Below are 115,343 nucleotides of genomic sequence, written 5' to 3'. Positions count from 1 at the left end.
CGGATACGCGATTCTCGACCGCACCGCCGAAGCGGCACTGCGGCTGTGCCGCTTCAAGCCCGCGCTCAAGAACGGCCACACGGTCGCGGCCTGGCAACCCGTCCAATACGCATGGTCGCTGCCGTAATGTCGAACGCCAGGGATCCCCGCTTTTCCCGGCCCGGCCACCCGCCCGCCACCATCACCGAATTCGAAGGCGTGCGTTCGCTGCACCTCGGCACCTCATGGGTCCAGGGCGCGATGCGCCTCGCGCGGCCCGATGCGATCGAGCTCGAATACGTGCAGATGATGATGATGTGGACGCTGTTCCTGCCCGAGCCGAGCCGCATCGTGCAGCTCGGCCTCGGCAGCGCCGCGCTCACGAAGTTCTGTTACCAGCGCTTTCCGCAGGCGCAGGTGACGGCCGCCGAGCTGAATCCGAACGTGATCGCGATCTGCCACGCGCACTTCGGCCTCCCGCCCAACGATGCGCGCCTGGACGTGCGCGAGATGGACGCACTCGACTTCGTGCTGGACGCCGCCAACCACGGCACGGTCGACGTGCTGCAGGTCGACCTGTACGACGAGGAGGCGCGCGGCCCCGTGCTCGACACGCCCGAGTTCTACGCCGCATGCGCCGCCTGCCTCAAGGACGGCGGCATCATGACGGCCAACGTGTTCGGCGATTTTTCGAACTACGACAAGAACCTCGACGCGATGCGCGAAGCGTTCGACGCCGTCGTCTGGCTGCCCGAGGTCCACGACGCGAACATCGTCGTCGTCGCGTTCAAGGACGCGCCGCAGATCGATTTCGCCGTGTTGTACGAACGCGCGGCCGACATCAAGCGGCGCTACAACCTGCCGGCCAAGAACTGGGTCAACGGGTTGAAGGAGTGGATGCGCGACCACCTGGCGTGACGGCCGGCACCGCCGCCGGCATCGCCGCGCGCCACCAGTCGCCGCCATCGTGCGGCTGCGCCAGCGACAGGCGCTCGCCCATCATCGGCGTCGCCACGGGCACGCCGGCCGCCGCCGCGATGGCGCGGATGCGTTCGAACGGCTCGTACCACGGATGCAGCGCCAGGTCGAACGTGCCGTTATGGACGGGCATGAGCCAGCGCCCGCGCAGGTCGAGGTGGGCCTGCAGCGTTTCTTCCGGATGCATGTGCACCTCGGGCCACATCGTGTTGTACGCGCCGTTTTCCAGCAAGGTCACGTCGAACGGGCCGCAGCGCTCGCCGATGGTCTTGAAATCGTCGTGGTAGCCCGTGTCGCCGCTGAAGAACAGCTTCAGCCCGGACGCCTCGATCACCCTCGACACCCACAGCGTGCGGTCGCCGTCGTGCAAGCCGCGGCCCGAGAAATGCCGCGACGGCGCGGCCGTCAGGCGCAGGCCGTCGATGTCCGTCGCCTGCCACCAGTCGAGCTGGCGCACCCGGGCCGCGTCGACGCCCCAGCGCACGATCCGGTCGCCCACGCCGAGCGGCGCGATGAACACGTCCGTCTTCGGAATCAAACGCACGATGCTGGCGTAATCCAGGTGGTCGTAATGGTCGTGCGACAGGATCACGCCGGCGAGCGGCGGCAGCGCCTCGATGTCGATGGGCGGCGCGTGAAAACGCTTTGGCCCGGCCCACTGCACCGGCGCGGCGCGTTCGGAAAACACGGGGTCCGTGAGCCAGTAGCGGCCCTCCAGCTTGAGCAGCATGGTCGAGTGGCCCAGGCGCCACAGGCTCGCGTCGGGCGCCGCGTCGATGTCGGCCGCCGTCAACGCGCGCACGGGCAGCGGCACGTCCGGCACGGCCGTCTTCGGCTTCGTCGTCGACACTTTCCAGAACAGCGCCAGCATCTCGAGGATGCCCTGGCGGCGACGCGGGATGACGTTGCGGAAGCGTCCGTCGGGATGACGGGGCGCGTTGGTGGTCGATTCAGGCATGGCGGTGACGATGGCAAGACAATGCCTGATCATCGCACGTTCCGCAAATGCCTGCCGGGTCAGCGCCGTTCGCGCCACCACAGGCCCAGCATGGCCAGCGCGAACGCGACGCCGAACGGCCACACGGGCAGCGGCCGTGTGCCAGCCGCGACGGGCGTCGGCGTGCGCGCCGCATAGCGTACCGTCGCCGCGCGGCGCTCGCTGCGCTGCCACAACGGCCAGTCGCCCGGCGCGTACACATACACCTGGCCCGCATGCGCGCCCGTCTGCAGATGCAGCCAACCGGCGGCGGCCGGCCACACCGCGACGCACGCGGCGTCCACCTGTTCCGGACGGCGCTGCCAGGCCAGCGTCTGGTGCAGTGCCGGCACCTCCACGTTCCCGCTCACGCCGCGCGCACACACGGCCAGCCGTTGATGCGGCAGCGGCATCTCGTCCGGTTCGAGCCATGCGACGTCCTCGGGGCGCTGCACGCGCAGGCGGTCGATGACATCCTGCCACCACGACGCCAACTGGCGCGGCTGGTCGATCGCATAACGATGCCAGTCGCCCACGCCCAGCCAGCCGATACGGCCCTGCTGCCAGTCACGCGTCCACACGGCGTCCGTGCCGCCCCAAGCGCCCGCGCGATCGCCGCCAGGATTCAGCCCGCCCGACGCCATCGGCAGCACCGACCCGAGGGTCTTGTTGGACGGTTGCGCCACCAGCGGCAACTGCACGGTCTTCGCCCACGCGCCGGCGTCGCGCGCATTCGCGCCCAGCACGAGGAGCGGTGCGCCGGCCGCCACGCGCGCCAGCAATGCGTCGCGCGCAGGCGTGTCGGCCCGTTCGAACCAGGCCGCGTCGATGATGTCCAGGTCGGGCGCCGCCATCTCCGTGCGGGCCGTCTCCGTACGCGCGATGCCCTTGCCCAGCTCGACCTGCCAGTCGATGACGGCTTTGCTGTTGGCGAGCAGGTCGTCCAGCACGCGCAGGTCGAACGACGGCGCGCCGAAGCGGCCACGCACCCGCAGCGGCGCCGGTTCCGTCACCGTGAACGGCACGGGCCCTTCATCGACCACCTTGCCGGCCGCGTCGAGGAGGCGCGCCTTCAGCACGAGCCGCTCGGCCGTGGGCGGCAGCCATTGCACGGCAAGGCGGCCGTCGCCCTTCGCCTCCGCCAGCACCTGGCCGTTTTCCGCCAGCAGTTGCAGGCGGCCGGGTGCCGTCCACGAACGCTGCACGGCCAGCGTGAACACGCGGCCCAGCGCGAGGGTGCGCGGGAAGTCGAGTCGGATTGCCTGCGTGTCCGGCCGCGTCCAGTCCAGTGGGCGCGCCGGCAGGTCGTCCCATTCCGCGCCGCGCAAGCCGTTGTCGGCAAGGCGCAGCGCACGCACACCGGCAAGCGTGCGGGGCGGGTCGGCCGCATCGACCGTCAGCGTGGTGCCCGCCTCGCCCGGCATCGTGAAGTCGCCGACGGTGCCCGCAAGCGCCACGCCGGCCACGACCGCGAGCACGGCATCGACCCAGCACCGGCGCACGACGTACGTCAGCGCGGCCAGCAGGCCGATGGCGGCAGCGGCGATCGCGATCATCGCTCCGCTCCCCGCAGCGCCTTGGCGAACGGCGTCTCGACGACGGGCCGCGCCTGCAACAGCACGGGCGCGTCGAGCACGCCCCCGCGCAGCCACGCGGCCAGCTGCGCGCGGGCGGCCGGCCTGCCGTCGGCCACGTCCTGGATCGCCCGCTGCGCCGCCAGCCGCTGCTCGTCGTCGGCGATGCGCGTACGCACCCAGTCGTGCGCCGTGCGCGTCCACAGCGCGGGCAGCGGCCCGTCGCCGCTCAGCGCCTGCATGAGCGCGCGCAGGTCCGCCGGCACGATGTCGGCGGCATCCGCCTGCATGCGCCGGTAACCGCTTGCTCCGGCCATGTCGCCGCTCATCCGCTTGTCTTCCTTGATCGCGGGCGGCGCGAACGCCGTCTTGTGCAGATAGATGCGCTCCGCCTGCTGCAACGTCTTGATCGCCTCCAGCGCCTTGTACTCGGGCGGCAGCGCCGTCTTCGGCGTGATGGCGCGCAGCGCCTTTTCCGCATCCCACATCGCGGCGAGCGCGCGCCGCAACAGCTTCTTCGTCGCGTCGTCGAACAACGTGGCGTTCTCGGGCTGGTCGTGCGCGTGGCCGAATTCGTGGACGACGTCGACCTTCGCGCCAGGACGCTCGTCATGGTCGTCGTCCTTGCCGAACAGCGTGGATTCCTCGCCGAGGAACTGGCCGTAGCGGCGCCGCAGCGCGGCCTGGTCGGACGCGATGCCTTCGCTGCGCTCGCGCACCTCGTCGTCGCGCATCTTCCGGGAGCGCATGTCGGCCACCAGCTGCTCCGTGTCGATGATGACCTGGCGCTGGCTGCGCAGGCTTTCCGGCTTGACGAGCGTGGGCAGCGCCGTCGTTTCGTCGTCTCCCTGGGAAGGTGGTGCGGGCAGGCGCAGCGTGTACGTGGGCGACTGCACCGTGTGCGGCTTGGCCGCGTTGTCGGCGGCGCGCACGAAGAAATACAGCTCGTCGCCCGGCTCCATGCCGAGGTCCGCGAGCGGCCAGTCCCGTTTCCAGGTGCGCCAGCGCGGATCGCTCGACACGGGCAGCGGCAGTTCGCGGTCGCTGAAGCGGATGTTCTCGCCGCTGCCGCGCGCCAACGTGAGGTGCAACGTGGCCTGCTGCACGCGGTAGTCGTCCGTGACCGTGACGGCGATGGCTGCCATCGTCGCGTCGCGTGGCAGGTCTTTCGTCATCTCGTTCGGCTGCGTGACCGCGATCTCGGGTGGCTGGTCCGGGATCACTTTCAGCGTGTAGCGCGTGCCGCGCCAGCGCCAGAAGACGGATTCCGTCGCCGTCCAGCGCGCGCACGCGGCGCCTGCATGCAGCGCCTGGCCGTCGCTCAGTTCGATGGTCTCGTCGGCCCCTTGCTGTTCGGCGACGCACCACGTCACCGTCGTCTGCTCCGGCACCTGCACGTCCTTCGGCGCGGACGACGCCGTCGCCACGCCCGTGTACGCGGGCGGCGCCACCGTCATGACGAGCCTCGCGCGCGGCGCGGGCGCGTCCGCGTGCGGGGCCGGCGCATGCGCGGCGGCGGCAGGCAGTTCCGCCGCGTGCGGCAGCATCGTCGCGCCCCAGGCCAGGCCCGCCAGCGCGAGGTTCGCGGCCAGCCACGCCCAACCGAACGGGACGTGCGCGGCCGCGATGGCGCGCAGCCGGCGCGGTGGCAGGGCCGCATCGACGCGCGCCAGCAGGCGCGCACGCTGCAGGCGCGCGACGGACGATGCCGGTCCCAGGTCCAGCAGCGCAGCGCTGTCTTCCATCTCCGGCACCGCGCCGTCGATCCAGTGCGCCCAGCCATGTGCCACACGGCGTTGCAGGTGCAGGCCGTCCCACGCGCAGAACGCGGACCAGGCCAGCAGGCCCGGCGCGGAGCGCAGCAGCAGCCACGGCACGGCGCCGACCATCCACAGGCCGGCCCGGCGCAGCAGCGCGGTGCGCCAGAGGCGGCGCGCGACGTCAACGACGCCGGACATGGGTCACCATCCTTTCGAGGGCGAACAACGCGACGAGCGCCATGCCCAGCCACGTGCACAACGCGCCGGACGCGGCGCCGGCCGGCGCGCCGGCATCGGGCGCGAGCACCTGTGCCGGCGCCGTGTACGGCTGCATGCCCACGTGCAGCTGCTGCCACGCGGCGAACAGGGCGCGCGCGCGGTCCGGCTCTTGCGGCGGCCAGCCGTCCGCATGCCACACGCGGCCGCGCGGCGTGTCCATCCAGCGCAGGCCGTCGGCGCTCGGTGCCTGCGCGAGTCCCGGCCAGGGCGCGGCGTCCGCCACCCACCACAGCGGTGCGCGCAGGTTCATCGGCGGCACCTCCGGACGGTCCCACACGATGAGCTCCGTGCGTGGTCCCGGCGCCGCATCGACGACGACGTGCCACGGCCCTTCCGCCGCGGCGAACAGCCGGCGCCACGCATCGTCGCGCGCACTGAACACGGCCACGTGCCGCTCGGCGGGCACCGTCGGCGCGGTCGCGGTGCGCAGCACGACGGCATGCCGGAAACGCGGAAGCACGGCCGGCATGACGGCATCGCCGACGACGAGCAGCCGGGCCTGCGGCGCGAACTCGCGTTCGTGCGCATGCAGCCAAGCGACGGCATCCCGGCCGGGAAGGTCGATCCGGTGCGCGCCTGCGAAACCGGCGGCGTCACGCTCGACGACAGAAGGTGCCGTTCCCGGCGCGACGAGCACCGCATCGCCGCGCCAGGGCAGCACGAGGTCGGCCAGCAGCGCGATCAGGGCCGCGAGCAGCAGGCAGCGGAGCAGCAGGAGGATCACGTCGTGCCAGCGCCACACGCGCCGCTGCAGCGGCCGCGCCGCCGGCAGGAAGCGCGCGGTGGCGAGCGGCACGGTCTTCGTCTGCGCCCGCTTCTGGCGATGCCACAAAACGGGCAGCAGCACGACGGGCAGCGCCCACCACCACAGGCTCGTCGGGCTCATCGCGCGCGCGCTCCCGTCGCGGGTACGCGCAGCCACGCGCGCAAGACGTCGCCCGGCGGCTGTTCGATGCGGGCCTGCAGCAGCGCCACGTCGTGCCGGCGGCAGTCACGCGCCACCGTGTCGAAATGCGCGGCGCGCCGGCGCGCATAGGCGTCGCTGTCGAAGCGGTGCAACGTCCCGCCCTGCTCCGGGTCGCGGTACGCGGGCGCCGTGTCGAACGCTGCGTCCGCCTCCGCCTGCGTGTGCAGGCACAGCGCGCGCACGTCGTGGCGCATGCGGCGCAGGCGCAGCAGCGCGTCGGCCAGCGGGGACGGCCAGTCGAGGAAATCGCCGGCCACGCACACGACGCCAGGTGCGCGGGCAAAATGCAGGCTGGCGCGCAACGTCTCGGCCGCGGGCAGCACGCCGTCCGCGTCGACGCCGTCCAGGCGCGCCAGCACGCGCTGCAGGTGGCGCGGCCCGCGCGCGGCAGGCAGGAAGTCGGCACGCTCGCCGCGGCACACGACGAGGCCGAACGCGTCGCCCTGGCGCTGGGCGATGGCGGCCACGCACGCGAGCAGCACGCGCGCATACTGCAGCTTTGTCAGGCGGGCCACCGTGCGGCTGGGTTCCGCCATCGACGCCGTCGCATCCAGCACGAGCCAGACGGCGACGTGGCTGTCGCGTTCCGCTTCGCGCACGTAGTAGCGGTCGGCGCGCGCCAGCAGTTTCCAGTCGACGCGGCGCCACTCGTCGCCCGGCACATACGCGCGGTATTCCGAGAACTCGACGCCGGCACCTCGCTCGCGGCCGGCGTGGATGCCGTGCCCGAGCCCCGCCAGCACGTGGCGTACGACGAGGTCGAGATTCGCCGAGTGCGCGACCAGCGACGATGAAGACAACACGTTTATTCGGCCCGGATGCCGGCGTGCAGCGCGGCGAGGATGTCCGCGATGGCGACGCCGTCCGCCTCGGCCTCGAAGTTGCGCAGCAGGCGGTGTGCCAGCACGGGCAGCAGCATCGCGGCGATATCGGCGCGCGTGACGGCGAGGCGGCCCAGCATCAGCGCCCGCGCCTTCGCTGCCAGCACGAGGGCCTGGCCGGCGCGCGGGCCGGCGCCCCACCCCACGTGCTTGCGCACGGCGGCCACGGGCGAATCGGCCGGCCGCGTCGCGCGCACGAGGCGCGTCGCGTAGCGCAGCATGGCGTCCGAGATCTCGATGTCGCGCACGAGCCGCTGCAGGCGGAGCAAGGTGTCGAGGTCCATGGCGGGGTCCGCGTCACGCAAGCCAGCATGCGTCGTCGCGCCGACCATCGCCATCTCTTCGTCCTCCGTCGGGTAGCCGACGTCGATGCGCAGCAGAAAGCGGTCGAGCTGCGCTTCCGGCAGCGGGTACGTGCCCGCCTGCTCGATGGGGTTCTGTGTCGCGAGCACGAAGAACGGCTGCGGCAGCCGGTGCGTCTGGCCGGCGAACGTCGCGCTGCGCTCCTGCATCGCTTCCAGCAGCGCGGACTGCGTCTTGGGCGGCGCGCGGTTGATCTCGTCCGCCAGCAGCACCTGCGTGAACACGGGGCCCGGCTGGAAGCGGAACACGCGCTGGCGCGTGGCCTGGTCTTCTTCCAGGATCTCCGTGCCGACGATATCGGACGGCATCAGGTCTGGCGTGAACTGCACGCGCCGGAACTGCATGTCCGTCGCCTGCGCCAGCGATTTCACGAGCAGCGTCTTGCCGAGGCCCGGCACGCCCTCGACAAGCGCATGGCCGCCGCCCAGCAGGCACGTCACCAGCAAGTCGATCACGTCACGCTGGCCGACGATCACGCGGCCCATGCTCGCCTTGAGCGCATCCACTTTCGCCACGAGGTCGGCGATCTCGTGTTCCGTCCATGCCGCTTCTGCCACGTTGTTCATGCTCCCAATGCGTATTGAATGATGTTGACGGCGAACCGCGTGTTGTCGACGGCGAGCCAGCGCTTGTTGCGGAAGTCGTAGTCCCACTCGCAGCCGTAGTCCTTGTTCGAGTACAGCACGCCAATGCGGCCATTGACCTCGATGGCGCGCAGGTATTCGTGCACGAGATCGTCGCCCCAGCCGTTCAGCTCCACCGACGTATTCGGCGGCCCGTCGAAATGGAAGAAGCTCGAATAGATGCGGTGGTTGTTCGGGATCTTGTGCAGTGCCTTCGGACCGAAGATGCGCGCCATCTCGGCCTCGAACGACTTGGCGAACAGGCCGTCGATGTCGTGGTTGCAGTCGTCCACGAACACGAAGCCGCCGCCCTTCACGTAGCGCTCGAAGTTGCGCCGCTCGCTTGGGGTGAACTGCACGAGCTTGTGCCCGGCCAGGTAGCAGAACGGCGCTTCCAGCATCTTCGGGTCCGACAGCGCGACGATGCGCTCGGCCGTGTCGACCCTGAGCGTCGTGTACTCGACGAGCGAGTTCAGGACGTTGCTGGGCATGCGCTGGTCGACGTCCCAGTCGCCCGACTCGTACGTCAGCCGCGTGAAGTAGAAGTCGTAGGTCGCCATGTGCTTCAGCCGATCTTGCGGCCAGTGTTGATCACGTTGATGCCGTTGAAGCGCGTCGTCGGCGTGCCGTGCGAGACGGCGCTGACCTGGCCCGGCTGCCCTTTGCCGTCGAAGAACGAGCCGCTCATGCGCCAATCGCGTTCGTCGCAGATGGCCGTGCACGCATTCCAGAAATCCTGCGTGTTCGACTGGTACGCCACGTCTTCCAGCATGCGGCCGATCTTGCCATCCTTGATTTCGTAGAACAGCTGGCCGCCGAACTGGAAGTTGTAGCGCTGCTGGTCGATGGAGTAGGAGCCGCGGCCGAGGATGTAGATGCCGCGCTCGACGTCCTTGACCATCTCGTCCGGCGCGAGCTTCTTGCGGCCCGGCTGCAGCGACACGTTCGGCATGCGCTGGAACTGCACGTTGCTCCAGCTGTCCGCGTACGAGCAGCCGTGCGAGGCCTTCTCGCCGATGATGTGGGCCTGGTCGCGCGTGGCCTGGTAGTTGACGAGGATACCGTCCTTGATGATGTCCCAGCGCTTCGCCGGCACGCCTTCGTCGTCGTAGCCGACGGCACCCAGCGAACCGGGTGCCGTCTTGTCGCCCGTGAAGTTGACGATCTTCGAACCGAAGTTGAATTGCTTCGATTCCCATTTGTCGAGCGTGCAGAAGCTCGTGCCCGCGTAATTCGCTTCGTAGCCCAGCACGCGGTCCAGCTCCGTCGGGTGGCCGACGGATTCGTGGATCGTCAGGAACAGGTTTTCCGGCGCCAGCACGAGGTCATACTTGCCGGGGTCGACGCTGTGCGCCGTCAGCTTCTCGCGCGCCTGGCGGCCAGCGTTGCGCGCTTCCTCGACGATGTCGTAGCTGCCGTTGTACATCGTGGCCACGCCGCCCGCGGCGCGCACCTTGTGTTCCGGCTTCGCTTCGAACCACTCGTAGCCCATGCCCACCGGCGGTGCGAGCCCGGCGCGCGAGCGGAATTTTCCCGTCGCCTTGTCGACCGCGGTCGCGTTGATCGGGGCCCACAGGCGGTGGATGTCCTGGTCGATGTACGAGCCGTCGGTGGACGCGAAATACTTCTGCTGGTTCACCTGGAACAGGTTCGCCGTCATGAAGCTGGCGCCGGCCGCGAGGCCCGCCTGGTTCGCGGCGATCAGCATGTCCGCCTTGTCCTTGATGGGCACCGTGCGCCAGTCGCGCTTGATCGGCGTCGCCCACGCGACTTCGCCCACGCCTTTCACGGGCGCGAGCTGCACGGGTTCCGATTGCAGCTTCGCGTTGGCCTTCGCGATGGCGACGGCCTGGCGCGCGGCGCCGGCGACGGCGTCCGGGTTCAAGGAATTCGTCGCGGCGAAGCCGTAGGCGCCGGCCGCGATGACGCGCACGCCGACGCCCGTCGATTCGGTATTCGTCACGCGTTCGACGTTCAGGTCGCGCGTGGTGATGTACTGGTTCAGGTAGCGGCCGATGCGCACGTCGCAGTACGAGGCGCCCGCTTGTTTCGCCGCGTCCATGGCGGTGTCGGCCAGCGCTTTCTTGACGCCCAACGTGAGCGTGTCGAGCAGCGCCTCGGCGGCGATCGCGTTGCCGAACACGGGGACCAGCAAGGTGCCGGCCGTGCCGGCGCCGATTTTGAGGAAGGTGCGGCGTTCCATCATTTCTCCATGTGCGCCCCGAACGATTCAAGGCGCGCGTAGGGTGGGCACCCCGTGCCCACCAAACGTATGCGTCGATGCAAACATATGGTGGGCTCGGGGAGCCCACCCTACGTCAATCGACATGCTCAGACGGCGTCCGACAACGACGTGAAGTTGAAGTCACGTACCTTCATCGGCGGAATCAGCATCTGGAACGGAACCTCGTCGCCGCCGATCACGACGGGCTTCCCGATCTCCTCGATGTTGTTGAGCATGGTGACAGGGCTCTCGTTGAAGCGGAAGTTCTTGATCGGGTACTTGATCTTGCCGTTCTCGATGTAGAACGTGCCGTCGCGCGTGAGGCCCGTCAGCAGCACGGATTGCGGGTCGACCATGCGGATGTACCACGTGCGCGTCACGAGCACGCCCTTCTTCGTGGTGGCGATCAGCTCCGCCGTCGACTTGTCCGTGCCGGCCATGATGATGTTGCCCGGCGTGGCCGTCGGCTGCACGCCCTTCTTCTTGGCCCAGTACTGCGAGTAGTTCAGCGCGTTGACCTTGCCGTTCTTGATCAGGTCCATGCGCTTGCGGGCAATGAGGTTGTCCGTGTCCCACGGCAGCACGGGCACGTCCGGTTGCCACGGGTCGGCCCAGATGTTGACCTGCTCGTCGAACAGCTTGTCGCCCAGGCGCGAGGCGCCGCCCTTCTTCGACAGGAAGCTGCGGCCTTCGTCCGTCTGGCGCGCGTCGAACCCGAACAGCATGTAGCCGAGCAGCTCGGACGTGGCGGCCGGCTCCAGGATCACGGTGTAGCGGCCCGGCTCCAGCGCCTTCGCGTCGACGGAGCGCAGCGCCTTCTCGATCGCGACGTCGGCCGCTTCGCGCGCATCGAACCTGGCCGCATCGGTCGCCGAGCGCTTGACCCAGCCGGAACCGCGGCCATCTTCCGTGCGCACGGTGCAGGTGAAGTCGAGGCTCGTCTGGCCCTGGTGGCCGTACACGCCGTTCGAATTGGCCACGCCGGAGAACTGGTTATTGTCAGTGAAGAAGCCGGCGGCCACGAGCTTGTTCTTCTTGCAGGCCTCGATCGCGTACGCCGCGGTCTGTGCGCGGAATTCAGGATCGATGGCGGCCGTCTTCACGCTGAACGTCTGCGACGCCTTGTAGTCCTGCTTGGCCACGGCCGGCATGAATTCGGGGTTTTCGGGGGCGAGGCGCGCAAGGTCCTCGGCGCGGCGCACGACTTTTTCCAGCGACTTGTCGTCGAACTCGTTAATCGTGGCGGTGCCCTGGCGCTTGCCGAAAGCGACCGTCACCGAGATGTTGGTGTCGTCCGCGAGACCGGCGGTGGAGACCTGGTTGCGCGCGAAGCGGATGTTGCCGTTGCGGCTGCCGTTGACGGTGACGATGCATTCGTCCGCTTTCGAGAACGACAGCACGCGGTCGCAGATATGTTTGGTTTGTTCCTGGGTCAGGATGGTCATGGTGTGGGTCCCTGCCTTAGCCGATCTTGCGGGCGGTGTTGATGACGTTGATGCCGGAAAAACGCGCGGTCGACGAACCGTGCGACACGATGCTGATCTGCGGAGGCTGGCCCTTGCCGTCGAAGAAGGAGCCGCTCATGCGCCAATCGCGTTCGTCGCAGATCGCCGTGCACGCATTCCAGAAGTCCTGCGTGTTCGACTGGTAGGCCACGTCTTCCAGCATCTGGCCGATCTTGCCGTTGTTGATCTCGTAGAACAGCTGGCCGCCGAACTGGAAGTTGTAGCGCTGCTGGTCGATCGAGAACGAGCCGTCGCCCACGATGTAGATGCCCTTCTTGATGTCCTTGACCATCTCGTCCGGCGTGAGCTTCTTGCGGCCCGGCTGCAGCGACACGTTGGGCATGCGCTGGAACTGCACGTTGCTCCAGCTGTCCGCGTACGAGCAGCCGTCCGACTCCGGCTTGCCGATGATGTGGGCCTGGTCGCGCGTGGCCTGGTAGCTCACGAGGATGCCGTCCTTGATCAGGTCCCAGCGCTTCGTCTTGACACCTTCGTCGTCGTACCCGACGTTGCCCAGCGAGCCCGGTGTCGTCTTGTCGGCGACGATGTTCACGAGGGGCGAGCCGTAGTTGAACTTCTTCGACTCCCATTTATCGAGCGTGGCGAAGCTCGTGCCCGCGAAATTGGCCTCGTAGCCCAGCACGCGGTCGAGTTCCGTCGGGTGGCCGACGGATTCGTGGATCGTCAGGAACAGGTGTTCGGGCGACAGCATCAGGTCGTACTTGCCCGGCGTGACGGACTTCGCCGTCAGCTTGCGCCTGGCGTCGCGGCCCGCGGCGCGCGCGTCCTCGACGATGTCGTACGACTGCGTGTACAACGTGGCGACGCCGCCCGCCGCCTTGATCTTGTGCACGGCCTTTGCGTCCAGGTATTCATAGCCCATGCCGACGGGCGCCGACAGGCCGGCGCGCGAACGGAACTTGCCGCTGGCCTTGTCGACCGCGGTCGCCGTGAACGGCGCCCACAGGCGCTGGATGTCCTGGTCGATGTACGAGCCGTCCGTCGAGGCGAAATACTTCTGCTGCTGCACCTGGAACAGCATCGACTGCATGAAGCTCGCACCGGCGTCCATGCCGGCCTTGTTCGCGGCGATCAGGAGTTCCGCCTTGTCCTTGATGGGCACCGTGCGCCAGTCGCGGACGATCGGCGTGGCCCACGCCACCTCGCCCACGCCCTTCACGGGCGCCAGTTGCACCTTGTCCGACTGCAGCTTCGCGTTCGCCTGCGCGATCGCGACGGCCTGGCGCGCGGCGCCCGCGATGCCGTCCGGCGTCATGTCGTTGGTGGCGGCGAAGCCGTAGGCGCCGTTGCACACGACGCGCACGCCGACGCCGGCCGATTCCGTGTTCGTCACGTTCTCGACGTTCAGGTCGCGCGTGATGATGTACTGGTTGAGGTAGCGGCCGATGCGCACGTCGCAATAGCTCGCGCCGGCCTTGGTGGCGGCATTCAGCGCGACGTCGGCCAGCGCCTTCTTGGCCGCGACGGGCATCGCGACGAGCAGCTCCTCCGCCGCGATGGCATTGCCGAACACGGGCACCAGCATCGCCCCGGCGGTACCGGCACCGATTTTAAGAAAGGTACGGCGTTCCATGTAGTCTCCTGAAGAATCACACGATATTGTTTTGGCAGCGGTCCTGGAGCGGGCCGCTCGTTCTTGTTGACATGTTGAATAGGCAATCTTCGTGCCAGACCGGAAGGCGCGGATTCGCACGCGTTGCGGCGATTCCACGTGTCCGCGGCTGTCCGTCCAGTGTCCGCGACGGCCGCGCCGGACACCCTCGTATGTACGCGTAACGACGCGGCCCGGTAAAAAATCATTACGGCGAGGTTACACGTGAGAATCTGCGCATTTTTACAGGTACGCACCGTGTATATTGCGACGGCAACGCTTGCATGTCACATTTCGTTACCGGAACAGGAATTCATGAAGATCGTCCGCTTCGCCGCGGCCGCCGCGATCGCGCTGGCCAGTTGCACGCTCCACGCCCAGGAAGCCAGCCAGGCAGCCGCGCCGCCCACTGCCGCGCCGCCCGTCTCGCCGGCCGTCGAGAACTCTGTGGTCAAGATCTTCAGCACGCTGCGCCGCCCCGACCCGTTCAAGCCCTGGACCAAGGCGACGCCGCAGGACGTCACGGGATCGGGCGTCGTCATCGAGGGCAAGCGCATCCTCACCAATGCCCACGTCGTCGGCTACGCGAGCCAGGTGGAGGTGCAGGCCAGCCAGGACGGCGACAAGGTCGGCGCCACCGTCGTCGCGATCGCGTACGACATGGACCTCGCGCTGTTGAAGCTGGACGACGAGGCTTTCTTCGACAAGCACCATCCCGTGAAGCGTACGAACGCGCTGCCTGACGTGCGCGAAGCGGTGATGGCCTATGGCTACCCGGTCGGCGGCACGTCGCTGTCCGTCACCAAGGGCATCGTGTCGCGCGTGGAGTTCGTCCCCTACGGCCACGGCACGGCGGGCCTGCGCGTGCAGATCGATGCGGCGATCAACCCCGGCAACAGCGGCGGGCCCGTGATCGACGGCGACCGGATGATCGGCCTCGCGTTCTCGGGCGCCACGAATACCCAGAACATCGGCTACGTGATTCCGAATGAGGAAGTGGAGCTGTTCCTGCGCGACGTGGCCGACGGCCGCTACGACGGCAAGCCGCAGCTGCTGGACGACGTCCAGACACTGGAAAACCCGGTGCTGCGCCAGTACCTGAAGCTCGACAAGTCGGTCGACGGCGTCGTCGTGCACCGGCCCTACCGCAGCGACGCGCAATATCCGCTGAAGGAATGGGACGTCATCACGCACATCGGCGAGTACCCCATCGACGACCAGGGCATGGTCAAGCTGGGGCCGAACCTGCGCGTGCGTTTCAAGTACCGCGTGCAGCAGGTGGCGAAGAACGGCAAGGTGCCGCTGACCATCGTCCGCGCAGGCAAGACGATGCAGGTGCAGGTACCGGTCGGTGGCCCGCGTCCGCTGCTGGTCCCGCCGCTGGAAGGCGATTATCCGCCATACTTCGTGTACGGCCCGATCGTGTTCTCGCGCGCCACCATCGAGTACGCCTCCTTCCTGAACAACAACGTGAACCTGCTGAACGGCTACGGGTTCAACGCGAGCCCGCTCGTGACGCGCCGCGGCGACGAGCCGGACGCCCAGCGCGAGGAACTCGTCGTCGTCAGCTCGCCGTTCTTCCCGCACAAGCTCGTCGCCGGCTACAGCAACCGCTTCGGTTCCGTCGTCGAATCCATCAACGGCGTCCCCGTGCGCAGCCTGCGCCACCTCGTCGCCCTGCTGCGCGACCTGAAGGACGACCTCGTCGTGCTGCGCTTCGACCAGCGCTTCGGCGAGACGATGGTCCTGCCGCGCAAGGCGATGGTCGACGCGACGGAAAGCATCCTGCAGGACAACGGCATCCGCTCGCAGGGATCGCCCGACATGATGGACGTCTGGAACGGCAAGAAGAACTGATGACGTACCCGATGTCCTGGCGGCGCCACGTCCGCCGTGCGGCCGTGGCGGCCACCTGCATGACCGCGCTGTGCGCCGGCGCGAGCGCGCCCGCGCTGCCCTCGCCCGCCCAGCTGGCGGCGCTGGCCTTTCCCGGCTGGAGCGACAGCACGGCCGGACGCGTGCACAGCGCCACGCTGCCGCCCCTCCCCGGCATGGCACGCGGCATCTACGCCGGCTGGAGCACGGGCCCGAACCGCGTTGTCGTCCAACCGAAGCTGGTGCTGCGCACGGATGCGTCGCACCTCACGCTCATCGCGGGCCTCGTGCCCGCCGGCGACGACGGCCGCGCCAACACGACGCAAGCGACGCCGATGGCGCTGGCCGCCTACCAGTTCGAACAGCGCGGCACGGCATGGGGCGTGAGCGGACGCCAGGGCATCTTCGCGCTGCGCGGCTTTTCCGGCGCGGCCGCCGTGCGCGAAGTCGCGCTGGCCGCGCGGCGCCGCGCGGTGGCCGTCGAATACGGCAGCTGCTGGCAGGGTTACTGCGGCACCTGGCTGGCCGTGTACGAAGCGGGCCGCGACATGGTCCGGCGCGACGCGGCCGTGGAGCTGGCGCTGTCCGGCATCAACGTCGACAGCGCGCCCGATTGCCAGCGCCGCCTGGCGCCGCTCGTGAAGCAGCATGCGCCCGATCCGTCCGCGCGCGACGGCGGCGGCGCGGCCGACGCACACGATTGCTACGCGATCGAAAGCACCTGGACGATCGACGCCACGCACGAGCAGCCCGGCGACCTCACCATCCACTACCAGGGCGCGATCAGCCGCGCGGAAGCGCCGGCGGCGCCGCCGTCCGCGATCGACCAGCGCGAGATTCTCCACTACGGCAACGGCAAGTACCGGGCGGTGTCCGGGTTCTCGCCGGTGCCTGCGATTTAAGGCGCCTTGGGCGCTTCCTTCTTGACGGGCGTGAAGTTCAGGTCCTGGAAGTCGTAGCTGAAATCCGTCTCCGTGGAGATCGGCTGCATCCGCATGCGCTCGATGCTGCCGTCCGGGTTCAGCGCGAACGTCACGTAGGCGTCCGCGTTGAAGTTGCGCTCCTTCCAGCGCACGATGAAAGTGTCGTACTGGTAGTGTTCCAGCTCGCCCGTCAGGTCCGGCGTGCGCGACAGGGTCAGCAGCTGCTTGCCACCCACGTGGCGGATCGTCGCGAGGCCGTACCACGGGTCCTCGTAGTCGCCGTCGTACGCCGTGGGCGCCAGCGACGGTTGCGACTTTTCCGCGCGCGCGGCGTTCGCCTTGCCGAGGCGCTCCAGTTCCTTCGCGTGGCTCTCGTCGTCGACGGCTTTCACGGTGCCGATCCAGTCGGTCGTCGCGGCCGGGTTCAGCATGCGGTCGAGCAGCTGGTACTGCAGCGCGTTCAGCGAGCCGCCGCTTTCCGCATTGGTGAGAATCGCGATGCCCAGCTTCGCTTCCGGCACGAGCACCACCTTCGAATAAAAGCCCTGCAGCGCGCCGCTGTGCATCGCGAGCAGCTTGCCCTGCCAGTCGCGCAGCTGGAAGCCGAGGCCGTAGGCGAGGAAGTTCGGGCGCGTGGCGGCCAGCTTCGGATCAGGCTCGGTGATGGGCATCGGCGTCTGCGCCGTCCACATCTCGCGCGCCTGCTTCTCGCTGTACAGCCGCACCTCCTTGCCGCTGGAGTCCCTGCCCACGCGGCCGCCGGCCAGCAGCACGTTCATCCAGCGCGCGATGTCCTCCGCGTTCGTGTTGATGCCGACGGCGCCCACGGCATTCGCCACGGGCATCGCCTTCACGGCCGCGATCTTGTCGTCGATCTTGCTGTGCGCATTCGCCACGTCCGGATTGCCCTTGTTCTGGGCGAGACTCGTCGTCGTCGCCGTCATGCCAACCGGCCGCAGGATGCGGTCGCGGATCGTCTCGCCCCACGTCTTGCCCGACTTCGCGGCGACGATCTTGCCCGCCACGATGTACAGCAGGTTGTCGTACGCATAGCTGCTGCGGAAGCTCGTGGCGGGGCGGATGTAGCGCAGCTCGTGGATGATCTCGTCCGTCGAAAAGTTCGTCGTCGGCCACCACAGCAGGTCGCCGGCGCCGAGACCCAGGCCGCTGCGGTGCGTGAGCAGGTCGCGCACCGTCATCTCGTGCGTCACGTACGCGTCGTACATCTGGAAATCGGGCAGGTGCTTCGTGACCGGGTCGTCCCACGCCAGCTTGCCTTCGTCGACGAGCATCGCCAGCGCGGCCGCGGTGAACGCCTTCGAGTTCGACGCGATCTCGAACAGCGTCCTGCCGTCGACCTTGTCCGGCGCGCCCAGCTTGCGCACGCCGAAGCCGCGGGTGGCGACGACCTTGCCGTCCTTGACGACGGCGATCGCGATGCCGGGCACGTCGAACAGCTTCATCGTGCGTGTCACGTCGTCCGCCAGATGGGCGTTCAGGACGGCGGCAGCATCGACGGCGGCGGCGGGCGCGAAGACGGGGGCCGAAGCGGACGGCGCGACGGGAGCGGTGGACGTCTGCGCCAGTGCGGCGCCGGACAAAGCGAGCAGGATCGCTGCTGCGATTCGATTCATGGCGTGGATTCCTCGATGGTGGACTGTCCCGGATGGCGGGAGCGCGAGCAGCATAGCATTGTCGCCCGCGGCTCTGCTATGATCCGCGTTTCACCGCCTTGCCCGCCGCGCCGTGCCGCGGTTCCCAGATGGACGCCTTCCTCGTTTCCACCGGCATCGTCGCCCTCGCCGAAATCGGCGACAAGACCCAGCTGCTGGCCTTCCTGCTCGCCGCGCGCTTCCGTCGTCCGCTGCCCATCGTGGCCGGCATCCTCGTCTCGACCGTCGCAAACCATGCGTTCGCGGCCGCTGTCGGCGCGCTCGTGAGCCGCCTGCTGGGGCCCGACGTCATGCGCTGGGTGCTGGGCATCGCCTTCCTCGGCATGGCCGCGTGGATCATGGTGCCGGACGAAGTGGACGAGGACGAGACGCCGCTCGCGCGCTTCGGCGTGTTCCTCACGACCGCCATCGCGTTCTTCGTCGCCGAGATGGGCGACAAGACACAGGTGGCCACCGTCGCCCTGGCGGCGCGCTACAGTTCCGCCGTGTCGGTCGTCGCCGGCACGACGCTCGGCATGATGATCGCGAACGTGCCGGCCGTGTATTTCGGCGACCGGATCGCGGGGCGCCTGACGGCGGGTTCGTCATCGCTGAAGCTCGTGCACGGCCTGGCCGCGCTGGTCTTCGCCGTGCTGGGCATCGCCACCCTGCTCGGCGCGGGTCGCAGCCTCGGGTTCTAGGGCAACGCCGCCTGCGCGACCCACACGGGTGCGGACCACAGCACCTTGCCGTCGTCCTGCGTCACTTTCGCATAATAGAAATGCGCGCCGGGTGCCGGCGTCGTCGTCACGTCGGCCTGGTCGGAGAGCTGGGTCACGTCGCCGTTGCGTCCCGGGACGCCTTCCATGATCGCCACCGTCGCCGCCTGCCTGCCGCTGGTGCTCGCATACGCCACCTGCAAGTGCAACGCGCCCGCGTTGTCGAAGCGCTCGCCCATCAGGTGGCCGTTCGCCGTGAACACGATCTGCGCATCCTTGTCCATCGTCGCGAACACGCGGCGCGCACGCACGGCGTCGAGGAAGCTCGCCCGCGTCAGCGGCGCGCCGGCCGGGACCAGCACGGCGCTGCGGTTGCTGTACGACGCGCCCCAGTTGGCGCAGTGGTTGTCCTGGTTGCTGCTGAACGCGACGTGGTAGCCCGCTTCCAGCAGCTTGTCGCAGGCCTGCTCGAAATTGCTGCGCCGCGTCTCGCCTTCGTTCTCGCTGTTCGAGAAGGCCGAGCTGTTGACCACTTCGCACAAGGCCATCACGGCGTCGCCGTCGGGCGTGTACGCGAGCGGCGTGCCGTTCACGACGAACTGGCCCGCGAGCGCCGGGTGGTTGAACTGGCCCGTCCAGCCGCGCTGGCGCATCAGCGCGTACAGCGCGGCGTAGTCGCTCTTCGGCGTCTCCGTGTCCGCGATCAGCTCGCCCTTGCCATTGCGCTCCCAGCCGAGCAGCTCGTCGCTGTCGAAGATGTTCAAGTGGCCGCCGTTGCCGATCACGCCCCATTCCATGCCGTACAGCGCGAGGAAGCCCGGATTCGCGGCCGAAAAATCGCGCGCCGTCGCGAGGCCCGCCTGGTACATGGCGCGCGCTTTCGCCGGGTCGGCATCCGGGTTCGTGCCGTCCGAGCCGTCGTACATGTGGTTGTGCTCCGAGACCATCAGCATGTCCAGGCCATGCCGGCGCGCATACGGGTAGGCGGCGTCCGGGCCGTAGGGCGCCGACTGCGGGTCCTGCGCGCCGTGGCAGGTGTCGACGGGGCCGCCGCCGTCGCTGTCGCGCGTCTGGCTGTGCAGGTTGCCGTAATAGACCGTGTACGGCAGCGCGCCGGCAGCAGGCACCGCCAGCATGCGCGCGTGCCCTGTCGCCAGCGGCGCGAACCGAGGCAGCGCGGGCGCGGGCAGCGCGCCCACGGCGATGTCCCAGGCCTGGTCGACGCTCTCCGCGCCGCTCGCGGCATGCAGCCGCACGCGATAGACGCCGGGCGCCGGCCGATGGCCAGCCACGCTGCCCGTCCAGCGCACGGCCGCGTCGGCCGGCCTGCCTACCAGTGCAACGCGGCCCTGCCAGCGGGCGACGCGCCGGCCGGACGGCGCCACGAGATCCAGGCGCCACGTCACGGGACGGCGGCCGCTCAGGCCGGGGTACTCGAACGACAGCGTGAACGTGCGCGCATCCGGACGCGCACCGCGCGCGTCGCCATGGTACGGCGCAAGCAGCGTCGCCTCGAGCTCGAGGTGTTCGCGCACGGCCGCATGCGCTGACGGTTGAAAAACGCCGGCTGCGGCCGGCACCAGGGACGAGAGGAGGAATGAGGTTTTCATGATGCAATTTTTGCAATTGCATACCCAGGGCGCGTTGATCCCCGGCTCATGAAATTATCAGAAAATTATTATTTTATTGACAAAATATAAGCCGTCCTGCATGGCACGCGCATTGCGGGTCAGGGCCGCATTTTTTCGCACGCGGTCCTGTCCGGCGGCGGCACGGCGAACGGCACGCCTTGGCGGTACGGCACGTGCATCTCCACCTCGTGCGTCCGGCCGTCGTCCTCCAGCACGATCGTGTGGCCCTGCTGCGCCACGCCGTCCACGCACAGCAGCGCCTCGTCCGCGCGGTGCACGGCGATCGCGTAGTGGGTGCCGCGGTAACGGTAGTGCAGGCGGAAGCCCTCCCAGCCGGCCGGGAGGCGCGGCGTCAGGGTCAGCGCGTCGCCCGCGCGCGTCACGCCGAGCAGGGATTCCACGATCAGCCGGTACATCCACGCGGCCGCCCCCGTGTACCAGCTGCCGCCGGCCCGTCCCGCGTACGGCGCGGCGGCCACCACGTCGTCCGCCATCGCATACGGTTCCGCCGCATAGGTGGCGCAATCCTCGGCCGTGCCGGTGCGCTCTACGGGGTTGAGCATGCGCGCCAGTTCCCAGGCCCGTTCCGTGTCGCCCAAGTGCGCGAACGCCATCGCCGTCCAGATCGCGGCCTGCGTGCACTGGCCGCCGTTGGCGCGCACGCCCGGCGGATCCGCGCCGATGGCGCCCGCATCGGGCGCACCCGCATCGAACGGCGGATCGAGCATGTGCATGAGGCCCGCGTCACGTCGCACGAGGTGCGCGTCGACCGCGTCCAGCGCGATGCGCGCGCGGCCCAGGTCGGCCGCGCCGGACAGCACGGCCCAGCTCTGCGCGACGGCATCGATGCGGCACGCGGCGCCGTCGCGCGTGCCGAGCGGCGTGCCGTCGTCGAAGTAGGCGCGCCGGTACCATTCTCCGTCCCACGCGTTGTCCTCGATGTTGTGCGCGAGGACCTGGGCCGCGCTGCGGCAGGTCGTGCAGAAACCGTAGTCGCCGCGGCGGTCGGCGAGGTCGGCGAAGCGGCACAGCACGTCGTACAGGAAGAAGCCGAGCCAGACGCTCTCGCCGCGCCCGCCGGGGCCGATTGCGTCCATGCCATCGTTCCAGTCCCCGGTGCCGATCGGCGGCAGGCCGTGCGGGCCGAACACGAGGGCACGCCGCAGCGCACGCACGCAGTGCTCGTAGATGCTGGCCTGCTCGCGCGACGGGGCCGGCACGTCACACCAAGCCGCCTCGTCCTGCCTGAGCGCGCGGCCTTCGATGAACGGCGCGATCTCGTCGAGCAGCGACGTGTCCCCGGTGACGCCGACGTAGCGGTGCACGGCGAACGGCAGCCACAAGGCATCGTCCGAGCAGCGCGTGCGTGTGCCGCGCCCCATCGGCGGATGCCACCCGTGCTGCACGTCGCCTTCGACGAACTGGTGGCCGGCGAACAGCAGGATGTGGTCGCGCAGCAGTTCCGGGCGCGCGTGCACGGCGGCCATCGCATCCTGCAGCTGGTCGCGGAAGCCGTACGCGCCGCCGGACGCCGCATGGCCCGTGCGCGCCCACATGCGGCAAGCGATGGTCTGGTACATCAGCCAGCCGTTGGCCAGCACGTCGAACGCCGGCTCCGGTGTCTCGATGCGGATGCCGGACAGCGTGTCGTCCCAGAAGTCGCGCACGCGGGCCAGGTCGGCGGCCGCCGTCGCGGCACCGGCATGGCGCTGGACCATGCCCGTCGCATCCAGGTTGCGGCGCCCGCCCACGCCCAGCATGAACACGAGTTCCTGCTCGTCGCCCGGGTGCAGCTCGATGCTCGTCTGCAGCGCCGCGCACGGATCGAGCGCGGCGCCCGTGCGCCCCAGCAGGGCCGTGCGTTCCAGCGCGGCCGGATTCGCGAGACTGCGCCCGCGCCCGATGAATTCCGTGCGGTCGCACGTGAAGGCCACCTTTTCGGCGTCGAGATGGAAGAAGGCGACGCGGCCGGAGAAGTCGGCGTCGCAGGCGTTGCGGGCGAACAGCGCGCCGCTGACGGGATCCTGTTCCGTCACCACGTACGGTGCGGACGCGGGCCGCAGCTCGCCCAGCACCCATTCGACATAGCCCGTGACGGACAGCCGGCGCGGCGCGGCGCCGTCGTTGCGCAGGCGGAGCACGACGTACTTCAGCGGCGCGTCCAGCGCCACGTACGTCAGCAGCTCGCTGTGGATGCCGTGCGCCGCGTGCTCGAACGCGCTGTAGCCGAAGCCGTGGCGCGTGACGTACTCGCCGCCGGAGGGCGCCGGCAGCGCCGTCGGCGACCAGTAGACGCCCGTCTGCTCGTCGCGCACGTAGAAGGCTTCGCCGCCGCGGTCGCACACGGGATCGTCGTCCCACGGCGTCAGGCGGAACAGGCGGGCGTTCTGGTTCCAGCTGTAGGCTTGCCCGCTATCAGACACGACGGTGCCGAACATCGGGCTCGCCAGCACGTTGACCCATGGCGCCGGCGTGGAGCGGCCCGGCCCCGTGCGGATCACGTATTCGCGCCCGTCCGCGCTGAAGCCGCCGATGCCGTTGTCGAGCACGAGGTCCGGCACGGCCAGCACGACCGGCGGGTACGGTTGCGGCGCCGCCGCCGGGACGAACGCCGGCGCCGGCTCGGCCTTGCGCGCGCCCGCGCGGCGCAGCTGCTCGGCCAGGCCGCCGTGGTCGTCCGTCAGGATCACGCGCGCCATCGCCTGCATCAGCACGCGCTCGTCGTCCGGGATCGCGTCGAGCGGACGCACGAACACGCCGCCCGGCCGGTCGATCACTTGTGCGGCGGGGCCGGACGCGACGAGACCCAGCACCTGGTCGTGCAGCGCCTGGCGGTAGCCGCCCGCCGCGCCGCCGTCGTCGCACCAGATCACGAGGTCGACGGCGAGCCCTTTCAAGCGCCACCACGTGTGCGCCTGGACCAGCTGGCGCGCCAGTTCGACGTGGGCGAGGTCGCGCATGTGCAGCAGCACGATCGGATGCTCGCCGGACAGACCGTACGCGGCGAGCGCCGTACGGCCGCACTGGTTGCGCGCGATGACGGCCGGATCGGCGCGCAGCGCGGCCTGCGGATGCAGCACCCAGCCGGCGAGACGCGCGTACAGCTGGGCGTCCGCCTCGCCCGCGTTCAGCTGGCGCAGCACGACCTGGCAATGCGTCCACGCCAGGTCGGGCACGCGGTCGGCAGCGTCGCGCTCGCGGTAGGTGTCGACGAGGCGCAGCGCCTGCTCGCGCGCGCCGGCCGCGCCCAGCACGACGTCGACGGTCACCTCCTCGTGCGGCGCCAAGGTCAGCACGCGGCGGATCGCCAGCACGGGATCGAGCACGGTACCGGCCGTCCCCGCGAGTGCGGCGCGGTCGTCCAGCGCGGCCGGCCACGCGAGGGTTCGGCCGCGGCCGATGAAGTGGGCGCGCCGGGTTTCGAACTGCGGCGCCGCCGCGGCCGCGCTGCCGCCGTGCACCGTCATCACGTGCAGCAGCCAGGGCGCGGCTGCTCCCATGCCCTGGCGGCCCGTGCACAGCAGCGCGCCACGGCCGGCCAGGATCTCCACCTGCGCGAACGGCGTCGGCAGCGCCGGCACGACTTCCGCAAGACTCGTCAGCTCGATCGTGCGCACGGCATCCGTCGTGTTGGCGACGCGCACGCGGCGCAGTTCGACGTCGTCCTCGGACGCGACGGCGACCACCGTATGCAACTCGATGCCATGGTCGCGCCGCCGATATGTCGCGCGGCCTTCGGAGAATACGGCCTCGTAGCGCTCGGGCCGCGCCGCCGTCGGCTGCCGCGTCGTCGACCACACGGCGCCGCTGTCCAGGTCGCGCACGTAGCAGAAGACGCCGTGGTCGTCGACGGTCGGGTCCTCGGTCCAGCGCGTGAGAGCCAGGTCGCCCCAGGTGCTGCGCCCGGTGCCGGCCGCCGTCACCATCACGTGGTAGGTGCCGTTGGACAGCAACTGCACTTCCGGCGGCGCAGCGTCGGGGTCCGCGACCGTGCGTGCCGTCGCATCCGCCGCCGGCGCCGGCTGGCGCAGCTCCTCGGCCTCGGCGCGCGCGGACGCGTGCGCGCCCGCGGCCGGCACGCGCTCGTGCAGCAGCGGCAGCGCGGCGCGCAGGCGCGGATCGCTGGCGAAGCGGCGCTGCATCGGGCGGTCATGCAGCAGGTGCGCCAGCGCGAGCAGGCCCATGCCCTCGTGGGCCGCCATGAACGCGCGCACGATGGCGCAGGCCTGGCCGTGCGGCAGGCGCGCCGGCGTGTAGTCGACGGCTTCGTAGAAACCGTAACGGCCCGTGAAGCCCAGCTTCGCCATGCGTTCCAGGTTGGCGCAGGCGCGCTCCGGTTCCACCGTCAACGCCAGCATGGTGGCATAGGGCGCGACGACAAGGTCCGCGCCGAGGCCGCGCGTCGCACCCAGGCCCGGCACGCCGAACGGGCGGTATTCGTAGTGCAGCGTGGCGTCCATCGCGTTGCAGCTCGAGTCCGAGATGCCCCAGGGGACGTTACGCCGGCGGCCGTACTCGGCCTGGGCGCGCACGATGCCGCGGCAGGCCGCGTCGAGCAGCGTGCCGCGGTATGCCGGCATCACGAGTTGTGGCGCCAGGTAGTCGGCCATCGTCCCGTCGCGCGACAGCAGCACTTCCTGGCCGTGCGCGACGCACAGCTGGCGCCCCAGCGCGAACCAGTGATCCTGCGGGAGCTGGCCCTGCGCGATGCCGATGAAGCTGGCGAGGCGCGCTGGCGACGCGAGCATGTCGTGGTTGTCGGCATCGAGGCGACCCTCGCCCGCGTGGCACCCGGCCGCCAGCAGCCCCGTGTCCGCGTCGACGAGGCAACCGAAATCCATGTCGGCGCAGGCCCGCGCGTCGCGTGCCAGCTGCGCGATCTCGTCCAGGCGCGCCCGCGCGTTGGCGCTGCCTTCGGCCACGAGGCGGGCCAGCAGCAGCTCGCGCGTGCGCGCATCCGGCGCCAGTTCGTCGCCGGGCGCCTGCATGCCGAAGCCGGCCAGCTCGCGCAATGTGGGAATGCGCGTGAGGCTCGCGTCGATCACGTATTCCTGCTCGACGCGCATCCACGGCGCCATCAGCAACAGGTCCGCATGCGCGGCCGCGCACTGGCTGGCCAGCTTGCCGGTCCAGTCGCGCAGCTGCGGGTCGGCGTCGTCCGGCACGGCGGCCACGAGCGCGTCCGCTGCGCGCACCAGCGCCTGCAGGCAGTCGGCGAGACCCGGCAGCGTGTGCGCGTTGCGGCAGCGCTCGGGCGTCAATTGGTGGCGCACTGCGGCGACCGCATCGCGTACGGCCGGCGTCGCGTGGTCGTCCACGACGTCGAGCGTGGCGCGGATGCCGTCGAGCAGGCGGCTGGACGCGACCGGCGCGTCGCCCAGCTGTTCCAGGCCGGCGGCCATTGTGAGCAGATGCGCGGCCAGGTTGCCGCTGTCCGCCGTCGACACGTAAGTCGATGCCAGCGGGGCGAGCGTCCGCGTGTCGTAGCCGGCGCAGAAATGGCCGCGGTGGCGCTCGAGCCGGGCCATCGTGCCCAGCGTCGCGCGCGTGCGCGCCAGCAGCTCGCCCGCGGCCACGTAGCCGAAGTCCCAAGCCGCGAGGTTCGCGAGCACCGTGAGCCCCATGCTTGTCGGCGACGTGCGGTGCGCGACGGCGGGCGCGGGATGCTCCTGCATGCATTCCGGCGCGAGCCAGTTGTCCACGGCCGTGACGTGGTCCTCGAAGAACGCCCACGTGCGGCGCGCCAGCGTGGCGAGGAAGCGCTGCTGTTCGTCCGCCAGGTGCGGCACCGGACGCGCGGCCGGCAGGCTGACCCACCATGCAACGACGGGCGACAGGAACCACAACAGCAGCAACGGCGCGGCGGCGAACAGCGCGAACGGGTTCGCAAAGCTGAGCAGGACGGCCGCGCCCACGGCGAACGCAGGCGCGAACCACATATTGCGCCAGTTCGATTCCAGGTCCGTGCTGGAGCGCGCGAGGCTCGCGTCGCGCCACTCCAGGCGGCGCCGCTTCGACACGAGCATGCGCCAGATGCCGCGTGCGATCGCGTCCACGCTGTAGCTGGCCTCATGCGGCAGGAACGCCGTGTCCAGCAGCGCGTGGCCCAGGCCGATGCGCGCGTCGTGTGCCTGGTTCAGCACGTGCCGGCCCAGCGCGACGTCGTGCGGCTTGTCCGCGAGGCCGATCAGGGTGTCCAGCGCGAACGGCACGAAGAACACGGCCAGTGCGGCCGCGGTCCAGAACGCGGGCGCCGGCAGCAGCGCCCAGCACAGCAACAGCGCGGCCGTGAGGGCCGGCGCGACGAGGCTGCGGCGCAGATTGTCGACCAGCTTCCAGCGCGCGAGCGGCGGCAGCAGGTTCGGTTCCGTGCCGCCGCCGGCCAGCGGCACGCGCGCGCGCAGCCAGCCGGCCAGTTGCCAATCGCCGCGGATGCGGCGGTGCCGGCGGCCGACGTCGTCGCTGTAGCGCGGCGCGCAAGATTCGACGAGGGCGACGTCGCGCAGGAAGCCACAGCGCGCGTAGCAGCCTTCCAGCAGGTCGTGCGACAGCACGCGGTCTTCCGGCAAGCGGCCGCGCAGCACGCGGTCGAATGCGCGCAGGTCGTAGATGCCCTGGCCCGCGAACGCGCCTGCGCCGAACAGGTCCTGGTCGACGTCGATGCCTGCCGCGCCGCTGCACAGGCGGGCGTAGCGCGAAGCCGTCTCGGGCGGCAGCGCGGGCACCACGCGCGGCTGCAGCATGCCATGGCCTTCGACCACGCGGCGGCCGGCGGCATCGAACACGGGCGCGTTCAGCGGATGCGCCATCGCGGCGACGAGGACGCGCGCGGCGTCGCGCGGCAGCTCGGTGCCGGCATCGAGCGTGATCACGTAGCGGATGCCGTCCAGGCCATCGGTGTCGCCTTCGACAACGGCGAACGGGGCGCGCTCGCCGCGCAGCAGCAGCGCGTTCAAGTCTTCCAGCTTGCCGCGCTTGCGTTCGCGGCCGATCCACGCGCCCTCGCCCGCGCTCCACACGCGCTGGCGGTGCAGCAGCAGGAACGGGCGCGCGTCGTCGTACTTCGCGTTAAGCGCGGCGATGGCGGCGCGTGCTTGCTCGATCAGTTCCGCGTCGCCGTACACCTCCTGGCGCGGCGCGTCGGGCAGGTCCGTCAGCAGGCAGAAACGCAGCGCCGGATCGCGGTTGGCCAGGTAGCGCACCTCGAGCGCATCGACGAGGGCGGCGACGTCGGCGCGACCCTGCAGCAGCGCCGGCACGACGACGATGGCGCGCGCATCCGGCGGAATGCCGGCACCGAAATCCAGGCGCGGCAGCGGCGCGGGCGCGACGAGCCGCGCGGCCATCAGGTCGACGAGCGCGTGCGCGAGCCGGCTCGCGCCGAGCGTGACCAGCACGCCGACGCCGAGCAGCAGACCGAGGCCGGCACCGTCCTGCGCCGCGCGCACCACGGCCGCCCCCGCGAACAGCGCTGTCGGCGCGCCGATGAGCCCCAGGTAGCATAGCAGCGGGCGCCCGCGCCACGCACGGCGCAACGTGGCCGCCATGCCGAGGCGCACGTGCAGCCGCGCTTCCAGCCGGGGCAGGCCGTTGCCGACGAGGTAGCAGCCCACGTGGCGCAGGCGCGCATCGGGATGGTCTTCGCCCGCCAGCGCCAGCGCTTCCGTCGCGACCGCGATCTCGGCACGGCCGCTGGCGCGCGCCAGACGTTCGACCACGCGGCGGTAATGGTCGCGCGTGGCGCCATCCATCGTGGCATACACGCCGGCCGGGTCGCCGCGCAGCGCCTGCTCGACGGCGCTCATCGTCTCGACGAATGCGCGCCAGTCCGTGCTGCCCAGCAGGCGCAGGCTCGCGATCGTGTTGGCGGTGGACACCTGGTCGGCGGCCTGACAGCCGACGTCGGCCTGCACGGCCTGGTCGATCGAGCGGCCTTCGTCGGCGAGGCGCGTCGCGATCCACTGCAATGCCTGCGTCAGCGGGCCGCCGCGGCCCTGCAGCCGGCGCGCCAGCTCGGCCACGAAGCTCGACCCCATCGGCTGCACGGCGCGCGCCATGTCGGCCACGACGAGGATCAGGTCACCGGGGCGCTCGTCCGCCGCGGCCGCCATGCGGTCGGCCCAGCGGCCCGCCCGCGCGCGCTGGCGCCCCGCATCCGCCTCGTGCACGGCGATGCGGCGGAGGTTCTCGACCAGCGCGAGGCGCAGCATGACGGGTATCGCCCACAATTCGCCCAGCGTGAGCGGCGCGCCTTCCTGGTACGCGGCGACGAAGCGCGCGAGGCTTTGCGGGTCCACGTGGCCGTCGCCGTGCGCGACCACTTCCAGCGCCAGTCGATACACGCGCTGGTTGCCGCATGCGCCGGCGTCGCGCAGGCAAGGCAGCGCGCGGCAGTCCGCCGGCGGCAGGTGGCTGCGCGCGAGGCGGACCTGGTCCTCGATCAGGTAATGGTGGTCGAGCAGCCACTCGGCCGCCGGCGCCAGGCGCGCGCCGGCACCGGCTGCGCGCGTGAGGGCAGCGCAGGCATCCGCGATGGCGGCCGCGTTGTCGGCAAGGCGTGCGAGCAGCTCGTCCGTTCCCGGACGGCCGTCCACCTGATGGCGCGCGGCGAGGGAACGGCCGTGCACGGCCATCTGGGCGGCAGAAAACAGTTCGGCGCGCAGCGGGGCATCGTCGGCGGCGAGGCCTTGGGCTGCGCGCGGGAGCGCGTTTTGTTCGTTCAACAGGGACCTCATGGTGGCGCGCGCAACCGGCCGCCGGCTGACGCGGAACGCGACCATTCGGGTGAAGGCGGACGACTCGAGGGCGCACGGCTGAAGCCATGCTAAGCAATCAGGCGCTGCGAAACCGTGCGTTAGCGTACAGAGGTGTTCACGCCGCGCCGGCCAGCGCCATCCCGCCGACGACCGTCCACGCGTGCGCATGGCCCGCGCGGCGCAGGCATGCGGCCGCCTTGGCGCTGCGGTTGCCGCTGCGGCACACGAACACGATGGGCCGCGCGGGTGCCGTCAACCATGCCGCCACATGCTCGGCCAGGCGCGACAGCGGCACGTTGTCCGCCGCGCGGCCGTGCAGGACCATCGGGCCCGCCGCCGCCTCGAACGCTTCGCGCACGTCGACGAGCAGCGCATCGGCGTGGCGGCGCAGGAACACGTCCAGCGTTTCCGGATGCAGCTGCCCGGGCGCGCCGGCGTCGGACGATGCGGCCAGCGTCGCGCACGCGAGGCCGTCGGTGTCGGCGCCGTGACACAGCACGGTCGAATCGTGTACCACGCGGGCGAGGACGTTCGCATCGACGGCGCCGAAGACCTGGCGCACGGCGGTGCGGGACAGGCGGCCCGCGTCGGCGGTACCCAGCAGGTAGACGGTGCGCTCGCCCTGCGGCAGGCGGGCCAGCACGGCGGTGCCGATGGCGATGCAATCCGCATGGCTGCCGTCGTCCAGCGCGACGGTGCCGCATGCCGCGGGCCAGTCGAGCGGATCGTCCGTTTCGAGGCCGAGTGCGGCGCGCAGCTCGGCGGCGCCGTCGGCATCGGCCCCGCTGCCCAGCACGGCCAGCACGCGCAGGCCCGCGTCGCGCGCGAGCGCGGCGATGCGGCCGGCCTGTCCGCGCGGCGGATCGATCACGACGCAGGCGTCGCCGTCGAACACGATCCAGCCGTGGCGGCCGTCACCGCTGACCTGCATGACGCCGGACGACCCGGCCGCCAGCGCCCGCGTGCGCAGCGCCTCGCCGCAGTGGCGGATGCGCGCGCAGGCCGCGGCGACGAAGGCGTCGTCCGCGAGCGGCCCGATCGACAGGCGCACGGCACCGCTGCTGCGCCACGACGGCAGGCCCATCGCGTCCAGCACGTAGCTGGGCGCGGCCTTGGCGGCGGAACACGCCGACCCGGCGCTCACGCGCACGCCGGCCGCGTCGAACAGGTCGAGCAGGTCGCGGCTCGAGACGCCGGGCACGGCGAAATTCAAGGTGGTCGGCAAGGTGTGCTCGAACGGCGCGTTGAAGACGACGCCGGGAAACGCTTCGCGCAGGGCGGCCGCCAGCCCGTCGCGCAGCGCGGCCAGTTCGGCGTGGCTGCGGAACGTGCCGCCGTCTTCCAGCGCGGCCAGCACCGCGCCGAGGGCGGCGACGCCGGCCATGTTCTCGGTGCCGGAACGCTGCCCGCCTTCCTGGCCGCCGCCGATCATCAGCGGCGTGTACGGCGCGCCGTCGCGCACGTACAGGATGCCGATGCCTTTCGGCGCATGCAGCTTGTGGCCCGAGAACGGCGCGTAGTCGATGCGCGTGTTCGCGAGGTCGAGCGGCAGCTTGCCCAGCGCCTGCACGCAGTCGACCATCCAGTAGGCCTTGCTGCCGCAGGCGCGCAAGGTGCGCGCGATGCCGTCCAGGTCCGAGATCACGCCCGTCTCGTTATTGGCCGCCATCGTGCAGACCAGCGCAGCGCGCGGCGCCAGCGCACCGAGGACGTCCAGCCGGTGGCGTCCCGTCTCGTCGACGGGCAAGGCGCGGAGCGTGAGGCCCATGCCGAGCAGGCGGTTCCAGTGCGCGAGGCTTTCCGACACGGCCTTGTGTTCGGTGGCGCCGTACAGCAGCAGGTCGCCGCAGGATTCGCCCGCGGCGCGGCGTTCGCGCACGGCGACGAGCGCGGACAGCACCGCGGTCTGGATGCCTTCGGTGGCGCCGCTCGTGAACAGCACGCGGCCCGGCCCCGCGCCGAGCACGCGGCGCGCCCGCGCGCGGGTCGCGTCGAGGATGCGCCTGGCGCGCAGGCCGGTGGCGTGGCTGCTGCTCGGATTGCCGAACTGGGCCTCCATCGCGTCGACGGCCGCGGCGATTGCGGCAGGCAGGACCGGCGAAGTGGCGTTTGCGTCGAGGTAGATGTCGGAGGCCATAAAATAATTGCTAAAAGTCCAAAAATAAATGCGCCATGAGCGCGATTGTTGAGTAATATGTTACGGTTTAGTGCGAAAAATGACGTACTAAAGAATCTTTGATTTTTCCTTGGCTGAAGAACGAACATTCTAGAAATCGTGACATGGACAAGATGAATTCACTCGACAAATACGACTGCGCGATTCTGGCTGCGCTGCAGGCGGATGCCACCCTGTCGATTTCCGGCCTGAGCGAAAAGGTCGGGCTGTCCAGCACCCCGTGCTGGAAGCGAGTCAAGCGCCTCGAGGAAGAGGGATACATCGAAAGCCGGGTCAGCATCGTCAACCGCCACAAGGTCGGCCTGCCCGTTACCGTGTTCGTCAGCGTGCGCACCAACGAGCACGACGAAAAATGGCTGGAGCGCTTCGCCTCCGCCGTCATCGCGCTGCCTGAAGTCCTCGAATTCCACCGCATGAGCGGCGACGTCGATTACCTGCTGAAGGTCGTCACGACCGACATCGACGGCTACGACCGCTTCTACAAAAAGCTGATCAAGACGGCCCAGCTGTCCGGCGTCTCCTCCGCGTTCTCGATGGAGCAGATCAAGTGCACCACCGCGCTGCCGCTGGAACTGATCTCGCACGGGCTGCCGGCTTAAGCTGTTTGCGCGCCCGCGCGACCGCGCGCCCGTTCGAGTATGCGATGATGGCGACCGTTGATTAACAACGGAGACAACGCATGGCATCAACCATCAACACCGTGGCGCTGGCAGCGATCCTGCTCGCGACCGCAACCTCCACGCTCGCCCAGGACCAGGTCGTGCGCATCGGCGTCAGCGGCCCGCTGTCGGGCGCCAACGCCTTCGCCGGCAAGGACGACGAGAACGGCGTGCGCCTCGCGGTCGAGGAACTCAACGCGCAAAAGCTCAAGGTCGGCGCCAAGACCCTGAAATTCGAACTGCTGTCCGAGGATGACCAGGGCGATCCGAAAGCGGGCGTGAGCGTCGCGCAGAAATTCGCCGACGCCGGCGTCAAGTTCGTGCTGGGGCCCTACAACTCGGGCGTCGCGATCCCGGCCTCGCGCGTCTACAACGACGCCGGCATCCTGATGTCGACCGTGGGCACGAGCCCCAAGATCACGCAGGCGCGCTACCCGAACGTCTTCCGCATCGTCGCCAGCGACAGCCAGGTGGGCGCGTCGATGGCGTCGTACGCCGCGAAGGGATTGAAAATCAAGACGGTCGGCGTGATCGACGACCGCACGGCGTTCGGCCAGGGCATCGCCGACGAATTCGCGAAGCAGGCGCGCACCGCCGGCGTGAGCGTGGCCGGCCGCGAATTCACGACCGACAAGGCAAGCGATTTTTCCGCCGTCCTCACCGCGTTCCGCGCGAAGAAGGTGGACGCCATCTTCTTCGGCGGCTATGCGCCGCAGGCCGCCCCGATGGCGCGCCAGATGAAGCAACTGGGGATGGCGAACGTGCGCCTGCTCGGCGGCGACACGCTATGCAGCCCGGAGATGGCCAAGCTGGGGGGCGACGCCGTCGGCGAGAACGTGATGTGTGCTCAAGCCGGCGCGATGCTCGACAAGCAGGCCGGCGGCCCCGCGTTCAAGGCCCGCTACAAGCGGCGCTTCCAGCACGACCCGGACGTGTACGCGCCCTCGTTCTACGACCAGACGATGTTCATCGCGAAGACCATCCAGGCCGCGAACACGACCGACGCCGGCGCCGTCGGCAAGCAGCTGCACACGATGACGTACCAGGGCGTAGCCGGCACGTACGGCTACGACGCGAGCGGCAACCTGAAGAAGACCGCGGTCACGGTCTACAGCTTCAAGGGCGGTCAACTGGCGCCGCTGGCCAATTACTGAACCGCGTGGCTACTTTCATCTTCATCACGTAGAACACACATGAAACAGATCTTCACACTGGGCACCCTCGCCGCCGCCTGCATCATCGCCTGCGCGCCGGCCGTCGCCGACACCGCGACCCAGCCCACGGCCAGCGCCGGCGCCACGAGCGCCGCGAGCACCTCCGAATCCAGAAAACTGAACAAGCTGGCCGACGAATACTGGGATGCGCTGGCGCGCTTCGATCCCGTCTCCGCCGGCGAGAGCGGCGACAACCGCTACGCCGACCAGATCGGCATGTCGATCGCGCCGAAGAACCGTGCCCACCAGTTCGCGCTGTACCGGGACTACCTGAAACGCCTGCACACGATCCGCCGCGACGGCCTCGCCCAGCGCGACCAGACGAGCTACGACATCCTCGACTACGAACTCACGACGGCGCTGCGCTTCGAACCGTTCCCCGAGCACCTGCTGCCGCTGAACCAGATGGACGCGCTGCCCGTCACGCTCGCGAACTACAGCAGCGGCCAGCAGGCGCAGCCCCTCGCGACCGTGAAGGATTACCGCGCCTACCTGAACCGCCTGACCCAGCTGGGTCCCTGGATCGACCAGGCCATCGCCAACATGCGCGAGGGGATGAAGACCGGCGTCGTGCAGCCGAAGGCGGTCATGGTCGCCGCCCTGCCCCAGTTCAAGCAGCTGGTGGCCGCCAAGGCCGAAGACAGCATCTACTACACGCCCGTGAAGAATTTCCCGTCCGGATTCTCGGACGCCGACAAGAAAAAGCTCGCGGCCGCCTATCGCAGCACGATCGCCGGCAGGCTGAATCCGGCATTGAAACGCCTGGCCGATTTCGTCGAGCACGACTACCTGCCGGCCTGCCGCACGAGCACGGGCTGGAGCGCGCTGCCGCACGGGATGGACTGGTACCTCGCGCGCGTCGCGAGCCAGACGACGACGGACCTGCAGCCGGAACAGATCCACCAGATCGGCCTGAAGGAAGTCGCGCGCATCCAGGGCGAATATGCCCGCATCGGTCCGAAGATGGGCTATAACGGGCCGGCGTCCGGCCTGCCGACGTGGGTGTCGGAACAGGCGAAGTACAAGCCGTTCAAGACCGAGGGCGAGATCATCGACGTGTACCGCAAGCTGAACGCCCAGCTGCAGACGAAGCTGCCCGCGCTGTTCTCGCTGCGTCCGAAGACGCCGCTCGACCTGCGCCTGGAGCCGGAGCTGTCGCGCGCGACGGCGTCCGACCACTACACGCCGCCGGCCGCCGACGGCTCGCGGCCGGGCGTGTTCTGGTCCGTCGTGAACGACCCCACGGAGTATGGCAGCACGGGCATGGTCACGCTGTTCCTGCACGAGGGCCAGCCGGGCCACCACTTCCACATCGCGCTGATGCAGGAGCTGGGCCTGCCGGACTTCCGCAAGTTCGGCGGCAACAACGCCTTCACCGAAGGCTGGGCGCTGTACGCGGAGACGCTGGGCACCGAGATGGGCCTGTACGACAAGCCGGAAGACTGGTTCGGCCACCTGAACGACGAGATGCTGCGCGCCGTGCGCCTCGTCGTCGACACGGGCATGCACGCGAAGGGCTGGACGCGCGAGCAGTCGATCCAGTACATGCGCGAGACCCTGGGCTACACGGAAGCCGCCGCGCGCAACGCGACGGAGCGCTACATGGCGTGGCCGGCGCAGGCGCTGGGCTACAAGATCGGTGCGCTGAAGATCCAGGAACTGCGCGCCCGCGCGGAAAAAGAGCTCGGTCCGAAATTCAGCCTCCCCAAGTTCCACGAGATCGTGCTGGGCGAAGGCACCTTGCCGCTGGCGCTGCTGGAAAAGAAGGTGGATCGTTGGATCGCCGAATCCAAGTAGCGCATCACGATGGATGGCCGGCGGCGAACCTCACGCCGACGGCCAATCCGCCCCATCGCGCCGAGCGCCGCACGTCCACGCGTGCGCCATGCACGGCCGCGATCCGCCGCACGATCGACCATCCGAGACCGCTGCCCGGCGCCGCGCTGCCCGCCGGGCGATAAAAGCGTTCGCCGAGCCGCACCAGCCCCGCATCGTCCAGACCCGGACCGCCGTCCTCGACGTCCAGCACAATCTCGTTTCCCTCCCGCCGCACGCACACACACACGGGCGCGCCCAGCGGTGCATAGCGCACGGCATTGTCGACGAGGTTGCGCGCGAGGACCGCCAGCAGCAACGCGTTCCCGCGCACAGCGCAAGGCTCCGGCGCGTCCAGCTCGAACTGTTGCCCCTTCGCCAGCGCGGTCGGCGCCAGCTCCGCCATCACGCCGCGCACGACGGCCGCCAGGTCGACGGTCGCCATGTCGGGCGCCTGGGCGGATTCCACGCGCGCGAGTGTCAGCAACTGATCGATCAGGCGCGCGGCGCGATCGCAGCCGGCAAGCAGACCGTCGAGAGCGCGCGCGCGGGCCGCGCCGTCCGTCGCCGCGCGCGCCACCTGCGCCTGCATGCGGATGGCTGCGACCGGCGTGCGCAGCTCGTGCGCCGCATCGGCCGTAAAGCGGCGCTCGTTCGCCAGCAGATCGGCGATGCGCCGCAGCAGGTCGTTCAGCGATGTCGCGAGCGGCAGCATCTCGGCGAACATGCCCTCCGCGGGGACGGGTTCCAACGCGTCGGCACCGCGCGCCGCCAGCGTGCCTCCCAAGCGACGCAGCGGCGCGAGGCCGCGCCTGACGGTCCACCAGGTGGCCAGGCCCAGCACGGGCAGCGCGAGCGCCAGCGGCCACGACACGCCGCGCAGCACGGCGCGCAGGATCTCGTCGCGGGCGCCCGGCCGCTCGCCGACGTAAACCTGGCGCCGGCGCGCGGGATCGTAGGCGGCGAACACGCGCCAGTCCGTGTCCGCCACGCGCACAGACGAAAAGCCGTCGCGCCCCGAGGCGGGTCCGAACGACTGCCCGGGCGCGTTGGCGGAACGCTGGACGAGCCGCCCGTCGCGCCACACCTGGAAAGCGACACGCGGCGCGTAATGGTGGAGGACGGGCGCATCGCGCGCCTCGGCGTCGCCGTCGTTATCGGCGTCCTGCACGAGCAGCAGCGAGGCCGACTGGGCCAGGTGCGCATCGAGCAGCTCGTCGAGTTCGTGGCGCGTGTCGGACAGCGTCAGCGCAAGCGTCGCGGCCCACAGCGCCGCGAGCACGCCGAACATCAGGCCCAGCAGGCGCACCTGCAGCGATGGGGCCACGCGGCTCATGTGGTGGCAGGGTCGGGCAGGACGTAGCCGACGCCGCGGATCGTCTGGATCAACGAGCTCCCCAATTTGCGCCGCAGGTTGTGGACGTGCACCTCGACGGCGTTGCTCTCCACTTCCTGGCCCCAGCTGTACAGATGCTGTTCCAGCTGGTCGCGCGTCAGCACGCGGTTCGCATTCAGCATCAGGGCATGCAGCAGGTCGAATTCGCGCGTGGACAGCGAAACTTGCGTGCCGCCCTTGCGCACGGTGCGCGCGGCCGGGTCGAGTTCGACGTCGCCCGCCTGCAGGCGCTCGCGCGGCTGCCCGTGCGCGCGCCGCACGAGCGCGCGCAGGCGCGCGGCCAGTTCGTGCAAGTCGATGGGCTTGACCACGTAATCGTCGGCGCCCGCGTCGAGGCCACGGATGCGGTCCGGCACGGCGTCGCGCGCCGTCAGCACGAGCACGGGCGTGGCCAGGCCGGCGGCACGCAGGGCGGCGAGGACGTCCATGCCGTCCTTGCGCGGCAGTCCCAGGTCGAGCACGGCCGCCGCATAGTCCTGCGCGCGCAGTTCGCGCTCGGCCGCGTCGCCGCTCTGCACCCAGTCGACCTGGAAGCCGAGCTGGCGCAAGCCGGCGCGCAGGCCGTCGCCGAGCAGGGGGTCGTCTTCCGCGAGCAGGATATGCATGCGCTCATTCTCCCACGCGGCGGCTCAATCGTCATTGTCTCCGCCATGGCCGTGCCGCCCCTCGGGTGTCGCGATGGCGCCGAGGCCGTCCGCCGGATGGCTCAGTTGCCAGCCCCAGAACCCGAGTACGGCCACCAGCAGCGCGATGCCGAGGCCGCGCCACGGCCTGGCGATGCCCTCGGCGGGCGCGCCGCGCTTGCGGCCACTGAACATCGCCGTCACGAGGTTCTCGCGATGCAGCCAGCTCGACACGACGACGGCCGCCACGTGCACGCCGACGAGGGCCAGCATCACGTTCGCCAGCACTTCGTGGACGTGTTCGTAGGCGTCGCCCAGCGTATAGGTCGCCAGGCCGGTGGCGGCGGCGCTGACGCCCAGCGCCAGCAGCGCGACGATCGCGATGCCGCCGGCCGGGTTGTGGCCGAGGTAGTGCTGCGGCTTGCCGCGTACGAGGCCGCCGAGATAGCGCAGTGCGGTGCCGGGCCCGCGCACGAAGTCGCCGAAGCGGGCGTGGCGGGTGCCGAACAAGCCCCACGCGATGCGCAGGACGACCAGCGCGAGCACGGTGCACCCGAGGGTCACGTGCAGCAGGCGCCAGCGCTCGTGCTCCGCAGTGAGCCACGCGCCGGCGAAGCTGGCCGCCAGGAGCCAGTGGAATACGCGCACGGGCAGGTCCCACACGAGGACCTTGCCGTGCCTGGACAACAGGGATGAATCGTTCATGCTTGCCTCCTGATGATGGGTCGGACATCTCTTGACGCCATCATCGGCGAGCCGGCTTAAGGTTTTCTTATCACTTCTCCGGCGCGATCCGCCAGACGACGCCGCCGCCATCGTCGACGACGAGCAGCGCGCCATCCGCCGCCACCGTCACGGCGGCTGGACGGCCCCACACGTCGCGGTCGGACAGCACCATGCCGGTCATGAAGTCCTGGTACTGGCCCGTGGGCGCGCCGTTCTTCATCATCACGCGCACGACCTTGTAGCCGGTGCGGATGCCGCGGTTCCACGAGCCGTGCAGCGCGAGGAAGATGTCGCCGTCGTACTCTTTCGGGAACGCGTGCTGCGCGCCTGAAGGGGCGTGGTACACGGTCATGCCCAGCGGCGCGGAATGCGCCTGCAGCAGCGCGTCGGGCACGGTGATCTTGTCCTTCAGGTCGGGGCGCACGCCCTTCAGGCGCGGGTCCTCGTGCGCGCCGAGGTAGTACCACGGCCAGCCGTAGAAGCCGCCCTGCTTCACGCGCGTGACGTAGTCGGGCGGCAGGTTGTCGCCCAGTTCGTCGCGCTCGTTGACGCTGCAATACAGGTCGCCCGAGTCCGGGTGGACGAACATGCCCACGCAGTTGCGCAGGCCGTTGGCGTAGTTACGGCGGTGCTTGCCGTCGGGGTCGAACGCGAGCACGGTGGCGCGGTCGGTCTCCACGCCCCATGCGGCGCCCAGGCCGTGTTCCGCCTCCCATTGCGCGAGCGGCTGCGGCGGCTTGCTGCCGATGCCTTCCGCGACGTTGGTGGCCGAGCCGACCGAGACGAACAGGGTCTTCTCGTCACGCGAGAACGCCAAGGTGCGCGTGATGTGGTTGCCCATGCCGTCGACCAGCTTGGCGACGATCGTCTCGGGCTTGCCCTTGGCTTTCACGTCGCCGACAGAATACGGAAAGCGCACGACGGAATTCGCGTTGGCCACGTACAGGTATTGCGGATGCGCGGCCGGCCACAGCGCGAGGCCGTACGGGCGCGACAGGCCGCTCGCGAACACCCGCATCTCGCCGGCCTTGTCGCCGCCGTGGTCCGGGCGCAGGACGCCGACGGTGCCGCGGCTCGCGTCGGACACGATGATGTCGCCGTTCGGCGCGCGCAGCGCGTAGCGCGCGTGGCCCGCGTCGGCGGCGAACACGGTGACCTTGAAGCCTTTCGCCACGGCCGGCAGCGCGTCCTCGGGGCGCTGCGCGAGCTTCGGACCGTTGCCCGCGCTCTCGCTGGCATACGGCGCCACCAGCTGGTCGACGGTGACGTGGTGCAGGTCGCCCGGCTTGTCCTCGGTCCAGGCGCCCGCGCGTTCGCCAGTCGCCGCCTTGGCCGCAGCCGGTGCGGCCGTCTTGCCGCTCTGCGCCGCGAGATAGTCGATCACGGCGGCACGCTCTTTCGCGTCCGCGATCGCGACCGGCATCGCGGTGCCCGGCACGTCCTTGGCCGGGTCGCGCAGGAACACATCGAGCTCCGCACGCGTCCACGTCTTGCCGGCGGCGCCGGCCTTCGTCAACGCGTCCGTGTAGTTGTAGCCCGGCGCCGACGCGGCCTTGCGGCCCACGACGTTGAACAGCGGCGGACCCGCGCGCGACGCCATGCCGGCATCGGCCGTGTGGCAGCTGGCGCAGTTGCGCTCGAAATAGGCCTGGCCGGCCGAAGGCGCGGCGGATGCCGCTCCGGCGACGGTCAGCGCGCCCGCCAGCGCGGCGGCGATCTTGTAGTGCATGGTTCTCCTCTTTCTTCTTGGTGTCATTGGTCGATCATGAAAACCGGATAGCGGCGCCATTCCGGCTCGCGCCAGCGCTCGCACTGGGCGAAGATGAAGTCGAGCACCGCGCCCTGGTCCTTCAGCAGGTCGGGATGCGCGGCCTTCCACGCGTCGAACTTCGCCGCGAGTTCCGGCTCGGCGGCCAGCAGGCGCTCGGCCTCGTCCTCGAACACATAGTCCGAATACGCTTCCTTCTTTTCCAGCACGCTGTTGAAGAACCCCCAGCGGAAGAAGCTGTCGTGGGCCTGCGGTTCCAGCGTCTCGACGGCGTAGCGGGCCTGGTCCTGGTCGAGCGGGACGATGAAGTCGCCGGCGCGCAGCGTGACCGTCTCGCGCACGCGCTCGAGCTGCACGTCGTCGTGGAACATATGGCCTTCGTACGCATGCGCGCGCGCGCTCACGGACGCGATGCGGTACACGGACACGTCCTGCGTGCGCTCGGCATCCACGCGCTCGAGCTTCACGCCGTTCCAGCGCAGGCGCTCGATCGCTTCGCGCCACTGCTGCGGCACGACGTAGGCGCGCGGTGCGGGCACGACAACGTCCGCGGCGAAGCGGTTGTAGTACGCGATGTCGCGCTCGTACGGTTCGTTGCGGTCGTAGTACAGGCGCTCGTAGTCGCCCAGCACGCTCGCCTTGTACTTCGCGGCATAGCCCTTGAAGCGGAACGTGGACGGATTCGCCTCGTCCATGGCCCAGTGCACGGGCCACTCGCGGCGCGTGCGGCCGGCCGCGCGCGCCGCGCGGCGCAGCGCGACGATCTTGGCGCCGTGGGCGACGGTGAAGTCCAGCGCCGTCTCGACGAGCGCGCGCATCGAGTGGTAGCGGTCGGCGAAGGGTTTCAGCATGTGCGTCTCGGGCATGAAGCCGATCGTGTCGTGCAGCGCCGCATAGCCCGTCGAGAAGCGCGCCGTCTCGAGGAAGTCGGCGATGCCGTCCTCCGGGCTGTCCTTGACCGGGTTCACGTACGGGCACATGGGCCAGCCGCGTTCGTCCATCTGCGCGTACATCGCCGGCAGCATCGTGTCGCGCAAGAAGGTACCGAGGTCCCCGCCCAGCTTGTCGGCCTGGGTCGGGATCAGGGTCATCGTGTAGCTGTAGTCGGCGCCGTTGGACGTGTGCGTGTCGACCATCACGTCCGGGTCCCATTCCGTGAACAGCTTGTTGAAGGTCTGCGCCGTCAACGTGTCGCACTTGACGAAGTCGCGGTTCAGGTCGAGGTGGCGGCTGTTGCCGCGAAAGCCGAACGCCTCCGGTCCGTCCTGGTTCACGCGGGACGTAGCGGCGCGGTTGAACGCGCCGTCCACGTTGTACAGCGGGACGAACAGGAACACGGTCTTGCCCAGCGCCGCGAGGCGGTCGGGCTGCTGGCAGAAATCGCGCACGAGCGCCATGCACGCATCGACGCCTTCCGGTTCGCCCGGATGGATGCCGTTGTTGTTGAAGAAGACGGGGCGGTGCGCGGCCTTGATCTGCGCGCGGTCGAACACGCCGTCGGCGGAGACGACGCCCGCGTGGATCGGCACGCCGGCGTCCGAGGTGCCTGCAACGAAGAAGCGCAGCACGTGCGGGTATTGGCGCGCGAGGTCGTCGTACCAGGCGATGCAATCGGACCAGGTCGTGGTCTGATTCTGGTTGCCCTTCTCGAAGGGCGTCTGCATGGCGTTGAGCATGGTGTGGTGTTGTCTTGTGGAGTAACCGAGGTCGCTAATTTACCTCAGTTAGCGCTTTCAGACAGCAGGCACACCCGTCAGCGGCAAGGTGATGGCGACGAGGGTGCCCTCGCCCGGGCGCGACTGCACGTGGATGCCGCCGCCGAGGGCGAACACGCGCTCGCGCATGCCGATGATGCCGATGCCTTCGGACGCGACGGCCGGATCGAAGCCTTCGCCGTCGTCCTGCACTTCGATGTGCAGCGCGCCATCCTCGTCCGACAGCATGAGGCTCACGCGCGCGAAGCCCGCGTGCGAGTGCTTCATGATGTTCGACAGCGCTTCCTGCACGATGCGGTAGGCGGAGATCGCGAGCTCGTTGCCGATCTTGGAGAAGTCGCCCTGCGACTCGAATTCGAAATGCACGCCGGAGCTGCTGCGGTAGTGGCTGACCATCTCCTCGACGGCGCCGTGCAGCCCGAGCATGTCCAGCACTTCCGGACGCAGGCGGCGCACGAGCCGGCGGCCGTTCGCGTACAGGTCCAGCGCGAGCTTCGTGATGGCTTGCGCCTTGGCGCGGATCTGGTCGATCTCCTCGCCCGGCGTGGCCTTCGCCGCGAGCTGCTGGATCGTCTGCGATTCCAGGCGGACGGCGATCAGCGACGCGTTCAATTCGTCGTGGATCTCGACCGCGATGGATTTACGCTCGTCCTCGATGATGCTGTTGACCTTCTGGATCAGCTTGCGCTTGTCGGCATCGGCGCGCAGCGCCTCGTTGCGCGACGCGAGCAGGTCGCGCGTGCGCTCGGCCACCTTGTTTTCCAGGTCCTGCTTCGACTGGTCCAGCGCCACGGACATGTCGCCGATCGACGCCTGCAGCTCGCCCACCTCGCCGCCGGTCGTGACGGGGAGCTGCACGCGGTAGTTGCCGCCGCGGATGCGCCGCAGCACGGAAATCGCCTCGCGCAGCGGCACGGTGAGGCTGCGCGCGAGGATGTATGCGAGCGCGCCGCTCGCGGCCAGCGCCAGTGCGGCCATCGCCAGCTCGACGCGGAAGCGGTGCAGCTGCTTGGCCAGCATGTTCGTCGGCGACATCGTCACGCGCACGAGGCCCACGACCTCCGTGGTCAGTGTCGGCGGACGGGTGTCGCTCGAGGCGGAGACGTGCGGCGTGCCGTTGTCGGAGAACAGGTTGATCCACACGACCTGCTTGCGGATCGGCGCCTCGAACGAACGGTTCTCCGCCTCGATCGGATGTTCGGACACGACGGGCACGACGCTCTGGCCGTTCATGTCGACGACGTCGATGCGGTACACGCTGCTGTCCGACTGCACGAGGCCGTTCACGGTCAGGCGCAGGTCCGACAGGTTGCCGGAGATGACGTTGTATTCGCTCGTTTCCGCCAGCGCGCGCGCGAGGATGCGGCCGCGTTCCGCCAGTTCCTCGTCGACCTGCGCGCGGTGCGCGTACCACGAGTACCAGACGAAGGACGTGAACAGCAGGGTCACGGGCAGCATCGTGATGAACGCCATGCGCAGGCCGATGCTCCAGCCGCGCCAGAACTGCAGCGCGCCCGGACGCAGCTTCGCCGGACGGAGTTTTGCCGATCGGAGGGCGGCGGCGCGCAGCGAGGCGTCGCGCAGGGCGGTGGGTCGTTTCATGGCTGGTGCGCCGGCACGGGCCGGGCGAAATTGCGCACGTTGTCGGCCACCTCGACGTCGAGCGAGCGCGCGACGCCCTCGTTGACGATGGTGTGGAAGTAGCGCGGGAACTGGGGCGCCGGCAGTTCGCCGCCGGCCACGTAGCTGCCCACGATCTCCGCGACCTGGGCATTGATGTCCTCGACCTCGGAATACGTCGTCGCCAGCGCACCGGCCTTCACCATGTCGGCCGAGAAGCCGATCACGCCCTGCTTGTGGCGGTAGGTCGAGAGCAGGATGTTGCGGAAGTTTTCCGTGTTGTAGACGGCGCTGTCGGGCAGCGCCAGCAGCACGTCGGTCTGGGCGATCTGGCCCAGCAGGCGGTTGATGTCCTCGTCCGGGTCGGCCTGCAGCACGTTCACGTGCTCGTTCTCCAGCACCGGCTTGAGGAAGGCGGTGTCCGGGCCGAGGATCGCGGCCACGCGCACGGGGCGGCGGTACAGCAGCGCGACGAGGCGCAGCTGGTCGGCCGGCGCCGGTTCCGCGTACACGGCCGTGAACAGCGCGGCGCGCGCGGCCGGCAAGGTGCCGAGGATCGAGCGCACGACCTGGCTCGACGTGAACGTGGAGATGACGACGCAGTCGCAGCGGCGCTGCGCCACCTCGCGCAGCGCGGCCGGGCCCACCGTCACGTACAGCATGCGCCGGTGCTGGGCCAGCTCCGTGCGGAACACGGCGAACACGGGGACGAGGCGGCGCACCATGTCGTCGACGATGCGGCGCGTGATGGCACTGTCGTCCGTCGTGACGATCTGGTAGCGGTAGCCCTGCACGGGCTCCTGCTTGATCTCACGCGTGGTGGTGGCGTGGGCGCTGGCGCTCAGCGCCAACCCGACCAGCGCGGCCAGCAAGCCCGTTTTCACCCGGCGAAACATGAACGACGACACGGCGGCAACACGGATCAGGGCTCGATCAAGCCATGCTTGACGGCGAGCTTGGTGATGTACGCCTGCCGGTGCACGCCGAGCTTCTCCTTCACGGACTGGCTGATGTTGCTGATGGTCTTGGTCGACAGGTTCAGCCGCTCGGCGATCTCCACGTTCGTCAGGCCCTCGGCCATCAGCTTGAAGATCTCCAGGCTGCGCTCGTCCAGCTGCGACTGCGGCGAGACGTCGCCGCGCACGGCCAGGCTGGCCAGGCGCTCGGCGATCTGCGGCAGGAAGTACAGCTTGCCCGCATGCGCGTGGCGCACGGCGTCGGCCAGGTCGGCCGGGTCGCAATCCTTCGTGACGAACGCGTGCGCGCCCAGGCGGTAGGTTTCCTTGATCAGGCTGTCCTGGTCGAACTGGCTGAGGAAGACGATCTTGGCCTTCGGGTCGTTCCGGAGGATGTTCTGCGCCGCATCCATGCCAGTCAGCTCGGTACCGAAGCGGATGTCGAGCACGGCCACGTCCGGCCGGAATTCCGCATACATCGCGGCCGCTTCGCTCGGGCTCTTCGCCTGGCCCACCACTTCCATTCCTTGCGCCGACAACGACATCGCGAACCCCGTCATCACGATCGGGTGGTCGTCCGCCAACATCACGCGGATCGGCTTTTGCTCTTTCTGCACGTTCGATTCTCCAGGCTGCTTCTGCTTTCAAGCGAAAGCACAATGCCGATTATTCCACACAACAGCATCGTGCGCGAGGCAGGCCGCAACCATTTTCCCATGGGGAGAGTCATGACGGGCGAGCAAGTGGAATTACATCTTGCTACGAAATCGCTTTACCAATTGCTAGGATATAGCATATATTTATTCCGTCAGTTGGATATTCCGCTTCACTCCGATTTACGCCCGGCAATGCCGGCAACAACAAGAAGGAGGATGGCCATGCAATTCACGACTCTCTCGAGCGGCAGCCGCCCCGACGGCAAGGCCGTCAAGATCGCCCTCGTCGCCGGCCTGCACGTGGCCCTCGGCGCGATGTTCGTCCACAGCATCAATACGAAGAAGATTTCGCTGTCCAGCCTGCCGAACCAGGTGCTGGTGATGCTCGACCCGCAACAGCCCGATCCGCCGAAGCCGCCGCCGGAGCCGCCCAAACCCGTGCCGCAGATGGCGCCGCCGGACATCGTCGTGCCGAAGGTCGACGTGGACGTGGCCCCGCCGCCCGTGCCGGCGCCCGTCACGGCGACGACGGCATCCGATCCGTCGCCGTTCCCGGCCGCGCCGTCCGAGGCGCCGCCCGAACCGGCGGCCCCGCCGAGCGCCAACCCGGGCCAGATGCACACGGCCGTGTTCGCGGATGCCAACGGCTGCGCCCTGCCCGACTACCCGGCGGCAGCCGCGCGCCGCGGCGACACGGGCATGACGACGCTGGCCCTGCTGGTGGGCGCGGACGGCCGCGTGAGTTCGGCGCGCGTGGAGCACTCGAGCGGCTCGCGCGACCTGGACCGCGCCGCCGTCAACGCCCTGAGCCTGTGCACGTTCAAGCCCGCGACGAGCAACGGCACGCCACAGGCCGGCTGGGCGAAACTCGCCTATGTGTGGAAACTCGACTGAATACGTCCCTTTGGCCCGCCTCCCTCCGGCGGGCTTTTTTTTGCGCAGGACCATAACAACGACAAGGGAGACGCACGATGCGTCACGTATCACGGCGCGCCGCGTGCGCGGCCGGCGGCATCGCGTTCCTGCTCGCCTGGCTCACGCTGCAACCGCATGCGGCCCCCGTGCCGACGGGGTCGTTCCTGCCGGGCTACAGCGCGATGTGTGCGCGATAAAACATCATCCCCCACGCGCCGTTCCCGAGCCGCGGCACGGGAACGGCGGTGTATCGCTTTTATTGTAGGCTCAAGCGCCGCGCCGCCATCCCCTCGCCACTGACAACCCCAGCAGCGACAACCCCACCACGATCCCCCTGTCGCCGCGTGGCATCGAGGGACAGGCACAGGGCCATCGCGGCCAGGGCACTGCGGAATTTCATGATCGTTTCCGTTCGTTCGTGATGAGGCGGCAGGCAAGGACCGAGCCTTTCACCGGGTCCCTGCTTCGAGCTTGAAAACATGATAAGGACGGCGCGTATGCCGGCCCAGCCCCACGCATGGGGTGGAATGCGGATGAGTCACATGCGCGAGATGGGCGGGCGCAGCAGCTCCAGCAAGCCGGCCTCGGACGAGCAGCCGAATTTTTCGTAGACGGCCTTCACGCAGTCGCGCAGCACGGCGTCGCTGACTTCCATGTTGGCGCGCGCCGATTCGCGGCCGCCGCCCACGCCCATCCAGAACGCGACCTCGGCCTGTTGCGGCGACAACTCGACGGAGCCGATGGCGCGCCAGATGCGCAGCGGCAGCGGCACGACGAACTTCATGAAGATGCCGATCGTGCGGATGTAGGCAGGGTCCTCGGCATGCAGCGCGGCGGCGCCGCCGGCGCGCATCCATTGCGCGCGCGCCTCCAGGACGCCGCCCGCCATGGCGAGGGTCCCGAGCGGCAGCAGCCACGGATAGCGGTCGCCGTACGCGACGGATTCGACCAAGCGCAGGCAGAACGGCGGCAAGGTGCGGCGGTCGAACGCCTGGCGTTCCTGCGCGGCCAGTTGATCGAGCAGCGCGCCGGCGGAATCGCTCAGGTACAGGATCTGGCCGTCGACGGTGGCCAGCAGCATCGCTTCGTCCTCGATGACGCCGGCGCCGCCGGCCGCCAGCTCGGGCGCGTTGCGCAGCACGTGCTCGAAATAGGTCGCCACGCGCTGCAGGTCTTCCTCGTCGTGACGGTCGAACGGCGGATCGTCGTGGCGCCACACCGTGATCCCGCCGAGCCGGCGGCTACCGTTCTCCAGCGGCACCTGCAGCGCATGCAGCGCGGGCGTGCACGGCGCCGTGAAGCCCGCGTGGTCGCGGAACGCATAGCCGCTGGGCGGCGGCAGCACCTGCACATAGGGCGCGTCCGGCGCGGGCGCCGCACCGGCCGGCTCTACGCGCAATGCCAGCTCGGCGCACGTGTTCGGAACGAGCTCGCGCAGCAGCGCAAATGCATCCTGGGCGATCGTCATCAGGTCCAGTCCCGCATGGCACAGGATGCGCAGGCGGGCCCACTGGCGGCTGTTCTTTTTGCGGGACACGGGCGGCTCGTCGGCTGGTGAAAAGGGACGGCTGAAGCGCGGCCAATACTGATCGTTACGGCAACGGATGTCAACCTGGCGCGCAGCGGCGCCGCGCTCCGGCTAGCGCGCCGTGGCAGCGTGTTCGATGCGGTTGAGCAGGCGCCGGCCCGCCGCCACGATCCTCGGGTCGGCCCCCATCTGCGCCCGCACGATCATGCCCTCGACGCACAGCATCGCTTCTTCCGCGACGTCGTCCGGCGCGGCCAGGCCCAGCCGCGAGGCCACGTCGCCGAGATAGCGCTGCAGGTCGCGCTTGTGGCGCACGGCCTGCTCCAGGTGGCGCGGGTCGTCCGTCGCACCCGTCTCCGCGACGGCGTTGATGAAGGCACAGCCGCGGAAATCGTCCTGGGCGAACCATTCGCCCAGCGCGTCCGCGACGGCGGCCAGCCCTTGCCCGCGCACGAGCCGGGCCTCGACGGCGGCCATGAACCACGCCGTCCAGTGCGCGTGGCGCCAGTCGAGGAAAGCGGCGATCAAGTCGTCTTTCGATGGGAAATGGCGGTACAGCGACATCTTGGCGACGCCGGACTCGGCGACGATCCGGTCGATGCCGGTGGCACGCAAACCATCGCGGTAGAACAGGCGCTTGGCGGTGTCGAGGATGCGGTCGCGGGCGGAAGGCTGGGCCATGGTCGGTCGGGTCGGAGTACGGGACTCCAGTATAACGATACAGACCTGTCTACACCACCTATCGAAACAAATGGGTCACGCGTGGGCTGAATCGCTTACGATACAGACCTGTCTACCTCAATTTGAAAGGAATCTTCATGTCCACCGTCGAACCCCGTCCGCCATTCCCGCCTTTCACGCATGCGACGGCCATCCAGAAAGTGCGCCTGGCCGAAGACGGCTGGAACAGCCGCAATCCGGAAAAGGTCGCGCAGGCGTACACGCCGGACAGCCGCTGGCGCAACCGCGCGGAATTCGTCAACGGCCGCGACGAGATCGTCCAGTTCCTCGACCGCAAATGGAAGAAGGAACTGGACTACCGCCTGATCAAGGAACTGTGGGCCGTGGACGGTAACCGCATCGCCGTGCGCTACGCCTACGAATGGCACGACGATTCCGGCAACTGGTTCCGCACGTTCGGCAACGAGAACTGGGAATTCGACGACAACGGCCTGATGTCCCGGCGCTATGCCTGCCTGAACGACATGCCCATCAAAGAAGCCGACCGAAAATTCCACTGGCCGCAGGGACGGCGGCCGGACGACCATCCCGGCCTGTCCGACCTCGGGCTGTGACCGTCACTGGATGACGCCGCAGGCGATGCGCTCGCCCCCGCCGCCCAGCGGCTTCGGTTGATCGGAGAAATTGTCGCCGCCGGCGTGGATCATCAACGCCTTGCCCTTCACTTCGGACAGCTTGGTCAGGCGCGGCGCCGTCACGGCCGTGCCGGCCCGGCCGTTGTCGGCCACGACGAGCGGAGGCAGGTCGCCCAGGTGGCCGTCGCCGGACGGGCCCGCGTGGTGCTTCGCCCCCGCCGGATCGAAGTGGCCGCCGGCCGCGCCGGCCGCGACCTTCTTCCCGTCCTTCTCGTTGGCGCCGCAGGTGCCCATCGCGTGCACGTGGAAGCCATGCGCGCCCGGCGGCAGGCTCGCCAGGCTCGGCGTGAACACGAGGCCGGACGGCGATTCCGCGACCGTCACGTGGCCGATCATCTTGCCGGTGCCGTCGGCGTTCACGAGGGTCATCGGGGCCTGCAGCTGCTCGGCGGCGTGTGCGCCGGCGGCTGCCGCGAGCGCGCATGCGAATGCGATGAGGGATTTAACAGTCATACCGTCTCCTTTCAGGTTCTTTCAGGTTGGGAATGTGTCGCCGGGCTAGTGTATTCGATAAAGATTTATCAAGGAAAACGTTACGGAAATCTTGAGACGACACAACGGCCATCGTCGGAGAGACGGGAACAATGGCGCGTCGGCGCGGTGCCGATCGACGGAGAGAGCATGCTTGAGCCTGACGACAACCCGCTCGCCCATGTCCGCGAGCACATCATCGCAACGCACCCGGAGCTGGCCGCGGACGCCAGCCTGCGCGACCGGCGCGCGCGCGCGTACGCGTACGCCGTGGAACTGGGCTTCACCGATGGCGACGCGATCGCCCGTTTCCTGCGCTACGACGCGTGCGCCCCCGGGTTCTATCGCCAGCCCGCGATCGACGCCTGGCTCAGGCAGCCGGGCCTGCCCGTCGAACTGCGGTTCGCGGACGTGCAGGCGCGCGTGACATCGCGACTGCGGCGCGATTGATCAGCCGCCCAGGAATCAGCCGCCCAGGAAGTCGGCCGTCGTGCGCACGTCGGCGTACTCGCCATGCAGGTTGGCGAGCGCCATCAGGTGCACCTCGTCGGCGCTGCGCGGCGTGCCGCCGAAATCGGCCTTGTCGAAGGTGAAACACGCATCCGCGACGACGACGGTCGAGAACCCCAGATTGCCGGCCGTGCGCGCCGTCGCCTCGACGGAATTGTTCGTGCTCACGCCGGCGATCACGACGTCGCGGATGCCGCGCACGTGCAGCCACCGTTCGAGGCCCGTGTTGACGAAGGCGTCCGGCACGTTCTTCTCGACGATGTGTTCGAGCGCCAGCGGCGCGAATCGTTCCTGGAATTCGGCGCCTGCCTGACCCGGCGCAAACACGGACGTCGCCGACCGGCTGATGTGGCGCACGAGCACCACGGGCTTGCCCGCCTCGCGCCACGCGGCCAGCAGGCGTGCGATGTTGGCTTCCGCCTGCGGGTTGTTCCGGGGCGGCAACGTGGGGCTGAGCATGCCTTTTTGCATGTCGATGATGAGCAGCGCGGTCATGGGGTCCTCGTGGAAAGGGTTGATGCGGCGTCGCCGAAGCGCTCGATCACGAAATCGATGAAGCTGCGCAGCTTGGGCGAGCGATAACGGTGCGGCAGGTAGACGACGTGCACGGGCCGGCCCGGCAGCTCGAAATCGGGAAACAGCTGGACGAGGCGCCCTGCCCGCACGTCGGCCTCGAGCAGGATCGTCGGCTGCAGCACGACGCCGAGCCCCTGCAGCGCCGCGGTCCGCAGCGCCTGTCCGTTGTTGATTTTTACGCGGCCCTGGACGGGCACCTGGCACACGTCGTCATCGCGTTGGAACCGCCATTGATTGATGTTCGCGGCGCCGAACGACAGGCAGTCGTGATGGGCCAGGTCGGACGGCGTCTGCGGCATGCCGCGCCGCGCGAGGTAGTCGGGCGACGCGCACAGCATCAGCCGGTACGGCGCCAGCGGCCGCGCGACGAGGCCCGAATCGGGCGCCAGCTGGCCGATGCGGATCGCGGCTTCGCAACCGCCGTCCATCAGGTCGACGATGCGGTCGGCGATGTCCAGTTCGACGTCCACCTCGGGATAGCGCGCCAGGTAGTCGGGAAGCGCCGGCGCCAGCGCCTCGACGCCGAACGTGACGGGCGCGCTGACGCGCAACGTGCCCGCGGGCGCGAGGCGCATCGCGGACGCCTGCGCGTCCGTCTCGGCGACGAGCCGCAGGATCTCCTTGCAGCGCGCATAGTAATCCTCGCCGAATGCCGTCACGTGCTGGCGCCGCGTCGTGCGGTGCATCAGCTGCATGCCGAGCCGCTCCTCGAGCGCGCGCACGTGGTTGCCGGCCATCGTGGCCGACATGCCGCACGCGTCCGCGGCCGCGCTCAGGCTGCCCTTCTCGACGGTGAGCACGTAGACCTTCATGCTGTCCAGCAGATCCATTCGCAAGTCCCGGTTGAAAATGATGCAAGAAAAGCAGAGTTTATCGTCTTTCGATGAGCAATCACACTGGCCTCTCATTTCACAGGAGCCCATGCCATGTACGCCATCCAGCTCGTCGAACCGTCGCTCTCCTCGTTCCGCCGCACGTCGCTGCCCGATCCGGAACCGGGCCCCGGCGACGTCCTCATCCGCCTGCGCGCCGCCGCGCTGAACTACATCGACGTCGCCGTCGCGACGGGGAGCTTTCCCGGTGCCACGTTGCCGATGGTGCCCGTCGCGGACGGTGCGGGCGAGGTCGTCGCGCTGGGCGCCGGCGCGACCAATGTCGCGCGCGGCGACCGCGTGATCCCGCACTTCATGCCCGGCTGGCTCGACGGCCCGATGCGGCCGGAACGGATCGCGGCCATGCGCGGCATCACGCTGCCCGGCTCGCTGTCGGAATACGTGGTCGTGCCGGCGCGGAGTGTTGTGCGGCTGCCCGATCACCTCGATTTCGCGCAGGGCGCGACGTTGCCGATCGCGGCCACGACGGCGTGGAATGCGGTGCGGTCGGCCTCCGTGCGGCCCGGCTCGACCGTCGTCATCCTCGGTACGGGTGGCGTCAGCCTGTTCGCGTTGCAGTTCGCCAAGGCGAGCGGTGCGACCGTGATCCTCGTCTCGTCGTCGGACGCCAAGCTGGAGCGGGGCCGCGCGCTCGGCGCGGACCACCTCGTGAACTATCGCGCACGGCCGGACTGGGATACGGCCGTGCTGGCGCTGACGAACGGCCGCGGCGCCGACCTCGTCGTCGAGACGGTCGGCGACGCCACGTTCGAGCGCTCGCTGCACGCGGCGGCGATGGGCGGCACCGTGTTCACGGTCGGCTTCCTGTCGGGCGCGGCGACGTCCATCAACCTGTTTTCCATCATCGGCAAGGCGCTGCGCGTGGTGGGCAACAGCACGGGGTCGGTGGCGGACCTGGCGGAAGCCGTGCGTGCCATCGAGGCCAATGGCATCGTGCCGGTGGTCGATCGGACGTTCGGCATCGACGAGGCGGCTGCGGCGTACGCCACCGTGGCGGGCGGCACGCATGTGGGCAAGGTGGCGATCGCGCATTGATCCGCCTCCAACACTTGGCTCAACATCTCTGACGAAGCTCGTGAGACGAGCGCGTCCAATCGCTACACTGCACCTATCAATATTGCTTATTTTATAACTTTTATGCAATAAAGGTTGCAGATGATTACCATCTCCCGCGTGCTCGCCAGCCTGGCGCTGGCGGGTGCGTGCTCCCTCGCCCCTTGTGCCGCGAGCCAGGACGGGCACGACCTGGCTCCGGACGGATGGGGCATCGTGGCAAGCCAACCCATCACGGTGGCAGGCCAGGAATTCTGCCGGCACTTCATCGCCGCATGGCTCGACAAGCCCGGCAGTGACCGCTACACGATCGCGCTCCGCGAGCGTCCGTCTGCGCGCTGGGGCACGCAGGTGTGGGTCGAATACGGCGCGCGCCGCGTGCTCCAGGTGCAGTTGCCGCCCGCGCGCACGGAGCTGCAGGCGCTGGGCGAGAACGCCGCCGACAGCGCCTACCGGGCCGTCCTGGACATCGACCAAGAACGCACTTTCCTCCGCGATGCCGATCTCGCGCCCGACGAATTCTGACCGCACGAAGGAGTGAGCCATGTTGCACAGCTTGTCCCCGCATCTCGCCTGTTGTCTCGCACTGTGGGGCGCCGCCGCCGGCGCCTCCGAACTGGTCTACGTGCCGGTCAACCCGAGTTTCGGCGGGTCGCCGTCGAACGGCCCCGGACTGCTCGCGTCGGCGTCGGCGACGAACAAGCATGGCTCGTCGGGGCTCGGCGGCTCGTCGCCGCTGAACCAGAGCCCGCTGCAACAGTTCAACGAGACGCTCGAACGCATGATGCTGAGCCAGCTCGCTTCCGCCGCGACGTCGAAGCTGATGGGAACGGACGGCAAACTGTTGCCGGGCACGTTCTCGACGGAGAACTTCGTCATCACGGTGACCGACCTCGGCGGAGGCCTGCTGCGCGTGACGACCACCGACAAGTCGACGGGCGCCGTCACGTCGTTCGAGGTCGGCCAATGAGCGCGCCGCGCGCTTCACTGCCCGCGGCGCTCGCGCTGGCGGCGCTGCTGGGCGGCTGCGCCCACGCGCCGTCGGCCGTGCGCGACAATGCGCGCCTCACGCCGGACACCGCCCTCACGCGCGACCTGCTGGCCCTGCCGCCGCCGAAGGGCAGGATCGCCGTGGCCGTGTACGGCATCCGCGACCAGACGGGCCAGTACAAGCCGGCACCGGACAGCTCGTTCTCGACGGCGGTGACGCAGGGCGCGTCGTCGATGCTGATCCGCGCGCTGCAGGACTCCGGCTGGTTCATCCCGGTCGAACGGGAGAACCTGCAGAACCTCCTCACCGAACGCAAGATCGTGCGCGCTCTGGAAATGCCGCAGCCGGCCGGCACGCCGGCCGTGCAGATCCCGCCGCTGCTGGCGGCATCGGTCCTCGTCGAAGGCGGCATCGTCGCCTACGAAAGCAATGTGCGCACGGGCGGCGTGGGCGCGCGCTTCCTCGGCGTCGGCATGAGCACGCAATACCGCGTCGACCAGGTGACGGTCAGCCTGCGCACGGTCGACATCGGCAGCGGGCAGATCCTGCAAAGCGTCTCGACGAGCAAGACCATCTACTCGTACGAACTGCACCCCAGCGTCTTCAAGTTCGTCAACGTAAAAAACCTGGCGGAATTCGAAGCCGGCATCACGCGCAACGAACCGCCGCAACTGTGCGTCGACGAGGCCATCGAGGCGGCCGTCATCCACCTCATCGCCCAAGGCATCAAGGCCGGCAACTGGGCGCTGAAGGACGAAGCCGCCCTGTCCAGCCCGGTGCTGCGGCGCTACCTCGATACCGCCGCCCTCCAGCAGGTCGCGCAGCGGATGGCACCGCGCGTCGCCGGCACGAATCCGGGGAGCGCGCCATGAAGGCCGTGTACGCGGCGTGCGCCCTGCTCCTTGCCGCGGCAGCCCGGGCCGGCGATCCGGACCTGGCTCCATCGGAACTCGATGCACCAACCCGGACGATGCCGAACGGCACAGTCGCGCCGGCCATGGCGGCAGGGCTGGGCGGCCGGCAAAGCCAGGCCCTCGTCGACCAGGACGGCACGGCCAACGGTGCGGGCGTCGTGCAGGACGGGCTCGACAACGAAGCCTCGATACGGCAACGCGGCGACCGCAACCAGGCGGACATCCTGCAAGCCGGTACCGGCAATCGCGCCGCCATCGAGCAGCAGGGCGTGCTGAACACGGCGCGCATCGAACAGTACGGCCGGCAGGGGACGGCGCGCGTCGCCCAATACGGCAACGGCAAGTCGGCCACCATCATTCAGTACCAGGGGCGCTGAATCGTTCGTGCAATGCCCCTCACCACACCAGGAGTCAGTCATGAAAATCCTTCTCTCGGCACTTGCATTGAGCGTCGGCCTGGCGGTCGCGGGCCCGTTCGCCGCGGCGCAGGTCACCTCGCCCACGGTCACGATCACCCAACAGGGCACGGGCAACACGGCCGCGGCCGAACAATACGACTTCGATCCCGGCGCCATTCCGTTCATCCACATTCAGCAGACCGGCACCGACAATCACGTGGGCGGCCCGGGCGGGACGACCGCCGGCGTCATCCAGCACGGATCGATCACGGGCGCCGAGGCCACCGTGACCCAGTCCGGGACGGGCAACAACGCCGGCATCGTGCAAGCCGACATCGGGCCCCATATCCCGACCGTCAGCATCGCGCAGACGGGCAATGCGAACAGCGCCATGGTGCGGCAGGAAGAAAGCGGGGGTGCCGACGTGATCGTCAACCAGAACGGCACCGGCAACGCGACTGACGTCACGCAATCCGCGTCGGACACCAGAATCCGCGTGACACAAACGGGCACCGGCAACGGGGCGACGATCGTCGACCAGGGCACCGCCCTGTTCTCCGGTCCGTCAGTCGTGCAGAACGGCGATGGCAACACGGTGTCCGCCACGGCGATCGACAACAACTTCAGTGACCACACGATCACCCAGACGGGCCTCCGCAACCACGCGACGACGAACCAATACAGCGTCTCGACGTCGACCCTCGCGATCACGCAGACGGGCGCCGACAACCAGGCCGACATCACCCAGACGGGCATCGGCCAGTCCGCGGCCATCAACCAGAACGGCAACGGCAACCTGGCCAGCATCACCCAGATCGGCGTGAACGAAATACTCATCGGTAACAGTGCGCTGATCACCCAGGTCGGCAACAACAACAGCGCGACACTCCGTCAGGTCGGCGATGGATTCGCGTCCACCATCAGCCAGATCGGGGCCGGCAATTACGCGAACGTTTATCAGCACTGAGCGACCGGACTGGCCGACTAACCGCAGGAATCCAGCAGCGCCGGGGCACGGCCCGCCTTGCCGCCGTACCCCGGTCCACATCAAGGAGCAAGCCATGAAAGCACCACTCTCTTCCATCATCATCGGCGTCGGCCTCGCCTGCGCCTGCCATGTCGTGGCCGCGGGACCGAGCATCACGATCACGCAGCAGGGCAATGGCAACACGACGGCCGCCGAGCAATCCGATCTGCCGAACGGCGACACAGGCGTGACGATCACGCAGATCGGCGACAACAACCACGTGGGCGGTCCCGGCGCGTCCGGCCCCGGCGTCATCCAGCGCGACCTCTTCCAAGGTTACGACTGGACATTGCGCATTTACCAGAACGGGACAAACAACAACGCGAGCGTCGTACAGGACACGGTCCATGAGTTGAGCGTGGAGGCTTCGGTCGAGCAGACCGGCAGCGGAAACAGCGCCACCGTGCGGCAGGAAAACGTCAACGGTCCGTTGATCGAGGTAAAGCAGAACGGCACCGGCAACCGGTCCGACGTCAAGCAGGTCGCGGTCATGGACAGCAGCATCTGGACGACCCAGAACGGCATCGGCAACAGCGCGGCAGTCAGCGAACACAACAGCGGTCCGTTTTTCGGCTCTCGCGTGGTGCAGAACGGCGAAGGCAATACAGCGTCGGTAATGGCGGAACAGGCGAGTTTCTGCAGCCCGGTCATCCAGCAAGACGGCTATCGCAATGACGCGCGCGCCAGCCAGACAAATATCAATGAAGGGGCCATGTTATTCCAGCAACAGGGCTCTGCCAACTTGGCGGATGGAACCCAGACGGGGTACGGCCATACCGTCAGCATCGATCAGAACGGCATCGGCAACGCGGCGCGCACCGCACAGTCCGGCGGGGTCGGAATCTTTACCGGGAACAGCGCCGTGATTGCCCAGATTGGCGACGCCAACAGCGCGACGTTGCGCCAGCAGGGCGATGTGTATGCGGCCAATCTCCGCCAGACGGGATCGGGCAACTGGACCAGCGTCTATCAGCACTGAAGCAACCTCACAGGAGCCACCGATGAAACTCGCTCTCCCGGCCATCGCCCTGGCATGCGCCTGCCAAGGCGCCGCGGCCCAATCCGGCACGGTGACGCAGCAAACCAGCTCGTCGTCCGGCAGCCTGGCAACGATCACGCAGATCGGCGACGACAACCATGCGGGCCGCCCGGGCTCGACGATCGACGGCATCGTCCAGCAGGACATCCACGGCAGGGCGTTGGCGACCGTCTATCAGCAGGGCTCGGGAAACCTCGCCGGCCTCACGCAGGACGGCACGTCCAGCAACCGGGGCGAGATCGAGGCCAGGCTCACTCAATCAGGCACGGCGAACGACGCCAGTGTCACGCAACACATCGTGACGTCGAGCCTCCTCGTGGTCGAGCAACAGGGCACGGGCAATAGCGCCAGCGTGGCGCAGCGCTATAGCGCCGATACGCACCTGGAAATCCATCAATCCGGCACGCGCAACCGTCTCGTGGTGACCCAGGACGACGCCGTGTATAACGGCCCCGCCATCACGCAGGTCGGCGAGGAAAACACGGTGTCGGTGGGCACGCGGGACGCGACGGGCTCCGGCCCGACCATCGTGCAGAGGGGCGCCGCCAACACGGCCCGCGCGACGATCACCCATTCCGACCTGAAGAGCGTGGACGTTCAACAGCAGGGACAAGGCAACAGCGTCGACGCCATCCAGTCGGACTACGCGACGGTTGCGCGCGTAGTCCAGAACGGCGATTTCAACGTCGCCAGCTTCGTGCAGGCCGGCTACGAGAACAGCCTGACCATCACGCAAGCCGGCTTCAGCAATACGGCGATCGCGAGCCAGAGCACCAACGGCCATGCTGCCGATATCAGCCAAACGGGGTCGATGAACTATTCAAGCGTTTATCAGCACTAGATTCGTTCCACACCAACCTGCCCGACCGCGTATTCCCACTGCAGGCCATACGGCAGCACTGGCGGCCCGAAGACGAAGTGCAGCACACGGCGTCGGCTGGTCCCCGTCGCCTTCGACGACGTGTGCAGCGCGAGCGATGGCATCGCACTGCGATTCATCGAGTACGGCGGGAACGACGGTGAAGCCGTCGCGCAGGAAAGCATCGAAAGGCACGTCGGCGCTGGAGAGTGGGGATGGCCATTATCGTACCCCAACCGACGAACATGTTGCCAAATTATATACACACATGCGAGGATAGCCGCCATGACTCATCATGGGAAGTAAGCATGCGTTTGCTGTCGTTGGTTCTCGCAGCGGTATTCTCGACGTTCGCGTGGGCGGCGCCCCCTCGCCTGCATAACGATGCGATGGCGTTCGCCGATTTCTGGGACGCAAACCACGACAAGCCGCCCGCGGAGCAGCTCGCCGCGTTCAAGACCGTCGTTGCGCCGACGTTTCCCACGTTTTACAAGGCCGAGCGGGTCCCGAATTTTCTCACCGCGGCGCAATACGACGAACGCATCGCGACGGCCGTCCAGGAGTTCCCGACGATACGGATGGCGTACGTCCGGAAGGCGCAGCAGTTCGGCGCACAGCTGCCCGGGTACATGGCGTCATTCAAGGCGACCTTCGCGGACTTCGAACCGCCGAACGATATCTATGTGGTGCATTCGCTCGGCGAAATGGACGGCGGGATGCGCCCCATCGACGGCAAGGACACTCTGATTTTCGGCATCGACCGGATGGTCAAGGAACATGGCGATGGCAACGAAAGCGCATTCTTCCATCACGAGCTGTTTCATCACTACCACCTTCCCCGCGTCGCGGAATGCGGTACCAACAGCGTCTGGTCATCGTTGTGGGTCGAGGGTCTGGCCACTTACGTGTCCCACGTGCTGAACCCGCAAGCCAACGAGAAAGAGTTGCTGCTCACCTCGCCGGACGACATGGCGGCACGCACGCGCGCCGTCCTGCCGGCGGCGCTGGCGGACCTGGACAATGCACTCGGCAAGGACGACGCGCAGACCTACGCGAACCTGTTCATGAAGCGCGGCACCGACGCCATGCCACGGCGGCGCGGCTACTACCTAGGTTATCTCGTGGCGCAGGAAGCGGGCAAGACGCGCGACGTGCGCCAGCTGGCCAATATGTCGTGCGACGACGTGAAGCCTCTCGTCTTCGCGACCGTGCACCGGCTGCGCGAGAACGCGCGATAGTCCCTTCCGCACGACGCAAAAAAAACGGCACCCCTCGAGGTGCCGTTTTCATTAGCCGTTCAGGCTAGGACTGAAGCGATTACTCGCCGTCGCCGTGATGCTGTTCCAGCGAAGCAGCCTGCTGCTGGTCTTCCATCGCCTGCAGCTCGGCAGCCATGTTGGCCTTCTCCTGCTGCAGCAGCGCTGCGCGCTCTTCGGCTTCCCACGCTTCCTTCTCCTTGCGGGCGCGGTGGAAGGCGAGACCCGTACCGCCCGGGATCAGGCGGCCGACGATGACGTTTTCCTTCAGGCCGCGCAGACCGTCGCGCTTGCCCATGATCGCCGCTTCGGTCAGCACGCGGGTGGTTTCCTGGAACGATGCGGCCGAGATGAACGAATCCGTCGACAGCGATGCCTTCGTGATACCCAGCAGCACGTTCTCGTACGTCGCCGGCAGCTTGCCTGCGGCCGTCACGCGGTCGTTTTCTTCCAGCAGTTCCGAACGCTCCACCTGCTCGCCGACGATGTAGTCGGTGTCGCCGGCTTCGACGATCTGAACACGACGCAGCATCTGGCGAACGATCACCTCGATGTGCTTGTCGTTGATCTTCACGCCCTGCAGACGGTACACGTCCTGCACTTCGTCGACGATGTAGCGGGCCAGCGCTTCGATACCCAGCAGGCGCAGGATGTCTTGCGGATCGGCCGGGCCGTCCACGATCATCTCGCCCTTGTTCACCACCTGGCCGTCGTGCACCAGCACTTGCTTGTCCTTGGTGATCAGGAACTCGTGCTTGTTGCCGTCCATGTCGGTGATTTCCAGGCGTTGCTTGCCCTTGGTTTCTTTACCGAATGCGACCGTACCGGTGACTTCCGCCAGCATGCCGGCATCTTTCGGCGAACGGGCTTCGAACAGCTCGGCAACGCGCGGCAGACCACCGGTAATGTCACGGGTCTTCTGCGATTCGGTCGGGATACGTGCAAGCACTTCACCCACCGACACTTGCTGGCCATCCTTCACCATGATCAGTGCGCCGACCTGGAAGCCGATCGTCACGGCGTGCTCGGTGCCGGCGATCTTGACTTCCTGACCTTCGGCGTTGAGCAGCTTGACCTGCGGACGGTTGACCTTGCCCGAGCCGCGGCGTTTCGGGTCGATCGCGACCAGGGTCGACAGGCCCGTGACCTCGTCCACCTGGCGAGCGACGGTGACGCCCTCTTCCACGTTCTCGAACTTGATCGTACCGGCGTACTCGGTGATGATCGGACGGGTCAGCGGATCCCACGTTGCCAGCGGCAGGCCGGCTTTCACCACCATGCCGTCCTGGACAGCCAGGGTCGCGCCGTACGGCACCTTGTGACGCTCGCGCTCGCGGCCGTGGTCGTCCGTGATCAGCACTTCGCCCGAACGCGAAATGACGATCTGGGCGCCTTTGCCGTTGGTCACGTAACGCATCGTGGCCGTGAAGCGGACCGTACCGTTCGACTTGGCTTCCACCGACGATGCCACTGCCGCACGCGATGCCGCACCACCGATGTGGAACGTACGCATGGTCAGCTGGGTACCCGGCTCACCGATCGACTGTGCCGCCACGACACCGACGGCTTCGCCGGAGTTCACCAGCAGGCCGCGGCCCAGGTCACGGCCGTAGCACTTCGCGCACAGGCCATAACGGGTGTCGCAGTTCAGCGGGGTGCGGACCTTCACTTCGTCGATACCCAGACGCTCGATCTCTTCGACCATGTCTTCGTCCAGCAGCGTGCCGGCTTCGTACAGCGTGGCCTGCGTTTCCGGATTGACGATGTCGGTACCGGCCACGCGGCCCAGGATACGGTCGCGCAGGGCTTCGATCACTTCACCGCCTTCGACCATCGCCTTCATGTGCGTGCCGTTGGTGGTGCCGCAATCGTCTTCCGTCACGACCAGGTCCTGCGTCACGTCGACGAGACGACGGGTCAGGTAACCCGAGTTTGCCGTCTTCAGCGCGGTGTCGGCCAGACCTTTACGGGCGCCGTGCGTCGAGATGAAGTACTGCAGAACGTTCAGGCCTTCGCGGAAGTTCGCGGTAATCGGCGTTTCGATAATCGAGCCGTCCGGCTTCGCCATCAGGCCGCGCATACCGGCCAGCTGGCGGATCTGGGCTGCGGAACCGCGGGCGCCCGAGTCGGCCATCATGTAGATGGCGTTGAACGACTCTTGCGTGCCTTGCGTGCCGTCGCGCTTCGTGACCGGCTCCACTTTCAGCTGGTCCATCATCGCCTTGCCGACTTCGTCCGAGGTCTTGCCCCAGATGTCGACGACCTTGTTGTAACGCTCGCCGGCGGTGACCAGACCCGAGGCGTACTGCTGCTCGATCTGTTTCACTTCCGCTTCGGCGGTCGAGATCATGGTCTTCTTGACGTCCGGGATCAGCATGTCGTCCACGGCGATCGAGATACCGGCGCGCGTTGCGAGACGGAAGCCCGACTGCATCAGCTTGTCGGCGAACACGACGGTCGCACGCAGGCCGCACTTGCGGAACGACGTGTTGATCAGCTTCGAGATTTCCTTCTTCTTCAGCGCGCGGTTCAGCACCGAGAACGGCAGGCCTTTCGGCAGGATCTCGGACAGGATCGCACGGCCGACCGTGGTCTCGTAGCGGGTCAGCGTCTGGTCGAAACCGCCTTCGGCGTTGCGCGGGAATTCCACGATACGCACGGTGATGCGGGTCGCCAGTTCGACTTCCTTGTTGTCGTACGCGCGGATGACTTCCGACACGTCCGGGAACAGCATGCCTTCGCCCTTGGCGTTGATCGCCTCGCGGCTCGCGTAGTACAGACCCAGCACGATATCCTGCGACGGGACGATCGACGGTTCGCCGTTCGACGGGAACAGGATGTTGTTCGACGCCAGCATCAGCGTACGCGCTTCCATCTGTGCTTCGATCGACAGCGGGACGTGGACTGCCATCTGGTCACCGTCGAAGTCGGCGTTGAACGCCGCGCAGACCAGCGGGTGCAGCTGGATCGCTTTACCTTCGATCAGCACAGGCTCGAACGCCTGGATACCGAGACGGTGCAGCGTCGGCGCACGGTTCAGCATCACCGGGTGTTCCTTGATGACTTCTTCCAGGATGTCCCAGACGACCGGTTCCTGCTGCTCGACGAGCTTCTTCGCAGCCTTGATGGTCGTTGCCAGACCCATCAGTTCCAGCTTGTTGAAGATGAACGGCTTGAACAGTTCCAGGGCCATCAGCTTCGGCAGGCCGCACTGGTGCAGTTTCAGCTGCGGACCCACCACGATGACCGAACGGCCCGAGTAGTCGACGCGCTTGCCCAGCAGGTTCTGACGGAAGCGGCCGCCCTTACCCTTGATCATTTCAGCCAGCGACTTCAGCGGACGCTTGTTGGCGCCGGTCATCGCTTTGCCGCGACGGCCGTTGTCCAGCAGCGAGTCCACTGCTTCCTGCAGCATGCGCTTCTCGTTACGCGTAATGATCTCCGGAGCGCGCAGTTCCATCAGGCGCTTCAGGCGGTTGTTACGGTTGATGACGCGGCGATACAGGTCGTTCAGGTCGGACGTGGCGAAACGGCCGCCATCCAGCGGGACGAGCGGACGCAGCTCCGGCGGCAGGACCGGGAGCACTTCCATGATCATCCATTCCGGCTTGATGCCCGAACGCTGGAACGCCTCGAGCACTTTCAGGCGCTTGGCGTATTTCTTGATCTTGGCTTCCGACTTCGACTCTTTGAGTTCGACGCGCAGGGCTTCGGCTTCGCGGTCGATGTCGATCGAGCGCAGCAGTTCACGGATGCCTTCGGCGCCCATGAATGCGGTGAAGTCGTCGCCGTACTCTTCGTACTTGGCGGCGTAGTCGTCTTCCGACATGATCTGGCACTTCTTCAGCGGGGTCATGCCCGGATCGGTCACGACGTATGCTTCGAAGTACAGGACGCGTTCGATATCGCGCAGCGTCATGTCCAGGACCATGCCCAGGCGCGACGGCAGCGACTTCAGGAACCAGATGTGCGCGACCGGCGAGGCCAGCTCGATGTGGCCCATGCGCTCACGGCGGACTTTCGCCAGCGTGACTTCGACGCCACACTTCTCGCAGATGACGCCGCGGTGCTTCAGGCGCTTGTACTTGCCGCACAGGCATTCGTAGTCCTTGATCGGACCAAAGATTTTTGCGCAAAACAGGCCATCACGTTCCGGCTTGAACGTACGGTAGTTGATGGTCTCCGGCTTCTTGACTTCGCCGAACGACCACGAACGGATTTTCTCGGGCGACGCCAGGCCAATCTTGATGGCGTCGAAGCTCTCGTTTTGCTGAACTTGCTTGAATAGATCGAGCAGTGCTTTCATTTATCACTCCGGGTGATTGAATTCTTTACTTCTAACCGCGCTCCGCTCGTTGCGGCGGAGCGCGGTTCCGTACTAGCGATTAGTTGCGCTCGAGGTCGATGTCGATACCCAGCGAGCGGATTTCTTTCACCAGCACGTTGAACGATTCCGGCATACCTGCGTCGATCACGTGGTCGCCCTTGACCAGGTTCTCGTACACCTTAGTACGGCCGTTCACGTCGTCCGACTTCACGGTCAGCATTTCCTGCAGCACGTACGATGCGCCGTACGCTTCCAGTGCCCACACCTCCATCTCACCGAAGCGCTGGCCACCGAACTGGGCTTTACCACCCAGCGGCTGCTGCGTCACGAGCGAGTACGGACCGGTCGAGCGGGCGTGCATCTTGTCGTCGACCAGGTGGTGCAGCTTCAGCATGTGCATGAAGCCCACGGTCACCTTGCGCTCGAACGCTTCGCCCGTGCGGCCGTCGTACATCGTGACCTGGTTCTTCGACGGGGTCATGCCCAGGTGGGTCGCGATCTCGTCCGGGAACGCCAGGTCCAGCATGCGGCGGATTTCTTCTTCGTGCGCACCGTCGAACACCGGCGTCGCGAACGGCACGCCGTTCTTGAGGTTGTGCGCCAGTTCGACGATTTCCTCGTCGCTGAAGTTGTCCAGGTCTTCCTTCTTGCCCGTTTCGTTGTAGATCTTGCCAAGGAAGGCGCGCAGCTGTTCGGTCTCGGCCTTGGCCTTGATCATTTCGCCGAGGCGCAGGCCCAGACCTTTCGCTGCCCAACCCAGGTGGGTTTCCAGGATCTGACCGACGTTCATACGCGACGGGACGCCCAGCGGGTTCAGCACGACGTCGGCCGGCGTACCGTCGGCCATGAACGGCATGTCTTCCACCGGCACGATACGCGAGACCACACCCTTGTTACCGTGGCGGCCTGCCATCTTGTCGCCCGACTGCAGGCGGCGCTTGACGGCCAGGTAGACCTTGACCATCTTCTGCACGCCCGGCTGCAGCTCGTCGCCCTGCGTGAGCTTCTTGCGCTTCTCTTCGAACGCGAGGTCGAACTGGTGACGCTTCTCGTTGATCGACTCCTTCATCGCCTCCAGTGCGTTGGCGGTTTCGTCGTCGGCCGGACGGATGTCGAACCAATGGAACTTGTCCAGGTCGTCCAGGTAGGCCTTGTCGATCACGGCACCCTTCGCCAGCTTCTTCGGACCGCCGTTGACGGTCTTGCCGACGAGCAGACGCTCCAGACGCTGGAACGCGTCGCCTTCGACGATACGCAGCTGGTCGTTCAAGTCCAGGCGGAAGCGCTTCAGCTCGTCGTCGATGATCTGCTGGGCGCGCTTGTCGCGCACGATGCCTTCACGCGTGAACACTTGAACGTCGATCACGGTACCGACCATGCCCGACGGCACGCGCAGCGACGTGTCCTTCACGTCCGAAGCCTTCTCGCCGAAGATCGCGCGCAGCAGCTTCTCTTCGGGCGTCAGCTGGGTTTCGCCCTTCGGCGTCACCTTACCGACCAGCACGTCACCGGCCTGCACTTCGGCGCCGATGTAGACGATGCCCGACTCGTCCAGGCGAGCCAGCTGGTTTTCCGCCAGGTTCGAGATGTCGCGGGTGATTTCTTCAGGGCCCAGCTTGGTGTCGCGTGCGACGACCGACAGTTCCTCGATGTGGATCGAGGTGTAGCGATCGTCCTTGACGACGTTTTCCGAGATCAGGATCGAGTCCTCGAAGTTCAGGCCGTTCCACGGCATGAACGCCACCAGCATGTTCTGGCCCAGTGCCAGTTCGCCCAGGTCGGTCGAGGCGCCGTCGGCGATGACGTCGCCACGTGCCACGCGATCGCCCACTTTCACGATCGGACGCTGGTTGATGTTGGTGTTCTGGTTCGAACGGGTGTACTTGATCAGGTTGTAGATGTCGACACCGACTTCGCCAGCCTGCGCTTCTTCGTCGTTCACGCGGATCACCACGCGGCCGGCGTCGACGTAATCGACGATACCGCCACGGGTCGCCTGCACGGTCGTGCCCGAGTCGACTGCCACGGTGCGCTCGATGCCGGTACCGACGAAGGCTTTTTCCGGACGCAGGCAAGGCACGGCCTGGCGCTGCATGTTGGCGCCCATCAGTGCACGGTTCGCGTCATCGTGCTCGAGGAACGGAATCAGCGACGCTGCCACCGACACGATCTGGCCCGGGGCCACGTCCATGTACTGGATGCGTTCCGGCGACACGAGGATGGTTTCGCCGGCTTCACGTGCCGACACGAGTTCGTCGACCAGCTGGCCCGCTTCGTTGATCTGCGCGTTCGCCTGGGCGATGATGTAGCGGCCTTCTTCGATCGCCGACAGGTATTCGATCTTGTCGGTGACTTTCGAACCTTCGACCTTGCGGTACGGGGTTTCCAGGAAGCCGTATTCGTTCAGGCGGGCAAACAGTGCCAACGAGTTGATCAGGCCGATGTTCGGGCCTTCAGGCGTTTCGATCGGGCAGACGCGGCCGTAGTGGGTCGGGTGCACGTCGCGGACTTCGAAGCCGGCGCGCTCGCGGGTCAGGCCGCCCGGGCCCAGTGCGGAAACACGGCGCTTGTGCGTGATTTCCGACAGCGGGTTGGTCTGGTCCATGAACTGCGACAGCTGCGACGAACCGAAGAATTCGCGGATTGCGGCCGAGATCGGCTTGCTGTTGATCAGGTCGTGCGGCATCAGGTTGTCCGCTTCGGCCTGGCCGAGGCGTTCCTTGACGGCGCGCTCAACGCGCACGAGGCCGGCGCGGAACTGGTTTTCGGCCAGCTCGCCCACGCAACGCACGCGGCGGTTACCCAGGTGATCGATGTCGTCGACTTCGCCGCGGCCATTGCGCAGCTCGACCAGGATCTTGATCACGGCCAGGATGTCTTCGTTCGACAGCGTCATGTCGCCGACCAGTTCATCACGGCCGATGCGACGGTTGAACTTCATGCGGCCGACGGCCGACAGGTCGTAGCGTTCCGGGCTGTAGAACAGGCCGTGGAACAGCGCTTCCACCGATTCTTCGGTCGGCGGTTCGCCAGGACGCATCATGCGGTAGATCGCGACGCGGGCCGCGGTCTGGTCGGCGGTGTCGTCGGTGCGCAGCGTCTGCGAAATGTAGGCGCCCTGGTCCAGGTCGTTGGTGTACAGCGTCTGGATCGCGTCGATGTTGGCGTCGCGCAGCTTGCCCAGCAGCTCGTCGGTCAGCTCGTCGTTGGCGTTGGCGATGATCTCGCCGGTGTCGCCGTCGACGACGTTCTTCGCCAGCACGCGGCCGATCAGGTAGTCTTCCGGCACCGAGATGTGGGTGATGCCGGCGTTCTCGACGTCGCGCACGTTCTTGGCGTTGATGCGCTTGTCTTTCGTCACGAGCGTCTTGCCCGATTTCGGATCGACGATGTCGAAGCGCGCGACTTCACCGCGCAGGCGCTCGGCCACGAATTCCAGTTCCGCGCCTTCCGAACGCAGGTTGAAGTTGTCGAACACGAAGAAGTTCGCGAGGATCTGCTCCGGCGTCATGCCGATGGCTTTCAGCAGGATCGTCACCGGCATCTTGCGGCGGCGGTCGACGCGGAAGAACAGGATGTCCTTCGGGTCGAACTCGAAGTCCAGCCACGAGCCGCGGTAAGGGATGATACGTGCCGAGAACAGCAGCTTGCCCGACGAGTGCGTCTTGCCGCGGTCGTGCTCGAAGAACACGCCCGGCGAACGGTGCAGCTGCGAGACGATCACGCGCTCCGTGCCGTTGATGACGAACGAACCGTTGGCGGTCATGAGCGGCAATTCGCCCATGTACACTTCCTGTTCCTTCATTTCCTTGACGACCGGCTTGGTCGGCGATTCCTTGTCCAGGATCACCAGACGCACCTTGGCGCGCAGCGGCGACGCGAAGGTCAGGCCGCGTTGTTGGCATTCCTTGACGTCGAAAGCGGGGTCACCCAGCACGTAAGAGAGGAATTCGAGGCGCGCAAACCCGTTGTGCGACACGATCGGGAAGATGGAGGTGAAAGCCGATTGCAGACCTTCGTTCTTGCGTGCGGAGGGCCCAGTGTCCGCCTGCAGGAAATTCTCGTAAGACTCCAGCTGCGTAGCGAGGAGGTAGGGAACGTTGTGAACGTTGGCGCGCTTCGCGAACGACTTGCGAATGCGTTTCTTCTCAGTAAATGAGTAGTGCATGGACACTCCGTGAGTGACAGAAAGGATGAGAATTCAGGAATTGCCAGTGGTTACGCCACCACATGCAAGGCCTCAAATCTCGCCGCGATCCGCCGGGTGATTAGGAACCGGTGCTGCTGTGTTACGATAATGCCGTGCTGCAGTGCTTCTAAAACGGTACTGCTCGTTTTGTCGTAGGGACGACAAAAGAGCCAAAGCCGCATACCCCACCTTCCGGCGGGGGTCTGCGCGCTTTGACTCCGGCGCCGGGCGCTGATTCCAGCGCCCTTTGCATATGTATTACTTGAGCTCGGCCTTGGCGCCAGCTTCTTCCAGCTTCTTCTTAGCGGCTTCAGCGTCAGCTTTCGGCAGGGCTTCCTTGACGGTCTTCGGTGCGCCGTCGACCAGGTCCTTGGCTTCTTTCAGGCCCAGACCGGTGATTTCGCGGACGGCCTTGATGACGCCGACCTTGTTCGCGCCGACTTCAGCCAGCACGACGTTGAATTCGGTCTGCTCTTCAGCAGCCGGTGCACCAGCGGCTGCGCCGCCAGCTGCCGGAGCTGCCATTGCAGCTGCCGAGACGCCGAATTTCTCTTCGAATGCCTTGACCAGGTCGTTCAGTTCCATGACCGACATTGCGCCAACTGCGTCCAGGAACTCTTCTTTGCTAATTGCCATTTGAAACTCCAAATTTTTGATGTGTGATTAGTACTTGAGCAAAAAGGCTTGCTTATTCTGCTGCAGCGGCTTCTGCCGGAGCTGCGGAACCTTCGCCTTTTTGTGCTGCGATTGCAGCCAGAACTCGTGCAAAGCCGGACACCGGAGCCTGCATGACGCCCAGCAGCTGGGCGATGAGGACTTCACGGCTCGGGATGCTTGCCAGCGCGGTGACGCCAGCGACATCCAGGTTCTTGCCAGCGTAGTTACCACCCTTGACCACCAGTTTGTCGTTGGTCTTCGAGAAGTCGCTGAGCACCTTGGCTGCTGCGACGGCGTCGTCCGAGATCGAGTAGATCAGCGGACCAACCATGGTCTCAGCCAGCGGTGCGAACTGGGTGCCTTCCACAGCGCGACGAGCCAGCGTGTTCTTCAGAACACGCAGGTACACGCCCTGCGAACGAGCATTTGCACGGAGTTTCGTCAGAGCACTAACCTGGATGCCACGGTACTCGGCGACGACGATCGTTTGCGCGGTTGCTACTTTTGCGCTAACTTCTTCGACGACGACCTTTTTGTCATTCAGATTAAGACCCACGGTCAATCTCCTTAAATGATGTGAGGGACGTCCCCCGCATCGGTTCGAACACGGCGTCCGAAGTTAAGAAGTACGACAAAAGCATCGACTACAAAACTTGTTCGGGTTCGCCATCTGCGTTGGGTTGGTGTATTAACCTCTTGCCTGCCTGCTGCATTCGGCCCAACGGTCTTTGATTGCCTGGCGGGGTTCAGTCCGCCAGCCCAAAGATCCGCCCCACGATGTTCTGCAGGGACTTAATTCTTTTCGAGGTCTGCATGGTGGGCTCGGGGAGTCCACCCTACGATCCATCGACAGCCGCAGGGTGGGCACCCCGTGCCCACCAAACGTTACGTCTATTAAGCAGCCAGGGTAGCGTGATCAACACGCACGCCAGCGCCCATGGTCGACGAGATCGCGACCTTGCGCAGGTAGATACCCTTCGACGAAGCCGGCTTGGCCTTGTTCAGGGCGTCGATCAGCGCGACCAGGTTGGTCTTCAGCTGTTCGTCGCTGAACGACTTGCGGCCGATCGTGGCGTGGATGATACCTGCCTTGTCGGTACGGTACTGGACCTGACCGGCCTTGGCGTTCTTGACGGCGCCAGCGACGTCCGGGGTCACGGTGCCGACCTTCGGGTTCGGCATCAGGCCGCGCGGGCCCAGGATCTGACCCAGGGTACCGACGATACGCATCGTATCCGGCGAGGCGATCACGACGTCGAACGGCATGTCGCCGGCCTTGACGCGCTCTGCCAGGTCTTCCATACCGACGATGTCGGCGCCGGCGGCTTTAGCCTGCTCGGCCTTTTCGCCTTGTGCGAACACGGCGACGCGGACGGTCTTGCCCGTGCCAGCCGGCAGGACGACGGAACCACGGACGACCTGGTCCGATTTCTTCGGATCCACGCCCAGTTGCACGGCGACGTCGATCGACTCGTTGAACTTGGCGGTTGCGAATTCCTTGACGATTGCGACGGCGCTATCGAAAGCGTATGCCTTGTTGCGATCGACCTTGGCTTTGATTTCTTTGACGCGCTTGGACAGCTTGGCCATATTAGATACCCTCCACCGTGATGCCCATCGAACGAGCCGAGCCGGCCACGACGCGCACAGCGGCGTCCAGGTCAGCGGCGGTCAGGTCCGGCTGCTTGATTTTTGCGATTTCTTCAGCCTGGGCACGGGTCAGCGTGCCGACCTTGTCGGTGTGCGGCTTCGGCGAACCTTTGGTGACGCCCGAGAACTTCTTGATCAGGTACGTTGCCGGCGGGGTCTTCATCTCGAAGGTGAAGGACTTGTCCGCGAAGGCGGTGATCACGACGGGAATCGGCATGCCCGGTTCCATGCCTTGGGTCTTGGCATTGAAGGCCTTGCAGAATTCCATGATGTTCAGACCACGCTGGCCGAGGGCCGGGCCGATCGGAGGGGACGGGTTTGCTTTACCAGCCGGCACTTGCAGCTTGATAAAACCGACGATTTTCTTTGCCATGATTGGCTCCTATGTCGATTGAGTGGTAGCGCTCCACCTGTACCACTGCTTATCAGGCGGAGCTCCTCTTATCGGATTCCGCCTTGCTGCTGCGACGCTCCGATTCGGCGTTTTAGACTTTCTCCACCTGCCCGAACTCCAGTTCCACCGGAGTCGCGCGGCCGAAGATGGTGACAGACACACGCACCTTCGATTTTTCGTAGTTGACTTCTTCGACGCTGCCGTTGAAGTCGGTGAACGGGCCTTCCTTGATGCGCACCTGCTCGCCCACTTCGTACAGCACCTTAGGCCGCGGCTTCTCGACACCTTCCTGGACCTGCTGCATGATCTTGTCGATCTCGCGCGCCGGAATCGGGGTCGGCTTGTTGCTCTTGCCGCCGATGAAGCCGGTGACTTTCGGCGTGTTCTTCACGAGGTGCCAGGTCTCGTCGGTCATTTCCATCTCGACCAGCACATAACCCGGGAAGAAGCGGCGCTCGGACACCGACTTGCTGCCATTCTTGACCTCGACCACTTCTTCGGTCGGGACCAGGATCTGGCCGAACTGTTCTTGCATGCCAGCGCGCTCGATGCGATCAGTCAGGCCGCGCATCACGCTCTTTTCCATGCCGGAATAGACATGCACGACGTACCAGCGCTTGTTGCTGACCGGAGTACTCAGCGGCGCACCAGCGTTTTGTGCCGGGGCGTCACCCGGCACGTTATCTTGCTGAACGTTATCGCTCATTATTGTTTCCACCCCAGGATCACGTCGTACATCAAAAATTCCAGAATCTTATCCGTGCCCCACAGGAAAATTGCCATCACCAGCACGAACCCGAACACCACGGCGGTGATCTGTCTCGCTTCTTTGCCGGTAGGCCATACAACCTTCTTCGTTTCACGTACGGATTCCTTCGCGAAGCCCAGGAAATCGCGGCCGGTCGTCGAAGTCCACAACAGCAGGACGGCAATAGCCAAACCAGCCACGAGTGCGCCTGCGCACATCAGGGCTGGTTTGTTCTGGCCTTTCAGAATGAAAAAGCCGACCACACCTGCAATCGTAGCAACCACTGCCAGCGCGACCTTGAACTTGTCGTTCGAGGTGCCGACGGTTTGCACGGATTGATTAGACATACTTAATTTACTTTCGGGTGCCTGGCACCGAATTCGGTGGCAGGGGCGGAGGGCATCGAACCCCCAACCTTCGGTTTTGGAGACCGACGCTCTGCCAATTGAGCTACGCCCCTACAAAAACTTCTAGTTGAATCGAGCATTATACGCGACATGGATACTTCGCGCAACACTCTATTGTTGGGCGGAACAGAATCGTTCCGCCCGGAGGTACTACCAAATACTACTTAGGCCAGGATCTTGGCAACCACGCCGGCGCCGACGGTACGGCCGCCTTCGCGGATTGCGAAGCGCAGACCTTCTTCCATCGCGATCGGAGCGATCAGCTTGACGGTGATCGACACGTTGTCGCCCGGCATGACCATCTCTTTATCGGCCGGCAGAACGATCGAACCGGTCACGTCCGTCGTACGGAAGTAGAACTGCGGACGGTAGTTGTTGAAGAACGGGGTGTGACGGCCGCCTTCGTCCTTCGACAGGACGTACACTTCGCCCGTGAAGTCGGTGTGCGGCTTGATCGAACCCGGCTTGGCCAGAACCTGACCACGCTGGACGTCTTCACGCTTGGTGCCGCGCAGCAGCAGACCGACGTTGTCGCCAGCCTGACCTTGATCCAGCAGCTTGCGGAACATTTCCACGCCGGTGCAGGTCGTCTTGACGGTGTCGGTGATGCCGACGATTTCGATCTCCTCGCCGACCTTGATGATGCCGCGCTCGACACGACCGGTCACCACGGTACCGCGGCCCGAGATCGAGAACACGTCTTCCACCGGCATCAGGAAGGCGCCGTCAACGGCACGTTCCGGCGTCGGGATGTAGGTGTCCAGTGCTTCGGCCAGACGGATGATGCAGTCTTCGCCCATTTCGCCGGCTGCACCTTCCAGTGCCATACGAGCCGAACCCTTGATGATCGGCAGGTCGTCGCCCGGGAACTCGTACTTCGACAGGAGCTCGCGCACTTCCATTTCGACCAGTTCCAGCAGTTCTGCGTCGTCGACCAGGTCGCACTTGTTCAGGAACACGATGATGTACGGAACACCCACCTGGCGAGCCAGCAGGATGTGTTCGCGCGTCTGCGGCATCGGGCCGTCAGCGGCCGAGCACACCAGGATCGCGCCGTCCATCTGGGCGGCACCGGTGATCATGTTCTTGATGTAGTCGGCGTGGCCCGGGCAGTCGACGTGTGCGTAGTGGCGGTTGGCCGTCTCGTACTCGACGTGTGCGGTGTTGATCGTGATGCCGCGCGCTTTTTCTTCCGGAGCCGCGTCGATCTGGTCGTAGGCCTTGGCTTCGCCGCCGAACTTCTTCGACAGAACGGTTGCGATTGCAGCCGTCAGGGTGGTTTTGCCGTGGTCAACGTGACCGATGGTGCCGACGTTCACGTGCGGCTTGGTCCGTTCGAATTTACCTTTTGCCATTCTAGACTCCTAAGATCCTAACGATATTGAAAATAACCAGGCACACCTGACGGTCGATGCTGCGGACTGCCGTACAAATTCTGGTGCCCTTGACGTGGATTGAACACGTGGCCTCTCCCTTACCAAGGGAGTGCTCTACCACTGAGCTACAAGGGCTTATTTTGAAACTGGAGCGGGTGAAGGGAATCGAACCCTCGTCATAAGCTTGGAAGGCTTCAGCTCTACCATTGAGCTACACCCGCGCGAGGCACCTCAGCTTCAACATTCGATTCACTACACGATCAACGCTTTTTGGTGGTGGGGGCTGGATTCGAACCAGCGTACTCAGAGAGGGCAGATTTACAGTCTGCTGCCTTTAACCACTCGGCCACCCCACCGCGAAGAACCGCAGAGTATGAAGCAAGATAACAACTTCGTCAACTGCTTTTGCCTGAACTGATCAAACGCAAACAGTGTCGCTGCTTCGGGGCGTGATTGTAACGGCCGGAGTACAAGTCCGCAAGGGCTGTTTGCAATAAACGCACCAGATCGGGCGCTGCGGGCATTTGGCGTACACTGTACTGACATCAGAGGCCACCCGATGGACCCGAATCGCACCGGCAACCACGACCTGCAGGGGCCCCGCCCATGGCTGGCCAACCTGGCGACCGTCGCCGTCTACGTCGGCGCCCGTTTGCTCAGCCACGCGCTGGACCTGCCGGTCGGCTACGCCACGCCCGTCTATCTGCCGGCCGGCGTCGGCTTCGCATTGGCGGTCGTGCTCGGCTGGCGGATCCTCCCCGGCATCGCCGTCGGCGCCCTGCTGACACACCTGCGCGACGGCTGGATCGCGACCGGCACGGCGGCGTGGATCGCCGTGGTCGCGACACTCGTCGCCACGGCGGGCTCGGTGGCGCAAGCCTGGATCGGGGCGCAAGGCTTCCGCCGCCTCGTCGACCCGGCGCTCGGCACGGCACGCGACGTCGCGGCCTTCCTTGTGCTGGCACCGCTGTTCTGCCTCGTCAACGCCACCGCCAACGTGACCGCGCTGTACCTGCTCGGCATGCTGGAAGCGCCCGAGCGGGCGCCGACCTGGATCAACTGGTGGGCCGGCGACACCGTCGGCGTCCTGCTGGCGGCCCCGCTCGTGTGGATCGTGTGCGGCGAGCCACGCGCGCTGTGGCGCCGGCGCGCGCGGCTGGTCGCGCTGCCGCTGCTGCTGACGGCCGGCGTCGTCATCGTCGCCTACGAGCAGACCGTGCGCTGGGAGCACCAGCAATACCTGCAGGCATACCGGCTGAAGGCGCAGCAGGTGGCCGACGAGCTGCAGGCCGAGTTGCGCGAGCACGAGCGCTTCGTCGGCACGTTCGCGCGCGCGCTCGGCGCGGAGGACAGGTTCATGGAGCGCGACCGCTTCCTGCGCACGGCCAGCGGCTACGTCGACGGCCGCCCCGACATCACCGCCATCAACTGGCTGGTGCCCGTCTCGAACAACGAGCGCACCGCGTTCGAGACCTGGGTGCGCATCAACGTCGATCCCGATTTCCCGGGCCTGCGCGACCTGGACGTGAAAGGCCAGCTGCATCCGGCCCCCACGCGCCCGAGCTATCTGCCCCTGCTGTACACGTGGCCGCCCGTGAACACGATGGTACGTGGCATGGATTTCCTGGCGGCGCCGGAACGCGCCGACGCCGCGACGCGGGCGCTGACTGCCACCGCGCCCGTGGCCAGCGGCCCGATCCGTCTGGTGACGACGGGCGGCAAAGGCATCGCCCTGTTCCGCGCCGTGCGGGAACCGGGCCGGCCCCTGCTGGGCATGCTCGCCCTGATCCTCGACACCCAAACGTTCGTCCGGCAGGCCGTGCGGCACGCCGGCTTTCCCGGCTTCGACGTGAGCCTGGCCGACACAACGGCGGGTGCCGCCCCGCGCGCGCTGGCGGGCGACCCGGGCCGCCATGCCGGCAACGCCGACTATACGGTCCAGCTGGCGTACGGCGGCCGCACGCTGCAGCTACGCTTCTCGCCCACGGCCGCGTACATGGAAGGCGAGCGCGGCCTCGCCAGCTGGATCGTGATCACGACGGGCCTGCTGCTGGCCGCGCTGCTGGGCGCGCTGATGCTGATCGTCAGTGGCGAACGGGCGCAGATCGAGGCGCAAGTGGCGGACCGCACGGCGCGCCTGCAGGCCATCCTCGACAATGCGGCCGACGCCATCGTCACCGTCGATGCGCATGGGCAGGTGCTGTCCGCCAACCGCGCCACGGCCGCGCTGTTCGGCTACCCGCTGATCCACCTGCCCGGCCTCGCGTTCACGACGCTGGTACCGGGGCACGGCGACGAGGACGGCCCCGCCCTGCTGGCACGCCTGGCCGGCAGCGCGGCGGACGAGCGCCAGCTGGGCGGGCTGAACGCGCAAGGCGAACCGCTGCCGCTGGCCGTGGCCGTGTCCATCGTCGACCTGGCGGGCGAGCGCCTGTTCGTGTGCATCCTGCGCGACCTGACGGAGCAGCAGCGCGCGCAGGCGCGCATCCACCGCCTGGCCCACCACGACCCGCTGACGGGCCTGGAGAACCGGTACGCGCTCGGCATGCGCCTGGAGCAGCAGCTCGCGCAGGCGCGGCGCGCGCGCCAGCCGCTGGCCGTGCTGTTCATCGACCTCGACCACTTCAAGAAGATCAACGATTCGCTGGGCCACCAGGCCGGCGACGAACTGCTGACGGGTGCCGCCGCGCGCATGAAGGACCTGCTGCGCAACGTCGACACCCTGGCCCGCCTCGGCGGCGACGAATTCATCATCGTGCTGGGCGGCCCGCTGTCGCCGGACAGCGTGCGGTCGGTCGCCGTGCGCCTCGTGGAATCGCTGCAGCAGCCCTACCGCCTCGGGGGCACGACGGCGCACAGCGGGGCCAGCGTGGGCATCGCGCTGTTCCCGGACGACGGCGAAGATCCGGACACGCTGCTGCGCCACGCCGACATGGCGATGTACGCGGCCAAGCGCGAGGGCCGCGGCAATTTCCAGTTCTTCTCGCCCGCGATGAACGCGGCCACGCACGAGCACCTGATGCTGGAAAACCGCATGTGGGCGACATTGGAAAACGGCGGCTTCGACGTGCACCTGCAAGCCCAGGTCGAACTGGCCACGGGCCGCGTGATCGGCGCCGAGGTGCTGCTGCGCTGGCACGACGAGGAACTGGGCACCGTCGACCCGGGGCGCTTCATTCCCATCGCCGAGGACTCGGGCCTGATCCTGCCGCTCGGCGACTGGGTATTGGCGCGCGCCATGGCCCTGCTGGCCGAGTGGCAGGACGACGGCCTCGATCACCTGCGCCTGGCCGTGAACCTGTCGGCGCGCCAGTTCACCGGCGGGGCGCTGCTGTCACGCCTCGACCAGCTGCTCGACGAACATGCGATCGACCCGGCGCGGCTGGAACTGGAGATCACGGAATCGGCCGCCATGCGCGACCCGGAAAACACGCGCCTCCTGCTGCTGCAGCTGCGCGCGCGCGGCTTCAAGCTCGCGATCGACGACTTCGGCACCGGCTATTCGTCGCTGGCCTACCTGAAGCTGTTCGCGATCGACCGCATCAAGATCGACCGCGGCTTCGTGCGCGACATCGAGACGAATCCGAACGATGCCGCCATCGTCGACGCGACCATCGGCCTCGCCCATGCGCTCGGGCTGGGCGTGATCGCGGAAGGGGTGGAGACGCAGGCGCAGCGGGGCTTCCTGCGCGACCGGCGCAGCGACGAGGCGCAGGGCTTCCTGTTCGGGCGGCCGATGCCGGTGCGCGAATTCCGCGACTTCGTCAGGGCGCAAGCGCAGCCAGTACCTGACCTTTGAGCGCCTTGATGAGCGCAGTCTCGTCCGCCGGCACGCCTTCCGGCGCCAGCTCCGTGCGGTCGGCGTAGAACAGGCCCAGCTGGACCTTGCCCACGACCAGCGGCAGCACGATGAAGCTCTGCGCATCCGGCAGCAGGGCCTTGTGCCAGGCCGGCAGCAGGGCGCGGATCTTGGCGCTGCGGGCGTCCGAGATCATCAGGTCGGCGTCGTTTTCCATCGCCAGGTGGAACAGGTCGCGGCCGCCCTTCTCCCCGCCGGCGGGTGCCAGCGGAAACGCGAAGCCGTCCTGCACGCGCGTCGCCCCGAGCCCGAACGAGGCGCGGGCGCGGTACTGGCCGGCGCGCACGTCCTTCAGCACGACCGTCGCGAAGCGGAAGCCCAGCGCCGTGTACAACGTCTCCAGCACGGCCATGACGACGTCGTTGACCTTGTGCTGCCCGGAGGCGCGCATCTGCGTGACATCCTGCACGCCGGCCAGCAGCAGGTCGCGTGCGTTCTTCGGCTTGCCGCTCGGGTAGGCGCCCTGCTCTTCTTCCTTGCCCCCGCCCAGCGTCGCCAGCAGCAGCACGTTGGGCAGTCCGTTCTTGTCTTCGTCCGGCGCGCGGCGAGGCACGGGCTGCAGGTTCATGCTTTGCAACAGGCTCGTCATTTCGAACGCCACCGACTCGAACAGCTCGTCCAGCTCGGCCGCGCCGAGGTTCAGCGCCGTGCCGTAGCGCGCCAGCAGCGCCTGCGCTTCCGGCGTGTCGGACGGCGTGGCGGTCTTGGCCATCAGGCGCGCGACCTCGAGGCTGAACGACGCGACCTGGCGCATCCATTCGCCGCGGTTGACGGCCACTTTCAACGCGCCGGGATCGAGCGGGCGCTGGGCGCGCACGATCACGTCCGGGATCTTCCACTCGCCCAGTACGGCCTCGGACAGCGCGTCGAGGCTGCAGCCGAGGATCATCTGCGCGGCCTGCGCGGGCGTGTGCTTGCCGGTGCCGAGGAGGGCCTGGATTTCGCGGTAGCGGTCGTGCTCGTGCGACGCCACCAGCAGCGCGCCCAGATTCTTGAACAGCGCGCCGATCGACGCTTCCTCGGCGCCCTGGTAAAAGCTGTGGCGCGCCATCTCGCGCCCGACGAGGCTCGCGCACAGCGATGCCTCCAGTTCCACGCGCACGCTGTACGCATGGTCGCTGCTGGCGAGCGCGTCGACGAGCAGCATCGCCAGCGCGACCGTGCGCACGTTGTCGAAGCCCAGCAGGGAGATCGCGCGCGACACGGTCGTGACGGCGGTGCCGGCCGCCGTGCGGTAGCGCACCGTGTTCGCGAGGCGCAGCACGCGCTGCGTGAGCGCGACGTCGGACAGCACGTAGTGCGCGAGGTCGTGCGTGCCCTGGTCGTCCGACGTGGACATCTGCACGACGCGCGCGACGGCGCTGCCGAGCGCGAACATGTCGTCGTCGCCGCAGACCTTGTGCAGCAGCGCGGCGCGCACGCGGCGGCCGTCCGGCGGCGGGCTTGGAGTGGCGTTGGCCATGGGGGCGGAAGCGGCGGCGGCGCCGATCACTGGAATCATGATGGATCAGCCGGCCTTCTTCAGGCGCGGGCCCTTGTCGTATTTCTTGAGGATCTGCTGGTGCATCCCGGCCAGCGCGGGCAGCTTGGGATTGACCGGGTCGAGGCGGCGCACGCCGGTGATCAAGCCGAGCGCCTGCTGGCCGAGGCGGTCGTCCCAGCCTTCGTGGTCCAGGCATTTCAACACCGCCAGCGCGGCGTTGAACACGACCTGCGGATTGTCCGGCAGCTTGGTCGCCGCTTCCTGCATCAGCACGACGGCGCCCTTGTAGTCGCCTTCCTTTGCCTTCGCGGCGCCGCTGGCGACGAGGTCGATGACTTCCTGGCGGCTCTCCATCGCCAGCTTCTGCGCCATCTCACCCTGGCCCGCCTGCTCGAACACGGCCATCGCGCGCGCCATCGCGGCGCCGTTCTGCGCATTGCGCATCACGTCGCGCACGATCTCCACGGCGCCCTCCTGCATGCCGTTGTCGATGCAGGTGCGGGCCAGTTCCAGCTTGAGCTCGGGGCGCAGCTCGGGCGCATCGCGGTTGGCCACGAGCGCCGTCTCCAGCGATTCCGCCAGGCGCGCCTCGTTGCCCGTGTACTCGTGCACGAGGCTCGACGCGATCGCGCTGCACAGCGGCGTGTTCTTCTGGAAGGCCATCGACTTGTCGAGGTCGCGGATGACGGCCGCGGCCTGCACGGGGTCGCCCTTGCGCACGAGCGTCTGCACGAGGCGGACGTGATCCTGCGGGTCCTTGAATTCGGAGTACTTGGCCTTGCTGACGACCTGCTTGAGGACCTTCTCCGCGGTGTCGTGGTCGCCCGCCTCGAGGGCCGTCTCGCCCAGCTTGCGCAGCCGGCGCACGGCGTGCGGCGACACGGCCACCGCGTCCGCCAGCACGGCCTGCGCCGCGCCCAGCGCGCCGGCCGCCTCGTGGGTGCGCGCAAGCCAGTCGTAGGCGTCGAGGAAGTTCTTGTTGCTGTCGACGAGGTCCTCGAGGATGTCGCGGGCCTCCTCGTAGCGCTCGCGCAGGACCAGTGTCTTGGCCAGGCCCAGGCGCGCCCAGGCGATGGCCTTCGTCTCGATCAGCTTGCGGTAGATCGGTTCGGCCTCGTCCGGCTCGCCGAGGAACATGTGCAGCTCCGCGCGCAGGCGCAGGAAGTCGACGAAGTAGCGCGGATGGCGGGCCTCGCCCTCGATGCACGCGTCGATCGCCTCGCGCTGGCTGCCGGCCTCCATCAGTTCATAGACGGGCAACAGCGCATTGCGCCGCTCCAGGCCGCGCGCGATGCGTTCGAGCAGGCGGTCGGCCGTGAACGGCTTCAGCACGTAGTCGGTGGGCCCAAGTTCGGCGGCGCTGACGACCTTGCCGTAATCGCCTTCGGCCGTCACCATGAAGAACATGGTCGACAGCGGCATGAGCTTGTGATGACGCACGTCCTCGAGCAGCTGCTGGCCGTCCTGGCCGCCTTCCAGCCCGTATTCGCACAGGATCAGGTCGTACTGCTTCAGGCCGAGGTGCTTCACGGCCTGGTTCGACCCGCCCACGTGGTCGATCTTGTTCAGGCCGCACATGTTCAGCATGTTGTGGATCGTCGAGCGCATACCGGCGTGCGGTTCGATGATCAGCGCCGTCAGGCCTTCGAGTTCGTTCATATCCCGGTTTTCCGTGTGTGCCTGCGCTGGGCAGGGCGGGTTGCATGGACCCGCAGTTTTACCGAGTATATTACGCCCAGGGAACAGAATTCTTGAATTTCACCCGCATGCGGCGGAGAAGAATGTCGCAAAAAACCACACTCTTGGTCACCAGCCGCCGTCACGCACCGGGCTGGCGGGCGGCGGCCTGGCGCAACGGCGCGCGGCGGCCATTGACGCATTCGGCATGGGACTCGCCGATCATGATGTTCTGATAACGGACTTCGTACTTGCCGGCCGAGAGTTTGTCGACCAGGAACTTGGCGTGCCCTTGCACGTACGCGTGGCGCACGGTGGCGCGGTGGTCCAGGTCGACGATCTTGACGAGCACGGGCGACGGATTATTGCTGTTGTCGACGAGCAGCTGCATCTCGTCGCCCTGGTTGCCGAGCGGGTAGCCGTCGACGTAGCCGGATTCGGCCGGCCACGGAATGCCCGTCGGCGCGACCTGGGCCGTGAGATCGGTATCGCAATCGGGGGCGCGGGCCGGCACGACCAGCTGGGTCACGGCCAGCGCCTTGACGTCGGGCGGCACGTCGGCCTGCCCCGCCGGGTGCGCCCAGCCGTCGGCGCCGGCATCGCCGGCGAGCGGATCCGATGACGCGGCCGAGGCCGACACGGCCGGCGCGGACACGGCCGGCGCGGACGCCGGCACGGGCACGGGCGCCGGCTGTGGCGCGGCCGGCGTCGCCGCCGCGACGGGCTGGCCCTTCCCCACCCAGGCGAGCGCACCGGGCAGGACCCTGGCCGGATCGAGCAGCATGATCGCCAGCGCCCCGCCGCTCGCGAACGCGGCCAGTCCGACACCCCACCAGCGCGGGTCGCGCAGCACGCGCCAGCGCGACGGCGCCGCGACGGTGCGCGGTTCCCAGTGCTCGCCCCGCTTCTCGCGCCCCTCATCGCCGTGCGAGCTTTCCAGCCACTCCACTTCCCACTCTTCCGACGCGATCCACTCGTCGTGCTCCTTGCGGCGGACGGGGTCGGACAGGATGTTGTAGGCGGTGTTGACGATCGCCATGATGCGGGCGGCACGTTCGTCACCCGGGTTCTTGTCGGGGTGGTATTTCTGACTCAGCGCCTTGTAGGCCGCGCGAATGACTTCCTGCGGTGCGTGGCGCGACACCTTCAGGTTGTCATAATGGGTATGGATCTTGGCCATGGTCGGGAGTCGGGGTTGCACGGGCGCCACGCACGGACGCCCCGCGCTGCCGCCGCGGGACCTCCTGCTGCATCAATATTAGCCGAATCGCTGTCACCGGCAGAGGCACGAGGCGCCCTGCCGTACGGGCGGCGTTACAGGATAGCCGGGTTTGTGTCCACCGCGCAAGATGTCCGAATCACAACTTATGACTGCGATCGGCGCGCTCGATGACGGGGTCGGCCGCGACGCCGCTGCCGACGATGAGTACCTTGAACAATTCCCCCATCTCCGCCGGCGACACGAGTTTTTGCACCGCCTTCGACTGCGGCAGGTAGCGCAGCGCGTCCTCCGGGTCCGTCCTGAGCAGCAGCTCGCCGATGCCGGATGCGAGCAGGAACGCGGCCTGGCTCATATAACCGAGCACGTCCAGTCCGGCGCCATGCGCGGCCAGCGCCATCGCCGTGAAGTCGACGTGCGCCGTGATGTCCTGCAGGCCCGGCAGGTAGAACGGGTCGGGGTGCGCATGGTGGCGGTAATGGCACATCAACGTGCCGCTCGTACGCTCGTCGAAATAGTATTCGTGCGCGGGGAAGCCATAGTCGATCAGGATCGCCGCGCCCTTGCCCCCGTCGAACATCTGCGCCAGAGAGCGCATGAAGCCGCAGGCGACGGGGTGCACTTCCGTCAGGTAGCCGTCCTGCAGCGTGTCCGCGTCGGGGATCTGGCGCGCGATCTGGTCCAGCAGCGCGGCGTCGGGTTCGGCCGCTACGAAGGCGAAGCGGCCCCCGTCGACCGTCACCATCTGGCGCTGCCAGCGGCCGCCGTCGCGCACGACGAGTTCCACCGGCATCGCATCGAGCACCTCGTTGGCCAGGACGGCGCCGTGGAACGCGTCGGGAAAGCCCGTCAGCCAGCGCACCTGCGGGAAATCCTTCAGCGCTTCCTGCTGGCGCGCGCGCAGTTCGCCGGACAATTCGATGATCGTATAGCTGTCGATGCGCACGCCCAGTTCGCCGAGCGTCGTCAGCACGTCGTGCGCCAGCTTGCCGGTGCCGGCGCCGAATTCGATGATGTTGGGGCCACTTTGGGCCATAATAGCGGCGGTCGCGCGCGCCAGCGTGGCACCGAACAGCGGGCTGATCTCGGGCGACGTCGTGAAATCGCCGTCGCGGCCCAGCTTGGCCGCACCGCCGCTGTAATAGCCGAGATCCGGCGCGTACAGCGCCAGCTCCATGAAACGCGAAAACGGGATGGCGCCGCCCTGGTCGGCGATCTCGGCAGCGATCACGCGCTGCAGGGCTTGGGACGCGGCCAGCGCGTCGCTCGAGGGAAGAGGCAAGGACATCCAGCCATTGTAGCGAGAATCGGGAGCGCCCCACAAACGCCCCGCACATACCACGATGACACAGACAACGACAAACGACGACCCATCCCGCACCGGCCACGCCGCCGACGACACGTGCGCACCGCATGCCGGGCGCGCGCGCGTGGCGCTCGTCACGGGCGCCGGCCGGCGCATCGGCCGCGCCATCGCGCTGGGCCTGGCCGCCGCCGGCTGGGACGTGGCCGTGCATTACCGCGAGTCGGCGGCCGACGCGGACGAGGTCGTGACGGCGATCCGCGCGCTGGGCCGGCGCGCCGTCGCGCTGCACGCCGACCTGGCCGATGAGGCTGCCGTGCGCGCGCTGCCGCGCCAGGCCGTGCACCTGCTGGGCGCGCTGGATTGCATCGTCAACAACGCGTCGTTGTTCGAATACGACAAGCCGGACGCTTTTTCGCCGGCCCTGCTGGCCACCCACATGCAATGCAACGTCGCCGCCCCGCTGCTGCTCGCGCAGGAATTGCACGCGCAGGTCCCGGATGGTGGCCAGGCCGTCGTGATCAACTTGCTCGACCAGAAACTGTACAATCTCAACCCGGATTTTTTGTCGTACACGTTGTCGAAGGCGGCCTTGCACACGGCCACGACGATGCTGGCCCAGGCGCTGGCGCCGAAGCTGCGCGTCGTCGGCGTCGCGCCCGGCATCACCCTCGTCTCCGGCGACCAGACCGCCACCGGCTTCGAGCGCGCGCACAAGATCACGCCGCTGGGACGATCGTCCACGCCGCAGGACATCGTCGACGCCGTATGCTACGCCGCGAACGCGAAGGCGCTGACCGGCACCACCCTGCTCGTCGACGGTGGCCAGCACCTGATGCCGCTGGGCCGCGACGTGATGTTTTTGACTGAATAACCTCTTTACCCCTTTACCAATCAAGGTTTCCTATGTCGTCCGCCCTGTATTACCCGCAGCTGCGCGATTGCCGCCGCCTGTTCCTGCGCAATTACGAAGTCATGATCAACATCGGTGTCCATGAGTTCGAAAAGAAGGGCGAGCAACGCGTCCTGATCAATGTTGACCTGTACATTCCGCTCGCACTGTCGACGCCGAAGGACGACCAGCTGCACGAAGTGGTCGACTACGACTTCATGCGCGAAACCATCGCACGGCGCATGGCGCAAGGCCACGTGCATCTGCAGGAAACGCTGTGCGACGACGTCGTCAAGGCGATGCTGGCCCACCCGAACGTGCGCGCGGCCCGCGTCTCGACGATGAAACCCGACGTGTACCCCGACTGCGAAGGCGTAGGCGTCGAAGTGTTCCAGATCAAGGATGAAGCATGAATGACGTGACGATGGCACGCCCGGCCGACCTGGAAGAGGTAGCAGCGGCAGCCGACAAGAAGGCCGACAAGCAGGCCTACGAAAACAACAAGCTGCACAAGCGCCTGTGTCGCCTCGTCGGTCAGGCGATCGGCGATTTCAACATGATCGAGGATGGCGACAAGGTCATGGTCTGCCTGTCCGGCGGGAAGGACAGCTACGCGCTGCTCGACATCCTCATGACGTTGCGCGAGCGCGCGCCGATCCACTTCGACATCGTCGCCGTCAACCTCGACCAGAAACAGCCGAACTTCCCGGCCGACGTGCTGCCGGCCTACCTGGAAAAACTGGGTATCCCGTTCCACATCGAAAACCAGGACACGTACAGCATCGTCAAGCGCCTGATCCCCGAAGGCAAGACGACGTGCTCGCTCTGTTCCCGGCTGCGGCGCGGCATCCTGTACCGCGTGGCGGACGAACTCGGCTGCACGAAGATCGCCCTGGGCCACCACCGCGACGACATCCTCGAAACCTTCTTCCTGAACATGTTCTTCGGCGCGAAGATCAAGGGCATGCCGGCGAAGCTCGTGTCGGACGACGGCAAGCACGTCGTCATCCGCCCGCTGGCCTATGTGAAGGAAGCGGACACGGAGCGCTACGCCGAGGTCAAGGAATTCCCCATCATCCCGTGCGACCTGTGCGGCTCGCAGGAAAACCTGCAGCGCAAGCAGATCAAGGCCATGCTGCGCGACTGGGAGAAGAAATACCCGGGCCGCGTGGAAAACATCTTCTCGTCGCTGTCGACCGTCGTGCCGTCGCACCTGATGGACCGCGACATGTTCGGCTTCACCGACCTGAAGGCCGACGGCGTCGCGAATCCGGCCGGCGACATCGCCTTCGACGAAGAGCCGTGCTCCACGCCGGCCACGGGCACCATTCCGCTGCAGCCGCTCTGACCCCCCGTGCCCGCGCACAGGTATCCGCGCGCGGGCCGTCTCCGCATGTTTCACGTTCCGTATGTAGTGTAGTTTCCCCTCGCGGCCACCCGGTCCGCAAATGACATCGATTTCACTCTAGCGGGCCCGCGCCAAACCACACAACAGGCCGGTAAAGCGATGTAGTATTTCTACCTCGCTCATCCAACCCACTGGATTCCTCATGCAAATCGGCCAAACTGCCGCTACCGCCCAGCCGGGCGGCGCCTCCGCCAACGCCAGTCCGCAGGTCGCCAGCCTGCGCATCTTCGTGTTCGCCCTGTTCTTCACGTTCGGCGGCATCACGAGCCTGAACGACGTCATCATCCCGAAACTGAAAGACCTGTTCACCTTGTCGTACGCGCAGGCGATGCTTGTGCAGTCGGCGTTCTTCGCGGCCTATTTCATCGTGTCGCTGCCGGCCGCGGCCATCGTGCAGCGGATCGGCTACATGCGCACCGCCGTCGTCGGCCTGCTCACGATGACGGCCGGCTGCCTGCTGTTCATCCCCGCCTCGTCGTCCGGCATGTTCATCACCTTCCTGCTGGCGCTGTTCGTACTGGCCGCAGGCATCACCATCGTGCAGGTCGTGGCGAATCCGCTGATCTCGATGCTCGGCGCCCCCGCCACGGCATCGAGCCGCCTCACGTTCGCGCAGGCATTCAACTCGCTCGGCACGACGGTCTTCCCGTACGTCGGCGCGATCCTGATCCTCGGCTCGCTGGCCCGTGTCGACCAGTCCACGCTGTCGGCCGACGCCCTCTCCGCCTACCGCGCCGCCGAGAGCCAGGTCGTCGTGCACACCTATCTCGGCCTGGCCGTCGCGCTGGCCATCGTCGCCTTCCTCGTCTGGACGAACCGCAAGAAGCTCGTCGAGCATCCCCATCCGGAAAGCACGATGCTGGGTGCTTTCGACCTGCTGAAACAACCCCGCTTCGCGTTCGGCACCCTGTGCATCTTCCTGTACGTCGGTGCGGAGGTCGCGGTCGGCTCCGTGATCGTCAACTACCTGATGCAGCACGACGTGCTGGGGCTGGGCGCCGAAGCGGCCGGCAAGCACGTGCCGCTGTATTGGGGCGGTGCCATGGTCGGCCGTTTCCTCGGTGCCTACGTCCTGCGCATCTGCTCGCCGGGCAAGGTGCTGGCCGGCGCCGGCGCCATTGCCGCCCTGCTGCTGCTCGTCTCGGCCACGACGCACGGCACCACGTCGGGCTGGGCGCTGCTGGCCATCGGTCTCGTCAACTCCATCATGTTCCCCACCATCTTCACGCTCGCGTCGGAAGGCCTGGGCGAGCGCGCAGCGGAAGGCTCGGGCCTGATCTGCGTGGCCATCGTCGGCGGCGCCATCGTGCCGCTGATCACGGGCTATGCCGCCGACGCCGCCGGCCTGCGCCTCGCACTCGCCGTGCCCGCGCTGTGCTACCTCGTCATCCTCGCGTTCGGCTGGTACGCGCGCCGGCCGCTGCTGCGCGGCTGAAGCTGCAACCGAGCCCGCAACCGGGCCTCGCGTCTTCCGCGTCCGGGCAGCGCTGCCTGCCCGGACGTACCGCCCGCCTCCTGCCCGTACCGCCATCGGCCACGCACCATCATCCGGCCACATCGGTCCCGGCCGGGTTCACGCCGTCCTGCCGCCACTGCGCCGGCCCCAGCTGGCGCAGCGCCCGCGCGTTGATGCGGTCCCGCTCGCCATCCCGCAGCCAGCCCCACTTGTTGAAGTAGCGCCAGGCCGACACGTACCGCCACCACCAGCACGCAGCACGCCCCCGCCAACGGCCGCCGTCGGCATGAGCCGGGGCGAGCACGACGGTCACGTGCGGCACGAACACGGTGCGCGCGATGCGGGCCGTGCGGCGCGCCAGGTCGACCGTGTCGAAGCGCAGCAGGAAGCGCTCGTCGAACATGCCGGCGCGCAGCACCGTATCCATCCGCATCAGCAGGCAGCGGGCCGTGGGCACGGGCACGTCCATCACGCGGCTGTAGCCGCTCGCGTGCAACTGGCAGCGCGCGAGCCTGCCGCTGGACCGGTGTAGCAGCGGAAAGCAGCGGCCCAGCAGCAGTTCCAGCGGCCCCGGCAGCAGGCTGCACATCGGCACCAGCCGCCCGTCCGGCCCTTGCACCCGCGGCGCCAGCAAGCCCACGTCCGGATGCTGCTCCATGTAGGCGACCATCCTGGCCACCGCGTCGAGCGGCAAGCCGAAGTCCGGTCCGAGCAGCAGGTGGTAGGCGCTCCCCGCGCCCGCAGCCTCGCGCAACACCCCGTTATGGATGCGGGCGTGACCCGGCCTGTCGGGCTGGCGCCGGTAGTGCACGCCGTAGCGTCCGGCCAATGCGGCCAGCCCGGGCCGGCGCGCATCGTCGACCAGGTAGACCAGCAGGTGCGGGCTGGCGGTCGCGAGGCTGAGCAGCAAGCGCTCGATGCGTTCAGATGCCGCCGTGCCGCACACGATGCAGCAACTGGCGCGGGCCGCCGCGGCGCCCATGCTCACCCTCCACCGCGCGTGCGCGTTCGGCGGCGTCCGGCCACGGCCTGTGCGGCGCGACGGCCGGATGCAAAGCCTTGAAGGGTCCGCATGGCGCTCTCCTTTGTCGATCACACATGCGGTAAGAGCGGCGCCGTGCGCGGCGGTTGCAGCGGAATCGACGGCGCTTGCGCGGGATCAGACCGCGCGCATGTCGCGCCGACGAACGGGAAAGGCAGAGGTCCAACGGTGCAAGGCCCGCATGCGCGTGCGGGCCCGCGGAGCGTGTTACAGCGCCACGTCGGTGCGCAACACGGGATACAGGTTCAGCCGCTCATCCCAGGACGGGTGGCGGCGCGCGAAGAATTCCAGGCGTGCATGTGGGCTCCCTGCGAACGCCGGGTCGTGCTCGAGCCTGTTGCGGAACGCGGCGGCCAGTGCGGGGTCGCGCGCCATCTGCGCGCGCGCGACGTCCTCGGCCACGTAGTCCTCCATGTATTCCTTGGACTCGAAGGCGTTGTTGAACTCGCCCCAGGCCAGCAGCGAATCGGGGGCCTGCGGCTCGAACAGGGCCATCACGAGCCGCGCCTTGGGCTGGGCGATCGGCACGAACAGCGCGCCCTTGACGAGGTTGCGAGGCTCCGCTTTCCAGGTGCCCGCCACCGTCAGCCGCTGGTGCGATTCGAACGACGACGCCGCGAACGTGGCCTGTTCGGCGCGGAACGTTTGCACGGGCGCCGCGTCGATGGACTTGTCCAGCCTGCGGAACACGATGCCGTGCTGCGCGAGCTTGGCCGCGACCATCTGCGCCCACGCGGCGGGCACGACGTAGCCCGCGCCCGGCGCCGGCACCAGCAGGTCGGCCACGACCTCGTCGCGCAGCGGCACGTGCCACACTTGCGGCGTCGTCTCGTCGTAGCGCGTCATCAGCTGGCCCGACACGTCGGACATCGTGCGCGTGTAGGCATAGCCCTGGAAGTCGACCATCGTCGTCCGGTCCGTCGTGCGGTACGTCAGCGCGACGGGCTGGCCGGCGATGTGCCTCGCTCGGGCGTCGGCGTCGCGCGCCGCCTGCATCCAGGCCGCGCCGTGCGCAGCCACCTGCCGGAGCACGGACACGACCGCGTTGTGCGTGATGCGCACGCGGGTCGGGTAGTCCTTCCACGAATGCGTCTCGACGAGCATTGCCATCCGGTTGCGCAGCTGGAAGTAGCCGGTCGAAAAGCGCGGGTCGGACACGCCGTCGACGAAGCCCGATGCGGGGTCGTCCGTCTCCTTGAACGACATGTAGTAAGCCTGCGGTATCGAACCCTGCTTGCCGACGTCGGCGATCACGTTCGCGCGCAGCGCCAGGCCGGCCTCGCGGAATTCCCGGTCGCCCGAGTACACGGGCTCGACCTGGATCGACACGTCGTGCTGGAACTTGGCGCCGTCCGTCACGTGCAGGTCGACATAGGTCAGCGGGTCCCAGGCGTTCACGAGCGCCAGCATGGCTTGCATCTCGGGCGCGTCGGCCTTCACGTAGTCGCGGTTCAGGTTGAAGTTCTGCGCCGTCGTGCGCCAGCCCATCTCGACGGGGCCGCGCTGGTTCGGACGGTTCCACCTGGCGAAGCGCTCGTGGCCGTCCACGTTGAACACGGGGACGAACAGCAGGACCTGCTTGTCGAGCACGCCCGGCGCGACCTTGCCCTCCAGGATCTCGCGCAGCGCGAGGAAACCGGCGTCCTTGCCGTCGATCTCGCCGGCGTGGATGCCGCCCTGCACCAGCGTGACCGGCAGCCCCGCCTTGCGTGCGGCGTCCGGCGTGAGCGTGCCGCGGGCATTGACGGCCAGCGCCAGCATGGGCCTCCCTTCCGGTGTCGTGCCGAACTGGAAGCAGCTTACCTGTTTCGGATACGCCTGCTGGAAGGCGCGGCACAGCGTGACGACTTCATCGTAACGGCCAGTGGCCTGGAAGCCGGAGCGTTCCGAGACGGTGACCAGGTCGGGGGCGGCATGCGTCACGGGAGCGGCCAGCAAGGCCAGCAGGAACGCGGTACGGATCATCGAGCGACTCCGGCAAGATCGAGGAAGATACAAGCCGGAAATTATAGATCAGTACTGCGCGGGCAGGGACACCCCGGGCCGCCGGCCCGGGGAGGTGGTACGTGACGCTCAGCGCGCCCAGGTCTTGGGATAGATCGCGATCGTCTTCGCCGCCGGCTTCGCCAGGCGCATCTGCACGGAGCCCGAGAAACCTGTCGTCGCCGCCGGGCAGGTGTTGTTGGCGCGGTAGGACAGCGCCGCGGCCAGCATGCCTTCGGCCGGATCGCCCAGGGCGTGCGTCATGTCGTCGGACGCGGCGCACGTCGGCGCGAAACCGTCCGCGTAATCGCCGTAGCCTTTCGCGTTCACGCCCTTGAACTGGATCGAGAAGTACGTCGTGCCGCAGTTGTCCACCGGCGTGAAGCCATAGGGCTTGCCGCAGGTCGTACCGCCGACCAGGTCGACCTTGACGTCGACGCCGCGCAGGCCGTTGATCACGGCTTCGCTGGCCGAGCACGTGTCGGGCGACGTGAGGATGGTCACGTGGTTCAGGCCCAGGTACGGCAGCGGCGTGTTGGCCGCGGCGGAGAAGCCATAGGCCGTGCTCAGGAAGGGAACGGCGGGAGCGGGCGCCGTCTTGTCGTTGTAGACAGGACGGTCGAACGTCTTGCCCTCGCTGCTCGGCCCGGCGACCATGTACGCGAGTTCGCTGGCGATGTACAGCAGGCCGCCGCCGTTGTAGCGCATGTCGAGCACGAGGTCCGTTGCGCCCTGGTTCTTCAGCGTCGTGAACGCGTCGACCAGCTGCTGCTCGGATGCGGCATTGTGGTCTTCGAAACTCAGATAGCCCACCTTGCCCGTCGGCGTATCGATCACCTTCACGTTCTTCACGGGCACGATGGAGACGACGGCCGACGTCATCGGGACGTCGATCGCGACGCCGTTGCGCTTGACCGTCAGCGTATGGTTTTCGCCCGCATTGGCGGGCAGCAGGCCGGCGTTCACCTTGTCGATTTGCGTGGCATCCGTCGTGTAGATGAAGTCGATGCCGTCGACGGCCGTCAGCATGTCGCCGCGCTGCAGGCCGGCCGCGGCGGCCGGCGAGTTCGGCTGGATGATCGCGACACGCCAGTTGCGGGGCGCCGTGACGGAATTGACGGACCAGGTCACGCCATAGCCCGTATCCTGGCTCTGGTTGCTGATCGCATCCCATTCCGCCGTCGTGTACGTGAAGTGGAAACGGTCCTTCGGCTGGCCGGACGCGGTGGTCCCGGGCGTCTTCAGCGCGGCGAAATAATCGAGCGTGTTCGTGTAATCCGCCATGCGGACGGTGGTCGGGACTTCGTTATACCAGAGATAAGTCTTGTCGATCCAGCCGCGCAGGAATTTCATCTCGTCCTGCAGCGTGCCCTGGCGGTCCGGGAACGGCACGCCCTCGGCGTCGACGCCCGTGCGCGGCTTGGCGCACAGGTTCTGCTCGGTCGTGTAGTCCGCGACGATCGGGTCCGGCGCCGGTGTCGGTGTCGGTGTCGGGTTACTGGCTACCGGTGTCGAGGTGCCACTGGAACCTCCTCCGCCGCCGCAGGCGGACAGGGTGAGCAGCGCCACGAAAGCGCTGGCAAACAGGCGGGAAAAGGCGGTCGGTGTCGGGGGGAATTTTGGCGTGCTCATGCATTAATTATAGTTGCCGCATACCCGCGCACGATATCCAAATGTAACAGGGCAAAAAATATTTTTTACAACATCGCCGGCCCGTTTTTGCAGGGCCGGCGGTGTCGTTACACGCGCCGATCAGGCCGCGCGCGTGGCCGTGCCGCCGCCATGGAATGCGGCCAGCAATTCCCCTTCCTTCCGCTTGGCCGCCTTCAGGTTGCGTTCCTTGACGTGGCCGAAGCCGCGGATGTCTTCCGGGACGCTCGCGATCGCGACGGCCTGCGCCAGGTTGTCGGCCGTCAGCTTCGGCAACAGGCCGTCGACGGTCGCGCGGTACTCGGCGATCAGTGCGCGTTCCATCTTGCGCTCGGCCGTGTGGCCGAACGGGTCGAGCGCCGTGCCGCGCAAGCCCTTCAGCTTCGCCAGCACGCCGAACGCCTTCATCATCCACGGGCCGAATTCCTGCTTCACGAGGTGGCCTTCCTTGTCCTTCTTCGCGAACAGCGGCGGCGCGAGGTGGAATTTCAGTGTCACGTCGCCTTCGAACATGCCGTCGATCTTGGCCATGAATGCCGGATCGGTGTAAAGACGCGCGACCTCGTACTCGTCCTTGTACGCCATCAGCTTGTGCAGGTAGCGCGCGACGGCCTCCGTCAGGCGCGTGCCCTTGCCCAGCTTCTCTTCGGAGGCGCGGACCCGGTCGACGAACCCCTTGTACTGCGCCGCATAGTCGGCATTCTGGTACGCGGTCAGCAGGTCGACGCGGCGCTTGACGAGGTCGTCGAGCGTCTGTGCGCGCTTGAATTCGATCACCTTCGCGGGCGTGACGAGCTTTTGCACGGAGGGCAGGTCGTGCGCGGCCGTACGGCCCCAGTTGAACGCGGCCTTGTTGAAGCCGACGGACACGCCGTTCAACTCGATCGCCTTCATGATCGACGCTTCCTGCAGCGGCACGTGGCCCTTCTGGAACGCGTAGCCCAGCATGAACATATTGGTGGCGATGGCGTCGCCCATCAACGTCGTCGCGATGTGGCCGGCGTCGATGAAGTCGACGTTGCCTTCGCCGCACGCCTGCACGATGGCGCCGCGCGAGCCTTCGGCCGGGAATTGCCAGTCCGGGTTCTTGATGAATGCCGCGGTGGTGGCGCCCGTGCCGTTCACGGCGGCCCACGTGCGGCCTTCGCCCATGCGCGACAGCGCGTCGCGGCTCGCGGTGACGATCTGGTCGCAGCCGATCACGAGGTCGGCGTTACCCGTGCCGACGCGCGTCGAATACAGGTCCGACTGGCGGTCTGCCAGGCGCACGTGCGACATCACGGGGCCGCCCTTCTGCGCGAGGCCGCTCATGTCCAGCACGAGGGCGCCCTTGTTCTCGACGTGGGCGGCCACCGCGAGGATCTGGCCGACCGTCACGACGCCCGTGCCGCCGATGCCCGTGACGAGGATGCCGAACGGGTTCGTCGTCGAGGGAATGGCCGGCAGCGGCAGCGCAGGCGGCGTCGCTTCGGCAGTGGTCTTTTTCGGCTTCTTCAACCCGCCGCCTTCCACGGTGACGAAGCTCGGGCAGAACCCGGTCACGCACGAGAAGTCCTTGTTGCACGAGGACTGGTTGATCTGGCGCTTCCGGCCCAGTTCCGTTTCCAGCGGTTCGACGGACAGGCAGTTCGACTGCTTCGAGCAATCGCCGCAGCCTTCGCACACGGCTTCGTTGATAACGGCGCGCTTGGCCGGATCGGGATACGCACCTTTCTTCCGGCGGCGGCGTTTCTCGGACGCGCAAGTCTGGTCGTAGATCATCGCGGAGACGCCCGGCATCTCGCGCAGTTCGCGCTGCACGTCCATCAGTTCGGCACGATGGCGCACGGTGACGCCTTCGGCCCACGGATAATCGTCCGGGTATTTTTCCGGTTCGTCCGTGACGACGACGATCGGCTTGACGCCTTCGGCCGCCAGCTGGCGGCTGATCTTGGCCGGGTCGAGCGGACCGTCGACGACCTGGCCGCCCGTCATCGCGACGGCGTCGTTGTACAGGATCTTGTACGTGATGTTGACCTTCGCGGCGACCGACGCGCGGATCGCCAGCACGCCGGAGTGGTAATACGTGCCGTCGCCGAGGTTCGCGAACACGTGCTTCTCGCCCGTGAACGGCGCCTGGCCAATCCACGTGACGCCTTCGCCGCCCATGTGCGTGAACGTGGACGTCTCGCGATCCATCCACAGCACCATGTAGTGGCAGCCGATGCCGGCCATCGCGCGCGAGCCTTCCGGCACCTTCGTCGAGCTGTTGTGCGGGCAGCCGGAGCAAAAGTACGGGATGCGGTCCGTCTCCGGGTTCGCCTTCGGGATGTTCTTGAGGATCAGTTCCTTCGCTTCGAGGAAGGCGATGCGTTCCTTCACGCGCTGCTCGACGGGGTGGCCAGAGCAGTAGTGCGAGATGCGCGACGCGATCGCGCGCGCGATCTGGGCCGGATTCAATTCGTAGTTTGCCGACAGCAGCCAGTCGCCCTGGCCGGAGCGGTTCTTGACGCTCCATTCGCCGGCGTCGTCGAACTTGCCGACGACACGCGGCCGCTCGCCGTCCGGCAGGTTGTACAGCTCTTCCTTCAGCGCGTATTCCAGCACTTGCCGCTTTTCCTCGACGACGAGGATCTCGTCCAGGCCGCGCGCGAATTCGTGCACGCCGACGGAATCGAGCGGCCACGTCATGCCGACTTTATACACACGCAGGCCGATGTCGCGCGCGGCCTGTTCGTCGATGCCGAGGTCGGCCAGCGCCTGGCGCGTGTCGAGGTACGATTTACCCGCGGTGATGATGCCGATCTTCGGCCTGGGGCTGTCCCAGATGATCTGGTTGAGTTTGTTCGCGCGCGCATACGCGAGGGCGGCATACCACTTGTAGTGGTTCATGCGCACTTCCTGGTCCAGCACGGCGTCCGGCCAGCGGATGTTCAGGCCGCCCGGCGGCATCTCGAAGTCCGGCGGGAGGACGGTCTGCACGCGGTCCGGGTCGAGGTCGACGACGGCGCCCGACTCGATGATGTCGGTCACGCATTTCATCGACACCCACAGGCCGCTGTAGCGGCTCATCGCCCACGCGTGCAGGCCGTAGTCGATGTATTCCTGCACGGACGACGGGTACAGCACGGGGATGCCGCAGTGGTGCAGGATATGGTCGGACTGGTGTGCCGTCGACGACGATTTCGCCGCGTGGTCGTCGCCGGCCAGCACGAGCACGCCGCCGTTCTTCGCGGAGCCCGCGTTGTTACCGTGCTTGAACACGTCGCCGCAGCGGTCGACGCCAGGCCCCTTGCCGTACCACATGGCGAACACGCCGTCGTACTTCGCGTCCTTGAACAGATTGGTCTGCTGCGTGCCCCAGACGGCCGTCGCCGCGAGGTCTTCGTTCATGCCGGGGTGGAAGTGGACGTGGTGCGCTTCCAGGTGCTTCTTCGCCTTCCACGCCGTCTGGTCGACCTGCGTGACGGGCGACCCGCGGTAGCCGGTGATGTAGCCGGCCGTGTTCAGGCCCGCCTTCAGGTCGCGTTCGCGCTGCAGCATCGGGAGGCGGATCAGGGCCTGGGTGCCCGTCATGAAGGCGCGGCCGCGTTCCAGCGTCCATTTGTCGTCGAGGGTGATCTCGTGCGGGGGTAGCGGTTCCAACTGGCTGCGGTCCAGGGGGGCGTTCATAGTGTCTCCGTTGTCCTTGTTGTGCGCGGCATGTTGGTGGGCACGGGGTGCCCACCCTACGTCCCGGTTTCGTAGGGTGGGCGGCCTCCGCCCACCATCGCTCCCGCCCGCGTCGATGTCGGGGCCAGTATAGACCTGTGTCACAAGCATTAAATTTCAATGAATTCCCCCCACCAAACGATTTGCGCAATAAAATTGCGACGTGCGCCCGTCCTGAGGAGAATTCATGTCAAAAATCGAGCTGGATAAAACCGACCGCAAAATCCTGGCCATTCTCCAGTCGGATGGCCGCCTGTCCAACCAGGACGTGGCGGAACGCGTCAGCCTGTCGCCGTCGCCCTGCCTGCGCCGCATCAAACGGTTGGAAGAAGCCGGTGTCATCCGGCAATACGTCGCCCTGCTCGATCCCGACAAACTGGGCCTGGGCCTGCTGGCCTATGTGAATGTTCGCCTGGAAAAACACAGCGAAGGCGCGCCGAACGCGCGCGTGCCCGCGACGTCGCCCCGCTTCGAATTCGCGCAGGCCGTGTCGACCTGGCCCGAAGTGGTGGCCTGCTATGCGATGACGGGAGAGATGGATTTCCTGCTGCGCGTGCACGTGGAAGACATGGACCACTTCTCGCGCTTCATGATGGGCACCCTGCTGCGCCACCCGGCCGTGCTGGACGTGAAATCGAGCTTCGCCCTCCAGCGCATCAAGGAAACGACGGCGTTGCCCATCGTTTGACGGACATTGCACCGGACTGCTGCCCGGTCCGTCGGTTTTTTTAACCTACCAGCCCGCGATGCGCCGCAGCTGCGGCAGCAGTTCGGCCACCATGGCCGCATGCTGGGCCGTCGTCGGATGGCCGTTGACGGCGTCACCGGGCTGGTACGTCGCCGGTGCCAGCAGGTGGACGCGGGCGTCATGCACGCGCGCCATCGCTTCCTTCAGGTAGCCGATCAAGGCGGCCTTCTTGTCGCCGTTCAGCAGCACGCCTTCCGTCAACGCGACCTGCGCGTGCGGATGGTCGCGCAGCACGCGGCGCAGCAGGTCCGTGTACGCGTCCACATAGCCCGCACGCTCCGGAATGCCGGGGTTGAAATCGTTGGTGCCGATCGCGATGACGATCAGGTCCGGCGTGTAATCGGCCTGCTTCCATGGCACCGGATGCGCGGCGTCGGCGATGGCGAGGTCGTAGAACGCTGGCAGCTCGAATTCGTCGGCATGGCCATTCCAGCTGCGCACCAGGCCCCTGCCGCCGTAGCAGACCAGTTGCACCTGCGCGTCGAGGGCGCGCGCGGCCAGCATGCCGTAGGACAGGCGCGGGTTCGACCATTCGGGCATGTCCTTCTCGTCGGCACCGCGCTCCATGACGGCGCCGCACGTCACGGAATCGCCCAGCACGAGCAGGCGCCGCTTCGGCAGCGGCGGCGCCGCGAGGAACGTGCCGTCGGCCGTGAAGCGCGCAATGGACGGCACGCCCAGCCACGTCTCGCCGCGATGCACGAGTTCCACCTTGTGCGGGCCGGGCGGCGCATCCTTGAACACGTCGTAGCGTTGCATCTGCGGCGCCAGGCGCAACGTGCCCGCGGGCTTGCCGTCCACGATCACGTCGAGCAGGCTGCGGGACCCGCCCGCGGCATCGACGGCGAGCCGGGTGCCGTCCACGGCCAGCAGCAAGGTCACGCCGGCATAGCCGAAGCGCACCGTGCCGTCGTCCGCGGCGACCGTGCGGCCCATGCGGGTCACGTGGCTGTCGCTCGCCGCGATGGTCTGTTCGGCCGCCGCGCCGGCCGCGCACAATGCCAGCAGCGCGGCGGCGAGCGGCCGACGCATCACGCGCCCTTCTTCAGGCGCAGCAGCACGACGCCGTGCGCGGGCACCGTCGCGTCGAGGCGGCGGCTCGTGTCGCCCGTCTTGCCGGTCCACGTGTCCGTCCAGTGCCAGGTGGCCTTGCTGAAGTCGAGCTGGTGCTTGAAGACCTGGTCGTCGATCACGTTCTGTTTCCAGTCATAGCGCAGCGGCAGCGCCGTCTCGCCGCGGTTCAGCACCATGAAGGCCCACTCGTCGTTCGCGAGCGGCTTGGCCCACAGTTCGACGGGTCCCTGCTTCCAGAAACGCAGCGCCGCCACGCCCAGCGGGTCCTGGTTGATCGCGATGACCTCGCGCCGGCCGATGATCTTCTTCACCGACTCCGGCATCGACCGCAGGTCGTTACCGAGGATCAGCGGGGAATTCAGCATCGCCCAGATCGAGAAGTGCGAACGGTCCTCGTCTTCCGTCATGCCCATGCCGACTTCCAGCATGTCCATGTCGTTCCAGTGGCCCGGCCCCGCATACTTGCGCAGGCCCGCCTGCATGTCGAGGATGCGCATCACGCCCCAGCGGGAATACGTACCGGCACTGAGTTCGCAATCCCAGCACGGATAGATGTCGCCCGTCGTGCGCCACGAGTGGCCGACCTCGGGCGCCCATTCCCACGGCTTGTTGTCGCCCCATTCGCAGAGGCTGAACAGGATCGGGCGGTTGGCCGCGCGGATCGCGTCGCGCATCGTCGTGTAGGCGCCGACGGCACTCAGGCCCTTGCTCTCGCACCAGTCGTATTTCAGGTAGTCGATGCCCCAGGCGGCATACGTCTTCGCATCCTGGTATTCGTGGCCGCGGCTGCCCGGACGGCCGCCGCAGGTCTTGTCGCCCACGTCGGAATAAATGCCCAGCTTCAGGCCGCGCGCGTGCACGTAGTCGGCCAGCGCCTTCATCCCGGACGGGAAACGCTGCGGATCCGGCTGGATGTCGCCGTGTTCGTCGCGCGCGCCGTGCCAGCAGTCGTCGATGTTGATGTACTGGTAGCCGGCATCCTTCAAGCCCGTTTTCACCATCGCGTCGGCCGTCTCGCGGATCAGCTTTTCGTCGATGTCGCAGGCGAACCTGTTCCAGCTGTTCCAGCCCATCTGCGGCGTGGCCGCGAGACCGTCGAATTTCTGCGCCCACGCGGCGGCAGGGGATGCCGCGACGGCCGCGGCAAGGATCAGGGAGGCACTACGTTTCACTGTTTCGCTCCAATGGTTTTCAGGCGTTTGTCGTGGTCCGCGATCAACTTGAGCGAGCTCGCGTCGCTGTCGAACACGGAATACAGGCCCTGCTCTTCCTGCGGCGGATCGCCGACGAAATCGTTCCCCGGCTTCCACCAGTAATCCGCATTCGCGGCGCGGCCCGCGCCGCCCCAGGCCCAGAAGGCCCAGCCGCCGACGGGGTCGCCCGCGGCCGCGCGCTTTTCCAACGTGGTGAACACCTCGTCGTAGAAGCGGTCGCGGACCTTCGTCGACGCCTTGATGTCGAACGAGCCGCCGTCGCGGTTCAAGCCGAATTCTTCCAGCACGATCGGCTTGCCAAGCTGCTTCGCGTAGTCGACGTGCACGTTCAGGTAGTGCAGCGCCTTGTCCATCATGCCGTCCCACGTGGCCTCGGGCTGCTTCGGATCGAACCAGCCCCAGTTCGCGGGCCACAGGTGGTACGTGAGGTAGGCGATGTCCGGCGTGCGGTGCGCGTCCAGGTACAGCTGCGCATCCTGCGCGGAACCCGCGAGGCCTTCGCTGCCCGTGCTCACCATGTGGTTCGCGTCGAGCGAGCGGATGTAGTGCGCGGTGTCGGCGATCCATTTTACGTAGGTCGCCTTGTCCTGCGGCGTGGATTTGCTGTTGCCCGGTCGCGGCTCGTTCGCCAGCTGCCACGACAGGATCACGGGGTCGTCGCGGTAAGGCTTCTTCGTCACCGTGTTCGTGCGCTGGACGATCTTCGCGATCACGTTGCGGTACTCGGCCTGCGCGCGCGCGTTCGTGTAGAAGCGCGCGTTCTCGGCCATGAAGCGCTCGTAGTCCTTGCTCACGTTGGGGTCGTGCGCGGGCGAACCGGTGAACCAATTCAGGTACTGCGTCATCCCGCCGGACCACTGCCAGAAATTATTCAGGTACAGCACGGCCGTCATGTCGCGCTTTGCCAGTTCGGCCATCAGGAAGTCCAGGCCTTGCAGCAGCTGCTCGTCGTAGTGGCCGGGCGCGCTCGTCGTGGCAGGGCTGACGGCGCTCTTCATCGCCGTCTTCTCCGACACCGCGAGCACGCGCACGTTGTTGACGCCCAGCGCCTTCAGGCGGTCGAGCTCCTTGACGAGGCGGGCGCGCTGTCCGACGCTCGTGGGCGCGCCCAGGTAGCCGCCGTACCAGAAGTTGGCGCCGGCCACCATGTAGCGCTGGCCGTTGCGTTCGAAATGGCTGTCCTTGACGGCCACGAAGCCGCCCTTGGCGCCGGCCGTGGCGGCCGCGTGGGCGATGCCGAATGCGCCGGCCGCCAGCAGGGCGGCGGCCAGGGCGATCTTGCGGAACTTGCGTTGCATGTGGTCTCCTCGCGCTCCTCAAGAAGCGTCGTTATCGGTCGTGGGTCATGCGCCGCCCGCCGGCAAGCGGGCGGCATGGGTGAAACTCAGCGGCGCACGCGGCCGCGCACGTCCAGGGTGGACGCCGGCAGGTCGACCGTCACGCTGGTCGCGTTCTTGCCAGCGGCATCCTCGGCCAGCACGACCTTGTACTTGCCCTTGGCGATGCGCCAGGTCTTGGACTTCTCGTCGAACATGCCGAGGATGCGCGGCTCGACGACGACATCGACCTCTTTCGATTCGCCCGGCTGCAGCGCGACCTTGTCCCAGCCCGCGAGGCGCTTCGGCGCTTCCCACTTGGCGGAGAGCGGCGACACGTACACCTGCGGCACGTCCTTGCCGGCGACGTTGCCCGTGTTCGTGACCTTGAAGCGCACGTGCAGGCGGCCATCCTTCACCTGGCTGGCGAGGCCGGCATAGCTGAACGTCGTGTACGACAGGCCGTGGCCGAACGGGAACAGCGGCGTCAAGCCCTGCTTGTCGAACCACTTGTAGCCGACCGCTGCGCCTTCCTTGTACTCGACCGTGAACTGCTGGTCCGGCTGTTTCGGATCGCCGTCCAGTTTCGGACGCGGCAGTTGCTCTTCGGAGACGGGGAACGTGGCCGGCAGGTGGCCGCCCGGATTGACGACGCCGAACAGCACGCGCGCGATCGCCTCGCCGCCGCTCGTGCCCGGATACCACGCTTCCAGCACGGCCGGCGTCTTCGCGACCCACGGCATCGCGACAGGACCGCCCGTTTCCAGCACGACGACGGTGCGCGCATTGGCGCCGGCCACGCTGTCGATCAGCTTGTCCTGGTTGTCCGGCAGCGCCAGCGACGTGGCGTCGTTCGCCTCGCCGATCCACTGCGTCGCGAACACGAGCGCGACGTCCGCCTGCGCGGCCACGCGCGCGGCGCGCGCGGGGTCAAGGCCGTCGTCGTACACGACCTTCGCATCCGGTGCCAGCGCTTTAATGGCGCGCAGCGGCGACGACGGGTGGTACACGACGGGGCCCGGCCACACCTTCGGCTCCAGCCCCGGCACGGCATTGCCGCCCACCGGATACACCTGCGACGAGCCGCCGCCCGACAGCACGCCCACGTCGGCATGGCCGCCGATGATGGCGATGGTCTTCACGTCCTTCGACAGCGGCAGCACGTGGTTGTCGTTCTTCAGCAGCACGGCGCCCTCTTCCGCCGTCGCGCGGCTCACGGCGCCGTTCTTCGCGAAGTCGATGGCGCCGCCCTGCGCGACCGGGTTGTCGACGACACCCTTGGCGAACATGGCGCGCACGATGCGCGTGGCCATGTCGTCGAGGCGCGCTTCCGACACGTGGCCGTTCTTGACGGCTTCTTCCAGCGCGCCGCCGAAGTACGGCGACTTGTCGAATTCCTGGCCCGACTGGCGGTCCAGGCCGTGGTTCGCCGCTTCCGCGGTGCTGTGCGTCGCGCCCCAGTCGGACATCACGTAGCCCTTGAAGCCCCAGTCCTTCTTGAGCACTTCGTTCAGCAGGTAGTCGTTCTCGCACGCATAGGTGCCGTACACGCGGTTGTACGAGCACATGACGGAGCCGGCGTCGGACTGTTCCAGCGCGAGCTGCATCGCGAGCAGGTCGGACATGCGCGACGCGGCCTTGTCGATGCGGACGTCCAGTTCGTTGCGGCCCGTTTCCTGGTCGTTCAGCGCGTAGTGCTTGACGGTCGAGATCACGTGGTTCGACTCGATGCCCTTGACGGCATGGCCGACGATCGTGCCGGCCAGCAGGGGATCTTCGCCCGCGTATTCGAAGTTGCGGCCGTTGCGCGGATCGCGCATCAGGTTCACGCCGCCGGCCAGCATCACGTTGAAGCCGGAAGCGCGCGCCTCGGAACCGATCATCGCGCCGCCCGCGTAGGCCATCTGCGTGTCCCACGTCGATGCGGTGGCGAGGCCCGACGGCAGCTGGGTGCGCTCGCGCGGGGTCGGCGTGGCCTGGGTGGCGACGCCGAGGCCCGCGTCCGTCTCCTGCAGGTCCGGCAGGCCGAGGCGCGGGTTGCCCGGCACGAAGCCGGCCGAGAACGGGATCGAGCCTTTCGGCGGCGTGGTGCCCTTCGGGGCGAATGCAGTGCCGAAATAGCCGAACACCCAGCGCAGTTTTTCCTGGCGGGTCATGGCCTTGACGGCGAGTTCGGCGCGCTGGTCGGCGCTCAGGGAACGGTTCATCCACGGCTGCTGGGCAGGCGTGTCGGCGGCGGTGGCGAACAGCGGGAAGGCGGCGGTCAGGGCCGCGACGAGAGTGAAGTGACGAAGGCGCATGGGACGAAGCTCTTTAAGGGGATGGATCGTTATCGGTATTTGGCGCAACACCGCCGCGGACGCGCCGCGGCGGCTAAACAGGGTCGTGGCGGGTCAGACGGCCTTGACGTCCACGTACATGCGGGCGTATTTCGCGCCGAAGTACAGGATGAAGGCGTAGCACACGGCCGGCACGAGGAACGAAGGCTGCAGGCCGATGACGTCCGCGGCTTGCGCCTGGATCACCGGCACGACGGCGCCGCCGGCGATGGCCATCACGAGCAGGCCGGAGCCCTGGCTCGTCTGCGGGCCCAGCTCGTGCACCGCCATGCTGAAGATGGTCGGGAACATGATCGAGTTGAACAGGCCGACCGCGAGCACGGCCCACATCGCGAAGTGGCCGTGCCCGAACGTCGTCGCCACCAGCAGCGCGATGCAGACGGCGGCGTTGAACGCGAGGACCTTGCCCGGGCTGACGGTGCGCATCACGGCCGAACCGATGAAGCGGCCGACCATCGCGCCGCCCCAGTAGTAGGCGACATAGTTCGCGCCGATCTCCGGCGTGAAGCCGGCGATGGACGCGTCGCCCATGTAGTTGATCAGGAAGCTGCCGATGCTCACTTCGGCGCCGACGTACACGAAGATGGCCAGCACGCCCAGCATCAGGCGCTTCTGCTTCAGGATCGAACCGGTGACCGTCGCGCCGGCATCGTCGTCGCGGATGATCGGCAGGCGGATCACGGCGAACAGGATGGCGAGGATCGCCAGCGTCGCGGCCAGGCCCAGGTACGGGCCCTGCACGGCCTGTGCCTGCGCCAGTTTCTCGGCGGCCGTCATGTGGTTCGGATCGGCGACGGTCGAAATGTGCGACAGGATCAGGTAGCCGCCCACCGGGGGGCCGACGAACGTGCCGAAGGAATTCAGCGCCTGCGTCAGGTTCAGGCGGCTCGACGCGGTGGCCGGCGCGCCCAGTACGGTGACGTACGGGTTGGCGGCCACTTGCAGGATGGTGATGCCGCCGGCCAGCACGAACAGCGCGCACAGGAACAGCGCGTAAACGCTCGTCGCGGCCGGGTAGAACAGCGCGGCGCCGACGGCGCACACGGCAAGGCCGGCGACGGCACCGGCCTTGTAGCCGATGCGGCGAATCAGCGCGCCAGCCGGGATCGACAGCAGGAAGTAGCCGCTGAAGAACGCGAAGTTCACCATCATCGCCTGTACGTACGTCAGGTTGTACACCGACTTCAGGTGCGGAATCAGGATGTCGTTCAGCGACGTCAACAGGCCCCACATGAAGAACAGCGCGGTGACGACGGTCAGGGCAAAGGTGTAATTGGCGGGCTGAGCCCGATCGGCAGGCGCGATTGCGGCCTGTGAAGCGCGTTCCATGCGTGTCTCCTTGTGGATGTTACCGCTAACTTACAAACTAGTAACTTTTTTGTAAAAAATATTCTGCATAAGCAGGTTGGTGGGGTCAAACGCGACGTCGGGTACGCGGCCGAGTTTAGTCAGTCGTCACTAAACATGTGCCACCCTCTTATGAAATCGGTTTCTTAAATTGAGAATATACCGGGCAAACAGCTGTTTAGTAAAGCCGACTAAACTTGACTTGAAGTGCCGACTGACGTTTGACCAAGGCGATTTTGATATGCAAGACTCCATTCAAACGAGCGGCGCCCAGGGCGTCGCATATGATTCCGGAGACAGTGTGAACCCCGAACCCTCACGCACCCCAGCGGGCGGCAGCCCGGCGCCGGTCACGATCCGCGACCTGGCCAAGTACGCCGGCGTATCGGCCGGCACGATCTCGCGGGCTCTCAAGAACGAGCCGGGCCTGACGGAAAGCACGCGCCAGATGGTGTTGTCGGCAGCCCACGAACTGGGCTATGACTTCTGCAAGCTGCGCCGCAAGCGCATCCGCCGCCTCACGTTCCTGCTGCACCGCCAGCACAACACGGCGGCCAGCAGCCCGTTCTACTCGCCCGTGCTGCACGGCGCCGAGGAAGCGTGCCGCAAGCAGGGCATCGTCCTGTCGTTCATGGCCGTGGGGCCGGCCGACGGGGTGACGGAACAGCTGCGCATGCACGCGCCGGACGCCATCGTGTGCGCCGGCTTCTTCGAACCCGAGTTGCTGAACGCCCTGCGCGGCAGCGGCAAGCCCCTCGTCCTCATCGACATGAAGCTGCGCGGCTACAGCTCCGTCAACCCGGACAACCACATGGGCGGCTACCTCGCCACGCGCCACCTGATTTCGCTGGGACGCGAGCGCATCGGCATGATCTCCGGCTCGCTGGGCCACTACAGCATCCGCGAACGCAACCGCGGCTACCGCCAGGCCCTGTTCGACGCCGGCCTGCTGGCCGACCCGCGCCTGGAGACGTGCATCCCGGACGGCGTCGATCTCGAGACGGGCGCCTACGAGGCGATGCAGTCCCTGCTGAACCAGCCGCACCCGCCCGATGCCGTGTTCTGCTACAACGACGCCGCCGCCCTCGTCGCGATGCGCGCCTGCCTCGCGGCCGGGAAGACGGTGCCGCATGACGTGTCGATCGTCGGCTTCGACGACATCCCCGGCGCCGTGCTGGGCCACCGTCCGCTGACGACGCTGCGCATCAACAAGAAGGAGCTGGGCGCGCTGGGCGTCGAGCTGCTGCTGCGCGGCCCGCAGGATCCGCCGCTGGAGCAGGTGTCGCCGGTCGAACTGATCGTGCGTGCCAGCACCGTATGCGAGGACTACCGCATGCGCAGATAACCGCCCGCCATCGACCCTCATGGCGCCCGCGCCGCACGACGGGGCGCCACTCACCGATTCACTCATCACGACCGACCCATGCTTCCCGACTTCCACTCCCGCGCGACGCTGCTGCAGCACATCCGCCACACCCGCCAGTTCTACGATCCGCGCTGCACCGACCCGAGCGGCGGCTTCTATCATTTCTACAAGGACGACGGCACGGTCTACGATGCGCACACGCGCCACCTGGTGAGCAGCACCCGCTTCATCTTCAACTTCTCGATGGCGTGGCGCCGGTTCCGCGAGCAGGCCGACCGCGACCGCGTGCTGCACGGCCTGCGCTTCCTGCGCGACGTGCACCGCAATCCGGACACGGGCGGCTATGCGTGGACATTGGACTGGAACGACGGCGTGAAGAAGGTCACGGACGACACGAACCACTGCTACGGCCTGGCCTTCGTGCTGCTCGCGTACGCGCACGCCATCATGGCCGGCGTCGACGAGGCGCGCGCCTGGCTGGACGAGACGTACGACCTGATGGAGCGCCGCTTCTGGGAACCGGCGCACGGCCTGTACGCGGACGAAGCGAGCGGCGACTGGTCCACCTTGTACCCGTACCGCGGCCAAAACGCCAACATGCACGCCTGCGAAGCGATGCTGGCCGCGTTCGACGCGACAGGCGACACGAAGTTCCTGTGGCGCGCGGAGACGCTCGCCCACAACATCACGGTGCGCCAGGCCGCGCTGTACGGCAACCTGGTCTGGGAACACTACAACAGCGACTGGTCCGTCGACCCGGATTACAACCGCGACGACAAGACGAACATCTTCCGCCCGTGGGGCTACCAGCCGGGCCACCTGACGGAATGGGCCAAGCTCCTGTTGATCATGGAACGCCACAAGGACCAGATGGCCGGCCCGTCCGACTGGCTGCTGCCGCGCGCGCAACAACTGTTCGATGCGGCGCTCTCGAAGGCATGGGATGCGCAGCACGGCGGCATTTATTACGGGTTCGGTCCGCAGGACGAGATCTGCGACGCCGACAAATACTTCTGGGTGCAGGCCGAGAGCCTGGCCGCCGCCGCCCTCCTCGGCGCGCGCACGGGCAACCAGGCATACTGGGACTGGTACGACCGCATCTGGGCCTACAGCTGGACGCATTTCGTCGACCACGAGCACGGCGCCTGGTACCGCATCCTCGGCCCGGCCAACGAGAAGCTCACGGATGAAAAGAGCCCGGCCGGCAAGGTCGACTACCACACGATGGGCGCCTGCTACGAAGTGCTGACCGTGCTCACGAAGGATTGACATGACCGACTTCCCCGTATTCGTCGCGGCCGGCGAAGCGCTGACCGACATGATCGTCGATGACGCCGGCGCCACCCGCTGGCACAGCGTGACGGGCGGCTCGACGTGGAACGTGGCGCGCGCGATGGCGAAGCTGGGCGCGCCCAGCGCGTTCGCGGGCGCCGTCAGCCGCGACGTATTTGGCGACCAGCTGTGGCGCGCCACCCTCGACGCCGGCCTGGACGACCGCTTCCTGCAGCGCCTGGACAAATCGCCGCTGCTCGCCATCGTGCACCGCCTCGACCCGCCCAGCTATTTCTTCGTCGGCGACGACAGCGCCGACCTGCACTTCGACGCCGCGCTGCTGCCGCAAGGCTGGGCCAAGGCCTGCCGCTGGGCGCATTTCGGCGGCATCAGCCTCGCGCGCCAACCGCTGGCGGGTAAGCTCGTCGCACTCGCGGAGACGCTGAAGGCGCAGGGCGTGCGCATCAGCTACGACCCGAACTTCCGCGCGCTGATGGACGAGAACTACGACCCCACGCTGCACCGCATGACGGCGCTGGCCGACGTGATCAAGGTGTCGGAGGAAGACCTCGTCGGCCTGCTGCGCACGCACGATGCGGACGCCGCCTTCGCCACGCTGCGCGGCTGGAACCCCGATGCCAGCTACCTGTACACGAAGGGCGCGGCCGGCGCGTCGCTGCATACGCCCGCCGGATCGTGGCATCAGGCGGCGCCGCGCATCACGCCCGTGGACACGGTCGGCGCGGGCGACGCCAGCATCGCGGCGCTGGCCTGGAGCATGCTGCATGCGCCCGGACGCGACGGCCTCGCGCACCTGCGCTTCGCCGTCGCCGCGGGTGCCGCAGCCTGCCTCGCGGCCGGCGCCACGCCGCCGTCGCTGGCTGCCATCGATACGCTGCTGGCCGGGATGCAAGGGTAATCACCAGCAGTTTTCGAACGTGATGCCGACGGTGTAGCCGGACAACGTGGTCCCGAAGATGCCGTTGGCCGCCAGCGGATCGTTCACGCGCGCAGCGGCGCGCGCGGCCTCGTTCCAGTGCGCGTGCGTGAAGAACAGGCGCAGTTCGGGACGGTCGAAATAACCGGGCGCGGACGAGAACGCGACGGCGCCCGTGAACTTGGTCAGCCGGCGCACGTCGCCGTCCTGCGGCGCGACGCGGTCGTGGCCGAAGTCCGCCAGCAGCTTCACGTGATCGCGCAAGCCGTACGACAGGCGCCCGCCGGCCGATGCCCACGTCTTCGCTTTCGCCGCATCGTGCGCCGTGTCGCGCTGCCAGACGCCGACGAGTTCCGCGCCGAAGCGCCGCGTGACCTGCGCATACCAGCTGTCGACGACGCGCAGCCGGTGGACGTCGCGGCCGTTCGTGATGTCGCCCGTCGCGCCATTGTCCGTGCCCGCGCCCGTGCCCCATTGCAGCGCGAGGCGGTTCTCGCCGGCGCCGGCCAGCAGGCGCTGGCGATGCTGCACCGTGACCATCGAGCCGCCGTGGTGGCCAAGCTCGCCGTCGCCGCGGATCAGCGCGAGGCCCAGTTCCAGCGTGCCGCCCGGATTCACGGGCACGCCGCGCAGCTGGAAGTCGTGGCGGTTCGCCGTGTCGCCCACGCGCATGATCGGCATCGTCTGCTGGTCGTCGTGCAGGTAGGCATAGCTGAACTGCATCGGGCCGACGGGCACGTTCTCGATGCCGGCGCCCATGCCCGACGGATTCCAGTACAGGAAGTCGTTGACGTTCGCGCCTTCGCGCTTGTAGTAGCGCCGCCCGATCCACACGGACGCGCCGCGCAGGCCGGACAGGTGCTCGATCGCGAAATATGCCTGCGGCAGGCCGATCTTCCAGCTGCCCTCCGGCCGCCTCGCGTTGTTCGATGCGGCCGCGTTGCCGAGATTGAGCATCGCGTACGCCTTCACCTGCTCGCCGTCGTCGCCGTCCTGCAGGGTCTGGCCCAGCAGCGACTCGCCATAGACGCCGCATTCGTTGCCGAGCCGGTATTTGGCGCCGGCGCCGGCGAGGCCGAAGCATGTCTGGCCGCCGTGCTCGGAATTGGCGGCCGCGTTGGCGCGGATGTAGTTCTGGATGTCCAGTGCGGACGCGGGAAAGCAGTACGCGAGCGCGAGCAGCACCGGCGCGATCATTGGCATGCGCATGTAGTCTCCTGGTTTTTTGGGCAAAGCGGATCCCGTCCGGCCGCAAGGCGATGCCGCGGCAGGTTGTGTGGAGCGGGATCATTCGTAGGGTGGGCACCCCGTGCCCACCAAACGCCGGCGTGATGCGAACGTTTGGTGGCGGAGGGCCGCCCACCCTACAGGGCAGGTTCGAGCAAGGCTTCGGCTTCCTGCTCGGTCGGCGCGTACGGCCCCGCATGCATGGCGGCCGTGGCGGCCACCGCCGCGATGCGCGTGAGCTGGCACGGCGCCGCCATTTCCGGATGCAGCAGCATCCCGCTGATCCACGCGGCCATCGACGCATCACCGCAGCCGACCGTATCGACGACGTCGACGCGGCACGCCGGCGCATCGAGCACGTGGTCGCCGCGGATCAGGGAAAGACCGTCGGCACCGCGCGTAAAGAGGATCTCGGCATCGGGCGCCAGTGCGCGCAGCGCGGCCAGCGCGTCGCGTGGCGCGAGGCCCGGGAACAGGCCTTCCAGGTCTTCGTCCGACACCTTGATGTGGCTGGCGATCGACGCCATCAGTTCGAACGTGGGCCGGTACGACGCGTCGCGCATCGCGGCGCGGAAGTTCGGGTCGAACGCGATGCGCTTGCCGGCCTGGCGCGCCATCAGCGCCTGCTCCACGAGGCGCCGCGCCAGCGGGCCGCGCGCCAGGGCGAGGCTGCCGACATGAATCACGTCGGCCGCGTCGAGCCAGCCGGCCGGCAGCAGCTCGGGCCGGAAGTGCAGGTCCGCGGTGTTCTCGCCGAGGAAGACGTAACGGGGCGGATGGCGCGACGTCACCATCGCGATGAACGGCGAGGCATCGACACGCTGCAGGAAGCGCGCGTCCAGTCCGGCCGCGGCGCCCGCGTCCGCGATCTCGTCGCCGAACGCATCCATGCTGACGGCGCCGGCGTAACCCGTGGATACGCCGAGCCGCGCGCCGACGCGGGCCACGTTCCAGCACGAGCCGCCGGGCAGCGAGCGCCACGTGCCGTCGTCCTGGCGGATCATGTCCGTGAGCGCTTCGCCGAAGACCACGTAGCGGGGGAGTCGTTGTGCTTGCATATCAATTCGCCTGTTGTTGGTAACGCCATTTATCGAGCATCACGGCCAGCACGATGACCGTGCCTTTCGCGACGTATTGCCAGAACGAGGACAGGCCGAGGATCGTGAGGCCGTTGTTGAGGAGGCCGATGATCAAGGCGCCCGTCACCGTGCCCCAGATCGTGCCCACGCCGCCCATCAGGCTCGTGCCGCCGAGGACCACCGCGGCGATCGCATCGAGTTCGTAGCCGGAACCCCAGTTGCCGTTCGCGCCGTACAGCCGGCTCGCGGACATGGCGCCCGCGGTGCCTGCGCACAGGCCGGAAAACGCATACACGAACACGAGGACGAGGCCGACCTTGATGCCGGTGAGGCGCGCCGCCTGCGCATTACCGCCCACCGCATACACGTGCATGCCGAGGACCGTGCGGCGCAGGATGAACCAGGCGAGCAGCACGAGCGCGGCGGCGACCCACACGAGCCAAGGCAGGCCGGCGAAGGAGCCGTTGCCGATCCACTCGAAGCTCGGGATCTCGCGGTTCAGGATCGTCGTGCCGTCGGCGAGCAGGTAGGCGGTGCCGCGCAGCGCCGTCATCGTGCCGAGCGTGACGACGAACGGATTGATCTTGAAGACGGCGACCAGCAGGCCGTTCAGCAGGCCCATGCCGAGGCCCGCGAGCACGAAGACGGGCAGCGACAGCGCCGGCGCATGGCCGGGCAGCGATGCGATCATGCCCAGCACGGCGGACACGGCGAGCACGGAGCCCACCGACAGGTCGATGCCGCCCGTGAGGATCACGAACGTCATGCCGGTCGCCAGAACGAGGTTGATGGAGCTCTGGCGCAGCACGTTCATCGTGTTGGCCGTCGTCGCGAAATTCGACACGCCGTCTTCGGCGAAGTAGCCGGTCAGGAAGTAGAACACGACGTACAGCGCGACGAGCACGGGCAGCATGCCCATCGTCGCGAACATGCGCGAGAACGCCTGCTTGACGCCGCCGTGCGTGCCCGCATGCGGCGCCGCGGGAAGGGATGATTTCAGAGTTTGCATGATGTCTCCTATGCGGCCTGGGCCAGGGTGGCCAGTGCCATGATGTTTTCCTGGGTGATGCGGTCGCCTTCCAGTTCGCCGGCGAGCCAGCCTTCGCGCATCACGACCACGCGGTCGCACACGCCGATGATCTCCGCCAGTTCGCTCGAGATGCACAGCACCGCGACGCCGGCGTCGGCCAGTTCGTGGATGATCCGGTAGATCTCGTGCTTGGCGCCGATGTCGACGCCGCGCGTGGGCTCGTCGAGGATCAGCACGCGCGGCTTGATTTCCAGCCAGCGCGCCAGCAGCAGCTTTTGCTGGTTGCCGCCCGAGAGGCCGCCGATGATGCCGTCCGGTCCCGCGCCGCGCGCCGACAGCTTCGTGATGGCATCGCGCGTGACGTCCAGCAGCTCGCCCCGGCGCAGCACGCCGCAGCGCGCGTGCCGGCCCAGCACGTTCATCGTCACGTTCGCGAGCAAGGTCTGTTGCAGGAACAGGCCCTGCCCCTTGCGGTCTTCCGGCACGTACGCGAGGCCCAGGCGGATGGCATCGAGCGGCGTGCGGATCGACACGGGTTTCCCGTCCACTTCCACCGTGCCACCGGCCAGGCGGTCGGCACCGAAGACGAGGCGCGCCAGCTCCGTGCGGCCCGCCCCCACGAGGCCCGCGAGTCCGACGATCTCGCCGGCCCGCACTTCCAATGTCGCGGGATGCACCTTGGCGCCGTGCACGCCGGCCAGCCTCAGGCGCACGGGCCCGGGCGCGCGGCACGCGGTGTGTTCATAAAAGCCGCCCAGTTCGCGGCCGACCATCATCCGCACGACCGTGTCCGGCGTCGCCTCCTCGCGCGTCAGCTCGCCGATCCACGTACCGTCGCGCAGCACGGTCACGCGGTCCGCGAGCATGCGCACCTCGGCCATGCGATGGCTGATGTAGATGATGGCGATGCCCCGCTCGCGCAGGGCGCGCATCACGTCGAACAGGCGCGCCGTCTCGCGTTCGGAAAGCGCCGCCGTCGGCTCGTCCATGATCAGGACGCGGCTGTCGTGCACGAGGGCGCGTGCGATCTCGACCTGCTGCTGGTCCGCGATCGACAGGCCGCTCGCGATGCGCGTCGGTGCGAACGTGGCGCCCAGCGTCTTCAGCACCTCGGCCGCGCGCCGGTTCATCCGGGCCGTGTCGACGATGCCGAAGCGGCCGCGCGGCTCCGCGCCCATGAAGATGTTCTGCGCGACGGTGAGGTTCGCGGCGACGGACAGCTCCTGGTAGATCAGGTTGATGCCGCAGGCGCGCGCATCGGCCGGGCAGCCGATGCGCACGGGCTTGCCGGCCACGCGGATCTCGCCGGCGTCCGGCTGGTACACGCCGGCCAGGATCTTCATCAGGGTGCTCTTGCCGGCACCGTTTTCGCCCATCAGCGCGTGGATCTCGCCGGGACGGATGGTCAGCTGGACGCCGTCGAGCACCGTGACGGCGCCGAACCGCTTGCGGATGCCGGATACCTCCAGCACGGGTGGTGGTGATGTTGTTGCCATGTCTCCTCCGATGAGGTGATGGATCGGCCGCGCGGAGCGGCCGTTTTTTAGTGGCTGGCCCAGCCCTTGTAGGCGAACACGTTGTCCTTCGTGATCGCGGGCGTGGGAATCAGCACGACCGGGTTCGCGGGACGCTTGCCGTTCATGATGTCGTAGCCGATGTCGACGGCCATGGTGGCCATCTTGTAGGGGTCTTGTGCCGTGGTGACGGCGAAGATGCTGTTCTTCGCGCGCAGTGCCGCTTCCGCGTCGGGCGCGCCGTCGACGGAGGCGACCATCTGCACGTCGGCGCGGCCGGCCTGCTTGACCGCGAGTTCGGCGCCGATGGCGGACGGATCGTTGATGGCGAAGACGGCATCGATGCGGCGGTGCGCGATCAACAGGTTCGTCATGACTTCCATGCCGCCATCGAGGCTGCCTTTCGCATCCTGGTTGTCCGACACGATGCGGATGCCGGTCCCCGCGAACGCCCGTTTGCAGCCGGCCACGCGCGCGGTGACCGCGGTGACGGGCGGCCCGTTGACGATCACGACGTTGCCCTTGCCGTGCAGCCGCTCGACGATGCGCTTGCACGACTCGGTGCCGGCCATCGTGTTGTCGGACATGATCGTCGCGTCCGCGTTGTCGGCGCCCACGTCGACGGCCATCACGACGATGCCCGCGTTGCGCGCCTTCTGCAGCACGGGTGCGATGCCTTTCGGATCGGACGCGTTGACGATGAGGATGTCGACCTTGTTGGCGATGAAGTTTTCGATCTGGCCGACCTGCGTATTGAGGTCGTATTTGCTGGACACGGTCGTGACCTTGACCTTGTCGCCGCCGACCTTGCGGGCAGCGTCGCTGGCGCCCTTGCCGATGGCGACGAAATACGGGTTGGCGAGGTCGCTGACGGCGACGCCGACGGACTTCAGCGGGCGCGCCGCGCTGGCCTGGCCGGCCAGCGAAAGAGCGACCGCCGCGATGCATCCGAACACGGCTTGTTTTTTCATGGCGTAGTCTCCGAACTGTTTTATCGGGGGCGGGCGCGGCTCGGTGGTCCGCTGGCTGGCATGCCGCCCTTGTTGTGATGTGTCGTTGCAAAGAACTTTACACGTGTCGACTTTTTGTCGTCAACAGATTTTTTAAAGATTTTTTAATAGTTGAGCGACCACAACAGGACGACGACAAACCGTTCCTGCCCCTGCCGGCACAGGGGAAACGAGAATTCTTATTGCATCGAAGTATTTTTGCTATGATGACGACGCACCGGCCGCCTCGTCACGCCATTCGGTCGCCGGCGCGGACATAAATTTACACGAGTCAAAATCACGATGAAACCTGCGCAGAACGCGAATGCCTCCCCTCGTGGTCCCGTCACGATGCACGACGTGGCCGCGCGCGCGGGCGTGTCGCGCGCGACGGTGTCGAAGTATTTCAACGACCGCGAAGGATTGAAGGCCGACACCCTGGCCCGCATCGAACAGGCGTGCCGTGAACTCGAATACGTGCCGGACCCGCACGCCGTAAGCCTCGTGCGCGGACGCTCGCGCGTGGTCGGCGTCATCCTGCCCGTGGTGAACGAACCGTTCTTCGCCGAGGCGCTGCGCGCGATCGAGGAAAAGGCGAAGGCGCTGGGCATGGACGTCATCATCCAGTGCTCGTACAACGACCCGGCCGAGGAAGCGGCCGCGCTGATGACGATGCGCTCGATGAAGGTGGCCGGCGTGATCCTGACGGCGGTCGCGTCGCAGGCCAACCTCGCCCTGCTGCGGCGGCTGGAGCAGGAGATGCGCATCGTCTACATGGACAGCTATGTCCACGAAGACTGCAACTACGTCATGAACGACAACCGGCAAAGCATGGCGATGCTGACCCGCTACCTGCTGGGCCGCGGCCACAAGCCGGCCTACCTCGGCGCGCCGCCCGTCGCGCATCCGTCGCCGGGGGAACGCCTGGCCGGCTATCTGGAAGCGATGGCGGAAGCGGGCGTGCAGGCGCACGTCGTCCCCGCCAGCACGCAGCCTTCCTGGGATTTCGAGGCGTACGCGTTCCGCCACGTGCTCGACTGGCTCGCGAGCGGCGCCGGCAAGCGCGCCGGCATCACTGCCCTCGCGTGCGGCACGGACAGGCTCGCGATCGGCGCGATGTCGGCCTGCCGCCGCTTCGGCCTGGAACCGGGCAAGGACCTCGCCATCGTCGGCCACGACGACCTGCCGATCTCCGCCTATTTGTACCCGCCGCTGACGACGTTCCGCCAGGACGTGGCCGCCATCGGCGTGGCCGCGATGGAATGCCTGCAGGCGCAGCTCGACGGCACCGACGCGACACCGTACCGCAAGCGCTTCACGGGCGGCCTGGTGCCGCGCGATTCGGCCTAGCGCCGCTCAACGCTTCGGCCGGAACCATTTGACGGCCGCGCGCGCGTTCGCCTTGACCGTGTAGTCGATCTTGGCGATCTGCTCTTCCAGCGCCTCCGCGAGCACGCTGCCCGGGCTGGGCGGCGGCAGGTGCAGGTGGGCGTCCGCTTCACCATATTCGCGGCGGATCTCCATGCCGGCCTTCTTCGCGATGTGCATCATCGTGCGATTCGACGACAGGCATTGCATGTACAACGTGTCGACGTCGGAATTGCGGCAGTGGATGGCAGCGCGTTCGAACAGCCGGGTGCCGACGCCCTGCCCGCGCGCCGACTTCGACACGGAGACGCCGAACTCGGCCACTTTTTCCTTGTCCGTGTCGTGAACGCTGCCCGGGTGCGCGTCGCGCGACGTGAACGCGAGATGGCCGACGCCCACGAGGCGGAACATGTTGTTGTAGACACCGAACAGGATGTCCCGCGCGAAGTCGAGTTTCGCGACGTACGCTTCCACCTGCGCGTCGGGCACCACGCTGCCGAAGCGCAGCAGGCGGTCGTCGCGGTCGAGGGCGAGGAAGTGGCGCAGCACGCGCCGGCGGTCGCGCTTGCCCAGTGCCTTGACGAGCACGGTCTGGCCGCCCTTGCGGGCGACGAGGCTTTTCAGCCAGCGGTGGAGGGGACGGTCCTGCATGATGGCATCTCGATTGTGCGGCGCAACAATCGGTATTGTAGCGAACTCGGCGGCGCACGCCGATCGGCATTTCTACGTAGATTCGCGCAGCGCCGCCTTCACGGCCGACACGCGCGCCGCATGCACGGCTTCCGGGATCTTCTCGCGGTTTTCCGCGTACCGCGCCGCCACCTCGCCCGCGTTCACGCCGCGCGCCGCGTCCAGCGCCCGCAGCAGGCACGGTGCCTGCGGATAGTCGCGACTGCGCATGTCGTGATCTTCGCTGCCGCGCCCGCGCGCGTCGCATTCGGATGCCAGCAGCATCTGCGCGAAGCGCTGCGGCTTGCGGAACGCGTCGCACCGCTCGAACAGGGTGACGAGCGTGTTGGCGCGCAGTTCGAGCGCGCGGCTGACGTTGCCGTGCTCGCGCGCCGTCATCACGGCCAGGTCGCGGCATTCCGCCGGCACGCGCAGGCGCTTGCACAATGCCGTGATCAGCTGCGGCCCCACGCCTTCGTGGCCGTGGTGCTTGGGCCAGTGTTCGGGCGGCGTCGCGCCCTTGCCCAGGTCGTGCATCAGCGCCGCGAAGCGCACCGGGAGCTCGTAGCCCTGCCCGGCCGCATAATCGATCACGAGCATCATGTGGACACCGGTGTCGACTTCCGGATGGTGCAGCGGCGGCTGCGGCACGCCCCACAGCGCGTCCAGCTCGGGCAGGATGCGCGCCAGCGCGCCGCAATCGCGCAGCACGGCCAGCATGCGCGACGGCTTTTGCTCCATCAACCCGCGCGACAATTCCTGCCACACGCGTTCCGGCACGAGCGCGTCCACTTCGCCCGCATCGACCATCTGGCGCATCAGTGCGAGCGTCGTGTCGGCGACCGTAAAATCGGGGAGCCGCGCGGCGAAGCGGGCCACGCGCAGGATGCGCACGGGGTCTTCGGCGAACGCGGGCGACACGTGGCGGAACACGCGATCGCGCAAGTCCCGCAGGCCGCCGTACGGGTCGACGATCGTGCCGTCCTCGGCGCGGGCCATCGCGTTGATCGTCAGGTCGCGCCGGACCAGGTCGTCTTCCAGCTTGACGTCGGGCGCCGTGTGGAAGACGAAGCCGTGGTAGCCGGGCGCCGTCTTGCGCTCCGTGCGCGCGAGCGCGTACTCCTCGTGCGTGTCCGGATGGAGGAACACGGGAAAGTCCTTGCCGACCGGGCGGAAGCCCTTGGCAATCATGTCGTCGGGCGTGGCGCCGACGACGACCCAGTCATGGTCCTGGACGGCCAGGCCCAGCAACTCATCGCGGACGGCGCCGCCGACGACGTACGCCTGCATCTCAGTCGGGCAGCTCGTCTTCGTGGGCACCGGCGACTTCCGTCTCCGCCATCGCTTCCTCGATCCAGCGCGCGACGGCCGGATGCGCCAGCACGCGCTCGCAATACGCCTGCAGCGCCGGGGCCAGCGCCACGCCATACGTCCGGAAGCGGGTGACGACGGGCGCGAAGAACGCGTCGGCGATGGAGAAATCGCCGAACAGGAATTGATGGTGGCCGAAGCGCGACAGGCACTCTTCCCAGATCTCGCAGATACGGCCGATGTCGGCCTGGGCACCCGGCGTGCGGCCGCGGCCCGGCAGGCGGGCCTTGATGTTCATCGTCATCGCCGTGCGCAGGTCGGCAAAGCCCGAGTGCATCTCGGCGGCGACGGAACGCGCCATCGCGCGCGCGGCCACGTCCTGCGGCCACAGATGCTTTTCGGGGAATTGCTCGGCCAGGTATTCGCAGATCGCCAGGCTGTCCCAGATCGTCATCTCGCCGGCCAGCAGCACGGGCACGCGGCCGGCAGCCGAGTAGCGTGCAATGTTCGTTGCCGTGTCGGGCTTGTCGAGCAGCACGCGCACTTCCGTGAACGGGATGCCGGCGGCGACTAGAGCCACCCAGGGGCGCATCGACCAGGAAGAGTAATTCTTGTTGCCGATGACCAGCGTCAGGCCGGCCTGGCGTGCGTTGTCGAGGGTTTGCGTCAGAGTCGGGTCGAGTTCGAGAGTCTGCATGGTGTGGCGTGATCGTTGAGGTCAGCGCC

Annotated in this window: 89 protein-coding genes and 4 tRNA genes (2 of these 93 running past the window's edge); 31 read left to right on the top strand and 62 right to left on the bottom strand. The window is 67.5% G+C overall.

The features are described 5' to 3' along the window. Both HAV22_RS07030 and HAV22_RS07025 read left to right on the top strand, forming a co-directional pair. A protein-coding gene (locus tag HAV22_RS07030) for an energy transducer TonB (protein ID WP_166857935.1) crosses the window boundary here: on the top strand, positions 1-127 show its final stretch. 242 nt of this gene lie to the left of the window's left edge; the window shows 127 of its 369 coding nt (coding positions 243-369); its start codon lies off the left edge, out of view; its stop codon occupies positions 125-127. Beyond that, positions 112-897 carry a spermine/spermidine synthase domain-containing protein gene (locus tag HAV22_RS07025; RefSeq protein ID WP_229421116.1) on the top strand — a complete coding sequence of 262 codons (786 nt, stop codon included), beginning with the start codon at positions 112-114 and terminating at the stop codon, positions 895-897. The genes HAV22_RS07030 and HAV22_RS07025 overlap by 16 nt, the downstream gene beginning before the upstream one ends. On the opposite strand, the gene HAV22_RS07020 is transcribed toward HAV22_RS07025, so the two are convergent. From HAV22_RS07020 to HAV22_RS06975, 10 genes are all read right to left on the bottom strand, one after another. Further along, positions 857-1,915: an MBL fold metallo-hydrolase gene (locus tag HAV22_RS07020; RefSeq protein WP_166857933.1), complete on the bottom strand. Its 1,059-nt coding sequence runs from the start codon at positions 1,913-1,915 to the stop codon at positions 857-859. The two genes, HAV22_RS07025 and HAV22_RS07020, sit on opposite strands and share 41 nt — an antisense overlap. Positions 1,916-1,974: 59 nt before the next feature. Further along, entirely contained in the window at positions 1,975-3,489 is a 1,515-nt protein-coding gene (locus HAV22_RS07015) for a hypothetical protein (RefSeq protein WP_166857931.1), read from the bottom strand. Beyond that, entirely contained in the window at positions 3,486-5,465 is a 1,980-nt protein-coding gene (locus HAV22_RS07010) for a DUF4175 domain-containing protein (protein WP_166857928.1), read from the bottom strand. The genes HAV22_RS07015 and HAV22_RS07010 overlap by 4 nt, the downstream gene beginning before the upstream one ends. Then, positions 5,449-6,432 (bottom strand): BatA domain-containing protein, encoded by a 984-nt coding sequence (locus HAV22_RS07005; RefSeq protein ID WP_166857926.1) that lies wholly within the window; start codon positions 6,430-6,432, stop codon positions 5,449-5,451. The genes HAV22_RS07010 and HAV22_RS07005 overlap by 17 nt, the downstream gene beginning before the upstream one ends. Beyond that, a complete protein-coding gene (locus HAV22_RS07000; RefSeq protein WP_166857924.1) occupies positions 6,429-7,316 on the bottom strand; it encodes a DUF58 domain-containing protein in 888 nt (295 codons plus the stop codon). Before HAV22_RS07000 ends, HAV22_RS07005 begins: the two co-directional genes overlap by 4 nt. Before the next feature lie 2 nt (positions 7,317-7,318). After that, positions 7,319-8,323 (bottom strand): AAA family ATPase, encoded by a 1,005-nt coding sequence (locus HAV22_RS06995; protein WP_166857922.1) that lies wholly within the window; start codon positions 8,321-8,323, stop codon positions 7,319-7,321. Then, the gene (locus HAV22_RS06990) at positions 8,320-8,940 is read right to left on the bottom strand and encodes a DUF4159 domain-containing protein (protein WP_166857920.1); all 621 of its coding nucleotides are present in this window, start codon (positions 8,938-8,940) and stop codon (positions 8,320-8,322) included. Before HAV22_RS06990 ends, HAV22_RS06995 begins: the two co-directional genes overlap by 4 nt. 5 nt (positions 8,941-8,945) lie before the next feature. Beyond that, positions 8,946-10,583 carry a TldD/PmbA family protein gene (locus HAV22_RS06985; protein ID WP_166857918.1) on the bottom strand — a complete coding sequence of 546 codons (1,638 nt, stop codon included), beginning with the start codon at positions 10,581-10,583 and terminating at the stop codon, positions 8,946-8,948. Positions 10,584-10,711: 128 nt separating this feature from the next. Further along, positions 10,712-12,049: a TldD/PmbA family protein gene (locus HAV22_RS06980; protein ID WP_166857916.1), complete on the bottom strand. Its 1,338-nt coding sequence runs from the start codon at positions 12,047-12,049 to the stop codon at positions 10,712-10,714. A gap of 16 nt (positions 12,050-12,065) precedes the next feature. After that, positions 12,066-13,703, bottom strand: a complete 1,638-nt coding sequence (locus HAV22_RS06975; RefSeq protein ID WP_166857914.1) for a TldD/PmbA family protein — start codon at positions 13,701-13,703, stop codon at positions 12,066-12,068. A gap of 333 nt (positions 13,704-14,036) precedes the next feature. On the opposite strand from HAV22_RS06975, the gene HAV22_RS06970 reads away from it, so the two are divergent. Further along, positions 14,037-15,578 carry a S1C family serine protease gene (locus tag HAV22_RS06970; protein ID WP_166857912.1) on the top strand — a complete coding sequence of 514 codons (1,542 nt, stop codon included), beginning with the start codon at positions 14,037-14,039 and terminating at the stop codon, positions 15,576-15,578. Beyond that, a complete protein-coding gene (locus HAV22_RS06965) occupies positions 15,578-16,498 on the top strand; it encodes a hypothetical protein (RefSeq protein WP_166857910.1) in 921 nt (306 codons plus the stop codon). Before HAV22_RS06970 ends, HAV22_RS06965 begins: the two co-directional genes overlap by 1 nt. On the opposite strand, the gene HAV22_RS06960 is transcribed toward HAV22_RS06965, so the two are convergent. Further along, positions 16,495-18,153, bottom strand: coding sequence for a serine hydrolase (locus HAV22_RS06960; RefSeq protein WP_166857908.1), 1,659 nt, complete (start codon positions 18,151-18,153; stop codon positions 16,495-16,497). The two genes, HAV22_RS06965 and HAV22_RS06960, sit on opposite strands and share 4 nt — an antisense overlap. Before the next feature lie 128 nt (positions 18,154-18,281). Between HAV22_RS06960 and HAV22_RS06955 the strand changes: the two genes are divergently transcribed. Further along, entirely contained in the window at positions 18,282-18,872 is a 591-nt protein-coding gene (locus tag HAV22_RS06955) for a TMEM165/GDT1 family protein (RefSeq protein WP_166857906.1), read from the top strand. Here the strand turns inward: HAV22_RS06955 and HAV22_RS06950 are convergent. The 3 genes from HAV22_RS06950 to HAV22_RS06940 all read right to left on the bottom strand — a co-directional run bounded on the left by HAV22_RS06950 (position 18,869) and on the right by HAV22_RS06940 (position 31,414). Next, positions 18,869-20,500 (bottom strand): CehA/McbA family metallohydrolase, encoded by a 1,632-nt coding sequence (locus HAV22_RS06950; protein WP_166857904.1) that lies wholly within the window; start codon positions 20,498-20,500, stop codon positions 18,869-18,871. The genes HAV22_RS06955 and HAV22_RS06950 overlap by 4 nt on opposite strands. Positions 20,501-20,619: 119 nt before the next feature. Beyond that, a complete protein-coding gene (locus HAV22_RS06945; protein WP_229421115.1) occupies positions 20,620-29,244 on the bottom strand; it encodes a GH36-type glycosyl hydrolase domain-containing protein in 8,625 nt (2,874 codons plus the stop codon). 148 nt (positions 29,245-29,392) lie between these two features. After that, a complete protein-coding gene (locus HAV22_RS06940) occupies positions 29,393-31,414 on the bottom strand; it encodes an aminotransferase class V-fold PLP-dependent enzyme (RefSeq protein WP_166857900.1) in 2,022 nt (673 codons plus the stop codon). Positions 31,415-31,566: 152 nt separating this feature from the next. Here HAV22_RS06940 and HAV22_RS06935 point away from each other — a divergent pair, with 152 nt between their 5' ends. From HAV22_RS06935 to HAV22_RS06925, 3 genes are all read left to right on the top strand, one after another. Beyond that, positions 31,567-32,052 carry an Lrp/AsnC family transcriptional regulator gene (locus HAV22_RS06935; RefSeq protein WP_091670470.1) on the top strand — a complete coding sequence of 162 codons (486 nt, stop codon included), beginning with the start codon at positions 31,567-31,569 and terminating at the stop codon, positions 32,050-32,052. Between the two features lie 80 nt (positions 32,053-32,132). Further along, on the top strand, positions 32,133-33,266 hold the full coding sequence (locus HAV22_RS06930; protein ID WP_166857898.1) for a branched-chain amino acid ABC transporter substrate-binding protein: 1,134 nt from the start codon (positions 32,133-32,135) through the stop codon (positions 33,264-33,266). Positions 33,267-33,305: 39 nt separating this feature from the next. After that, complete coding sequence (locus HAV22_RS06925) at positions 33,306-35,123, top strand: DUF885 domain-containing protein (protein WP_166857896.1); 1,818 nt, start codon at positions 33,306-33,308, stop codon at positions 35,121-35,123. 4 nt (positions 35,124-35,127) lie between these two features. Here the strand turns inward: HAV22_RS06925 and HAV22_RS06920 are convergent, their stop codons facing one another. The 8 genes from HAV22_RS06920 to HAV22_RS06885 form a co-directional block, all read right to left on the bottom strand. Further along, on the bottom strand, positions 35,128-36,477 hold the full coding sequence (locus HAV22_RS06920) for an ATP-binding protein (RefSeq protein WP_166857894.1): 1,350 nt from the start codon (positions 36,475-36,477) through the stop codon (positions 35,128-35,130). After that, the gene (locus HAV22_RS06915; protein ID WP_166857892.1) at positions 36,474-37,142 is read right to left on the bottom strand and encodes a response regulator transcription factor; all 669 of its coding nucleotides are present in this window, start codon (positions 37,140-37,142) and stop codon (positions 36,474-36,476) included. The genes HAV22_RS06920 and HAV22_RS06915 overlap by 4 nt, the downstream gene beginning before the upstream one ends. 24 nt (positions 37,143-37,166) lie before the next feature. After that, complete coding sequence (locus tag HAV22_RS06910; protein ID WP_166857890.1) at positions 37,167-37,865, bottom strand: cytochrome b/b6 domain-containing protein; 699 nt, start codon at positions 37,863-37,865, stop codon at positions 37,167-37,169. A gap of 70 nt (positions 37,866-37,935) precedes the next feature. Further along, positions 37,936-39,615, bottom strand: coding sequence for a PQQ-dependent sugar dehydrogenase (locus tag HAV22_RS06905; protein WP_166857888.1), 1,680 nt, complete (start codon positions 39,613-39,615; stop codon positions 37,936-37,938). 23 nt (positions 39,616-39,638) lie between these two features. Then, positions 39,639-41,330 carry a M14 family zinc carboxypeptidase gene (locus HAV22_RS06900; RefSeq protein ID WP_166857886.1) on the bottom strand — a complete coding sequence of 564 codons (1,692 nt, stop codon included), beginning with the start codon at positions 41,328-41,330 and terminating at the stop codon, positions 39,639-39,641. Between the two features lie 57 nt (positions 41,331-41,387). Then, positions 41,388-42,971, bottom strand: coding sequence for a sensor histidine kinase (locus HAV22_RS06895; protein WP_166857884.1), 1,584 nt, complete (start codon positions 42,969-42,971; stop codon positions 41,388-41,390). Continuing rightward, complete coding sequence (locus HAV22_RS06890; RefSeq protein ID WP_166857882.1) at positions 42,968-43,873, bottom strand: hypothetical protein; 906 nt, start codon at positions 43,871-43,873, stop codon at positions 42,968-42,970. Before HAV22_RS06890 ends, HAV22_RS06895 begins: the two co-directional genes overlap by 4 nt. 38 nt (positions 43,874-43,911) lie before the next feature. Next, positions 43,912-44,562, bottom strand: a complete 651-nt coding sequence (locus HAV22_RS06885; protein WP_025511700.1) for a response regulator — start codon at positions 44,560-44,562, stop codon at positions 43,912-43,914. A gap of 261 nt (positions 44,563-44,823) precedes the next feature. On the opposite strand from HAV22_RS06885, the gene HAV22_RS06880 reads away from it, so the two are divergent. Further along, positions 44,824-45,495: an energy transducer TonB gene (locus tag HAV22_RS06880; protein WP_166857880.1), complete on the top strand. Its 672-nt coding sequence runs from the start codon at positions 44,824-44,826 to the stop codon at positions 45,493-45,495. A 77-nt stretch (positions 45,496-45,572) separates the two neighbouring features. After that, positions 45,573-45,713, top strand: a complete 141-nt coding sequence (locus HAV22_RS06875; protein WP_166857878.1) for a hypothetical protein — start codon at positions 45,573-45,575, stop codon at positions 45,711-45,713. 341 nt (positions 45,714-46,054) lie between these two features. On the opposite strand, the gene HAV22_RS06870 is transcribed toward HAV22_RS06875, so the two are convergent. Both HAV22_RS06870 and HAV22_RS06865 read right to left on the bottom strand, forming a co-directional pair. Continuing rightward, positions 46,055-47,053, bottom strand: a complete 999-nt coding sequence (locus tag HAV22_RS06870) for a hypothetical protein (protein ID WP_166857876.1) — start codon at positions 47,051-47,053, stop codon at positions 46,055-46,057. A 102-nt stretch (positions 47,054-47,155) separates the two neighbouring features. Next, entirely contained in the window at positions 47,156-47,725 is a 570-nt protein-coding gene (locus tag HAV22_RS06865; protein WP_166857874.1) for a TetR/AcrR family transcriptional regulator, read from the bottom strand. A gap of 137 nt (positions 47,726-47,862) precedes the next feature. On the opposite strand from HAV22_RS06865, the gene HAV22_RS06860 reads away from it, so the two are divergent. Beyond that, entirely contained in the window at positions 47,863-48,339 is a 477-nt protein-coding gene (locus HAV22_RS06860; protein ID WP_166857872.1) for a nuclear transport factor 2 family protein, read from the top strand. 3 nt (positions 48,340-48,342) lie between these two features. Here the strand turns inward: HAV22_RS06860 and sodC are convergent, their stop codons facing one another. Then, positions 48,343-48,873: a superoxide dismutase family protein gene (gene sodC, locus HAV22_RS06855; RefSeq protein WP_166857870.1), complete on the bottom strand. Its 531-nt coding sequence runs from the start codon at positions 48,871-48,873 to the stop codon at positions 48,343-48,345. A gap of 168 nt (positions 48,874-49,041) precedes the next feature. Between sodC and HAV22_RS06850 the strand changes: the two genes are divergently transcribed. Next, complete coding sequence (locus HAV22_RS06850; protein ID WP_166857868.1) at positions 49,042-49,341, top strand: hypothetical protein; 300 nt, start codon at positions 49,042-49,044, stop codon at positions 49,339-49,341. Positions 49,342-49,356: 15 nt separating this feature from the next. On the opposite strand, the gene HAV22_RS06845 is transcribed toward HAV22_RS06850, so the two are convergent. Together HAV22_RS06845 and HAV22_RS06840 are read right to left on the bottom strand one after the other, a co-directional pair. Next, positions 49,357-49,896: a cysteine hydrolase family protein gene (locus HAV22_RS06845; protein WP_166857866.1), complete on the bottom strand. Its 540-nt coding sequence runs from the start codon at positions 49,894-49,896 to the stop codon at positions 49,357-49,359. After that, positions 49,893-50,807 (bottom strand): LysR family transcriptional regulator, encoded by a 915-nt coding sequence (locus HAV22_RS06840; RefSeq protein ID WP_166857864.1) that lies wholly within the window; start codon positions 50,805-50,807, stop codon positions 49,893-49,895. The genes HAV22_RS06845 and HAV22_RS06840 overlap by 4 nt, the downstream gene beginning before the upstream one ends. 96 nt (positions 50,808-50,903) lie before the next feature. Here HAV22_RS06840 and HAV22_RS06835 point away from each other — a divergent pair, with 96 nt between their 5' ends. The 9 genes from HAV22_RS06835 (at position 50,904) to HAV22_RS06795 (ending at position 58,389) form a co-directional block, all read left to right on the top strand. Next, positions 50,904-51,905, top strand: a complete 1,002-nt coding sequence (locus HAV22_RS06835) for a zinc-dependent alcohol dehydrogenase family protein (protein ID WP_166857862.1) — start codon at positions 50,904-50,906, stop codon at positions 51,903-51,905. Positions 51,906-52,025: 120 nt separating this feature from the next. Then, positions 52,026-52,448, top strand: a complete 423-nt coding sequence (locus HAV22_RS06830; RefSeq protein ID WP_166857860.1) for a CsgE family curli-type amyloid fiber assembly protein — start codon at positions 52,026-52,028, stop codon at positions 52,446-52,448. Positions 52,449-52,467: 19 nt separating this feature from the next. Continuing rightward, positions 52,468-52,893 (top strand): curli assembly protein CsgF, encoded by a 426-nt coding sequence (locus HAV22_RS06825; protein ID WP_166857858.1) that lies wholly within the window; start codon positions 52,468-52,470, stop codon positions 52,891-52,893. After that, positions 52,890-53,786, top strand: a complete 897-nt coding sequence (locus tag HAV22_RS06820; protein WP_166857856.1) for a CsgG/HfaB family protein — start codon at positions 52,890-52,892, stop codon at positions 53,784-53,786. The genes HAV22_RS06825 and HAV22_RS06820 overlap by 4 nt, the downstream gene beginning before the upstream one ends. Continuing rightward, the gene (locus HAV22_RS06815; RefSeq protein ID WP_166857854.1) at positions 53,783-54,205 is read left to right on the top strand and encodes a curli production assembly protein CsgB; all 423 of its coding nucleotides are present in this window, start codon (positions 53,783-53,785) and stop codon (positions 54,203-54,205) included. The genes HAV22_RS06820 and HAV22_RS06815 overlap by 4 nt, the downstream gene beginning before the upstream one ends. A gap of 40 nt (positions 54,206-54,245) precedes the next feature. Continuing rightward, complete coding sequence (locus tag HAV22_RS06810) at positions 54,246-55,193, top strand: hypothetical protein (protein WP_166857852.1); 948 nt, start codon at positions 54,246-54,248, stop codon at positions 55,191-55,193. Positions 55,194-55,287: 94 nt separating this feature from the next. Further along, positions 55,288-56,232, top strand: a complete 945-nt coding sequence (locus tag HAV22_RS06805; protein ID WP_166857850.1) for a hypothetical protein — start codon at positions 55,288-55,290, stop codon at positions 56,230-56,232. Between the two features lie 22 nt (positions 56,233-56,254). Then, complete coding sequence (locus HAV22_RS06800) at positions 56,255-57,133, top strand: hypothetical protein (protein ID WP_166857848.1); 879 nt, start codon at positions 56,255-56,257, stop codon at positions 57,131-57,133. A 233-nt stretch (positions 57,134-57,366) separates the two neighbouring features. Beyond that, a complete protein-coding gene (locus HAV22_RS06795; protein ID WP_166857846.1) occupies positions 57,367-58,389 on the top strand; it encodes a hypothetical protein in 1,023 nt (340 codons plus the stop codon). Positions 58,390-58,468: 79 nt separating this feature from the next. Here HAV22_RS06795 and rpoC read toward each other — a convergent pair whose 3' ends face one another. The 13 genes from rpoC to HAV22_RS06730 all read right to left on the bottom strand — a co-directional run bounded on the left by rpoC (position 58,469) and on the right by HAV22_RS06730 (position 72,511). Next, entirely contained in the window at positions 58,469-62,713 is a 4,245-nt protein-coding gene (gene rpoC / locus HAV22_RS06790) for a DNA-directed RNA polymerase subunit beta' (RefSeq protein ID WP_166857844.1), read from the bottom strand. A gap of 79 nt (positions 62,714-62,792) precedes the next feature. Next, the gene (rpoB, locus tag HAV22_RS06785) at positions 62,793-66,902 is read right to left on the bottom strand and encodes a DNA-directed RNA polymerase subunit beta (RefSeq protein WP_166857842.1); all 4,110 of its coding nucleotides are present in this window, start codon (positions 66,900-66,902) and stop codon (positions 62,793-62,795) included. 279 nt (positions 66,903-67,181) lie between these two features. Then, positions 67,182-67,559, bottom strand: coding sequence for a 50S ribosomal protein L7/L12 (gene rplL, locus HAV22_RS06780; protein WP_135190423.1), 378 nt, complete (start codon positions 67,557-67,559; stop codon positions 67,182-67,184). 52 nt (positions 67,560-67,611) lie between these two features. Then, positions 67,612-68,136: a 50S ribosomal protein L10 gene (rplJ, locus tag HAV22_RS06775; RefSeq protein WP_166857840.1), complete on the bottom strand. Its 525-nt coding sequence runs from the start codon at positions 68,134-68,136 to the stop codon at positions 67,612-67,614. Between the two features lie 338 nt (positions 68,137-68,474). Next, the gene (gene rplA, locus HAV22_RS06770; protein WP_166857838.1) at positions 68,475-69,170 is read right to left on the bottom strand and encodes a 50S ribosomal protein L1; all 696 of its coding nucleotides are present in this window, start codon (positions 69,168-69,170) and stop codon (positions 68,475-68,477) included. Between the two features lies 1 nt (position 69,171). Beyond that, positions 69,172-69,603 carry a 50S ribosomal protein L11 gene (rplK, locus tag HAV22_RS06765; protein WP_036239070.1) on the bottom strand — a complete coding sequence of 144 codons (432 nt, stop codon included), beginning with the start codon at positions 69,601-69,603 and terminating at the stop codon, positions 69,172-69,174. Between the two features lie 112 nt (positions 69,604-69,715). Beyond that, complete coding sequence (nusG, locus tag HAV22_RS06760) at positions 69,716-70,330, bottom strand: transcription termination/antitermination protein NusG (RefSeq protein WP_166857836.1); 615 nt, start codon at positions 70,328-70,330, stop codon at positions 69,716-69,718. Further along, on the bottom strand, positions 70,330-70,719 hold the full coding sequence (gene secE, locus HAV22_RS06755; RefSeq protein ID WP_166857834.1) for a preprotein translocase subunit SecE: 390 nt from the start codon (positions 70,717-70,719) through the stop codon (positions 70,330-70,332). The genes nusG and secE overlap by 1 nt, the downstream gene beginning before the upstream one ends. A gap of 37 nt (positions 70,720-70,756) precedes the next feature. Further along, positions 70,757-70,832, bottom strand: a tRNA-Trp gene (locus tag HAV22_RS06750). Between the two features lie 111 nt (positions 70,833-70,943). Next, positions 70,944-72,134 carry an elongation factor Tu gene (gene tuf, locus HAV22_RS06745; RefSeq protein ID WP_166857832.1) on the bottom strand — a complete coding sequence of 397 codons (1,191 nt, stop codon included), beginning with the start codon at positions 72,132-72,134 and terminating at the stop codon, positions 70,944-70,946. A gap of 81 nt (positions 72,135-72,215) precedes the next feature. Next, positions 72,216-72,290, bottom strand: a tRNA-Thr gene (locus tag HAV22_RS06740). A gap of 12 nt (positions 72,291-72,302) precedes the next feature. Continuing rightward, positions 72,303-72,376, bottom strand: a tRNA-Gly gene (locus HAV22_RS06735). A 50-nt stretch (positions 72,377-72,426) separates the two neighbouring features. After that, positions 72,427-72,511 (bottom strand) — tRNA-Tyr (locus tag HAV22_RS06730). Positions 72,512-72,714: 203 nt separating this feature from the next. On the opposite strand from HAV22_RS06730, the gene HAV22_RS06725 reads away from it, so the two are divergent. Beyond that, positions 72,715-75,954: an EAL domain-containing protein gene (locus HAV22_RS06725; protein WP_166857830.1), complete on the top strand. Its 3,240-nt coding sequence runs from the start codon at positions 72,715-72,717 to the stop codon at positions 75,952-75,954. Here the strand turns inward: HAV22_RS06725 and HAV22_RS06720 are convergent. From HAV22_RS06720 to HAV22_RS06705, 4 genes are all read right to left on the bottom strand, one after another. Beyond that, positions 75,920-77,515 (bottom strand): HDOD domain-containing protein, encoded by a 1,596-nt coding sequence (locus tag HAV22_RS06720; protein ID WP_308789199.1) that lies wholly within the window; start codon positions 77,513-77,515, stop codon positions 75,920-75,922. The two genes, HAV22_RS06725 and HAV22_RS06720, sit on opposite strands and share 35 nt — an antisense overlap. A gap of 6 nt (positions 77,516-77,521) precedes the next feature. Then, on the bottom strand, positions 77,522-79,156 hold the full coding sequence (locus HAV22_RS06715; protein WP_166857829.1) for a tetratricopeptide repeat-containing response regulator: 1,635 nt from the start codon (positions 79,154-79,156) through the stop codon (positions 77,522-77,524). Between the two features lie 160 nt (positions 79,157-79,316). Further along, complete coding sequence (locus HAV22_RS06710) at positions 79,317-80,354, bottom strand: J domain-containing protein (RefSeq protein ID WP_166857826.1); 1,038 nt, start codon at positions 80,352-80,354, stop codon at positions 79,317-79,319. 178 nt (positions 80,355-80,532) lie between these two features. Next, positions 80,533-81,681, bottom strand: a complete 1,149-nt coding sequence (locus HAV22_RS06705) for a class I SAM-dependent methyltransferase (protein WP_166857824.1) — start codon at positions 81,679-81,681, stop codon at positions 80,533-80,535. 55 nt (positions 81,682-81,736) lie between these two features. On the opposite strand from HAV22_RS06705, the gene HAV22_RS06700 reads away from it, so the two are divergent. The 4 genes from HAV22_RS06700 (at position 81,737) to HAV22_RS06685 (ending at position 85,431) form a co-directional block, all read left to right on the top strand. Next, on the top strand, positions 81,737-82,570 hold the full coding sequence (locus HAV22_RS06700) for an SDR family oxidoreductase (protein ID WP_166857822.1): 834 nt from the start codon (positions 81,737-81,739) through the stop codon (positions 82,568-82,570). Positions 82,571-82,602: 32 nt separating this feature from the next. Further along, positions 82,603-83,001 carry a dihydroneopterin aldolase gene (locus HAV22_RS06695; RefSeq protein WP_166857820.1) on the top strand — a complete coding sequence of 133 codons (399 nt, stop codon included), beginning with the start codon at positions 82,603-82,605 and terminating at the stop codon, positions 82,999-83,001. Then, a complete protein-coding gene (ttcA, locus tag HAV22_RS06690) occupies positions 82,998-83,936 on the top strand; it encodes a tRNA 2-thiocytidine(32) synthetase TtcA (RefSeq protein WP_229421114.1) in 939 nt (312 codons plus the stop codon). The genes HAV22_RS06695 and ttcA overlap by 4 nt, the downstream gene beginning before the upstream one ends. A 202-nt stretch (positions 83,937-84,138) precedes the next feature. Further along, positions 84,139-85,431, top strand: a complete 1,293-nt coding sequence (locus HAV22_RS06685) for a sugar MFS transporter (protein ID WP_166857818.1) — start codon at positions 84,139-84,141, stop codon at positions 85,429-85,431. A 109-nt stretch (positions 85,432-85,540) separates the two neighbouring features. On the opposite strand, the gene HAV22_RS06680 is transcribed toward HAV22_RS06685, so the two are convergent. The 4 genes from HAV22_RS06680 to HAV22_RS06665 form a co-directional block, all read right to left on the bottom strand. Further along, a complete protein-coding gene (locus tag HAV22_RS06680) occupies positions 85,541-86,434 on the bottom strand; it encodes a glycosyltransferase (RefSeq protein ID WP_166857816.1) in 894 nt (297 codons plus the stop codon). Between the two features lie 267 nt (positions 86,435-86,701). Then, positions 86,702-88,459: a M14 family metallopeptidase gene (locus tag HAV22_RS06675; protein ID WP_166857814.1), complete on the bottom strand. Its 1,758-nt coding sequence runs from the start codon at positions 88,457-88,459 to the stop codon at positions 86,702-86,704. 108 nt (positions 88,460-88,567) lie between these two features. After that, entirely contained in the window at positions 88,568-90,109 is a 1,542-nt protein-coding gene (locus HAV22_RS06670) for a S41 family peptidase (protein ID WP_166857812.1), read from the bottom strand. A gap of 120 nt (positions 90,110-90,229) precedes the next feature. Continuing rightward, the gene (locus tag HAV22_RS06665; protein WP_166857810.1) at positions 90,230-93,778 is read right to left on the bottom strand and encodes an indolepyruvate ferredoxin oxidoreductase family protein; all 3,549 of its coding nucleotides are present in this window, start codon (positions 93,776-93,778) and stop codon (positions 90,230-90,232) included. Between the two features lie 226 nt (positions 93,779-94,004). Between HAV22_RS06665 and HAV22_RS06660 the strand changes: the two genes are divergently transcribed. Next, positions 94,005-94,505 carry an Lrp/AsnC family transcriptional regulator gene (locus tag HAV22_RS06660; RefSeq protein ID WP_166857807.1) on the top strand — a complete coding sequence of 167 codons (501 nt, stop codon included), beginning with the start codon at positions 94,005-94,007 and terminating at the stop codon, positions 94,503-94,505. Between the two features lie 45 nt (positions 94,506-94,550). On the opposite strand, the gene axe2C is transcribed toward HAV22_RS06660, so the two are convergent. From axe2C to HAV22_RS06635, 5 genes are all read right to left on the bottom strand, one after another. Next, complete coding sequence (gene axe2C, locus HAV22_RS06655) at positions 94,551-95,597, bottom strand: bifunctional acetylxylan esterase/glucomannan deacetylase AxeC2 (protein ID WP_166858153.1); 1,047 nt, start codon at positions 95,595-95,597, stop codon at positions 94,551-94,553. Continuing rightward, positions 95,597-96,811, bottom strand: coding sequence for a glycoside hydrolase family 27 protein (locus HAV22_RS06650; protein ID WP_371869564.1), 1,215 nt, complete (start codon positions 96,809-96,811; stop codon positions 95,597-95,599). Before HAV22_RS06650 ends, axe2C begins: the two co-directional genes overlap by 1 nt. Then, the gene (locus HAV22_RS06645) at positions 96,808-98,151 is read right to left on the bottom strand and encodes a glycoside hydrolase 5 family protein (RefSeq protein ID WP_166857805.1); all 1,344 of its coding nucleotides are present in this window, start codon (positions 98,149-98,151) and stop codon (positions 96,808-96,810) included. The genes HAV22_RS06650 and HAV22_RS06645 overlap by 4 nt, the downstream gene beginning before the upstream one ends. 86 nt (positions 98,152-98,237) lie before the next feature. Then, positions 98,238-100,469, bottom strand: coding sequence for a glycoside hydrolase family 3 C-terminal domain-containing protein (locus HAV22_RS06640; protein WP_166857803.1), 2,232 nt, complete (start codon positions 100,467-100,469; stop codon positions 98,238-98,240). Between the two features lie 93 nt (positions 100,470-100,562). Beyond that, positions 100,563-101,837 (bottom strand): sugar MFS transporter, encoded by a 1,275-nt coding sequence (locus HAV22_RS06635; RefSeq protein WP_166857801.1) that lies wholly within the window; start codon positions 101,835-101,837, stop codon positions 100,563-100,565. A 319-nt stretch (positions 101,838-102,156) separates the two neighbouring features. On the opposite strand from HAV22_RS06635, the gene HAV22_RS06630 reads away from it, so the two are divergent. From HAV22_RS06630 to HAV22_RS06620, 3 genes are all read left to right on the top strand, one after another. Then, positions 102,157-103,200 (top strand): LacI family DNA-binding transcriptional regulator, encoded by a 1,044-nt coding sequence (locus HAV22_RS06630; RefSeq protein WP_371869563.1) that lies wholly within the window; start codon positions 102,157-102,159, stop codon positions 103,198-103,200. A gap of 78 nt (positions 103,201-103,278) precedes the next feature. Then, a complete protein-coding gene (locus HAV22_RS06625) occupies positions 103,279-104,490 on the top strand; it encodes an AGE family epimerase/isomerase (RefSeq protein ID WP_166857797.1) in 1,212 nt (403 codons plus the stop codon). 1 nt (position 104,491) lies between these two features. Further along, positions 104,492-105,412, top strand: coding sequence for a carbohydrate kinase family protein (locus HAV22_RS06620; protein WP_166857795.1), 921 nt, complete (start codon positions 104,492-104,494; stop codon positions 105,410-105,412). On the opposite strand, the gene HAV22_RS06615 is transcribed toward HAV22_RS06620, so the two are convergent. The 5 genes from HAV22_RS06615 to HAV22_RS06595 all read right to left on the bottom strand — a co-directional run bounded on the left by HAV22_RS06615 (position 105,413) and on the right by HAV22_RS06595 (position 111,251). Continuing rightward, on the bottom strand, positions 105,413-106,639 hold the full coding sequence (locus HAV22_RS06615; RefSeq protein WP_166857793.1) for a maltoporin: 1,227 nt from the start codon (positions 106,637-106,639) through the stop codon (positions 105,413-105,415). Between the two features lie 155 nt (positions 106,640-106,794). Continuing rightward, positions 106,795-107,715 carry a carbohydrate kinase family protein gene (locus HAV22_RS06610; RefSeq protein ID WP_166857791.1) on the bottom strand — a complete coding sequence of 307 codons (921 nt, stop codon included), beginning with the start codon at positions 107,713-107,715 and terminating at the stop codon, positions 106,795-106,797. Between the two features lies 1 nt (position 107,716). Next, a complete protein-coding gene (locus HAV22_RS06605) occupies positions 107,717-108,745 on the bottom strand; it encodes an ABC transporter permease subunit (protein ID WP_371869562.1) in 1,029 nt (342 codons plus the stop codon). Positions 108,746-108,753: 8 nt separating this feature from the next. Next, a complete protein-coding gene (locus HAV22_RS06600) occupies positions 108,754-110,262 on the bottom strand; it encodes a sugar ABC transporter ATP-binding protein (RefSeq protein ID WP_166857789.1) in 1,509 nt (502 codons plus the stop codon). A gap of 47 nt (positions 110,263-110,309) precedes the next feature. Next, positions 110,310-111,251, bottom strand: coding sequence for an ABC transporter substrate-binding protein (locus HAV22_RS06595; RefSeq protein WP_166857787.1), 942 nt, complete (start codon positions 111,249-111,251; stop codon positions 110,310-110,312). A 321-nt stretch (positions 111,252-111,572) separates the two neighbouring features. Between HAV22_RS06595 and HAV22_RS06590 the strand changes: the two genes are divergently transcribed. Beyond that, a complete protein-coding gene (locus tag HAV22_RS06590; RefSeq protein ID WP_166857785.1) occupies positions 111,573-112,619 on the top strand; it encodes a LacI family DNA-binding transcriptional regulator in 1,047 nt (348 codons plus the stop codon). Positions 112,620-112,625: 6 nt separating this feature from the next. On the opposite strand, the gene HAV22_RS06585 is transcribed toward HAV22_RS06590, so the two are convergent. From HAV22_RS06585 to HAV22_RS06570, 4 genes are all read right to left on the bottom strand, one after another. Next, positions 112,626-113,288, bottom strand: a complete 663-nt coding sequence (locus tag HAV22_RS06585) for a GNAT family N-acetyltransferase (protein ID WP_166857783.1) — start codon at positions 113,286-113,288, stop codon at positions 112,626-112,628. Between the two features lie 72 nt (positions 113,289-113,360). Beyond that, entirely contained in the window at positions 113,361-114,596 is a 1,236-nt protein-coding gene (locus HAV22_RS06580) for a multifunctional CCA addition/repair protein (protein ID WP_166858147.1), read from the bottom strand. A gap of 1 nt (position 114,597) precedes the next feature. Continuing rightward, positions 114,598-115,314, bottom strand: coding sequence for a glutathione S-transferase family protein (locus tag HAV22_RS06575; RefSeq protein WP_166857782.1), 717 nt, complete (start codon positions 115,312-115,314; stop codon positions 114,598-114,600). 21 nt (positions 115,315-115,335) lie between these two features. Then, a protein-coding gene (locus tag HAV22_RS06570) for a complex I NDUFA9 subunit family protein (protein ID WP_166857780.1) crosses the window boundary here: on the bottom strand, positions 115,336-115,343 show its end. The gene runs 958 nt beyond the window's last position; 8 of the gene's 966 nt are visible here — the last part of the coding sequence; its start codon lies beyond the right edge, outside the window — the gene reads right to left on this strand; it ends in the stop codon at positions 115,336-115,338.

Source organism: Telluria antibiotica (genome assembly GCF_011682055.1).
In the GTDB taxonomy this organism is placed as follows: domain Bacteria; phylum Pseudomonadota; class Gammaproteobacteria; order Burkholderiales; family Burkholderiaceae_D; genus Telluria; species Telluria antibiotica.
This window is presented reverse-complemented; position numbering and strand designations above follow the sequence as displayed.

Coding starts and splice junctions, on each gene's coding strand:
- HAV22_RS07025 (WP_229421116.1), top strand. CDS start 112: ATGGTCGCTGCCGTAATGTCGAACGCCAGGGATCCCCGCTTTTCCCGG.
- HAV22_RS07020 (WP_166857933.1), bottom strand. CDS start 1,915: ATGCCTGAATCGACCACCAACGCGCCCCGTCATCCCGACGGACGCTTC.
- HAV22_RS07015 (WP_166857931.1), bottom strand. CDS start 3,489: ATGATCGCGATCGCCGCTGCCGCCATCGGCCTGCTGGCCGCGCTGACG.
- HAV22_RS07010 (WP_166857928.1), bottom strand. CDS start 5,465: ATGTCCGGCGTCGTTGACGTCGCGCGCCGCCTCTGGCGCACCGCGCTG.
- HAV22_RS07005 (WP_166857926.1), bottom strand. CDS start 6,432: ATGAGCCCGACGAGCCTGTGGTGGTGGGCGCTGCCCGTCGTGCTGCTG.
- HAV22_RS06995 (WP_166857922.1), bottom strand. CDS start 8,323: ATGAACAACGTGGCAGAAGCGGCATGGACGGAACACGAGATCGCCGAC.
- HAV22_RS06990 (WP_166857920.1), bottom strand. CDS start 8,940: ATGGCGACCTACGACTTCTACTTCACGCGGCTGACGTACGAGTCGGGC.
- HAV22_RS06985 (WP_166857918.1), bottom strand. CDS start 10,583: ATGGAACGCCGCACCTTCCTCAAAATCGGCGCCGGCACGGCCGGCACC.
- HAV22_RS06980 (WP_166857916.1), bottom strand. CDS start 12,049: ATGACCATCCTGACCCAGGAACAAACCAAACATATCTGCGACCGCGTG.
- HAV22_RS06975 (WP_166857914.1), bottom strand. CDS start 13,703: ATGGAACGCCGTACCTTTCTTAAAATCGGTGCCGGTACCGCCGGGGCG.
- HAV22_RS06970 (WP_166857912.1), top strand. CDS start 14,037: ATGAAGATCGTCCGCTTCGCCGCGGCCGCCGCGATCGCGCTGGCCAGT.
- HAV22_RS06965 (WP_166857910.1), top strand. CDS start 15,578: ATGACGTACCCGATGTCCTGGCGGCGCCACGTCCGCCGTGCGGCCGTG.
- HAV22_RS06960 (WP_166857908.1), bottom strand. CDS start 18,153: ATGAATCGAATCGCAGCAGCGATCCTGCTCGCTTTGTCCGGCGCCGCA.
- HAV22_RS06955 (WP_166857906.1), top strand. CDS start 18,282: ATGGACGCCTTCCTCGTTTCCACCGGCATCGTCGCCCTCGCCGAAATC.
- HAV22_RS06950 (WP_166857904.1), bottom strand. CDS start 20,500: ATGAAAACCTCATTCCTCCTCTCGTCCCTGGTGCCGGCCGCAGCCGGC.
- HAV22_RS06940 (WP_166857900.1), bottom strand. CDS start 31,414: ATGGCCTCCGACATCTACCTCGACGCAAACGCCACTTCGCCGGTCCTG.
- HAV22_RS06935 (WP_091670470.1), top strand. CDS start 31,567: ATGAATTCACTCGACAAATACGACTGCGCGATTCTGGCTGCGCTGCAG.
- HAV22_RS06930 (WP_166857898.1), top strand. CDS start 32,133: ATGGCATCAACCATCAACACCGTGGCGCTGGCAGCGATCCTGCTCGCG.
- HAV22_RS06925 (WP_166857896.1), top strand. CDS start 33,306: ATGAAACAGATCTTCACACTGGGCACCCTCGCCGCCGCCTGCATCATC.
- HAV22_RS06920 (WP_166857894.1), bottom strand. CDS start 36,477: ATGAGCCGCGTGGCCCCATCGCTGCAGGTGCGCCTGCTGGGCCTGATG.
- HAV22_RS06915 (WP_166857892.1), bottom strand. CDS start 37,142: ATGCATATCCTGCTCGCGGAAGACGACCCCCTGCTCGGCGACGGCCTG.
- HAV22_RS06910 (WP_166857890.1), bottom strand. CDS start 37,865: ATGAACGATTCATCCCTGTTGTCCAGGCACGGCAAGGTCCTCGTGTGG.
- HAV22_RS06905 (WP_166857888.1), bottom strand. CDS start 39,615: ATGCACTACAAGATCGCCGCCGCGCTGGCGGGCGCGCTGACCGTCGCC.
- HAV22_RS06900 (WP_166857886.1), bottom strand. CDS start 41,330: ATGCTCAACGCCATGCAGACGCCCTTCGAGAAGGGCAACCAGAATCAG.
- HAV22_RS06895 (WP_166857884.1), bottom strand. CDS start 42,971: ATGAAACGACCCACCGCCCTGCGCGACGCCTCGCTGCGCGCCGCCGCC.
- HAV22_RS06880 (WP_166857880.1), top strand. CDS start 44,824: ATGCAATTCACGACTCTCTCGAGCGGCAGCCGCCCCGACGGCAAGGCC.
- HAV22_RS06875 (WP_166857878.1), top strand. CDS start 45,573: ATGCGTCACGTATCACGGCGCGCCGCGTGCGCGGCCGGCGGCATCGCG.
- HAV22_RS06865 (WP_166857874.1), bottom strand. CDS start 47,725: ATGGCCCAGCCTTCCGCCCGCGACCGCATCCTCGACACCGCCAAGCGC.
- HAV22_RS06860 (WP_166857872.1), top strand. CDS start 47,863: ATGTCCACCGTCGAACCCCGTCCGCCATTCCCGCCTTTCACGCATGCG.
- sodC (WP_166857870.1), bottom strand. CDS start 48,873: ATGACTGTTAAATCCCTCATCGCATTCGCATGCGCGCTCGCGGCAGCC.
- HAV22_RS06850 (WP_166857868.1), top strand. CDS start 49,042: ATGCTTGAGCCTGACGACAACCCGCTCGCCCATGTCCGCGAGCACATC.
- HAV22_RS06845 (WP_166857866.1), bottom strand. CDS start 49,896: ATGACCGCGCTGCTCATCATCGACATGCAAAAAGGCATGCTCAGCCCC.
- HAV22_RS06840 (WP_166857864.1), bottom strand. CDS start 50,807: ATGGATCTGCTGGACAGCATGAAGGTCTACGTGCTCACCGTCGAGAAG.
- HAV22_RS06835 (WP_166857862.1), top strand. CDS start 50,904: ATGTACGCCATCCAGCTCGTCGAACCGTCGCTCTCCTCGTTCCGCCGC.
- HAV22_RS06830 (WP_166857860.1), top strand. CDS start 52,026: ATGATTACCATCTCCCGCGTGCTCGCCAGCCTGGCGCTGGCGGGTGCG.
- HAV22_RS06825 (WP_166857858.1), top strand. CDS start 52,468: ATGTTGCACAGCTTGTCCCCGCATCTCGCCTGTTGTCTCGCACTGTGG.
- HAV22_RS06820 (WP_166857856.1), top strand. CDS start 52,890: ATGAGCGCGCCGCGCGCTTCACTGCCCGCGGCGCTCGCGCTGGCGGCG.
- HAV22_RS06815 (WP_166857854.1), top strand. CDS start 53,783: ATGAAGGCCGTGTACGCGGCGTGCGCCCTGCTCCTTGCCGCGGCAGCC.
- HAV22_RS06810 (WP_166857852.1), top strand. CDS start 54,246: ATGAAAATCCTTCTCTCGGCACTTGCATTGAGCGTCGGCCTGGCGGTC.
- HAV22_RS06805 (WP_166857850.1), top strand. CDS start 55,288: ATGAAAGCACCACTCTCTTCCATCATCATCGGCGTCGGCCTCGCCTGC.
- HAV22_RS06800 (WP_166857848.1), top strand. CDS start 56,255: ATGAAACTCGCTCTCCCGGCCATCGCCCTGGCATGCGCCTGCCAAGGC.
- HAV22_RS06795 (WP_166857846.1), top strand. CDS start 57,367: ATGGCCATTATCGTACCCCAACCGACGAACATGTTGCCAAATTATATA.
- rpoC (WP_166857844.1), bottom strand. CDS start 62,713: ATGAAAGCACTGCTCGATCTATTCAAGCAAGTTCAGCAAAACGAGAGC.
- rpoB (WP_166857842.1), bottom strand. CDS start 66,902: ATGCACTACTCATTTACTGAGAAGAAACGCATTCGCAAGTCGTTCGCG.
- rplL (WP_135190423.1), bottom strand. CDS start 67,559: ATGGCAATTAGCAAAGAAGAGTTCCTGGACGCAGTTGGCGCAATGTCG.
- rplA (WP_166857838.1), bottom strand. CDS start 69,170: ATGGCCAAGCTGTCCAAGCGCGTCAAAGAAATCAAAGCCAAGGTCGAT.
- rplK (WP_036239070.1), bottom strand. CDS start 69,603: ATGGCAAAGAAAATCGTCGGTTTTATCAAGCTGCAAGTGCCGGCTGGT.
- nusG (WP_166857836.1), bottom strand. CDS start 70,330: ATGAGCGATAACGTTCAGCAAGATAACGTGCCGGGTGACGCCCCGGCA.
- secE (WP_166857834.1), bottom strand. CDS start 70,719: ATGTCTAATCAATCCGTGCAAACCGTCGGCACCTCGAACGACAAGTTC.
- tuf (WP_166857832.1), bottom strand. CDS start 72,134: ATGGCAAAAGGTAAATTCGAACGGACCAAGCCGCACGTGAACGTCGGC.
- HAV22_RS06725 (WP_166857830.1), top strand. CDS start 72,715: ATGGACCCGAATCGCACCGGCAACCACGACCTGCAGGGGCCCCGCCCA.
- HAV22_RS06720 (WP_308789199.1), bottom strand. CDS start 77,515: ATGATTCCAGTGATCGGCGCCGCCGCCGCTTCCGCCCCCATGGCCAAC.
- HAV22_RS06715 (WP_166857829.1), bottom strand. CDS start 79,156: ATGAACGAACTCGAAGGCCTGACGGCGCTGATCATCGAACCGCACGCC.
- HAV22_RS06710 (WP_166857826.1), bottom strand. CDS start 80,354: ATGGCCAAGATCCATACCCATTATGACAACCTGAAGGTGTCGCGCCAC.
- HAV22_RS06705 (WP_166857824.1), bottom strand. CDS start 81,681: ATGTCCTTGCCTCTTCCCTCGAGCGACGCGCTGGCCGCGTCCCAAGCC.
- HAV22_RS06700 (WP_166857822.1), top strand. CDS start 81,737: ATGACACAGACAACGACAAACGACGACCCATCCCGCACCGGCCACGCC.
- HAV22_RS06695 (WP_166857820.1), top strand. CDS start 82,603: ATGTCGTCCGCCCTGTATTACCCGCAGCTGCGCGATTGCCGCCGCCTG.
- ttcA (WP_229421114.1), top strand. CDS start 82,998: ATGAATGACGTGACGATGGCACGCCCGGCCGACCTGGAAGAGGTAGCA.
- HAV22_RS06685 (WP_166857818.1), top strand. CDS start 84,139: ATGCAAATCGGCCAAACTGCCGCTACCGCCCAGCCGGGCGGCGCCTCC.
- HAV22_RS06680 (WP_166857816.1), bottom strand. CDS start 86,434: ATGGGCGCCGCGGCGGCCCGCGCCAGTTGCTGCATCGTGTGCGGCACG.
- HAV22_RS06675 (WP_166857814.1), bottom strand. CDS start 88,459: ATGATCCGTACCGCGTTCCTGCTGGCCTTGCTGGCCGCTCCCGTGACG.
- HAV22_RS06670 (WP_166857812.1), bottom strand. CDS start 90,109: ATGAGCACGCCAAAATTCCCCCCGACACCGACCGCCTTTTCCCGCCTG.
- HAV22_RS06665 (WP_166857810.1), bottom strand. CDS start 93,778: ATGAACGCCCCCCTGGACCGCAGCCAGTTGGAACCGCTACCCCCGCAC.
- HAV22_RS06660 (WP_166857807.1), top strand. CDS start 94,005: ATGTCAAAAATCGAGCTGGATAAAACCGACCGCAAAATCCTGGCCATT.
- axe2C (WP_166858153.1), bottom strand. CDS start 95,597: ATGCGTCGGCCGCTCGCCGCCGCGCTGCTGGCATTGTGCGCGGCCGGC.
- HAV22_RS06645 (WP_166857805.1), bottom strand. CDS start 98,151: ATGCAACGCAAGTTCCGCAAGATCGCCCTGGCCGCCGCCCTGCTGGCG.
- HAV22_RS06640 (WP_166857803.1), bottom strand. CDS start 100,469: ATGCGCCTTCGTCACTTCACTCTCGTCGCGGCCCTGACCGCCGCCTTC.
- HAV22_RS06635 (WP_166857801.1), bottom strand. CDS start 101,837: ATGGAACGCGCTTCACAGGCCGCAATCGCGCCTGCCGATCGGGCTCAG.
- HAV22_RS06625 (WP_166857797.1), top strand. CDS start 103,279: ATGCTTCCCGACTTCCACTCCCGCGCGACGCTGCTGCAGCACATCCGC.
- HAV22_RS06620 (WP_166857795.1), top strand. CDS start 104,492: ATGACCGACTTCCCCGTATTCGTCGCGGCCGGCGAAGCGCTGACCGAC.
- HAV22_RS06615 (WP_166857793.1), bottom strand. CDS start 106,639: ATGCGCATGCCAATGATCGCGCCGGTGCTGCTCGCGCTCGCGTACTGC.
- HAV22_RS06610 (WP_166857791.1), bottom strand. CDS start 107,715: ATGCAAGCACAACGACTCCCCCGCTACGTGGTCTTCGGCGAAGCGCTC.
- HAV22_RS06605 (WP_371869562.1), bottom strand. CDS start 108,745: ATGCAAACTCTGAAATCATCCCTTCCCGCGGCGCCGCATGCGGGCACG.
- HAV22_RS06600 (WP_166857789.1), bottom strand. CDS start 110,262: ATGGCAACAACATCACCACCACCCGTGCTGGAGGTATCCGGCATCCGC.
- HAV22_RS06595 (WP_166857787.1), bottom strand. CDS start 111,251: ATGAAAAAACAAGCCGTGTTCGGATGCATCGCGGCGGTCGCTCTTTCG.
- HAV22_RS06590 (WP_166857785.1), top strand. CDS start 111,573: ATGAAACCTGCGCAGAACGCGAATGCCTCCCCTCGTGGTCCCGTCACG.
- HAV22_RS06585 (WP_166857783.1), bottom strand. CDS start 113,288: ATGCAGGACCGTCCCCTCCACCGCTGGCTGAAAAGCCTCGTCGCCCGC.
- HAV22_RS06580 (WP_166858147.1), bottom strand. CDS start 114,596: ATGCAGGCGTACGTCGTCGGCGGCGCCGTCCGCGATGAGTTGCTGGGC.
- HAV22_RS06575 (WP_166857782.1), bottom strand. CDS start 115,314: ATGCAGACTCTCGAACTCGACCCGACTCTGACGCAAACCCTCGACAAC.